This is a genomic window from Klebsiella sp. 2680 (assembly GCF_900198535.1).
In the GTDB taxonomy this organism is placed as follows: Bacteria; Pseudomonadota; Gammaproteobacteria; order Enterobacterales; family Enterobacteriaceae; genus Klebsiella; species Klebsiella indica.
Map to the genome: position 1 here is coordinate 230,687 of NZ_FZNJ01000003.1, position 115,343 is coordinate 346,029.

Here is a 115,343-nt window from a genome sequence, read left to right on the forward strand (position 1 = left end):
GACGTTCAGCTCTTTGACGATATGAATGGGTAAACGAATGGTACGGGTTTGGTTCATAATCGCCCGTTCAATCGTCTGACGAATCCACCATGTCGCATAAGTTGAAAAACGAAACCCACGTTCCGGGTCAAATTTTTCAACGGCGCGAATCAGCCCCAGATTACCTTCTTCGATCAGATCCAGCAGGGCCAGACCGCGATTACCGTAACGACGGGCTATCTTAACGACCAGACGCAAATTACTTTCAATCATCCGGCGGCGTGATGCAACATCACCACGCAGTGCTCGACGGGCAAAATAAACCTCTTCTTCAGCCGTCAACAGTGGGGAATAACCAATCTCACCCAGATAGAGCTGCGTCGCATCAAGCACCCGTTGGGTGGCCCCTTGCGCAAGAAGCTCTTCCTCGGCCAGATCGCTATCACTGGGTTCCTCTTCAACCAAGGCTTTCTCGTCAAAAACCTCGACTCCGTTCTCATCAAATTCCGCGTCTTCATTTAAATCATGAACTTTCAGCGTATTCTGACTCATAAAGATGGCTCCTACCCGTGATCCCTGAGCAAAGCACCTTCGCTAAACATCATTCAAACGACGCCCGGACGATACCCTGAAGTACCCAGGTAAAAAGGGCACTCGCGACCGCCCTGGCGCCTTTTACAGATGCTGAACGTATCCGTACTTTGCCAAATTATCGCTGCGGCAAGTACTGCAGCGGGTTGACGGATTTCCCCTTGTAACGAATTTCAAAATGTAATCTTGTTGAGCTGGTTCCGGTGCTACCCATGGTAGCGATTTTCTGCCCCGCTTTAACGTCCTGTTGTTCCCGGACCAGCATAGTATCGTTGTGAGCGTAGGCACTCAGGTAATCATCGTTGTGTTTGATGATAATAAGATTACCGTAACCGCGCAGTGCGTTACCGGCATAGACGACGCGCCCATCTGCGGTCGCGACAATAGCCTGCCCTTTACTGCCTGCAATATCGATACCTTTGTTTCCGCCTTCGGCTCCACTAAAGTTCTCGATAATCTTGCCCTCAGTCGGCCAGCGCCATGAAGAGATCGGCGAACTGGTTGACATACTGCTTGCAGTCGATTGCGTTGTACTGGCAGTCGGTGCCGTTACTGGCGCGACGGTCGTCGTCGCAGGCCGGTTATTCGGCAACATCTTATTAGCACTCTGTTCACCTGAGGATTCAGAATACGTAATAGTTGGCTGCGACGCAACCACTCCGGTGGAATTTTGTGCAGATTTTGTAGTCAGCATCCCACCGCCGCTGGCCTTCGCGCTGGCCTGGGCGACGGCGTTATCGCCGGTGATCGGCTGGCCTGAAGCATTGCCGACCTGTAGCGTCTGACCAACGCTCAAACTATACGGTGCCGGGATATTATTGCGCTGCGCCAGGTCGCGGAAATCGTTTCCGGTAACCCACGCAATATAGAACAATGTATCGCCGCGTTTAACGGTATAGGTGCTACCGCCGGTGTAGCTACCTTTCGGAATATCGCCATATTTGCGGTTGTAAACAATCCGGCCGTTCACCGTCTGCACCGGCTCCTGTGCCATCGGCTGAATCCGGGTCGACTGCGTCTGTACCGGGCGCGCCTGTGGAACAATGGCAGAACCGCTTTTTGATGGCGGGGTAATCAGCATTCCGGAATTAGTGCTGGAAGACGAAGCGCCGCCAACCGAACTAACCGGCGCAGGAGAACGATTAGCGCTGCTACAACCCGCCAGCCAGAGTGACACCAGTGATAAAGCCGCAATGCGGCTTAAGGTAAATTTTGGGCTTCCCGCGCTCATTTATCCCCCCAGGAATATGTTAACTGCCAATCTCTTACTCACCGGACTGCGCCCGGCCAGGACACGAAAAATGCGCCCACACTATGCCTAAATACGAGCAAAAAAACCTGGAATAATCCGGGTTCAGGCCAATTCCCCTTTAACGAGAGGAACAAAACGCACCGCTTCGACAGTATCAATCATAAATTCGTTGCCGCGGCGACGGACCCGCTTCAGAAACTGATGCGCTTCGCCCACCGGCAGCACCAGCACGCCGCCATCATCCAGTTGCGCCAGCAGTGCGGACGGAATTTCTGGCGGCGCAGCAGTGACGATAATCGCGTCAAACGGCGCGCGTGCCTGCCAACCCTGCCATCCATCACCGTGACGGGTTGAAACATTATGTAAATCAAGTTGTTTCAGGCGACGGCGGGCGTGCCACTGTAAACTCTTAATCCGCTCAACCGAGCAAACATGGTGCACCAGATGCGCCAGAATCGCCGTCTGATAGCCAGAACCGGTGCCAATTTCCAGCACCCGTGATTCCGGCGTCAGCGCCAGAAGCGCCGTCATTCGCGCCACCATATAGGGTTGCGAAATAGTTTGCCCCTGCCCTATTGGCAGCGCCGTGTTTTCCCACGCTTTATGTTCAAAGGCTTCATCAACGAACTTTTCGCGCGGTACTTGCGCGATAGCGTCCAGCACGCGCTCATCGGCAATGCCCTGAGCGCGAAGCTGATTGAGAAGACTTTCAACACGTTTGCTTACCATTGTGTATCAACCCCGACGCGATCCAGCCAACCGCTAACCACCTCATGCGCGCTGTGGGCCGTTAAATCAACATGCAGCGGCGTGACAGAAACATAGCCTTCATCTACTGCGGCAAAATCGGTATCCGGCCCGGCATCGTACTTTTCGCCCGGCGGGCCAATCCAGTACAACGTGTTGCCGCGCGGATCTTTTTGCGGGATCACCTGGTCGGCGGGATGACGGCTGCCGCAGCGGGTGACGCGAATACCTTTGATCTGCTCAAGGGGCAAATCCGGTACGTTGATATTAAGAATACGACCAGTACGCAGCGGCTCCCGCCTTAACGCCCGCAGAATCGAACAGGTGACCGCGGCTGCGGTGTCATAATGCTGATAGCCGTTTAGCGAAACGGCCAGCGCCGGAAAGCCGAGATGACGGCCTTCCATCGCAGCGGCCACGGTACCGGAATAGATCACATCATCACCGAGGTTAGGCCCGGCGTTGATGCCCGAGACGACAATATCCGGACGCGGCCGCATCAGAGCATTTACGCCAAGGTAAACGCAGTCCGTTGGCGTGCCCATCTGCACAGCGATATCGCCATTGTCAAAGGTAAAAGTGCGTAGCGAGGACTCCAGAGTCAGGGAATTCGACGCGCCACTGCGGTTACGATCGGGTGCAACTATCTGAACCTCAGCGAATTCCCGTAAGGCCTTTGCCAGGGCCTGAATGCCCGGCGCATGAATCCCGTCGTCGTTACTCAGCAATATTCGCATAGTCACCCGTTGTATTGATAAGCTCCCTTACCACACTGGTGGCGAAGCTGCCCGCAGGCAGCCAGAAACGCAGTTCAACGGTAACGTCATCCCACCAGTTCCAGCGCATCTGCTGCGGATAAAGCAGCATTGCCCGGCGGGCCGCCTCCACTTTTTCACGCACCAGCAGCATTTGTAATTGCGTCTCTTCGGCCACCGCCGCCCGTTCAGCGGCCAGCGCATCCCGCTGGCTCCCCCAGTCACCGCTCCCCGGAAGCGCCGCGGTAATCATCAGCTCACGGCTGTCCACGCGCGCCTGGAGTTGCGCCCGTTCTTCCGCAGTCGCGACAAACCAGCTTCCGCGCCCCGCTAATTGTAGCGCATCGCCATCAACAACCTGATTAAATTCCGGTTTTTTTAATCTAATACCAACCTGTTGATTAAACAATGCGCTGCGGGCCGCCGACAACCAAAAACTGCGTTTATTGCGATCGCGCACCGACGCGCCGCTCTCGGCCCAGCGCAGAGCCCCCAGCAGGTTACTGCCGCCGATACCAAAGCGCTGGGCGCCGAAATAGTTCGGTACGCCGCGTTCGGCAATCGCCTGTAAACGCCTTTCGACATCGTCACGCGCACTGATTTCGCGCAGCACCAGAGTGAACTGGTTGCCTTTTAGCGCCCCGAGCCGCAGTTTCCGTTTATGTCGCGCGTACTCCAGTACCTTGCAGCCTTCAAGCTGAAATTTGCTCAGATCCGGCATCGCTTTCCCCGGTACTCTGGCGCACAGCCACTGTTCAGTGACCGCATATTTGTCTTTTTGCCCGGCAAAACTCACTTCACGTGCATGAATTTTAAGAAACTTCGCCAGCGCATCAGCAACAAAACGCGTATTACACCCGTTTTTCAGAATCCTCACCAGCACATGCTCGCCTTCACCGTCAGGCGCAAAGCCGAGATCCTCAACCACGACAAAATCTTCCGGGTTCGCTTTCAACAGCCCCTGGCTAAGCGGTTTACCGTGCAGATAAGTGAGTTCGTCAAACGCTATCATTTCTCCGCCTTATGCAGCAGCGCCACCGCTTCGCAGGCGATGCCCTCGCCACGCCCGGTAAAGCCCAGCTTTTCGGTAGTCGTCGCTTTGACGTTAACATCATCCATATGGCAGCCGAGATCTTCCGCAATAAAAACGCGCATCTGCGGAATATGCGGCAACATTTTCGGCGCCTGAGCGATGATGGTGACGTCTACGTTGCCGAGGGTATAACCTTTTGCCTGAATCCGGCGCCACGCCTCGCGCAGCAGCTCACGGCTATCGGCGCCTTTAAAGGCCGGATCGGTGTCGGGGAACAGCTTACCGATGTCCCCCAGCGCCGCCGCGCCCAACAGCGCGTCGGTCAGCGCGTGTAACGCGACATCGCCATCAGAATGCGCCAGCAGCCCCTTTTCATAAGGTACACGCACGCCACCGATAATGATTGGGCCTTCACCGCCAAAAGCGTGTACGTCAAAACCGTGTCCAATTCGCATTAAGCCTTCTCCTGGTGTCGGGAACGGGTAAGGTAAAATTCAGCCAGCGCCAGGTCTTCCGGGCGCGTTACTTTAATATTATCTGCGCGCCCGGCAACCAGTTCAGGATGGAAGCCGCAGTACTCCAGCGCCGAGGCTTCATCGGTAATGATCGCCCCTTCATTAAGCGCGCGCGTCAGGCAATCGACAAGCAGTTCGCGAGGAAAAAATTGCGGCGTCAGCGCATGCCATAAATCGTTGCGTTCAACCGTGTGGGCAATAGACGACTTTCCCGGCTCCGCACGTTTCATGGTATCGCGAACCGGCGCAGCCAGAATGCCGCCCGTGCGGCTGGTTTCACAGAGTTGCAGCAGGCGGCTGAGATCGTCCTGATGCAGGCAGGGACGCGCGGCATCATGCACCAGCACCCAGTCGGCCTCGACAAGCGCCTGCAGGCCCGCGAGGACGGAATCCGCACGTTCCGTACCGCCATCAACAACGGTAATTTGTGGATGATTGGCCAACGGTAATTGGCTAAAGCGCACATCGCCAGGGCTGACGGCAATAACCACCCGCCGTATACGCGGGTTTGCCAACAGCGCAGCGACCGCGTGTTCGAGAATCGTTTTGTTACCGATTGAGAGATATTGTTTAGGGCATTCCGTTTGCATGCGGCGGCCAAAACCGGCTGCCGGCACCACGGCGCAAACGCCCGGAAAAGTGGCTGCCATGTTGTAATCCTGGGCCTGTTTATCGATTATTCTGCTGTTGCCCCGACGCCTGGTTGCGTTTTGACGCATCCGGTACCAGACGATAAAACGTTTCGCCCGGGCGGGTCATACTGAGTTCATTGCGCGCACGCTCTTCGATCGCTTCCAGACCGCCGTTGAGATCGTCAATTTCGGCGAACAACTGATCGTTGCGAGCCTTTAATTTAGCGTTAGTTGCCTGCTGCGCGGAGACATCGTCATTAACCCGGCTATAGTCATGCAGACCATTTTTGCCGAACCACAGCGAGTACTGAAGCCAGACCAGCAAAGCCAATAATAGCAGCGTTAATTTACCCATTCTGCCCCCTGAAAAACGGCATCATCATCCCATAACTCGCGCGAGTACTCTACCCGGGCGCGCGGACGACGCCGCGTAACGCGGGGACTGTACCACATTTTTACCGTTGATACCCAGGCCAGATTCATTCGAAAAATGGACTAACCCAGTAACCAGAGGAACAGCAGGCCGAACAGCAGGCCGACGGTTAACAACGTCGCACAGACGCTGTACTGAAGTTTACCGTTCAGCAGTGAATGCAGCGCGATGCCGACCACGACGGCAACCGGCATTAACGCCAGAAAGAACGGCCAGGTGTAGAGGAGAAAAAATAGCGTGTTACTGCCATAAATCAGGAAGGGAATACCCAGTGCCAGCAGCCATGAAATAAACCCCACGGCGGCCCCCGATAGAGACCAGTTGGTCTCATCGTTGACTGCCGGTGGCGGCTCGGAACGAATAATACTGATGTTCTGGGTATTGCGCATAATAAATCCTGTTGACCTGGCGACCGGCACCCATCAATGATGCCGCTGCCGTTTCAGGATCTGATAATATCGCGCTCCCGGAGCAGGTCTAATAGTTGGTGCACCAAATTTGTTACCAATTGTTGACCGTCGAGATGAACGTCTGCCTGCTCCGGAGATTCATACACTGAATCAATACCGGTAAAGTTACGCAATTGTCCGGCCCGCGCCTTCTTATACAAGCCTTTCGGGTCCCGCGCTTCGCAGATGGCCAATGGCGTGTCGACAAAAACCTCGATAAAACGCCCTTCGCCTAAGCGCTCGCGCACCATTTGCCGCTCCGCGCGATGCGGAGAAATAAATGCCGTCAGGACGACCAGGCCGGCCTCAACCATGAGCTTCGCCACTTCGCCCACGCGGCGAATATTTTCTCTGCGGTCATCATCGCTGAATCCAAGATCGCTGCACAAACCGTGGCGCACGTTGTCACCATCAAGCAACCAGGTGCTGACCCCCAGTTTATGAAGCGCCTCTTCCAGCGCGCCAGCAACCGTTGATTTTCCTGAACCGGAAAGTCCCGTAAACCAGACCACCGCCCCCTTATGCCCATGCAGCGCTTCACGATCTTCCCGCGTTATCGCATGAGCATGCCAGACGATATTTTCATCATGCCCGGCCATTACTTGCCCCCCAGCAAGTCGCGCGCATCCCAGTGCGGGAAGTGCTTGCGAATCAGTTGATTCAGTTCAAGCTCAAACGCACTGTATTGCGACGCAGCCGTCGGCGCCTGTGCATGCGTTTCACGCACCAGGCCTGCGCCCACGGTAACGTTAGAGAGACGATCAATAAAGATCAGCCCGCCGGTCACCGGATTATCCTGATATTTATCCAGCACCATTGGTTCGTCGAAGGTCAGATCCACCAGACCAATCCCGTTCAGCGGCAGCGATTCGACATCATGCTGCGTCAGGTTGTTGATGTTAACCTGATAGCGGAGCCTATCAACACGGGCGCGGGTTTTCTTACCGGCGATTTTAATGTCATAGCTCTGACCCGGAGCCAGCGCCTGTTCCGCCATCCACACCACATCAATGCTGGCGCTTTGTACCGCAGGCAGGGATACCGACGCATCCACCAGAAGATCGCCGCGGCTAATATCAATCTCATCTTCCAGCACGATAGTAATCGCTTCCCCGGCTCCGGCCTGCTCCAGGTCGCCATCAAAGGTGACAATGCGCGCGACACGAGATTCCACGCCCGATGGCAGCACCTTCAGGCGCTGTCCGACCGTCACGTTGCCGGACGCAACCGTACCGGAAAAACCGCGAAAATCGAGGTTCGGGCGGTTGACGTACTGCACCGGGAAACGGAACGGCTGACTTTCCACCACTCGCTGAATCTCGACGGTTTCCAGCACTTCCAGCAGCGTCGGACCGCTGTACCACGGCATGTTATCGCTCTGGTTGGCGACGTTGTCCCCTTCCAGCGCCGACAGCGGCACAAAACGAATATCCGGGTTGCCCGACAGTTGCTCAGCGAAGGTCAGATACTCTTCGCGGATGGTGTTAAAGATCTCTTCACTAAAATCAACAAGATCCATTTTGTTCACCGCCACCACCAGGTGCTTGATCCCCAGTAGCGTGGAGATAAAGCTGTGACGGCGGGTTTGGTCCAGCACCCCTTTCCGCGCGTCGATCAGCAGGATTGCCAGCTCGCAGGTTGACGCGCCGGTCGCCATGTTACGGGTGTACTGCTCGTGCCCGGGCGTATCGGCGATAATAAATTTACGTTTCTCGGTAGAGAAATAACGGTAAGCCACGTCGATAGTGATGCCCTGCTCACGCTCGGCCTGCAGACCGTCCACCAGCAACGCCAGATCCAGTTTTTCGCCCTGAGTACCGTGACGCTTGCTGTCATTATGCAGCGATGACAGCTGATCTTCATAAATCTGTCGGGTATCGTGCAGCAGTCGGCCAATCAGGGTGCTTTTACCATCATCAACGCTGCCGCAGGTCAGAAAACGCAGCAGGCTTTTGTGCTGCTGAGCGTGCAGATAGGCTTCTACGCCGCCTTCATCGGCAATTTGTTGTGCAATAGTGGTATTCATGGCGGCTCCTTAGAAATAACCCTGACGTTTCTTCAGCTCCATAGAGCCTGCCTGGTCGCGGTCAATCACGCGCCCCTGTCGTTCGCTGGTGGTAGAGACCAGCATCTCTTCGATGATCTCCGGCAGCGTTTGCGCATTAGACTCCACCGCGCCGGTCAGCGGCCAGCAACCGAGGGTACGGAAGCGCACCATCTGTTTTTTGATCATCTCTCCAGGCTGCAAATCAATCCGATCATCGTCGATCATCATCAGCATGCCGTCACGCTCCAGCACCGGGCGTTCTGCCGCCAGATACAGCGGAACGATTTCAATGTTTTCCAGATAGATGTACTGCCAGATATCCAGCTCGGTCCAGTTGGAGAGCGGGAAGACGCGGATGCTTTCGCCTTTGTTAATCTGGCCGTTATAGTTGTGCCACAGTTCCGGGCGCTGATTTTTCGGGTCCCAGCGGTGGAAGCGATCGCGGAAAGAGTAGATTCGTTCTTTTGCGCGGGATTTCTCTTCATCGCGGCGCGCGCCGCCGAACGCCGCGTCAAAGCCGTATTTATTCAGCGCCTGCTTGAGCCCTTCGGTTTTCATGATATCGGTATGCTTGGCGCTGCCGTGAACGAACGGGTTAATCCCCATCGCCACCCCTTCCGGGTTTTTATGTACCAGCAGCTCGCAGCCGTAGGCTTTCGCGGTACGGTCACGGAACTCGTACATTTCGCGAAATTTCCAGCCCGTATCAACATGCAGCAGCGGGAATGGCAGGGTTCCGGGATAAAACGCTTTACGCGCCAGATGCAGCATTACGCTGGAGTCTTTACCGATGGAGTACATCATCACCGGGTTAGAGAATTCGGCGGCCACCTCGCGAATGATATGGATGCTTTCCGCCTCCAGTTGCCGCAGGTGAGTGAGTCGTTTTTGGTCCATAACCGTTCCTTATAAGGCCTGGTGCAACAGGCGTTATTGTTGCAGCCAGTTTGGTTACGGACAGCGCACAGCAACCGGAGCGTACAAAAGTACGTGAGGATTACGAGCACTGCCCGGAGCCAAAATGGCAAATAAAATAGCCTGTCGCGCCGGGACTAAGCCAGATTTACCACAGAAGAGTTAAACCCTTCTGCCGTCGTTGCGTGTTGAAACCAGGCGAGCTGTTGATGTAATTGCACCACTTCGCCCACCACCAGCAGAGCGGGAATCGGAGCGTCTTCCGCCAGCTGTTCCAGTTGTTGTAATATGCCGGTCTTCGTTTGCTGATCGGCGCGAGTTCCGCGAGAGATCACCGCTACCGGGGTATTGCGATCGCGACCATGGGCGATCAGATGCGCGCTGATTTGCGCCGCTTTCAGACTGCCCATGTAAATCGCCAGGGTCTGGCCGCTTTGCGCCAGTCGTGCCCAGTCGAGTGAGGCGTTTTCCGCACTATCGTGACCGGTAATAAAAGTGGTGCTCTGGGCATAATCCCGATGAGTGAGCGGAATACCGGCATACGCCGTCGCCCCCGCCGCGGCCGTAACGCCAGGAACAACCTGAAACGGGACACCCGCAGCCGCCGCAGCCTGTAGTTCTTCACCGCCGCGACCGAAAATAAACGGGTCGCCGCCCTTCAGGCGTATTACCGTTTTGCCCTCTTTTGCCGCCGCCACCAGCATTCGGTTGATCTCCTGCTGCGGTACGGAAACACCAGACGCGCTTTTACCAACGCAGATCGTCTCGGCGTCGCGGCGTACCAGCTCACGCACCTCCGGAGTAACCAGATGGTCATAAAACACCACATCCGCCTGCTGAATAGCCTGCAGGCCGCGCAGGGTCAGCAGCCCGGCATCGCCCGGTCCTGCCCCGACAAGAATAATTTCACCGGTGCGCTTTCCCGGCTGCCTGAGTTCGTCTTCCAGCACCTTTTTCGCCTCGGCTTCGTTGCCTGCCAGCATCAGGCTGGCAAAGCGGCCGGTAAACACGCGCTCCCAAAAGCGGCGGCGTTCGGCGGTGGTTTTGAGATGGATTTTAATATGGTGGCGCCAGTTGCTCGCCGTTTCGACCAGCCGCCCCAGATTGCCCGGCAGCAACGCCTCTATTTTTTCGCGCAGAATGCGGGAAAGCACCGGCGCCTTCCCGCTGGAAGAGATAGCCACCAGCAGCGGAGAACGATCGACAATTGAAGGAAATATAAACGAGCACAGCGCCTGGTTATCAACCACGTTGACTAACCGATAGCGCGCGTTAGCCGCGGCGGCGACGCGCTGGTTCAGGTCATCATCTTCAGTCGCGGCAATCACCAGGAAAACGTCATCGAGCTGCTGCTCTTCAAATGCGCTCGCTTGCCACTGAATTTCCTGGCGCTCAACCTTCTTGGCCAGTTCCGGAATCAACGCTTCCGCAATAATCCGGACCTTCGCTTGCGCACGTAACAGAAACGTAATTTTGCGAGCGGCAACCTCGCCACCGCCGATAACCAGTACGGATCTTTCTTTCAATTCGGCGAACAAGGGCAAGTAATCCACTACACAAAAACTCTCTTACAATCACAATAGGGCGACTATAGGGTGCGGTTCAGAGCAAATGAAATGACGAAATGGAATGAGTTGTTACTCAAAGGAATAACGAGCTGGAAAAGCAAATATCAAAAAGTGCTTAACATGCGATTTTTCCGCCATTTAAGCGCAATTGAAATTGTTTAACGACGGTCACAGTTTCATACTACGCGGGAAAAATTGTTTTATGTGCTTAAGGACCGACTATGTTTTCCGCATTGTGCCATCGCCTTCTCCCTCTGGCGTTAGGCGCAGGTTTTGTCTTCTTCGCCGCCCCGGCAATGAGCGCCCTGGGTGAAACCGCCAATGCACAAGCTCGTCATATCGCCACTTTTTTCCCCGGAAGAATGACCGGCTCGCCCGCCGAGATGCTGTCAGCAGATTATTTGCGTCAGCAGTTCATGCATATGGGTTATAAGAGCGATATTCGCCGTTTTAATACCCGTTATATTTACACCGACAACGATAAACGCCAAAACTGGCAAAACGCCACCGGCAGCACGGTTATCGCCGCGCATGAGGGTAAAGATCGCCAACAGATTATCATCATGGCGCACCTTGATACCTACGCGCCGCAGAGCGATGCCGATGTCGAAAATAACCTCGGTGGCCTGACGCTGCAGGGTATCGATGATAATGCGCTGGGGATTGGCGTAATGCTGGAACTTGCCGAAAAGCTAAAAAATGTCCCTACTCGCTACGGTATTCGCTTTATCGCTACCAGCGGCGAAGAGGAAGGCCGTCTTGGCGCGCAAAACCTGCTGAAACGCATGAGCGACGCGGAGAAGAAAAACACGCTGTTGGTGATTAATCTCGATAATCTGGTGGTGGGTGATAAGCTCTACTTTAATAGTGGCCGCAACACGCCAGCTTCGGTGCGTAAGCTAACCCGCGACCGGGCGCTGGCTATCGCGCACAGTAAAGGTATTAGCGCATTCAGCAATCCCGGTTTGAATCCTGCCTACCCAAAAGGTACCAGTTGCTGTAACGATGCCAGCGTGTTTGATGAAGCGGGCATCCCGGTGCTGTCCGTGGAAGCCACTAACTGGTCGTTAGGAAGAAAAGATGGTTATCAGCAGCGCGCCAAATCCCGTTCGTTCCCGAATGGCACCAGTTGGCATAATGTGCAACTGGATAACCAGCAGCATATTGATAAAGCGCTGCCGGGCCGAATTGCGCAGCGCAGCCGCGATGTCATGAGGATTATGCTGCCGTTGGTTAAAGAACTGGCGAAAGCGGAGAAAAAAACGTCTCAAAACAGGCTATCAGCAAAGCCCGCCCGCAAAGGCGAATGATAAACCCTATCCGCGTCTCCCCCTGCTGTCTTGCGACTATAATCCCCGCTGGCGCGGGGAACACTCATCGTAGAAATCCTCCACGAACGTACAGCCCGGTTTATCCCCGCTGGCGCGGGGAACACCAATACGCGGAATATATAACCACGCTCAATATCGGTTTATCCCCGCTGGCGCGGGGAACACACCAGCTTGAGCGGCGTCAGTGCCGCCACAGGCGGTTTATCCCCGCTGGCGCGGGGAACACACGGGCCGGATGAAACAATCACCTCGAACTGCCGGTTTATCCCCGCTGGCGCGGGGAACACTGGCCGTCAGTGTGGATGATATAAAAACCTGACGGTTTATCCCCGCTGGCGCGGGGAACACAAGGCTTCACGTCCCGTTTTGACTTTTCCGTCCGGTTTATCCCCGCTGGCGCGGGGAACACGTTTTAATTGCCCGCTTCTTTTTGTCAAAGATCGGTTTATCCCCGCTGGCGCGGGGAACACGCAATTCTTTTCAGACAAAATGTTGATAACCTCGGTTTATCCCCGCTGGCGCGGGGAACACTTAGCGTTGCCCAGGCTCGAACGCCAACGCCAGCGGTTTATCCCCGCTGGCGCGGGGAACACTGCTGTACTGCCTCAACGCCAGATCAAAATCACGGTTTATCCCCGCTGGCGCGGGGAACACTTTCCCCGGCCAGATTGACGATCTCATGCTGCCGGTTTATCCCCGCTGGCGCGGGGAACACGTTGGTGCGGTGCCCGAGTTTGCGAGCTGAACCGGTTTATCCCCGCTGGCGCGGGGAACACATCAGAATGCCGTGGCAGCACCGGCCACCACGCGGTTTATCCCCGCTGGCGCGGGGAACACGGTTTGTAGCTTCATCAGAAACCATGCCGCACCGGTTTATCCCCGCTGGCGCGGGGAACACTGCGCTCAAAAACACTCGACTCCCTCGCCTGGCGGTTTATCCCCGCTGGCGCGGGGAACACGATACTGCCGAAACGCCGTTACCAGTATACTCCGGTTTATCCCCGCTGGCGCGGGGAACACGACGAAGACAGCGAACGTTTCGTCGAAAATTGCGGTTTATCCCCGCTGGCGCGGGGAACACGAATTCTGGATGACCCAGCATGAGCCAGGCCTCGGTTTATCCCCGCTGGCGCGGGGAACACGCTTACTGGCTGAACGAGATAATCCGGGTAAACGGTTTATCCCCGCTGGCGCGGGGAACACATGATCGGCGGTCGGTTCTCTGGCTCAAAATTCGGTTTATCCCCGCTGGCGCGGGGAACACGATTTTTTACACCCCAGCCGAGCTAAGAGAAGTGGTTTATCCCCGCTGGCGCGGGGAACACTACGTCACTGACGCTGATAAAACTTCCACCAGCGGTTTATCCCCGCTGGCGCGGGGAACACTGTACGTCGGCATAGTGAATGGCACCTGCCAGCGGTTTATCCCCGCTGGCGCGGGGAACACCTGAGGGCAAGACGATGGATCAACGACGATGGCGGTTTATCCCCGCTGGCGCGGGGAACACAATTGCCACCACCAGAACGACCACAGCGACCGCGGTTTATCCCCGCTGGCGCGGGGAACACTGCAGTTTTAACCCCGGCGTTACTGTCAAAGGCGGTTTATCCCCGCTGGCGCGGGGAACACGGATCAAACCCGACCGGCGAGGTCACGATCAGCGGTTTATCCCCGCTGGCGCGGGGAACACAGTATTGCCACTTTTATTAATATCTTCACCCGCGGTTTATCCCCGCTGGCGCGGGGAACACAAGGTATTTATACAGTTAAAACACTAACACAACGGTTTATCCCCGCTGGCGCGGGGAACACTTCCAAGTAAGGTAGATGGCCGCAATCCTCGCCGGTTTATCCCCGCTGGCGCGGGGAACACCTTAACTTATCGCAGCTGGAAGAAAGCCCTATCGGTTTATCCCCGCTGGCGCGGGGAACACCAAAAACTTTTGATGACTCTAAGGTTACAGCGCGGTTTATCCCCGCTGGCGCGGGGAACACAGGCGCAGCAGGCGTCCAAGAACGTTTATCCGCGGTTTATCCCCGCTGGCGCGGGGAACACACGACACGGGAAACGAACAGGGGGAATGATTGCGGTTTATCCCCGCTGGCGCGGGGAACACGATGCCTGAACCCCTGCACCATGCCGGCAAAGCGGTTTATCCCCGCTGGCGCGGGGAACACGAGGAACGTATCAAGCGCAACGATGATGGTAGCGGTTTATCCCCGCTGGCGCGGGGAACACGAAATCAACGCGCTGCGCTTTAGGCCGTTTCGCGGTTTATCCCCGCTGGCGCGGGGAACACACTAAATTTATATATCTGTTTTCTATAGGATTTTTTAGAAATAAACAATATACCAACCTATTAGTAACAACTCCACCTTATTAAAGAGCAGGTAACCTACTGATTTTCAATGGGAAGAAAAGAAACCAACCTCAAGCCATCCAAATCTACCGGAATACGACGGTTTTCCCCCCAGGTTTGAAACTCAAAACCAGACTCAGTGTTTGTTGCCCAGGCCATAACAATATTTCCAATACCTCCCAACTGGGTAACCTGTTGCCAGATCATTTCTCGCACACGTTTTGAGACATCGCCTACGTATACGCCAGCCCGGATTTCCAGGAGCCATATAGCAAGTCGTCCTCGCAAACGTGGGGGGACATTTTCCGTTACAACAACCACCATACTCATTAACCGTGCCCTCTATGCCCATTATCAGCAAGTGACTGCGGTTCAGGAATTGCGGGAGGCAGCATATCTGGCGCAGGTTTCGGTGGCTCAATCTCACCAGCAGCGAGAACCTCTTCAATCAAAGGGATAAGCTTTCCGGTGAGCCTGGTACTACGAAAAATATCACGACAGGCCAGTCTGACTTCACGATCGGGTTCGGAAGGAGCACGTGCAGCAATTTCAAATGCTTTCGGGACCACTGATTCAAATTTGATGATATCAGCGATGTCATAAACAAATGAAAGGGGCTTGCCACTATGAATGAAACCAATCGCCGGCGCATAACCCGCCGCCAATACTGCCGCTTCTGAAATCCCGTACAGGCATGAAGTTGCAGCGCTGATACATTGGTTCACCACATCTCCTTTTTCCCAGTCCTTAGGATCATAATTACGGCCATGCCACTTCACTCCGTACTGTTTAGCCAACAATGCGTAAGTCTGACGAACACGAGAACCTTCAATACCGCGCAGCTGCTCAACAGAACGACGCGCAGGCGGCGGCTCACGAAAACGGAGTTCATACATTTTACGCACGACTTTCAGACGTAAATCATCATCCAGCGCCAATTTCGCCTGATACAACAGTTTGTCTGCCCGCGCACCGCCGGGCTGCCCGGAAGAGTAAACCCGGACACCGGCCTCTCCTACCCACACCAGTAGTGTTCCTACCGTTGACGCCAGGCGCACTGCCGCATGAGAAACCCGAGTCCCCGGTTCCAGCATGATACAGGCCACAGACCCTACCGGAATATGAGTACGTATCCCCGTCTTATCGATCAACACAAATGCACCATCCAGGACATCAATCTGCCCATACTGGAGGAAAATCATTGATGTACGATCTTTCAGTGGAATGGGACTGAGCGGTACATAAGTCACCCTTTGTCTCCAGGTTTAATCAGCATTAGCCCGCAGCCAAAAGCCCGGCTTTTCCCATATCCCTGAATCAGACGCTGCAGAAATAACGCTGGGTCGTTAACCACCAGTAGGCCAGAATAGTCCACGCTGCTGAACTGGATCATCTGCCGGGACTTCGCCCGAACAATCTGCTGCTGCCGATACGCATCCACACTCACTTCACTGAGCGAAAATCCATTCTGTTTCCCTTGTTTCGCCAGCCAGTCTTGCGCCGTCTGCCGTTGATGCTGCCAGATATCCAGGTCCTCGTTCTTCCCTTTCACCTGACGTTTTGCTTCCATCAACAGATCGTGACGTTTACCTGCTTTACAAATCGTTGGATTGGCTCGCAGGCTAAAACGCAGCGTTTGACCCGGGCTTAAGGTCGCTAAGAACGAACGATATTCGATATCGAAAATATCGCTCTCAGCCGGTGGTTGTTGAGAAAGCACAAAGAAACGAAATGCTCCCTGAAGCTCCTCTCGACGATAAAGAAACTGCCGTTCGCCTCTTCCGGGAAACAGCTCCCAAAGCCACTGGTGCATCACATATTCTCCGCGATCCACTAATTTCAGCAGTTGTGATGGTAAAAGCTTACTGGTATGCAGCGTTATTTTTGCGAGATACACGGTTCCTCCTTGATGAGCAGCACGCCTTGATTAACGGTGCGTTCGCCAAACGTCCACTGCTGGCGACTCATTGGCCTGTCACGACGACGTAAGACTTTATTGGCTTCCAGACCTTCATGTTCGCCCTCCCACCAGCACTGAGGCTGTAATTCCGCTAACGGAATTTTTAGCCTGTTGAACTTCTCCCGATACTGATCATACGCATCACTCAGCACATCCGGGGCGGAACCTTCCAGCAGCAAGGGCGCAAGCGGTAATGCCAGAGGATGGCTTTTACGCCCCAGATACAGAGAGAATACCGGGTGTTGTAACGCATCTCGTAGTTGCTCCAGCGAATATGGCGCACCGGAGGTTTGCGCTATCGCCACCATCCACCAGGCGTCGGTGTAATAATCCCGACGGGAGATCAGCGCACTCAGCAGTTCAGGATCGCTTAACTCTTCACGACGACTGAAATAACGGGCTTTACGCACTTCTTTCGGCATCTGGACAGTATGGTAATCCCGCGCCCAACGAGGCTCCCTGCTGGCACATAACAAAAATGCGTAGTGCTGATTAAACTCGTTCAGACGTTTTTCTTCATCGCGACGAATCCCCAGGGCTGCCGCCAGTAGTCCCAGTAGCGCCGAACGCGTGGGTAACTCATGACTATGGCGCACCTCTCCGGGGGCATCCACGCCCCATGAAGCCATTGGCCCCTGAAGCTGAAAAATCAGATACTGGCTCATAGTAGCCCCTTACGCGCTGATAAAATCCAGCACCTCTTTGATGCTTCCCTTTCCATTCATCACATCAAAACCGACGGATTCTGTCCGTTGTTCGTAAACCGTATTTATATTCTCGCGCATTTCAGTAATGCGTTTTATCGCGGCCTCCAGCTGGTTGGTGCCGTTGATCGGGTTGTAAAACGCCGCCGCCAGTGAACGAGGTTGATCGGTTCCTTTTTCCGCCAGCATCCAGGACGCATAAGCACGACTGGCAAAGCTATTTTGTTTGCCGGTTGGCGAGACTTTCAGCACGGCCTCGGTAAAAGCGCGCAGCGTTTTATTCGCCAGCTCTTCATTGCCGTTCAGATTTTTCAGTAGCAGGTCTTTGTCGATACAAATATAAGTATAAAACAGAGCCGAGCCGAAACCGGCTTCACCAAGATGCCCCGCGCCAGCATCCTCAGAAGGTTTACGCAGATCGTCTACCGCGGTAAAAAAATCATCTTCCACGATGGTTTCACTGACGCCGAATGCATGCGCAACCTGACACGCGGCTTCCACATTGAACTCCGGTTTATTTGCCAGCATACGGCCAAACATGGCAATATCGACTGCCATGCGATCGCGACGCAGCAGCAAAAGTTCTTCTTCTTTCGGTGCTCGTTTTTCTTCAGCCAGGCGATGCGCCAGCGCCATGACCGCATCGAACTCTGCCGGACTGATATGCACCAGTTGCTCGGTTTCAGCATTGGTCAATGGTTCTTTCGGTTTCTTCTCCGTTTTAGCTTTACCTAAATAGTCCGCAATCGGTTTTACCCACTCGACGGCCTTTTTGTCATCGATGCCGTTTTCCGTCAGGATTTTCGCCACCTCACGCGCAATACGTCCGCTACGAATACCAATATTTCCGGCAAGAGCCTGTTCAAAAAGTTCGGATGTGCGCCAGGCGCGCTTCAGGCTTTGTGAAGAAACGCGAAGACGCGTCGCGCCACCGAGCACGACCGTTTTCGGCGAACCGGTGTCATCACGGTTCAGGTTGGCAGCCGGATATGCGGTCAGTAAATGCAGTTGAATAAACGTGGTCATCTGAGAGTCCCTTATTAATCGTCGTTGTTGGCATCACCGGCCTGGTAATACTCCAGCGCCCAGCGGATACGGATAAATTCAGTTGGCCGCTGGCGGCGGCGGATATGGTTAAGCAGTTCGTCGTTTTCCCGACACCAGCAAAAGATGTCATCTGCCAGTGACGGAAGATTCACCGCGCCATTAAGCAGCCGAACCGCACGCAGTAGCTGACGCAGCAATTCATCAGGCGTTTTCACCGCAGACAGCCGGGAAAAGCGCAGTTCGGACATCACCGGGTTATTGCCGGTCATCTGGCCTAACTGCGCAGCAAAATTCGGCTCTTTAACAATAGATTTAACATGTGCGGCCAGCGCCGCGGTTATCGCCAGCGCGGTAAAACGCCACTCTTGCCCTTCTATTTTCCATAACGTGTGAGTCTGCATCAGCAGGGAACGAAATCCTTCTGACAGGCAGGCTTCACTCACCGTTTTGCTGCGGCGCAGGCTGGCACGCAGACCGCGTTTTTCCTGTAACTCTTCATGCCATCGGCGCAACGTGGCCTTATGGTCGTCTTCCACAATACTCATTCAGCAGCCTCCTGCTTTTTCGCTTTGGCGGCTTTCGCGTTCAGCTTCTCCGCCGACTTGGTGAAATATTTTTTACGCGCGGTCATGATGCGTTTGAGATCGGTACCCTCATAGGGGTTGGTAAAAACGTGATCGTCAAAGTAGCGGCGGGTAAATAACCAGATATCATTTTGCCATTGGCTCAGTCTTTTTTCTGTGCTCTGGCCGCTCTCAATATCGCGAACCAGTTCCAGAAAAGAGGCCTGAGTAAGATGCCAGAAGTCGATATCAATAAAGCTGAAATCACCGCGTGCGCCTTTGGCATCAGAGAACCAGGCCTCTTTTAATGCGCTACGCAGCAGGCCGAGGTGACGCGATGCCGTTTGCGCCGCCTGCCGCAGATCGGGGATAATGTTTTCGGTTAATAACAGCGGGAAGTGATGTTCATACCAGCAGCGGGCTTTCATATTGTCAAAATCATAGCCAAAGCCCCACAATCCAATCCTGATATCCTTAAGGTTATGCGTAGCGAACGTTTTAACAACCTGAGCCGGGTATTCTCGGTTATTTTCTGATGTACCTTCCTGACTCAATCCCAGCCAGTCCCGCCAGATAAGGCCGCCCGGCTGCGGTTTGACGGAATAGCGTTCACTACCTTCTTTTAACGGCAGGCGATAAGGTGTCAGTGGGTGTACCCAACCCGCGTAATTAACGCCGTAGTTTTTTACGGTCATCGAACTCAGCAGTTCATCACTGTGAGTTTCACAGAGATCGCAAGAGCCTGAATGAGTGGATGCAAAATCAAGACGAATACGTCTTGGCATCCCCCAATAGGCCTGCAGCGGATTGACCTGTTCTGGGGTTGTGACGGCATTTGCCAGTTCACTGGTGCGGGTGGCGGCTAACCAGGGAAAGACTGATGCATCGCACTGCTCCGGCAAAGGTAATCCACCGCTATCCTGCGGCATAACATTGAGCCATAGCTTGCGCCATAGAGGCGTTTGCCGGTTACTCTGATACTCCTGCAATTCGATAAGCGTGGTCATCGGCCCGCCGCCTCGCAGCCCGGTTCGATAACCTTTACCGCCCGATGGCGCATTAAGCTGCAACGAAAATAACGCCAGCGCCGCGCAGTGCGAGCAAAAGTGCTGCGTGACGCCGCGCTTAACAAAATGGTCTTTATTAAATTTGGTGGTTTGCGCCCCAGGAATTTCCGGCAGCAATGAGGCGATTGAAACTTTCTCGCCACCTATGGGTTCAAAATCCTGCATAAAAGAGGGTGTATCGGCACCAAACTGAAAGGCAGACTCTAGCGGTTCCAGCGCCTGACGAAGTTTTTCTGCGCTCAATCCATCGTCGAACCAGATATCCTCCCAGCGAGCACTGTTTTTCGGCGCGACAGTGCATTGTAATAATCCCAGCAAGAACTGCCAGGCTGCGCCCTGCAAATCCGCTCGCGTGGCGGCGACATCTACCACGTTTTCATCTGTCAGATTGACTGGCGCCAGTTTGCCAATGGAACCGTCTTTGAAACGAACGGGAAGCCAGGGTGTTGAAATTAAATTTATCGGAAACATGCCTTTTCCTTACCTGATGCGCCAGTCCATGGCGCAAAAGTGTTCCCTTGAGTTTTAACGGACTGACAGTTGAAAACTCACTGTCAGCTTGTTGCCCAGGTGAATCATCAAACGACAGATCACGAAAGCCTGTCAGTGCAATTCTGTGTCGTTAATCTGCCTTTCCGATCAACCCTTCATGCATCGAATAACCACACGTCTCAGAATCAGATACCACAATCACCATCGCAAACTCCTGATTCTGATGCTGCTCAACGCACCACTGCCGAAACGGCTTACCGTCAAGCAACGTAAAATCTTCACGATGTTTATTCCACCATCCCTCGCGTACCCGCAGCACGCTCATTTCCCAGGCGTGCTCGCCTGACGCATAAGGCGTAACAACGCCATCGACAATTTTCGCCAGCCATAGGGTGATGGACTCTTCAGCAAGGCGCGTCGACAATTTTTCCGGTAAAAAATCGCTGCTTTCCGGGCTATATCCAGGTGCAAAGTTGATAAGGTTTTGATCGGCAAATGCCCGGTCGCAGTAATATTTTCCCTCCCGCACCTGCTCTGTCTGCACAAAACTTTCCGGCATATTGACCTCTTCGCCGTAGACCGACTCGATCAGCAATCGGGCAGACTGAGGCATGCGAATTTCCCCCTGTTCACGCAGTACACGCTGAGTGAGCCACAGGCGCCCATGATCGGGATAGACATAAGCGCTGTTACGCATGGTGCTGGAAAACCAGTCCTCGTGTGGCGAGTCATTCCATTCAGGAGCCTGAATCAGCAACTCCGGCGCATCACGTTCATCCTGTCCGGATAATTTCAATAAGCCATGACAATCCCGAATATGACGCTGTAACCGTCCCGCCCGCTGAATCAACAAGTCCACAGGCGCTAAATCAGAGATCATTTCATCAAGGTCAATATCCAGGCTCTGTTCAATAACCTGAGTGGCGATCAACACCTTTCCACTACGTTGCGTCCCGCCTTTTTTACCAAACTGAGCCAGCGCCTGATTTTCAATTCGCTGACGATCATAAAAAGCAAAGCGGCTATGGAATAACAATAGGTTTTCGGCCGGAATCCCCCCCCTGCCAAGAAGCTGGCGATAAATACGAATTGCGTCGTCAACAGAGTTGCGTATCCACGCAATACATTTCCCCTGACTTACGGTCTTCTCAATGCGTTCAATACACTCCTGTTCGCTATGTATCCAGGCCACTTTGACGCTGCGCTGAACCTCTTTACGGGTTTCCACATATTGCGAAATCACCTGCGAACCAGAGACCTGCGTTAACCAGGGATAATCACTATAACCCAGTAATGGCGCTTCAATCTGACGCTTTGTTCCTTTAGCAAAAGCGGCAACCAGCCGGTCCCGCTGCTGCTGAGATAGGGTGGCGGAAAGCAGAATAGTGGTATTGCCGTCACTGGCCTGCTTTTCAATCAATCCCTCCAGAATTCGCGACATATAAGCGTCATAGGCATGGATCTCATCGGCGACCAGAATCTTCTTGTTCAGCCCCAGCATCCGCAGGTTATTGTGCTTAAACGGCATCACCGCCATCATCGCCTGATCGAGCGTACCAACACCGACTTCGGCCAACAGCGCTTTTTTATTGCTGTCAGTAAACCAGGCCGCGCATCCCTGACTGTCAGGCTGAAGATCATCAGGTTCTTCTGAACCCGATAAATCGCCCGACCAGATTGACTGATTAAAACGCGCCATTAATCCACGTGCGCTATGCGCCAGGACCAGGCTGGGCCGTGAATGTGGTTGGTATAGCGCCAGCCAGCTCTCCGCCAGACGCTCAAACATAGCATTCGCCGTCGCCATCGTCGGCAAGCCAAAATAGAGGCCCTGCGCCCTTCCCGCGGCCATCAGGCGGTTAGCCAGAATAAGCGCGGCTTCCGTTTTCCCGGCACCGGTCGCATCTTCAAGAATGAATAATTGCGGACCTTGTTGATTAATATCCAGCTCAAGCGCTTTTTGTTGTAACGGGGTTGGATGCCGGATAAAAGGAAATAACGCATTTACACCAGAAAAAGGCGCGACTTCAGAAGAAGGCGGGAAAACAGAAATGGCTATTTTTGCTTTCACCAGCGCATGGTGCCGCCAGTATGACTCAATAGCCATCGGTTTAGCGATTCGTGGAAAATATCGGGTTGAAGAACCGACCCAATCAGCCAACACTATCGTCGCTGAAATAAACCATGACAGATGTTTAAAGAGAGCAATACTATCATCGTCATCCCAAAATTCAGGGATCTCAAACAGCGGAAATAACGATTTTATGCTGGCAAGAAAATCGCGTGCCGCCTCTTTATCCTGCTGACGAAAATTTTTCAGCTCCGCGACCAAAGCCGGTGGACGCCCATGATGCCCGGTCGTAAGCGGCATCCAAAGTGCAATGACGCGCTTCAACTTGCGGGCTGCAAGAGAAGATGTTGGGAGAAGTTCAGAATACCCGCTCAGATAATCATTCCACAGCCAATATCCCAGGGTGGCATGCGGGATGGCCTCATAATTTTTTATATTGTCATTCTGCGAGTTAAGATTGTCATGAATATAAAGCTGTTGGAAAGAATGCGCGAATTTCCCGATATCATGCCAGCATAATAACCAGGCAAAAAACTGCGCTGCCTGAGCCCTGTCATCCAGGCCCATTTTCTTAAGATAATCAGCGATATTATGGATATTATGCTGCACCATCCAGTAACCAACTGCCGCCACATCCAGAGAATGCCAGCACAGTAAGTGATAATCATCACCTCCCTCATCATCCCCTCGCCGGGCTTTCCCCCAATAATTAAACATCATCAAGATCACTCCATTAATCAGGAAGACCTTAATATACACAAAAAAATCCCGGCAGCGCCGGGACTCACATTAACCTTCGTGCAATCCGCACTCTCTTTTCAGACCAAAGAAGCGCGTCTCTTCTTCCGCCATTCCCGGCTCCCATTTGCGGGTGGTGTGAGTATCGCCCACCGACAGATAGCCCTGATCCCACAGAGGATGATATTTCAGGCCGTGCTTTTGCAGATACTGATAAACGGTGCGGTTATCCCAGTCGATGATTGGCAGCACTTTAAACACGCCACGCTGGATCGCCAGAACCGGTAAATGCGCGCGGCTGCCGGACTGCTCGCGGCGCAGGCCAGCAAACCAGGTTTGCGCCTTCAGCTCTGCAAGCGCCCGGTTCATCGGCTCAACCTTGTTGATGTCATTGTATTTCTCAATGCCCTCAACGCCCTGCTCCCATAGCTTACCATAGCGCGCTTCCTGCCAGGCCGCGCTCTCCTTCGCCCGATAGACCTTCAGATTCAGGTTGAGCTTATCCGTTAACTCGTCGATAAACTGGTAGGTTTCCGGGAACAGATAGCCGGTATCGGTCAAAATGACCGGAATACCCGGACGTACCTGATTAACCAGATGCAGGCTCACCGCCGCCTGAATACCAAAGCTTGAAGAGAGCACATATTCGCCCGGCAGATTTTCCAGCGCCCATTCGACACGCTGTTGCGCGCTCAGTTTTTCCAGTTGACTATTGGTTTCCGCCAGTTGCAAAACACGATCGACCTTCGGTAATTCGTTAAGCACGTTTAGATCGAGTACGGACATAAGTTCCTCACTGTTTGCCTTGCCTGATGGCGCTACGCTTATCCGGCCTACCGTCTACGTAGGCCGGATAAGGCATTTATGCCGCCATCCGGCGATGCACGTTATTCCCAGAAATCCCGGGCCGGGTCGAGCACCGGGCGAATAATGCCCGCACGCACCGTAAAATCGCCGAAGCCTTCACCCGCTTCGCGCTCTTTCGCCCAGCGCCCTACCAGTTCGTCAAGAGAGTCGAGGATTTCCGACTCGGTAATATTTTCCCGATACATACGCGGAATACGCGTCCCGCTGCGGTTGCCGCCAAGGTGCAGGTTATAACGCCCCGGCGCTTTCCCTACCAGACCAACCTCCGCCAGCATCGCGCGACCGCAGCCGTTCGGGCAGCCGGTGACGCGGGTAACGATATGCTCATCGCCGACCCCATGCTTGCTCATCACCGCCTCGACTTTATCAATAAATGACGGCAGGAAGCGCTCTGCCTCGGCCATTGCCAGCGGACAAGTCGGGAACGATACGCAAGCCATCGAGTTTTCACGCTGCGGAGTCACGGCGTTCATCAGGCCGTGGTCACGGGCCAGCTTTTCGATCTTCGCTTTCTGTTCTTCCGGAACGCTGGCAATGATCAAATTCTGATTCGCCGTAATGCGGAATTCCCCTTTATGGATCTTCGCAATTTTCAGCAGGCCAGTCTTCAACGGACGCCCCGGATAGTCGAGGATACGACCATTTTCAATAAACAGCGTCAGGTGCCAGTTATTGTCGATGCCTTTCACCCAGCCGATACGGTCTCCGCGACTGGTAAATTCATACGGGCGAATCGGCTCAAACTTGATGCCCGCACGGCGCTCTACTTCCGCCTTAAAAGTCTCAACGCCCACGCGTTCCAGAGTATATTTGGTTTTCGCATTTTTACGGTCGGTCCGGTTGCCCCAGTCGCGCTGGGTGGTTACCACCGCTTCCGCCACCGCCAGAGTGTGCTCCACCGGCAAATAGCCAAACTCGCTCGCCGTACGGGCATAGGTTTTCTTATTCCCGTGCTCGATAGACAGGCCGCCACCGACCAGCAGGTTAAAGCCCACCAGCTTGCCATTTTCAGCAATCGCCACGAAGTTCATGTCGTTCGCGTGCAGATCGATATCATTTTGCGGCGGGATCACCACGGTGGTTTTGAACTTACGCGGCAGATAAGTCTGACCGAGGATCGGTTCTTCGTCCGTGGTGGCGACTTTTTTCTGATCCAGCCAGATCTCTGCATAAGCGCGAGTGCGCGGCAGCAGGTGCTCGGAGATCTTCTTCGCCCATTCGTAGGCTTCCGCATGCAACTGGGACTCATACGGGTTAGAGGTACAGAGCACATTACGGTTCATATCGTTGGCGGTGGCCAGCGAGTCCAGCCCAACGGAGTGCAGCATCTGATGTACCGGCTTCACGTTCTTCTTCAGAATGCCGTGAAACTGGAAAGTCTGGCGGTTAGTCAGACGAATGCTACCGTAAATCGTATTTTCACCGGCGAATTTATCAATCGCCTGCCACTGTTTGGTGGTGATAACGCCCCCCGGCAGGCGACAGCGCAAGAGCATCGCATGACGCGGCTCCAGCTTCTGCGCCGCACGCTCGGCGCGAATATCGCGGTCATCCTGCTGATACATGCCGTGAAAACGGATCAGCAGAAAATTGTCGCCTTTAAAACCACCGGTCAGGCCGTCGTTCAAATCTTCTGCAATGGTGCCGCGCAGATAGTTGCTTTCCAGCTTCATACGCTCGGCGTCAGCCAGTTTACCTTCGACCACCAGCGGGCCTGGATGTTTTTCGCTCATTAGTAGACATCTCGCTGATAACGGCGCTCAACGCGCAGCTCACTTAAAAATTCGTCCGCCGCTTCGGCGTCCATCGCACCGTATTCGGCAATCACTTCCAGTAACGTCTGCTCAACGTCTTTTGCCATGCGATTCGCGTCGCCGCAGACATAAATATGGGCGCCATCGTTAATCCAGCGCCACAGTTCAGCCCCCTGCTCGCGCAGCTTGTCCTGAACATAGACTTTTTGTTGTTGATCGCGGGACCAGGCCAGGTCAATGCGGGTCAGTACGCCCTCTTTGACGTAGCTCTGCCACTCCACCTGATAAAGGAAATCTTCGGTAAAGTGCGGGTTGCCAAAGAACAGCCAGTTCTTGCCTTCTGCGCCTTCCGCCGCGCGCTGCTGCATAAACGCGCGGAACGGCGCGATGCCGGTGCCTGGGCCAATCATGATCACCGGCGTCTGCGGGTTGGCAGGCAGACGGAAGTTATCGTTATGTTCGATAAAGATCCGCACTTCACCATCTTCTTCAACGCGATCGGCAAGGAAACTGGAGGCGCCGCCAGCACGGGCGCGGCCTTCAATATCATACCGAACCACGCCAACGGTAATGTGTACTTCGCTTTCCACTTCCGCCTGGGATGAGGCGATAGAGTACAGCCGCGGGGTTAACGGACGCAGCAGATCGATCAGCGCCTGAGCATCCAGCTGTGCCGGAGAGAAACGGACCATGTCGACAATCGGCGTGGTCGCGGCATAATGCTGAAGCTGCGCTTTATCGCCCACCAGCGGCAGCAGAGACTCGCTGCGGGTTAAGGTGGCATAGCTCTCAACAATGTTACCGGTGTTAACCGTCAGCTCGACGTGCCACTCCAGCGCGTCGGCAAGCGGCAGGGTTTTTCCCTCTACCGTAACCGGCTCATCGCCTTTCAGCCACAGCAGTTCCACCAGCTCTTTTACCAGCGCCGGATCGTTCTGGTACCACACGCCCAGGGCATCGCCCGGCTGATAACGCAGGCCCGAGTCGCCGAGGTCGATTTCAATATGACGGACATCTTTTTCTGAATCGCGGCCGGTGATTTTTTGATTTACTGCGAGGGTCGCGGTCAGCGGCGCTTCTTTGCTGTACGGGCTGGAGTGGATCTCATTCACCGCCCCGCTGGTGGCCAGTTGGGACGGCGAAGCAGCAGGCGCGCGCGCCTTCAGCACCTCGACCACGCGGGCGCGCCATTCGGCGGCGGCAGCCTGATATTCCACATCAGCGTCAACCCGGTCAAGCAGGCGTTCGCCCCCCAGTTCGGCCAGTTTGCTATCAAAATCTTTACCGGACTGGCAGAAAAATTCATAGGAGGTATCGCCCAGGCCAAACACGGCAAATGCCGTATCGGTCAGCTTCGGCGCTTTCTTCGAGAACAGGAACTTGTGCAGCGCGACGGCTTCTTCCGGCGGCTCACCTTCGCCTTGTGTTGACGTCACTACGACCAGCAGTTTTTCGGCGGCAATGTGTTTGAATTTATAGTCGCCGGCGTTGACCAGTTTAACATTGAGCTGTGCGGCCTGCAGATCGTCACGCAGCGCTTCGGCGACGCGGCGGGCGTTACCGGTTTGCGATGCCGAAATAAGGGTGATGGATGGCACTTCTGCCGCCTGGGCTGGAGCGACAACCGCCGCGCCGGGCTGCTGGTTCAGCGCCCCCCAGAAGTAGCCAGAAACCCAGGCCAACTGGGCAGGCGTGAAGTCAGTCGTGGCCGCCTGAAGGCGAGCCATTTGCTCCGGACTCAGCGGTAGCAAATTGGAAGGTGGGGCCTGTGTCGTCATGCGTCGTTATGTTCCAGTAAGCAAAGCTGTGATTCGCGCCCTGTCAGCGCGATAAAACAGAAGAGAATATATTTACTCTAAATAATTCGGGTTGCAGGCAGCGATACTGTGGCAACGTCGTCCGGGCGAGGCCCTGAGATGGGTCGAATTATTGCCAACGCACATGCAGCTCGAAGTATGACGAGCAATAAGGTTAACGGTGCTGATAGTAACAATTAAAGAAGGGATGGAAATAACAAATAACCAAATGGACTAACCTGTTTTAGTTATAGTTATTAACAACAAAACCGATTAAATAACAACATGAAATATAAAGAGTTATTTCAATAAAACCGCGTAAACGCGATGACTTTCTGCTCAGGGACATTTTAGTTAATGATAAAAAATGTGCTTTCCGGTACCCTACGGCGGTTTTTTGCCATATTGAGAATAAAAGATGTCCACCACGCTGTTTAAAGATTTCACCTTCGAAGCCGCTCACCGTCTGCCGCATGTACCGGAAGGCCATAAGTGCGGTCGCCTGCACGGCCACTCTTTTATGGTGCGTCTGGAGATTACCGGTGAGGTCGATCCCCATACCGGGTGGATCATGGATTTCGCCGAGCTTAAAGCCGCCTTTAAGCCGACTTACGATCGTCTGGATCACTACTATCTGAATGACATTCCCGGTCTGTCCAATCCAACCAGCGAGGTGCTGGCAAAATGGATCTGGCAGCAGGTCAAACCGGTGGTTCCGCTGCTCAGCGCGGTAATGATTAAAGAAACCTGTACCGCAGGCTGCGTCTATCGCGGCGAGTGATTTTGGGTTTGCCGGATGGCGACGCGCTGCGTCTTATCCGGCCTGCACACAAATGGGAACAGTTGCAGGCCGGGAACGATTTTTTATCACGCAATATTCAGATATTTGTGCGTCTGCATTGATAAGCGCCAGTTCCGCGCGATACAGGTTTCAATACACAGGCGGGTCGCCTCTTCTTTCTGGCTGATAGGCTGCAGGGCAATGATGCGCGGCTTATCGTCGTTCAGCGTCGCCAGTAGTTCATCCAGCGCTTCAATATCACGCACGCGACCAACCGGGTGCTTGATCTCATTAGCCCGCTCCAGCGCCTGTGACAGCACATTATAGCCGCCGCGCATATTGACCTTTGGCGATACCGTCACCCAGGTATGTGGCGTACAGCGCACCTCATGGGTGCCGCTGGTTTCTATCTGGCAGCTAAAACCGTTTTGCTCCAGCAGAGAAGTTAACGGCGTTAAATCATGAATGCAGGGTTCGCCACCGGTAATCACCACATGACGTGCCGTCCAGCCCTGACGCCCAATAATCGCCAGCAGATCTTCGCCGCTTGCCGGGCCCCATTTATCGCTCTCTTTGGTCTTCGCCAGAATGCTGAACAGCGACACTTCCCGATCGGCAAGCTTATCCCAGGTATGTTTGGTATCGCACCAGGCGCAACCAACCGGGCATCCCTGTAAACGAATAAAAATGGCGGGAACGCCGGTAAAGTAACCTTCGCCTTGCAAGGTCTGGAACATCTCGTTAATCGGGTACTGCATAATCATCTCTGTCTGGGGTTATGAGCGCGCATTATCGCAGATTTACCGGCTCAGGTCTTGCCCCCGGCTGCGTTGCAGTCGGGTAAAAAATAAATAATGCCTTACCCTCACGCCGACGAGCAAACAGATCGTTATTTAATTAGCCTGATCACTCCAGCTAAAACCAGCCTCTATTCGAACGTCATTTTTGATGTAACAAAATATTTTAAGTTGTCACGATAAAAGCATAAGAAAATAGGCCAAAAGCACGACATTTCAAGAATGTACAAACTGATACATTAAATAATGAATTTCTTAATCCCGCGCAAGGTCAAATACGATCCACAGCGCCATATATATATAAATAATCTTAATAAACCGTATGTTACGGCACACTCCCATTTAATATCCGTTTAATTGTCGACGCTTAGAATCCAGTCAACCAACATAATGAGATAGCATTCATGAACACATTATTAATTACAGGTACGACCGGATTTCTGGGTGGTGCAATTTTAGAAAACGTTCTGAATCAGACCAATGAAATTAATTTGCTGCTGTTAGTTCGTGCCAATAATAATGCTGCGGCACTTCAACGGGTAAAGGAAAACCTGCGAAAATTCAATATTGCAGAAGAGAAACTGGCGGTACTCGGCGTGCAAAACATTCTGCTGGGCGATTTGGCAGCCCCGGACGTTTTTCTTGACGACCCGCGTCTGGAGCGGGTCACTCATGTTATCAATTGCGCCGCCGTTGCCTCCTTTGGCAACAACCCGTTGATCTGGAAAGTGAATGTCGAAGGAACGCTAAAATTTGCCCGAAGAATGGCCCTTGTCAGCGGCCTTCAGCGCTTTCTGCACGTGGGGACCGCAATGTCATGTTCACCAGAACCCAATTCACTGGTAGCAGAAAGCGCGGAATTTCGCGAGCACGCTGAACATCTGGTTGAGTATACGCACTCTAAATCCACGATAGAACGTCTGATGCAGCAGGAGTGCCCGACGCTACCGCTGGTTATCGCCCGTCCCTCTATTGTTGTTGGTCATACTCATCACGGCTGTCAGCCTTCCAGCAGCATCTTTTGGGTGTTCAGTATGGGTCTGATGCTGCAAAAATTTATGTGTTCTATGGAAGATCGTATTGATGTTATCCCCGTCGATTACTGCGCCGATGCGCTGCTGATGCTGCTTAATTGCCCCCTTGCCCATGGGGAGGTGGTACACATTTCGGCAGGAGAAGAAAATAGCGTGAGGTTTGCGGATATTGATAACGCCATGGCATCCGCGCTAAAACAAGCTCCGGTTGGCAACAAGTACGCTCAGGTCAGCTATGAAACGCTGGTCAACATGCGTCGTGAACTGAAGGATATCTTCGGCCCCTGCAACGAACGTCTGATGCTAAAAGCCATGCGCCTGTATGGTGCCTTCGCCACGCTCAATGTACGATTCAGCAACGACAAACTGCTCAGTATGGGGATGCCGAAACCACCACGCTTTACCGATTATATCGATCGCTGCGTGCAGACAACCCGCGGACTTTCGATTCCACAGCAAATGGCGGTGGATTTTAAGTAATCAATTTTGTCCCGACAAAAAAATGCCAGCCCGAAGGCTGGCATCAGATTGCTGACAAAGTGCGTTTTTCCGGAATTGCCCGGCGGCGCTTCGCTTGCGCGGGCCTACGAAAAACCCATAACATGATGATATTATTGGTTTTACATGCCAAGTAAGGCGATAGCCGCCACCCGGCAGAAATGCGAGCACAATATCTAAATCAGGTTTGTCATCAGCCTCATGCCAGCCCGAAGGCTGGCATTTTCATATCAGATAAAGACAGACTTATGCCTGACCTTTGATCTCTTTACGACCGTTGTACGGCGCTTTTTCACCCAACGCTTCTTCGATACGAATCAGCTGGTTGTATTTAGCAACGCGGTCAGAGCGGCTCATCGAACCGGTTTTGATCTGGCCAGCAGCAGTACCTACAGCCAGGTCAGCGATGGTCGCATCTTCAGTTTCGCCTGAACGGTGAGAGATAACGGCAGTGTAGCCCGCGTCTTTCGCCATTTTGATTGCAGCCAGCGTTTCGGTCAGCGAACCGATCTGGTTGAATTTGATCAGGATGGAGTTAACGATGCCTTTCTCGATGCCTTCTTTCAGGATCTTGGTGTTGGTTACGAACAGATCGTCGCCAACCAGCTGGATTTTGTCGCCCAGCACTTTAGTCTGGTATGCGAAACCTTCCCAGTCAGACTCGTCCAGACCGTCTTCGATAGACACGATCGGGTACTGTTTAGTCAGTTCTTCGAGGAAGTGAGTGAATTCTTCAGCGGTGAACGCTTTGTTGCCTTCACCAGCCAGAACGTATTTGCCGTCTTTGTAGAACTCAGACGCTGCGCAGTCCATCGCCAGAGTGATGTCTTTGCCCAGCTCGTAACCAGCTGCTTTAACTGCTTCAGCGATAACGGCCAGAGCTTCAGCGTTGGAGCCCAGGTTCGGCGCATAGCCGCCTTCGTCACCCACCGCGGTGTTCATGCCTTTGCCTTTCAGCACTTTTGCCAGATGATGGAAAACTTCAGAACCCATACGGATGGCTTCTTTTACCGTTTTCGCGCCAACCGGCTGAATCATAAATTCCTGGATATCAACGTTGTTGTCAGCGTGTTCGCCGCCGTTGATGATGTTCATCATCGGAACCGGCATAGAGTATTTGCCCGGAGTGCCGTTCAGCTCAGCAATGTGCTCATACAGCGGCTGGCCTTTAGACGCCGCAGCAGCTTTGGCGTTAGCCAGAGAGACCGCCAGGATTGCGTTCGCACCGAAGTTAGATTTGTTTTCAGTACCGTCCAGGTCGATCATGATTTTATCAATGCCAGCCTGATCTTTGGCGTCTTTGCCAAGGATTGCCTGCGCGATCGGGCCGTTAACCGCTGCAACAGCTTTGGTTACGCCTTTACCCAGGAAACGGGATTTGTCGCCATCGCGCAGTTCCAGCGCTTCGCGGGAACCGGTAGAAGCACCTGACGGAGCGGCTGCCATACCAACGAAACCACCTTCCAGGTGTACTTCGGCTTCAACAGTCGGGTTACCACGGGAGTCGATGATTTCACGACCGATGACTTTAACGATTTTGGACATTAGGTTTTCCTCAGTACAAGTTAAACTAAAACTCCAGACAAACAATGCACCCTGATGGGTGCATTGCCGTTCTAACTCTTTTACTTCGCCTGACGCTTCTGGTACTCGCCAGCGGCTTTCACAAAGCCAGCAAACAGCGGGTGCCCATCACGCGGCGTCGAAGTAAACTCCGGATGGAACTGACAGGCAACAAACCACGGATGGTTCGGCACCTCGATGATCTCGACCAACTGATCATCCCCGGAACGGCCCGCAATGCGCAGGCCCGCATTTTCAATCGGTTTTAACAACATATTATTGACTTCGTAGCGATGACGGTGGCGCTCGGTAATGGTTGGCTCACCGTACAACTGGCGCACCAGACTATCGTCGCTGAGCTGGCACTGCTGAGCCCCAAGGCGCATTGTGCCGCCCAAATCGCTCTTCTCAGAACGTACTTCAACATTGCCTTCTTCATCACGCCATTCGGTAATCAGCGCCACAACCGGATACTTACAGTCTGGCACAAATTCCGTGGAATTAGCGTTTTCCATTCCCGCTACGTTGCGCGCAAACTCAATCAGCGCAACCTGCATACCCAGACAAATCCCCAGGTACGGAATATTGTTTTCTCGCGCATAGCGCGCAGTGGCAATCTTACCTTCAACTCCGCGATAGCCGAAGCCGCCGGGGATCAGGATAGCGTCCAGATTCTTCAGAATTTCGACGCCGCGCGTTTCAACATCCTGCGAATCGATCAGCTTGATGTTGACGGTTACGCGGTTTTTCAGACCACCGTGTTTCAGCGCTTCAATCACCGATTTATAGGCATCCGGCAGTTCAATGTACTTGCCGACCATCCCGATGGTGACTTCACCTGCCGGATTCGCTTCTTCGTAGATAACCTGTTCCCATTCGGCCAGGTTCGCTTCCGGACAGTTTAAGCTGAATCGTTTACAAATATAATCGTCCAGCCCCTGAGATTTCAACAGGCCTGGAATTTTATAAATGGAATCGACATCTTTCATCGAAATAACCGCTTTTTCCGGCACATTGCAGAACAATGCAATTTTGGCGCGTTCGTTCGCCGGAATCGCGCGATCGGAGCGGCAGACCAGGATATCAGGCTGAATACCGATGGAGAGCAGCTCTTTAACGGAGTGCTGGGTCGGTTTGGTTTTGACTTCACCCGCAGCAGCCATGTATGGCACCAGGGTTAAATGCATAAACAGCGCGTTTTCACGACCGATATCCACCGCCAACTGCCGAATCGCTTCGAGGAACGGCAGAGACTCGATATCACCTACCGTGCCGCCAATTTCGACCAGCACCACATCATGGCCTTCGCCACCCGCGAGCACGCGCTCTTTGATGGCGTTGGTGATGTGCGGAATAACCTGTACGGTCGCGCCCAGATAATCGCCACGGCGCTCTTTACGCAGAACGTCGGAATAGATACGGCCGGTTGTGAAGTTGTTGCGGCGGCTCATCTTGGTGCGAATGAAACGCTCATAGTGGCCCAGGTCCAGATCGGTTTCAGCGCCGTCTTCAGTAACGAACACTTCCCCGTGTTGGATTGGGCTCATGGTACCTGGATCGACGTTGATGTACGGATCCAGTTTCATCATGGTCACGTTAAGCCCACGGGCTTCAAGAATGGCTGCGAGGGAAGCTGCGGCAATGCCTTTACCCAGAGAGGATACGACCCCGCCGGTCACAAAAATATAGTTCGTTGTCATGCTGAACCTGAGAAGTTAGGTTTAAAAGACGATGGAATAACCAGGACGGGAAAGCAGTATACCCGATCATGACTGACGCCACAAACTTTCATTATCCCTCCTCTTCATCCGGCTCACACAAACGCGGGGAGTGAGAAAATAGCCGCTTTTGGCGAAATGTTTTTGACGTAAATCAAGCGCTTGTTATTTAAAAAATCACACAAATCGCGCTTGATCACGAAAACTCTTTAGAGATCAGTTTCCTGGCGTTTTACTTCCTGCCACACCTGCTCCATGATATCGAGGTCGACGCCGGTCATTTCCAGACCGCGCGCGGCGATAATCCGCTCAACTTCACGGAAACGTCGCTCAAATTTGAGGTTGGCTTTTTGCAGCGCGACTTCAGCTTTTACCCCCAAATGGCGGGATAAATTCACCGTCGCAAACAGCAGATCGCCCACTTCCTCTTCCAGTTTAGCGTCATCCACCACCGCCTGCTGCGCTTCGTGCATCACTTCATCCATCTCTTCATGCACTTTGTCCAGCACCGGGCCAAGGGAAGTCCAGTCAAAACCCACCGCCGAGCAGCGTCGTTGAATCTTATGCGCGCGCATCAGCGCGGGCAGACTATGGGGAATATCATCCAGCGCGGAGTGCTGTGACTTTTCCGCACGCTCAGCGCTTTTAATCTGCTCCCAACGCGCCAGTACTTCGCTGCTGTTGCCCGCGGACGCATCACCGAAAATATGCGGGTGACGGCGCTCCAGCTTGTCGCCGATCGCCGCGCAGACGTCGTTGAAATCAAAGCGTCCCTCTTCCTGCGCCATCTGAGCATAGAATACGACCTGAAACAGCAGGTCGCCCAGTTCGCCGCGAAGATCGTCGAAATCTTCCCGGGCGATAGCGTCGAGCACTTCATAGGTTTCTTCGAGGGTATAAGGCGCGATGGTCGCAAACGTCTGCTCTTTATCCCACGGACAGCCATTTTCCGGGTCGCGCAAACGTTGCATGATGCCAAGCAGGCGATCGATTTGATTCATGTGAAAATCCTGAAATTTGTCACCAACGTAGGCCTGATAAGACACGTCAGGCCTTATCAGGTAAAAAAATGCCGGATAGCGGCTGATGCGTTATCCGGCCTGGAAAGCGATTAATTACCATGCAAGCGACGCGCGTCGATCACATCCGGCACCTGGTTGAGTTTACTGAGCACGCGACCCAGTACCTGTAGATTGTAGATTTCGATGGTCATATCAATCGTTGCCAGTTGCTGTTTGGTATCGCTGCGGCTGGCAACCCCCAGCACATTGACCTTCTCATTTGCCAGAATGGTGGTGATATCCCGCAGCAGACCGCTACGGTCGTTAGCCTGGACGCGCACAACCAACGAATACCCCGCCGAGTAGCTTTCTCCCCATACCGCGTCAACAATGCGCTCCGGCGCATGAGATTGCAGCTCCGCAAGCTGTTCGCAATCCGCCCGATGCACAGAGATTCCGCGCCCCTGGGTGATAAAGCCGACAATCTCATCCCCCGGGATCGGCTGGCAGCAGCGCGCAATGTGGTGCATCAGATTACCCACACCTTCCACCACCACGCGGCCATTATCTTTGCTGCGGTTTTGCGGAGTATAGGTCTTCTGCTGCAGTTGCTTCAGCGCCGCCGCATCCTGTTCCGCCGCACTTGGCTTATTGAACTGCGCCTGCAGGAAGTTAACCATCTGATTAAGACGAATATCACCACCGCCAATCGCCGCCAGCAGCTCATCCTGATCGTTGAAGTTATAACGCGGCAGCAGGTGTTTTTCCGCATCCTTGAGGCTAATCCCCAGATGCTCAAGCTCGTCATCAAGGATCTGCCGTCCAGCCAGAATATTTTTGTCGCGATCCTGTTTGCGGAACCAGGCATGAATTTTGGAACGCCCGCGGCTGGTCGTAACGTAGCCCAGGTTCGGGTTCAGCCAGTCACGGCTTGGGTTCGGCTGCTTCTGGGTAATGATTTCAATCTGATCCCCCATTTGCAACTGATAGGTGAACGGCACAATACGCCCGCTGATTTTTGCCCCGATGCAGCGATGGCCAACATCACTGTGAATATGGTAGGCAAAATCCAGCGGCGTTGAGCCCGCCGGCAAATCCACAACATCACCCTTCGGCGTAAAAACATACACCCGGTCGTCAAAGACCTGGCTACGAACCTCATCCAGCATTTCGCCGGAATCCGCCATCTCTTCCTGCCAGGCAATCAGTTTCCGCAGCCAGGCAATACGATCTTCGTAACCTCGTCCGCCGCTGGCGCCTGCGCTGGCTCCCTCCTTGTACTTCCAGTGGGCAGCCACCCCCAGTTCGGCATCTTCATGCATCTGGCGGGTACGAATTTGAATTTCAATGGTCTTGCCGCTCGGGCCAAGTACGACAGTATGAATCGACTGATAGCCATTCGGCTTCGGATTGGCGACATAATCATCAAACTCATCCGGCAAATGACGGTAGTGAGTGTGTACGATCCCCAACGCGGCATAGCAGTCCTGCAGGCGCTCAGCGACAATACGCACCGCGCGGACATCAAACAGTTCATCAAAGGCGAGATGTTTTTTCTGCATTTTGCGCCAGATGCTGTAAATATGCTTTGGTCGCCCATAGACCTCGGCCTTAACGCCTTCGGCTTTCATCTCCGCGCGCAGCTTACCGACGAACTCGTCAATATAGTGTTCGCGATCGATACGACGCTCATGCAGCAATTTAGCGATACGCTTGTATTCCGCCGGATGCAGATAGCGGAAGCAATAATCTTCCAGCTCCCACTTAAGCTGACCAATCCCCAGACGGTTGGCCAGCGGCGCATAGATATTGGTGCACTCTTTAGCCGCCAGCACGCGCTCATCTTCCGGGGCATCCTTCACTTCACGCAGATGCGCAATACGCTCTGCCAGCTTAATCACCACGCAGCGGAAATCATCGACCATCGCCAGCAGCATGCGGCGAATGTTATCCACCTGCTCAGAAGAAACGGAATCGGTATGGGTGGCTTTAAGCTGGCGTATCGCCGCCATATCCCGCACGCCGTGAATAAGGGAAACGACGGACTTGCCCACGCTCTCCTGGAGGATCTCCTCACTGACAACGTTACCGTCCGCCAGCGGGAAAAGCAGCGCGGCACGCAGCGTGTCGCTATCCATGCTCAGCATGGAGAGGATTTCCACCATCTCCACGCCGCGCCATAGCAACAGCTCCGCCTGCGGGTGTCCCTGCGTTTTCTCTCGACAATAATCCCAGGTTTCGGCTAAGCGTTCACACGACTGCTGGCTGGAAATCCCCAGACTCGCGATCCATTTCTTCGGGTCAAATTCACCAGCTTTATTTAAATGTGCACTTCTTACCGCAACCATTGTCCTCTCCTTAAGGGACCAGCCTGCCGAAGTCGGCAAGCTTCAACTTTTACACTTTTTTCTTCAAACCGCATCAGCCCGGGCTTCCGCCGCCCCAATGCGATCCGAATGATTTTGTGTAAGCTCGTGCTCAAACAACACCATTGATTCCAGATGGCCGGTATGTGGAAACATATCCAGCATTGCCAGGCGCTGAATTTTATATCCCGCCTGCAATAAAACGTCGCTATCGCGTGCCAGCGTCGCCGGGTTACAGGAAACATACACCACCCGACGCGGCGCTAACTTTATAATATGTAACATTACGCCCGGCGCACCGGCGCGCGCCGGGTCGAGCAACACTTTATCAAACCCATGCTTCGCCCACGCCTGGCGGGTAACATCTTCTTCCAGATTTTCATGAAAGAAAGTCACATTTCGCAATCCATTCAGCGCCGCATTCTCTCGCCCCTTCTCCACCAGTGCGGGAACGCCTTCAACGCCGACAACCTGCGCCGCCCGCTTCGCCAGCGGCAGGGTAAAGTTGCCCATTCCGCAAAACAGATCCAGCACCCGATCCTGCGGCTGAATATCAAGCCACGCCAGCGCCGTGCGCACCATCAGTTGGTTAACGCCATCGTTCACCTGGATAAAATCGCGCGGACTGAACACTAAGCGTAGACCGTCCGATGTGTACCAGGGATTCTCCCCGCGAATATGTTCCAGTATTTCGCTCTGCGGGGCGAGATACAGCGCAAGCCCGTGGGATTGCGAAAAGCGTTCCAGTTTTTCTTTATCTGTCGCCGGGAGCGAAGCGGTGTGACGCAACACCATCAACGGGCCGTTATCCGCCTGGACCAGTTCAACATGCCCGAGCAGACGACCCCCCTGTAGGCCTGACAGGCATTCACGCACCGCAGGCAGCAATGCACCAAGTTCAGGCACCAGTACAGGGCATTGCACCACATCGACAATTTCATTTGAATTAGCCTTGCGGAAGCCTACCTGTAATTGTTGGGTCCTTGACTGATAATTCAAGCTCAGACGCGCCCGCCGACGATAGCCCCACGGCGCCCCGGCGATAATCTCATCAACATCCCGCTTCATTAGTCTGGCCAGCGCAGCGCGTTTGCTCTGCTGCTGCAACGCAATGCTGGCATGCTGTTGCTGGCATCCGCCGCATACGCCAAAATGCGGGCAGCGCGGAGTCTGCCGCTGTGGACTATCGCTAAGACGGCGTTTAACCTGAGCGTGGGCATACTGTTTTTTCTCGTCGACCAGCACAACGTCGGCCTGCTCTTGCGGCAATAATCCGGGAATAAATAATGTTTTACCCTGGTGACGCGCAACACCCTGGCCAAAAGGGTCAAGGTCATTTACCGTAACAGGTATGATCTGGCGCGTCGTCACACGCCGTTTTGCAGAGTAGAATTGCGCCATCGTAGAGATATGTCTCAATTAAAGATATTGACTCAAAATATGCGTTCCTTCAGGTTGCGACACACCAGCTACACGCTCGCCGCCTGAAGAATGATATGTCTATTCTCCCATAATGGAACCGCATGACCAACTACAGCCTTCGTGCCCGCATGATGATGCTTATTCTGGCGCCGACCGTCCTGATCGGTTTGCTGCTCAGTATTTTTTTCGTCGCACACCGCTATAACGATCTACAGCGCCAGCTTGAAGATGCCGGAGCCAGTATTATCGAACCACTGGCGGTCTCCAGCGAATATGGCATGAATTTGCAAAACCGCGAGTCAATCGGGCAGTTAATCAGCGTGCTACATCGCCGCCATTCCGAAATTGTACGGGCCATTTCCATTTATGACTCGCACAACAGGCTGTTTGTCACCTCCAACTTTCAGCTCGATCCCGGTGAGCTTCAGTTGCCGGAAGGTACCCCCTTCCCCCGCCATTTAAGCGTTACTCGCCATGATGATTTGATGATTTTACGCACCCCTATTGTCTCAGAAAGCTATTCACCGGATGAATCACCGGAGAGTGACGCTAAGATGCCGGATAATATGCTGGGCTATGTGGCGCTTGAACTGGATCTTAAATCGGTACGATTACAGCAATATAAAGAGATTTTCATCTCCAGCGTGATGATGCTGTTCTGTATCGGTATCGCGCTGATCTTCGGCTGGCGGCTGATGCGTGACGTCACCGGGCCAATTCGTAATATGGTCAATACCGTTGATCGTATTCGTCGCGGGCAGCTTGATAGCCGCGTTGAAGGCTTTATGCTCGGTGAGCTGGATATGCTAAAAAACGGCATTAACTCCATGGCGATGTCGCTGGCGGCCTACCATGAGGAGATGCAGCATAACGTCGATCAGGCGACGTCCGATCTGCGTGAAACCCTTGAGCAGATGGAGATCCAGAACGTTGAGCTGGATCTGGCGAAAAAACGCGCACAGGAAGCGGCGCGGATTAAATCCGAATTCCTCGCCAATATGTCCCATGAGCTGCGTACCCCGCTTAACGGGGTTATTGGTTTTACGCGTCTGGCGCTGAAAACCGATTTAAATACCACCCAGCGCGATCATCTCACAACGATTGAGCGTTCAGCGAACAATCTGTTGGCCATCATTAACGATGTTCTGGACTTCTCTAAGCTTGAAGCCGGAAAGCTCATTCTCGAAAGTATTCCGTTCCTGCTGCGCAATTCACTGGATGAAGTGGTCACACTGTTGGCACACTCGGCGCATGATAAAGGACTGGAACTGACGCTGAGCATCAAAAATGATGTGCCGGATAATGTGATTGGCGACCCGCTGCGCCTGCAGCAAATTATTACCAACCTCATCGGTAACGCCATCAAGTTCACTGAACACGGCAATATAGACGTACGGGTAGAACAGCGCGATATCAGCAACTCAAGAGTGCAAATTGAAGTACAGATCCACGATACCGGTATCGGTATTCCTGAACGCGACCAATCGCGCCTGTTTCAGGCATTCCGCCAGGCGGACGCCAGTATTTCCCGTCGTCATGGTGGTACCGGTCTGGGGCTGGTCATCACCCAGCGCCTGGTAAGAGAGATGGGCGGAGATATCTCCTTCCATAGCCAGCCGAATCGCGGTTCAACATTCTGGTTCCATATCAGTCTCGATCTCAATCCTAACGCGGTTCCCGACAGCGTATCGACCGACTGTCTGGAGGGAAAGAAGCTAGCCTATATTGAAGCGAATACGGTAGCGGCGCAGTGTACGATGGAGCTACTGGAAACCACGCCGCTGAAGGTGGCCTACTTCCCGACCCTGGCCTCTCTACCGGATGCTCATTACGATATTCTGTTGGTCGGTATTCCGGTATCAATACGCGATCTGAATCAGCACCGCGATAAGCTGGAAAGAGCCTGTACGCTAGCCGACCATCTGCTGCTGGCGCTACCGTGCCACGCTCAGGTAAGTGCCGAAGCGCTGAAGCATAATGGCATCGCAGCGTGTTTACTCAAACCCCTGACCTCAACGCGTTTGCTTCCTGCGTTGATGGCCTCATGCCTGGCGCAATCCACAATCCTGCCAGCGCGTTCAGAGAGTAAAAAACTGCCGATGACGGTGATGGCGGTGGATGACAATCCAGCGAATCTTAAGCTTATCGGCGCACTACTGGAAGACCTGGTTCAGCACGTCATCCTGTGTGATAACGGGCAGCACGCCGTCGAACGAGCCAGGGACGCGCAGCAGGATCTGATTCTGATGGATATTCAAATGCCGGATATGGACGGTATCCGCGCCTGCGAACTGATTCACCAGATTCCTCATCAGCAACACACGCCGGTGATCGCCGTAACGGCACACGCGCTGGAAGGACAGCGGGAGAAATTACTGAGCGCGGGAATGAACGATTATCTGGCGAAGCCTATTGAGGAAGATAAACTCTACAGCCTGTTGCTTCGCTACCAGCCGGGAAAGCATACGGCGACACACACCAGCGAAATGCCCATTAATGATAATGTCACTCTTGACTGGCAACTGGCGCTGCGCCAGTCAGCGATGAAGCCGGACCTGGCGCGGGAAATGCTACAAATGCTTATCGCTTTTATGCCGGAAGTCCGTAATACGGTAGAGGAGCAACTGGTCGGTGAACATCCGGAAGGCTTGCTGGATTTGATTCATAAACTCCACGGCAGCTGTAGCTACAGCGGCGTGCCGCGGCTGAAAAAAATATGTCAGACCATCGAGAGGCAACTGCGCGCTGGCACCGCTGCCGAAGCGCTGGAACCCGAGCTTCTGGAACTGCTGGATGAGATGAATAACGTCACACGAGAAGGGTGTAAGCTGACGGGAATGTAAAACCCCGGCCAGACGTTCGGCCGGGGAAAACTTATAACATTTGCCCCATTTTCAGTACCGAGGCGACGTTTCTTGCCGTCATACGCACGTTGTCAGCCGCGTTTTCCAGCGCCTCATTAAGCGTACAAATAGCGTAAATGACGCTGAAAACAGCGTCCAGGCCATGCTGATGCACCACGCCGACATCCGCGGTCAGGCTTCCGGCAATCCCAATCACGGGGATATCATAGCGTTTTGCCACTCTCGCCACGCCAACCGGAACTTTTCCGTGAATAGTCTGGCTATCAATACGCCCTTCACCGGTAATCACCAGATCCGCATCAGCCACCACATCAACAAGATGTAAAGCGTCAGTCACAATCTCGATGCCGGGCCGCAGTTTCGCCCCGCAAAAGGCATATAATCCCGCGCCCATACCACCCGCCGCGCCGCCGCCTTCAAGATTCAACACATCAACATCTAAGTCACGATAAATAATCTCGGCAAAGTGGGCCAACCCCTTATCCAGGCTAACGATCATCTCCGCCGTTGCGCCTTTTTGCGGCCCAAATACCGCCGTCGCGCCTTGCGGCCCCGTCAGCGGGTTGGTGACATCACAGGCAACGTCAATACGACATCCGCCCAGACGTGGATCAAGCCCGCTAACATCAATGCGCGCCAGATTATCCAGTGCGCCGCCGCCAGGGGCAATTTGCTGATTGTCTTTAGTCAACAGCTTTGCGCCCAGCGCCTGCACCATTCCTGCGCCGCCGTCGTTAGTCGCACTGCCGCCGATACCGATAATGATCTGCTTAACGCCTGCGTCCAGGGCGTGACGAATAAGCTCACCGGTTCCCCACGACGTGGTTAACAGCGGATTACGTTGCGCTGCGGGTACGCTTTCCAGGCCGCTTGCTGCCGCCATTTCGATAAAAGCGCACTGCTTATCGCCCGAAAGCCCATAAAAAGCCGCCACCGGTTCACCAAGCGGCCCCGTAACGGTAACCGCAACCCGATATCCCTGCGTGGCGGCCACCATGGCTTCAACAGTCCCTTCGCCGCCATCAGCAACCGGCAGTTTGATATATTCCGCGTCGGGATAAATCTCCCGGAAACCCTGCTCTATCGCAGTTGCAACATCCAGTGCACTCAGGCTCTCCTTGTATGAATCAGGCGCGATCACGATCTTCATAAGCTGTCCTTAAAATGAGCATTTACCCCACACCGCGGAAAAAAACCGGCCCCGCAGGGACCGGCATGTCCTTAGCGCACCATGCACGGACGTTTGTTATCATACGTCCAGTTCGGGATCAGGTACTGCATCCCCATGGCATCATCGCGCGCGCCGAGACCGTGTTTCTGATACAGCTCGTGGGCTTTCATTACCTGGTCCATATCGATCTCTACGCCCAGACCGGGTTTCGCCGGAACCTGAACCATCCCGCCTTTGATTTCAAACGGTTCTTTAGTCAAACGCTGGTTGCCTTCCTGCCAGATCCAGTGAGTATCAATAGCGGTGATCTTGCCCGGTGCCGCCGCTGCCACGTGAGTAAACATTGCCAGCGAAATATCAAAGTGATTGTTAGAGTGCGAGCCCCAGGTCAGACCGAACTCATGACACATCTGCGCCACCCGGACGGAACCCTGCATAGTCCAGAAGTGCGGATCCGCCAGTGGAATATCCACGGACTGCAGCGACAACGTATGCCCCATCTGACGCCAGTCGGTGGCAATCATGTTGGTCGCCGTCGGCAGCCCGGTGGCGCGACGGAATTCAGCCATCACTTCACGCCCGGAGAAACCCTGCTCGGCGCCGCAAGGATCTTCCGCATAGGCCAGGGCGCCTTTCAGATATTTGCCGATTTTGATCGCTTCATTCAGCGACCAGGCGCCGTTTGGATCCAGCGTCACGCGCGCCTGCGGGAAGCGTTTCGCCAGCGCGACAATTGATTCCGCTTCTTCTTCCCCGGCCAGCACGCCGCCTTTCAGTTTAAAGTCATTAAAACCATACTTCTCATATGCCGCTTCCGCCAGGCGAACAACCGCATCTGGCGTCATCGCTTCCTCGTGACGCAGACGATACCAGTCGCACTTCTCATCCGGCTGACTCTGGTAGGGCAGCGGCGTCGCTTTACGATTGCCAACGAAGAACAGGTAGCCCAGCATTTCTACTTCACTACGTTGCTGACCCTCTCCTAACAGTGACGCCACGTTCACGCCCAGATGCTGCCCCAGCAGATCAAGCATTGCCGCTTCAATCCCGGTCACCACATGAATAGTGGTACGCAGATCGAAGGTCTGCAAACCGCGACCGCCCGCATCGCGATCGGCAAACGTATTGCGCACGGCGCTCAGTACGTTTTTATATTCCCCCAGCGTCTTACCTGCTACAAGCGGGATGGCATCCTCCAGAGTCTTACGGATTTTCTCGCCACCGGGAATTTCGCCAACGCCAGTATGACCAGCGTTATCTTTCATCACCACAATATTACGCGTGAAGAACGGGGCGTGCGCGCCGCTCAGGTTCATTAGCATACTGTCGTGGCCTGCAACCGGAATCACCTGCATGGAGGTCACAACCGGGGTAGTAAATTGTGTGCTCATAATTCGGTCCTTATTAAATTACACAATCAGTGACGGCCGAAAACGGGACGTTTACGGTCAAAAGTCCAGCCAGGGATCAGGTACTGCATCGGGCCTGCGTCATTGCGCGCGCCGCCGGGCAGTTTTTTATACGCTTCATGCGCTTTGTTAACCTGCTCCCAGTCGAGTTCGACGCCGAGACCTGGCGCATCCGGCACGGCAATTTTTCCGCTCTTAATTTCCAGCGGCTGCTTCGTCAGGCGGCAATCGCCCTCCTGCCAGATCCAGTGGGTGTCAATCGCCGTGGGCTTACCCGGCGCAGCCGCACCGACGTGAGTGAACATGGCCAGCGAAATATCAAAGTGGTTATTAGAGTGGCAGCCCCAGGTCAGGCCCCAGTCATCGCACAGTTGCGCCACGCGCACCGCGCCGGAGAGCGTCCAGAAGTGCGGATCGGCCAGCGGAATATCCACCGCGTTTAGCATCACCGCATGGCCCATTTCGCGCCAGTTGGTGGCAATCATGTTGGTCGCCACCGGTAACCCCGTCGCACGGCGGAACTCAGACATCACTTCGCGGCCTGAAAAACCCTGTTCGGCGCCGCACGGATCTTCAGCATACGTGAGTACATCATTCAGCCCTTTGCACAGGGAGATGGCTTCATCGAGCAACCAGGCGCCGTTAGGATCGACCGTAATACGCGCATCCGGGAAACGTTTTTTCAGCGCGCGGGCGGTTTCGATTTCCTGCTCGCCGGGAAGCACACCGCCTTTCAGTTTAAAATCTTTAAAGCCGTAGCGATCCTGTGAGGCTTCCGCCAGACGTACCACCGCGTCACTGTTCAGCGCCTCCTGATGACGCAGACGATACCACTCATGATTGCCCGGCGTGCTCTCCTGGTAGGGCAGATCGGTCTTTGTACGATCGCCCACATAGAAGAGATAGCCCAGAACGGTGACCGCATCACGTTGCTTACCCGGGCCTAACAGTTCGCAGACCGGCACGTTAAGCGCTTTGCCCAGCAAATCCAGTAGCGCGGCTTCCAGCGCCGCGACCGCATTCACCCGTAGCTCAAAGGTCCAGGCGCCTTTACCAAAGGTGTCAAAGTCAGCGGCCTGGTTGCCTTTATGCACCTGCTGAACCACTTTATTCAGGCGAGCAACTTCCTGACCTAAAACCATCGGGATCGCATCCACCAACGTCTGATATATCACCTCGCCGCCCGGCGCTTCACCAACGCCGGTATTCCCGGCGTTATCAGTAAGCACCACGATATTGCGGGTAAAATAGGCGTTATGCGCGCCGCCGATGTTAAGTAACATGCTGTCGTGCCCGGCCACCGGAATGACCTTCATATCAGTAATAACGGGACTCGATTGGGTTGTCATTATCCTTATCCTCTGACAGGTTTCAGTTCAACGCGTTTAATATCACCCACCAGCACCAGATAGCTCAGTACCGCAACCAGCGCATGAACGCCGACATAGACCAGCGCACCTTTAAACGAGCCCGTGGCGCCAACGATATAGCCAATCGCAATTGGCGTGACGATGCCGGAGATATTGCCGAACATATTAAACAGACCGCCGCTCAGGCCGCTGATCTCTTTCGGCGCAGTATCCGCCATCACCGCCCAGCCCAGCGCACCGATACCTTTACCGAAGAAGGCCAGCGCCATAAAACCGATGACCATCCACTCAGCGCTAACGTAGTTACAAAACACCATCACCATCGACAACAGCATGCCCATGACAATTGGCGTTTTACGCGCAATATTTAACGAACCTGTCCGGCGCATCAACCAGTCGGAAATGATCCCGCCAAGTACGCCGCCCGCGAAGCCACAGATGGCCGGAACCGAAGCGATAAAACCCGCTTTCAGAATCGACATGCCGCGCGCCTGCACCAGATAGACCGGGAACCAGGTAATAAAAAAGTAGGTCAGGGCGTTGATACAGTACTGGCCGATATACACGCCAATCATCATGCGTGACCCCAGTAGTTGTTTGATTTGCCCCCACTTCACACTGAACGGCACTTTCGTTTTCGCGCCGGGCTGATCCATATTGATCAGCGCGCCGCCCGCGGCGATATACTCCAGTTCCTTTTGGTTTACGCCTGGATGCTGGTTAGGTTCATGAATGACTTTCATCCAGATAAAGCTGATAATGATCCCGAGACCGCCCATAAAGAAGAACACGTGCGACCAGCCCACCGCATGGGTCAACCACCCCATGATCGGCGCGAAGATAACGGTGGCAAAGTATTGCGCGGAGTTAAAGATAGCGACCGCCGTTCCCCTCTCCTGCGCCGGGAACCATGCCGCCACGATACGGCTGTTGCCGGGGAAGGAAGGCGCCTCGGCTAACCCTACGAGGAAACGCAGGGTAAATAGCGCGACGATAATGCCGAAGCCGTTAAAGATATCAACAAAGCCCTGCAGCAAAGTGAACATGGACCAGACAAAAATGGACCAGAAGTAGACGCGTTTTGAACCAAAGCGGTCAAGTAACCAGCCGCCTGGGATCTGACCAATAACATAGGCCCATGAAAACGCAGAGAAGACGTAGCCCATACCAACCGCATCGAGGCCAATATCTTTGGCCATCTCCGAACCGGCAATGGATAACGTGGCGCGGTCACCATAGTTGAAGGATGTGACGATAAACAACATCACCACTATCCAGTAGCGAGCATTGGTGCGCTTTTCAGCGCCGCTCGCCGCTTGACTTAATGAACTCATTGTTGCACTCCTGAATCATAGCGTTAGCTACATTCATTCTGAACAGCACAACCTGTAGGGTACTCAGAATGACGTGTGGGTGTTTTTTCATAATTTTCGTTATATCTGGCACTGCATTGTCACTGGCAGGAAAAGTATAAAAAGAGGGGCGAGTTGGCTCACCGTGCAAATACACAGCTTTTGCGGCGATGATTAATCTGATTTGTGGCTTATGCCTGAGAGGATGGGGGATAGTTCACGGAAATGAAAAGCCGCGCCTGGTCAGGGGTGAAAAAAACGACGCAAACGACAGGAGTGTGAATTAACTCTCTTGACCCGGTGAAATAGCCCGGAAAAGGCCCTGCTATCGAAGCGGTTTTAAGGCAAACGCCTGAAGCTGATAGGGTGAAAAATTGTTACACTCTTTTTGACCGTTAATCCGGCTACTGGCATTGAAAATGCGTGAAAAGAGACGCCCTCTGCGTAGGGAGAGGGCGAAACTTTAATTAATCCAGCAGCGTCGCCCACTGCTCTACCCAGGGGTTCGAGACGCTTTCAGGCTCCGGGTGTTCGCTGGCGTCAATTTTTAGCATGTCGCCAACGCGCGTGCCGCCCTGCTCCTGCAATAACGCATCAAACTTCAGGCCGCCGCCGCAAAAGTTGGCGTAAGTGCTATCGCCAAGGGCGATAATGCCATAGCGCAAATGCGGCTGGTACATATCTTTGATACCTTCGTACAACGGCACAATATTATCCGGTAAATCCCCCTGCCCGGTGGTTGATGTCACGACCAGCGCATATTTCCCGGTATATGATTCCCAGTCATTGACCTCCGGATCTTCAAAGACCGTCGCCTGATGTCCCAGTCCACTCAGAACGGCCTGCGCCTCTTCGGCGACCAGCAGTGAATTTCCATACATCGTGCCGACAAAAATGCCAACTTCTGCCATGACTATCTCCCTGAATTAACCTGACTCTCTTCATCCTGACCGCAGTCGCCGACAAACTCAACCCTTTCAATTAGCGGGAGAAGGCCGCGCCAGCCAAACTGCGACAGCGCGCGCATCCAGATATCATCCAGACCGGCGCGAATCACCAGCGGCTCGCCGGTAAAGGGATGCGTTAATGAGAGCTGGCTGGCATGGAGCATCAGCCGTTCACAGCCAAAATGTTCCGCCGCGCTGCGATTCTGCCGCAGATCGCCATGCTTACTATCGCCGATAATCGGATGACGAAGATGAGCGAGATGGCGGCGTAGCTGATGTTTACGTCCGGTTTTCGGCTCCAGTTCCACCAGACTATAGCGAGTGGTGGGATAACGCCCGGTCGCGACCGGCATGTCTACCGTCGCCAGGCCGCGGTAATGGGTCACCGCTGGCTGTGGACCTTTATCTCCACGGGCGAATTTATCGGCGATTTTATCCAGCTCTTCAACCAACGGGTAATCAAGCACCGCCTCTTCGTTCAGCCAGCCGCGGACTATCGCATGATAACGTTTCTGCATTTGATGCTGTTCGAACTGCTGCGCGAGCAACCTACCCGCTTCGCTCGACAACCCCATCAACAGCACACCGGAGGTTGGACGATCGAGGCGATGAGCGGTGAACACGTGCTGGCCTATCTGATCGCGCACGGTCTGCATCACCACCACTTTTTCATCACGATCCAGCCAGCTACGATGCACCAGCCAGCCTGAAGGTTTGTTCACCGCCACCAGCCACGCGTCCTGATACAGGATCTCCAGCATCACGCTTCGCCGCCAGAAAACAGCGCATCCAGCCGTACCAGTTCAGCCAGTATCTTCTCACGCAACGGGTGAGTATTATCCAGAGCCATTTCATAATAAGGCGCGACAGCGAAGTTCTGCGGCAGCGGCTGTTCGTTTTCCAGAAGCTGGCTCATACGCGGGATTAATACCCACTGCAGCCACTCCAGTGGCGCCATGGTATCGAGACAGAACGGTTGCTCGCTGGCGAAAGCGCGGCGATCGGGCGCATTATCCTGCCAGTGTTCCGTTGCGCGCAGCAGCGCCTCAATGGCGTGCAGACGTTCGCGCACGCGATGGTGAAGAGTCATGGGAAACCTCGATGAGTGGTAAACCGGCGCAGGATAGCAAATTCAGAAGAGAAATAAAAAAAGGGAGCACTGTATCAACAGTGCTCCCGGTTCGTTTGGCAGCAATCCAGCTACATTGGTGCTCCCTGCTCGTCCTTGAAAACTTTTCCTGGGGTCTCCTGACCATGTTCATCCATAAACTTATGCGTCCTGCTTCCACACCACCCCGATGTGAAATAACTCATCCATAAGTTCGTCCTGATCGTCCTGATCCACCGAACGTCCTGAGCGGCTCTCGTTCTCCCTCCTGGAGGTGTCCCTTAACGCCATCCCGGCGGGTCCTGTAGAAGCGTCATCATCCTGATGTTCGCTTCATTTCGCGACTTCCTGTCGACGTATATAGAATCTCTGATTCCGCTTCGTCTTACAACCCTTGTTAAGACAATACCTTAAGATTTATCGCCGGTTGGGCAAATGGAAAAATAGATAACAATTTGAATAATATCAATTTTATCAAAACAACGATGCCAGAGGAGCGGTTTAAATAATGCCGATCTCTTACACATCTTGTAAGAGATCTCTCACAAAGGTTCAGGCACGGTGATTACAGAAATGGCTTAAGTTGATTAAGAAAACTCACGAGTGAAGGAGAAAGTGTTGTTCTTCTGCGGGTGCCAAGCGTCTCTTTAATCACTTCACCGCTGATATTGCACACCGAAATCACCTCCAGTTCACTCTCCAGCGTGGCGATAAACAACGTGGGTGACAGCTTCAAACGCTTTTGCACGACCAGATGACCAATGAGGTTCTCCTGCATTCGCTGAAAATCATCCGGATTCCAGCTTTGCAGCAATGTCATGGTTTCATCGGCAAAACAGGCCTGCATATCACCGGCAAACTGGGTGGTATAATAAGAATGAAGCGCTTGTTGTACCACAATCTCCAGCGCCCGTTCAACCGCGTTAATATTTTGCGCTAAAGAAAACGGTTGCGGCTGCCAGAAAACGCCGTTCCCTTCCGTGCCGCTGATGCACGGAGACGGAATGCCGTAAAGCTCTTCGCTACGCGGCAGGGTGGAGTACCGCTGCTGCCATGCTTCGCAATAACGTTGGGTAAATGCTTGTAGCGCTTCTGCGGTTTGCTGCTCCACCGGTTTCTCTCTTCATGTCAGACAGGATACACTTGGCATATAGTGTAACCGCTTTGACGATGGTGAAACATGTCTTCTTACGATAATCATCAGGCGCTGTCTGGCCTGACGCTCGGTAAATCAACCGATTACCGCGATACCTACGATGCCAGCCTGCTTCAGGGCGTACCGCGTAGCCTGAATCGCGAGCCGCTGGATCTGCACGCTGATAACCTGCCGTTTCACGGCGCCGATATCTGGACGCTATATGAACTTTCATGGCTGAATGCCAAAGGCCTGCCGCAGGTCGCCGTTGGCCATGTTGAAATAAGCGACACCAGCGTAAATCTGGTGGAGTCAAAAAGCTTCAAGCTCTATCTCAATAGTTTTAACCAGACACGCTTTGCCGACTGGCAGAACGTTCAGGAAACACTGGCGCACGATCTCAGCGCCTGTGCACAGGGCGAGGTCAAGGTGTCTCTTTATCGCCTCACTGAACTGGAAGGACAGCCAATAGCGCCCCTGCACGGTACCTGCATCGACGATCAGGACATTGAAATCGATAACTACCAGTTCAGCGCCGACTACCTGCAAGGTGCCGCTTCCGGCAAGGTGGTCGAAGAGACGCTGGTCAGCCATCTACTGAAGTCCAACTGCCTGATAACTCACCAGCCTGACTGGGGCTCAATACAAATCCAGTATCGCGGGGCGGCAATCGATCGCCAAAAGCTACTGCGCTACCTGGTGTCATTCCGTCACCACAACGAGTTTCACGAACAGTGCGTGGAACGGATTTTCAACGATATTCAGCGTTTCTGCCAGCCGGAATCCCTTTCCGTTTATGCGCGCTACACGCGACGCGGCGGCCTGGACATCAACCCGTGGCGCAGTAACACCGAATTTGCTCCGGCTATCGGTCGCCTCGCCCGTCAATAGTAAACATTCTTACAATTTGCGTGCGTTAACGCGCGCGCAAAGTTGTGAAAACGCCGTCAGCAGGGCTATTGTAATCACAGGAAGACGATAATGGTCCTGTAAGGAGTTCACTTGATTACACATGTTAGCCCGCTTGGTTCAATGGATATGCTGTCACAGCTGGAAGTGGATATGCTTAAACGCACCGCCAGCAGTGACTTGTATCAACTCTTTCGCAACTGCTCACTTGCTGTGCTCAACTCAGGGAGTCTGACCGATAACAGCAAAGAGCTTCTGTCTCGTTTTGAAAACTTCGATATTAACGTGCTGCGCCGCGAACGCGGCGTGAAGCTGGAACTGATCAACCCGCCAGAAGACGCCTTCGTTGACGGGCGAATTATCCGTTCCCTGCAGGCCAACCTGTTTGCTGTACTGCGCGATATCCTGTTCGTCTACGGTCAGATCCACAACACCGTTCGCTTCACGAATCTCGACTTAGAAAGCTCGGTTCATATCACTAACCTTGTATTTTCTATTCTGCGTAACGCCCGCGCCCTGCACGTCGGCGAAGCGCCAAATATGGTTGTCTGCTGGGGCGGCCATTCAATTAATGAAAACGAATATCTGTATGCCCGCCGGGTCGGCACACACCTGGGCCTGCGCGAACTGAATATCTGTACTGGCTGTGGGCCGGGTGCGATGGAAGCGCCAATGAAAGGCGCCGCTGTCGGCCACGCGCAGCAGCGTTACAGAGACAGCCGCTTTATCGGTATGACCGAGCCATCCATTATTGCCGCCGAGCCGCCAAATCCGCTGGTGAACGAACTGATCATCATGCCGGATATCGAAAAACGCCTTGAGGCGTTTGTGCGTATCGCCCACGGCATCATTATCTTCCCGGGAGGGGTGGGGACTGCGGAAGAACTGCTCTATCTGTTGGGCATTTTAATGCATCCGTCAAACAAGTCCCAGGTCCTGCCGCTGATCCTGACAGGGCCAAAAGAGAGCGCCGATTATTTCTGCGTGCTGGATGAGTTTATTGTGCATACCCTGGGTGAATCCGCCCGTCGTCACTATCGCATTATTATTGACGATGCCGCGGAAGTTGCGCGTCAGATGAAAAAGGCGATGCCGCTGGTGAAAGAGAACCGTCGCGAATCCGGCGACGCCTACAGCTTCAACTGGTCGATGCGTATTGCCCCTGATCTGCAAATGCCGTTCGATCCAACCCACGAAAATATGGCTAATCTCAAGCTATACCCGGATCAGCCCGCGGAAATACTGGCTGCGGATCTGCGTCGCGCTTTCTCCGGTATCGTCGCTGGTAATGTGAAAGAGGTGGGTATCCAGGCTATTGAAAAGTTCGGCCCCTACAAAATTCATGGTGACGCAGAAATGATGCGCCGCATGGATAATCTGCTACAGGGCTTTGTTGCCCAGCATCGAATGAAGTTACCAGGCGGTACCGCCTATATCCCTTGCTACGAAATCTGCTCCTGAATGCTCTTTTCTTCTTCTCCCGGGCGGCGGATAACGCCTCGCCCGGGCTCTCCATCGCCGCTTCATCTGTAGCACTTTCCACACAGAGCGCCGCCGCTTAATAGCCAATACTGAGCATCACAAAAATATCACTAGAAAAAATGTATTTAAGCGGAAAACAGCATATTTTTACGCCCGCCCCCCACTGTCACATTAGTCATTATTCCTCCATATGCTGTAAATAATCATTCTTACATCACAAATATCTCACATATAAAAATAAACAGGCTATTGAACTAAAAATAACCACATTAAAAGCGAATTATGGTATTTGAGATCGCGATCACTGTCACATTCACCATATAAATGTATCTTCCCGCCCCGATTACCACGTACAAAATATTAAAAAACAAGCAAACAAAGACATTTAATATCACTAAATAATTTTAATTCATTATATTTTATTGATTTATCCAGGAGATACAGATGGAAACCACTCAAACCAGCGCCATCGTTTCGGATGCCATCCCGACTCGTAGCGGGTGGCGTAAGACAGATACCATGTGGATGTTGGGACTGTACGGCACCGCTATCGGCGCAGGCGTACTGTTTCTGCCAATCAACGCTGGCGTGGGCGGGATGATCCCACTGATCATTATGGCGATTCTGGCCTTCCCGATGACCTTTTTCGCCCATCGTGGTATGACCCGCTTTGTGCTGTCCGGTAAAAATCCGGGAGAAGATATCACCGAAGTGGTAGAAGAGCACTTCGGGGTTGGTGCGGGCAAGCTGATTACGCTGCTCTACTTCTTCGCCATCTACCCGATTTTGCTGGTGTATAGCGTAGCGATCACTAACACCGTTGAAACCTTCATGGCTCACCAGTTGCACATGACGCCGCCGCCGCGTGCAATACTTTCCCTGATTCTGATTGTCGGCATGATGACTATCGTGCGCTTCGGCGAACAGATGATTGTTAAAGCAATGAGCGTGCTGGTGTTCCCGTTCGTTGTCGCGCTGATGATTCTGGCGCTGTATCTGATTCCGCAATGGAACGGCGCGGCGCTGGAAACGCTGTCGCTGAACAGCGCCTCCGAAACCGGTAATGGCCTCTTAATGACCCTGTGGCTGGCTATTCCTGTCATGGTGTTCTCCTTTAACCACTCGCCGATTATCTCCTCCTTCGCCGTGGCAAAGCGCGACGAGTACGGCCTGGGCGCGGAAAAGAAATGTTCCGCTATTCTCGCACGTGCGCACATCATGATGGTGCTGACCGTGATGTTCTTCGTCTTCAGTTGCGTGCTGAGCCTCTCTCCGGCAGACCTGGCGGCGGCGAAAGAACAGAACATTTCTATTCTGTCTTACCTGGCGAACCACTTTAACGCGCCGGTCATCGCCTGGATGGCACCGATCATCGCGATGATCGCCATCACCAAATCCTTCCTCGGCCACTACCTGGGCGCTCGTGAAGGTTTCAACGGAATGGTTATCAAGTCTCTGCGCGGCAAAGGCAAATCCATCGAAATCAACAAACTGAACAAAATCACTGCGCTGTTCATGCTGGTTACGACCTGGATTGTCGCCACGCTGAACCCAAGTATTCTCGGGATGATTGAAACCCTGGGCGGCCCAATCATCGCGATGATTCTGTTCCTGATGCCAATGTATGCCATCCAGAAAGTCCCGGCGATGCGCAAATACAGCGGCCACATCAGCAACGTTTTCGTGGTACTGATGGGCCTGATTGCCATCTCCGCGATTTTCTACTCTCTGTTCAACTGAGTTTTGTCGCGCCGCTTTCCTGTGGCGCGTCCTTCCTGGGATTTAAGCAATGGATGCCCTATGATTAGCGTATTCGATATTTTTAAAATCGGCATTGGCCCTTCCAGTTCTCATACCGTCGGACCAATGAAGGCGGGCAAACAATTCACGGATGATCTGATTGCCCGCAATATTCTGACCGATGTCACCCGCGTCGTGGTGGATGTCTATGGTTCACTGTCGCTGACCGGTAAAGGTCACCATACTGACATTGCCATTATTATGGGTCTGGCGGGAAATCTGCCGGATACCGTCGACATCGACGCCATTCCGTTCTTTATTCAGGACGTGAACACTCACGGCCGTTTACTGCTGGCGAAGGGTCAGCATGAAGTGGCGTTTCCGGTCGATAAGTGCATGAATTTCCATGCCGACAACCTGTCTCTGCATGAAAACGGGATGCGTATTACCGCGCTGGCAGGCAACCAGCGTCTCTACAGCCAGACTTACTACTCTATCGGTGGCGGTTTTATCGTCGATGAAGACCATTTCGGCCTGACGCGTGAAGCGCCGATCGTCGTCCCTTACCCGTACAAAAGCGCCGGCGACTTACAGCGTCATTGTCGTGAAAGCGGGCTGTCGCTTTCCGGCCTGATGATGCAGAACGAACTGGCGCTACACAGTAAAGACGCGCTGGAACAACACTTCGCCGCGGTCTGGGAAGTGATGCGCGGCGGGATTGAACGAGGTATCACCACCGAAGGCGTCCTGCCGGGCAAGCTGCGCGTACCGCGTCGCGCCGCCGCGCTGCGCCGAATGCTGGTGAGTCAGGACAATACCAATAGCGACCCAATGGCCGTGGTGGACTGGATCAATATGTTCGCCCTGGCGGTGAACGAAGAGAACGCCGCCGGTGGCCGTGTGGTAACCGCGCCAACTAATGGCGCCTGCGGTATTGTGCCGGCGGTGCTGGCCTACTACGACAAATTCATCCGCAAGGTGAATGCCAACTCGCTGGCCCGCTATATGCTGGTCGCCAGCGCCATCGGTTCGCTATATAAAATGAACGCCTCCATCTCCGGCGCCGAAGTGGGCTGCCAGGGTGAAGTGGGCGTCGCCTGCTCAATGGCGGCGGCTGGCCTGGCCGAGCTGCTGGGCGGCAGTCCAGGTCAGGTGTGCATCGCGGCGGAAATCGGCATGGAACACAACCTCGGTCTGACCTGTGATCCGGTTGCCGGTCAGGTACAGGTGCCATGTATTGAGCGTAACGCCATCGCCGCGGTCAAAGCCGTCAACGCCGCACGTATGGCTCTGCGTCGCACCAGCGAGCCACGCGTGTGCCTTGATAAAGTGATCGAAACCATGTACGAAACGGGCAAAGATATGAACGCCAAATACCGCGAAACCTCACGCGGTGGACTGGCGATGAAGATCGTCGCCTGCGATTAACTCCTACCACGTTTCAGGATCTGTAGGCCGGATAAGACGCTCGCCGCCATCCGGCATTTATTGCCTGATGGCGCTTCGCTTATCAGGCCTACGGATCGCGCTATTTCGCAACACTCGCCTCCTGTCGCCCTGGATGTTACCCTGTCCCCAAATTTGTCAGGGAGAACACCGTGGCCGTCCATCTGCTTATCGTCGATGCACTGAATTTAATTCGCCGTATTCATGCGGTTCAAGGCTCGCCCTGCGCGGAGACCTGCCAGCATGCGCTTGAGCAGTTGATTGTCCACAGTCAGCCGACACACGCCGTCGCCGTATTTGACGATGAAGCGCGCAACAGCGGCTGGCGTCATCAACGTCTCCAGGACTACAAAGCCGGTCGTCCTCCTATGCCTGACGAGTTGCACAATGAAATGCCCGCAATACGCGCCGCCTTCGAACAGCGCGGCGTGCAATGCTGGGTTTCCAGCGGCAATGAAGCGGATGATTTAGCCGCCACGCTGGCGGTCAAGGTCACACAGGCCGGGCACCAGGCCACTATCGTGTCGACAGATAAAGGCTACTGCCAGTTGCTCTCCCCGACGCTGCGTATTCGCGATTATTTCCAGAAACGCTGGCTGGATGCGCCATTCATTGAGAAAGAGTTCGGCGTCATGCCGCAACAGTTGCCGGACTACTGGGGTCTGGCGGGGATCAGCAGTTCAAAAGTCCCCGGCGTGGCGGGCATCGGCCCCAAAAGCGCGACTCAATTGTTGGTTCAGTTTCAGACGCTGGAAGGGATTTATGCGCACCTCGACGAGGTGGTGGAAAAGTGGTGCAAGAAACTTGAAGCGCATAAAGAGATGGCATTTTTGTGCCGCGATATCGCGCGCCTGCAAACGGATCTCCATATTGACGGGAACCTGCAACAGCTACGGCTGATACGGTAGTTTTATTGCCGGATGGCGCGGCGCTTATCCGGCCTGCATTTCGTGCAATCCTGTCAGCCGGATAAAACGTTCACGTCGCCGTCCGGAAAATTACCAGGCGCTATGATACAGCTCGACGATGTCAGCAATACTCGCTTCACGCGGATTACCGCCGGTACACACATCATCAAATGCGGCCTGCGCCAGCGCCGGAATATCTTCTTTACGTACACCAACATCGCGCAGATGCAAAGGAATGCCCACGTCGTGATTAAGCGCAAACACCGCGTCGACTGCGGCATTACGCGCCTCCGCCAGGCTCATAGACTCCACTTTAGCGCCCATCGCGCGGGCAATATCGCGGAACTTCTCGCCGGTATAACCTGCGTTGTAGCGCATCACATGCGGCAGCAAAATTGCGTTCGCCACGCCATGTGGCGTGTTGTAAAACGCGCCCAACGGGTGCGCCATTCCGTGCACCAGCCCCAGACCAACGTTGGAAAAGCCCATCCCGGCAACGTACTGCCCCAGCGCCATCGCTTCCCCGGCATCCCGCTCGCCCGCAACGGAACCGCGCAGCGCCCCGGCAATAATCTCAATGGCTTTAATATGCAGCGCATCCGTCAACGCCCATGCGGCGCGGGTGATATAGCCCTCTATCGCATGAGTCAGCGCATCCACGCCGGTTGCCGCTTTCAGCGCGGGCGGCATGCCGTCCATCATGTCGGCATCAATAAACGCGACCTGCGGGATATCATGCGGATCGACACACACAAATTTACGCCGCTTTTCTTCATCGGTGATCACATAGTTAATGGTCACTTCCGCCGCCGTTCCCGCGGTGGTCGGAATAGCCATCACCGGCACGCTCGGATAACGGGTCGGCGACAGCCCTTCCAGACTGCGTACGTCAGCAAACTCCGGGTTATTGCTGATAATGCCGATCGCCTTACAGGTATCCTGCGGGGAGCCGCCGCCAATGGCAATCAGGTAATCCGCCCCGCTTTGTTGAAATGCGTTCAGTCCCTCTTTCACCACGCCGATGGTTGGATTCGGGATCACGCCATCGTAGATCGCCCATGCCAGCCCTGCGGCATCCATCTTCTCCGTGACGTTTCTGACCACACCGCACTGCACCAGCGTTTTGTCACTGACAATTAGCGCCTTGCGATAGCCCCGACGTTGAACTTCATCAGTTAACGCCGCCACCGCCCCCCGGCCAAACCATGCCGTTTCGTTGAGGATCATTCTGTTCGCCATAGCCCGTCTCCTTTGCTGTGCGAAATTACTCTTCGATACGTAATCCGTAGGTTTTGAATTTTTCCAGCACAATGGCGATAGCCTCATCATCCAGTACAGGCACCGGATCGGTAATCGCCAGCGTACTGAGGTACAGCTGCGCCAGCACTTCCACTTCATGCGCCAGCCACAGCGCTTTTTCCAGATTCTCTTCACAGGCGATCAGGCCATGATGTTGCAACAGCGTCGCTTTGCGATTTTTGAGCGCCTCAGACGCATATTCGGACAGCTCGCGGGTACCAAAAGTCGCGTACGGCGCGCAGGGAATAGAATTACCGCCCGCCGCAGCAATCATATAATGAATAGCCGGAATCGGACGGTTGAGGATTGAAACCGCGGTGCAGTGAACCGCATGGTTGTGGACGACAGCATTAGCATCAGGGCGCGTCTGATAGGCCGCCATATGGAAACGCCACTCACTGGAGGGCAGTTTGCCCTGTTCATGCTGACCCTCGGCGTTAATATAGACAATGTGTGCTTCTGTTAACTTTTCATAAGGAATACCCGTTGGCGTTATCAGCATCCCGCCCTGATAACGCACGCTCACATTACCTGCTGTCCCCTGGTTCAATCCCAGTCGGGTCATTTCCAGGCAGGTATCAATAATCTGCCGGGCCAGTCTATTTCGTTCCATTCTTTACCTCTCTTTATGATGCTCAATGCGACAACAGACAACTCGCCGGATGTTTCACCGACGCTGTTGAATAACTCAAATAGTTGTTCACCATCATCGTCGCGAATAATCAGAAAGGAATTTACATAAACCTGTTCTGTGATACTCCTCACTTATTTCCGCCAAAAAAGAAAGAAGTTGTGTATTTTCTATTTTCGAAAAATGCCCGTTCTTACTAATACATAAAAAAACGGGCATTCCCGGAAAAAATGTAACAACTGACCGTTTTCCACATTATAAATTAAATCGGTCATCTCTTTTGTGGATTTTAGAATTAACTTACTCAAACGGTCATATTTTCCCGATTATTAAAGTGACAATAATCACATAAAATCACTCAATGCGTGCTAAATGTGACCGTCATCATATTAAAAGCCATTTTTTATTTGAAAATGAATTCATGAGTTCATCCCGTGACGTTTTTTTACTGTTTACCTCGTCCCGGAACTCACCTGATTTTTGCGGTTTGACGGGTATAACCGATCACTCACAAATGCTGCTGAACACGCTTCTGAACCAATGAGGATGCTATGGGAAACACAACAATACAAACGCAGAGTTTTCGTGCGGTGGAGACAGGGCAGAGCAAACGCTACATTATTCCTTTCGCCCTGCTGTGCTCGCTATTTTTTCTTTGGGCAGTAGCCAACAATCTTAACGACATTTTATTACCACAATTTCAGCAAGCCTTTACGTTAACTAATTTCCAGGCAGGTTTGATTCAGTCTGCTTTTTATTTCGGCTATTTTGTTATTCCCATCCCTGCGGGTATTCTGATGAAAAAGTTGAGTTATAAAGCGGGGATAATCACCGGACTATTTCTCTACGCTCTCGGTGCCGCATTATTCTGGCCGGCCGCAGAGATAATGAATTACACCTTATTCCTGATTGGCCTGTTTATTATTGCTGCAGGTTTAGGTTGTCTGGAAACTGCTGCCAACCCTTTTGTTACCGTATTAGGTCCAGAAAGTGGTGGGCACTTCCGTCTTAATCTGGCACAAACTTTTAACTCTTTTGGTGCCATTATTGCCGTGGTCTTTGGGCAAAGCCTTATTTTGTCTAATGTGCCACACAAATCACAGGATGTGCTCGATAAAATGACGCCGGAGCAGCTTAGCGCCTATAAACACAGTCTGGTGCTATCAGTACAAACCCCTTATATGATCATCGTCGCGATCGTCTTACTGATTGCGCTGTTGATTATGCTGACCAAATTCCCGGCGCTACAGAGTGACGATCATAGCGATGGCAACCAGAGTTCATTCATCGCTTCACTTTCCCGGCTGGTACGCATTCGCCACTGGCGCTGGGCGGTGCTGGCGCAGTTCTGCTACGTCGGCGCGCAAACCGCCTGCTGGAGCTACCTGATCCGTTACGCTATCGAAGAGATCCCCGGCATGACGCCTGGTTTCGCCGCCAACTACCTGACCGGCACGATGGTGTGCTTCTTTATCGGCCGCTTCTCCGGCACCTGGCTTATCAGCCGCTTTGCGCCGCATAAAGTGCTGGCAGCCTATGCCCTGTTCGCCATGATCCTGTGTCTGATTTCGGCGTTTTCCGGTGGTCATGTAGGTCTGCTGGCCCTGACCCTGTGTAGTGCATTTATGTCAGTTCAGTATCCCACCATTTTCTCGCTGGGTATCAAAAATCTGGGGCCGGACACCAAATACGGCTCCTCTTTCATCGTCATGACGATTATTGGCGGCGGTATCGTCACGCCGGTCATGGGTTTTGTCAGCGATGCCGCAGGCAACATCCCGACCGCTGAGCTGGTCCCGGCGCTCTGCTTTGCCGTCATCTTCATCTTTGCCCGTTTCCGTTCACAAGCGGCAACTAACTGAACATTTTTCCGAATAACGTAAGGAACCTGTAATGAAAAAAATCAGCTTACCGAAAATTGGCATTCGCCCGGTTATTGATGGACGTCGCATGGGGGTACGCGAGTCGCTGGAAGAACAAACCATGAATATGGCGAAAGCCACCGCCGCGCTGATCACAGAGAAACTGCGCCATGCCTGCGGCGCACAGATTGAGTGCGTGATTGCGGATACCTGCATTGCCGGAATGGCGGAATCTGCCGCCTGTGAAGAGAAATTCAGCAGCCAGAATGTTGGCGTCACCATTACCGTCACCCCCTGCTGGTGCTACGGCAGCGAAACCATCGATATGGACCCAATGCGCCCGAAAGCCATCTGGGGATTTAACGGCACCGAACGTCCTGGCGCGGTGTACCTTGCAGCAGCGCTGGCCGCGCACAGCCAGAAAGGCATTCCGGCATTCTCTATTTATGGCCATAACGTACAGGATGCCGACGACACCTCGATCCCTGCCGACGTTGAAGAAAAACTGTTGCGCTTTGCTCGCGCAGGTCTGGCGGTTGCCAGCATGAAAGGTAAAAGCTACCTCTCTGTGGGCGGCGTCTCAATGGGGATTGCCGGCTCCATTGTCGATCATAACTTCTTTGAGTCCTGGCTGGGGATGAAAGTGCAGGCGGTGGACATGACCGAGCTGCGCCGTCGCATCGACCAGAAAATCTATGACGAAGCCGAGTTGGAGATGGCGCTGGCGTGGGCGGATAAAAACTTCCGCTATGGCGAGGATCAGAACGCGCAGCAGTACAAACGCAATGAAGAACAGAGCCGCGCGGTGCTGAAAGAGGGCCTGCTGATGGCGATGTGCATTCGCGACATGATGCAGGGCAACAACAAGCTGGCGGAAAAAGGGCTGGTGGAAGAGTCGCTGGGATATAACGCCATTGCGGCAGGCTTCCAGGGCCAGCGCCACTGGACCGATCAATACCCGAACGGCGACACCGCCGAAGCGCTGCTGAACAGCTCCTTTGACTGGAACGGCGTGCGCGAACCGTTTGTCGTCGCGACCGAAAACGACAGCCTCAACGGCGTCGCGATGCTGCTGGGCCACCAGCTCACCGGCACCGCGCAGATCTTTGCCGACGTGCGGACCTACTGGTCGCCGGAAGCGGTAGAGCGCGTCACAGGCCAGCCGCTCACCGGCCTTGCGGAGCACGGTATCATTCACCTGATCAACTCCGGCTCTGCGGCGCTGGACGGCGCCTGCAAGCAGCGCGATAGCGAAGGCAAACCGACCATGAAGCCGCACTGGGAAATCAGCCAACAGGAAGCGGACGCCTGCCTGGCCGCTACCGAATGGTGCCCGGCGATCCACGAATACTTCCGTGGCGGCGGCTACTCCTCTCGCTTCCTGACCGAAGGCGGCGTGCCGTTCACCATGACCCGCGTGAACATCATCAAGGGTCTGGGGCCGGTACTGCAAATCGCTGAAGGCTGGAGCGTGGAGTTACCGAAGGAGATGCACGATCAGCTCGACGCCCGCACCAACTCGACCTGGCCGACCACCTGGTTTGCGCCGCGTCTTACCGGTAAAGGCCCGTTCACCGACGTCTACTCGGTGATGGCGAACTGGGGCGCGAACCACGGCGTACTGACCATCGGCCACGTCGGCGCTGACTTCATCACGCTCGCCGCCATGCTGCGTATTCCGGTCTGTATGCACAACGTGGACGAGGCGAAAATCTACCGTCCTTCCGCCTGGGCTGCGCACGGTATGGACAATGAAGGCCAGGATTATCGCGCCTGCCAGAACTACGGGCCGCTGTACAAACGTTAATGCGTCACTTCTTTGCCCGGGGGCGTAAGCTTACCGGGCCTACAATTTCGCATTTTGCAGGCCGGATCAGCGACGCGACATCCGGCAACGTTTCGGAGTTACTATGAAACAAGACGTCATTCTGGTTCTCGACTGCGGCGCCACTAACGTACGCGCGATTGCCGTTGACCGACAGGGAAACATTGTCGCCCGCGCCGCAACGGCTAATGCCAGCGATATGGCGGTAGAAAACAGTGCCTGGCATCAATGGTCTCTGGAAGCCATCCTGCAACGCTTCGCTGAGTGCTGTCAGCAGATTCGCAGAGAATTGTCATCCTGTCGGGTTCGCGGCATCACCGTGACCACCTTCGGCGTAGACGGCGCGCTGGTCGATGAACAGGGTCAGTTACTCTATCCGGTCATCAGCTGGAAATGCCCGCGTACCGCAGCAGTAATGGAGAGCATCAGCCGTTTTATGTCGCCGCAGCAGTTGCAGGCAATCTCCGGCGTCGGCGCATTTGCCTTTAATACGCTATATAAACTGGTGTGGCTAAAAGAAAACCACCCGCAGTTGCTCACACAGGCACACGCCTGGTTGTTTATTTCCTCGCTGCTCAACCACCGCTTAACCGGCGAGTTCACCACGGATATCACTATGGCGGGCACCAGCCAGATGCTGGATATCCAGCAGCGGGATTTCAGCCCGGAGATTTTACAGGCCACAGGGTTACCCCGCCGTCTGTTTCCACGGTTAGTTGAAGCGGGCGAACAGATTGGCACGCTGCAGAACAACGCTGCAAACCTGCTTGGGCTTGAGGCGGGTATTCCGGTGATCTCCGCCGGGCATGACACGCAGTTTGCCCTCTTTGGCGCCGGCGCAGAACAGGATGAACCGGTACTCTCGTCCGGTACGTGGGAAATCCTGATGGTACGCAGCGCTCAAGTGAACACGCCGCTGCTCAGCCATTATGCCGGTTCAACCTGTGAACTGGATAGCCAACCAGGGTTGTATAATCCGGGTATGCAATGGCTGGCATCCGGCGTGCTTGAATGGGTACGCAAACTGCTCTGGACGCCAGAAACGCCGTGGCAGACGCTGATAGAAGAAGCGCGCCTCATTCCCGCTGGCGCGGAAGGGGTGACGATGCACTGCGACCTGCTCGCCAGCCAAAATGCCGGCTGGCAGGGCGTAACGCTCAATACCACTCGTGGTCATTTCTATCGCGCCGCGCTGGAAGGATTAACCGAACAACTGGCGCGAAATCTGCAAACGCTACAAAAAATTGGCCACTTTAAAGCCGCAGAACTGCTGCTGGTTGGCGGCGGCAGCCGCAACGCGCTGTGGAATCAGATCAAAGCCAATATGCTTGATATTCCGGTAAAAGTACTGGATGACGCTGAAACTACCGTCGCTGGCGCCGCCATGTTCGGCTGGTATGGCATCGGTGAATTTACCAGCCCGGAACAGGCCAGAGCCCAGGTGAACTATCAATACCGCTATTTCTGGCCACAAACTGAACCCGAATTTATTGAGGGAGTGTGAGATGCTAAAGACTATTTCGCCATTAATATCCCCTGAGTTACTGAAAGTGCTGGCTGAAATGGGGCACGGGGATGAGATTATTTTTTCCGATGCCCACTTCCCGGCGCACAGCATGGGGCCGCAGGTGATTCGAGCCGATGGCCTGCTGGTCAGCGACCTGCTACAGGCAATTATTCCGCTGTTTGAGTTAGACAGCTATGCCCCACCGCTGGTGATGATGGCCCCCGTGGAAGGTGATACGCTCGACCCACAGGTCGAGCACCGTTACCGTGAAGCGCTTTCAGGCCCCGGCCCCTGTCCGGCGATCGTCCGTATTGACCGCTTTGCTTTCTACGAACGCGCGCAAAAAGCCTTTGCGATCGTTATCACAGGAGAGTGCGCGAAGTACGGAAATATTCTTTTAAAAAAAGGGGTAACGCCGTAATCTCATTCCGCAGCGCCCGTCTGATGCGGGCGCTCATCGAACACCAGGGTGAGAAAAATGAAAGCGGCACGCCAGCAAGCGATAGTAGACCTGCTCCTTAAGCATAACAGTCTGACCACCGAAGCCTTATCGCTGCAGCTTGATGTCAGCAAAGAAACCATTCGCCGTGACCTCAGCGAACTCCAGTCCCAGGGGAAAGTGCTGCGTAACCACGGGCGGGCAAAAGTGATTCACCGACAAAACCAGGACAGCGGCGACCCTTTTCACATCCGTCTAAAAAGCCACTATGCCCACAAAGCCGATATCGCTCGTGAATCCCTTGCCTGGATAGACGCCGGGATGGTGATCGCCCTTGATGCCAGTTCAACCTGCTGGTACCTGGCCCGCCAGTTGCCTGATATCGATCTGCATGTTTTTACCAACAGCCAACCGATTTGTCAGGAATTGAGCAAGCGCGAACACATTCAACTGACCTGCTCCGGCGGTACGCTACAACGTAAATATGGCTGTTACGTCAGCGCATCGCTTATCTCGCAACTCAAATCGCTGGAGATCGACCTGTTCATTTTTTCTTGCGAAGGTATCGACAGCGACGGGGCGCTATGGGACTCAAATGCGGTGAACGCCGACTTCAAATCGCTGCTGTTGAAGCGCGCTTCGCAATCATTGTTGCTGATTGATAAGAGCAAATTTAACCGTTCAGGAGAGGCGCGAATCGGACACCTCGATGACGTGACGTATATCGTTTCGGACGTATCACAGTCATAACGGCTGATGGCGACTTATTGCAGGCTGGATGCGTCGTGACGCGTTATCCAGCCTGCAATCGCCCTATCGCTCGTCGCGACGACCGCCAACAGCCGCCCACAGGCGGCGTGCGTGAACCGTCACCTCTTCACGATCGTGATACAACTGACGCGCCTGAATTTGCGCGTTGATACCGTGCTCGTCCAGCTGCTCCTGAATATAAGCCAGATTGCGCGACAACTCTTCATAACGTTTTTTCATCGGCAGCTTAAGGTTAAAGATCGTTTCACGACACCAGCCGTTCACCAGCCACTGCGCCATCAATGCCGCCACTTTCGCGGGTTTCTCCACCATATCGCAGACCATCCACGAAATGTTGTTACGATTCGGGCGATACCTGAAGCCATCTTCACGTAGCCATGTCACCTGCCCGGTATCCATCAGGCTTTGCGCCATCGGGCCGTTATCCACCGAAGAAACCCACATATTGCGTTGCACCAGTTGATAAGTCCAGCCGCCGGGGCAGGCGCCTAAATCCACGGCGTACATGCCGTTCGCCAGACGCTCATCCCACTCATCCGCCGGAATAAAAACGTGAAACGCCTCTTCCAGCTTCAGGGTTGAGCGACTTGGCGCATCGGCCGGGAACTTAAGGCGTGGAATGCCCATATAGAACGGCGAGTTGTTATGAGATAAGGAGTAACCCGCGTAGCAACAGCCGGGAGCGATAAAGAACACATGCACCACCGGGCGCTTCGGCGTTTCATAATTGGTCAGTACGCCCGCGTCGCGCAGTGCCGCACGCAACGGTACCGTAAATTTACGGCAAAACTTCATCAGTTCTTTGCTTTCGTTGGTATCGGCCACTTCAACCCGCAGCTCGCCGCCTTTTTCCACAACGCCCTGTAGCATCCCGACAATCGGCGTAATGCGATCCTCCGGCGGCAGGTCGCGCAGCAGTTCACCGGCCACAAACATCTGGCGAGCAAACACCAGCGAGCTGAACGGCAGTTCGCGCACCAGCTTTTCGCCGTCTTCCGCCTGATAACACTCAAAAATCACGTAGCCGGAGTCCTCTTTAACTCGGGCAAAACCAAAGATCTCAAGACGGGAGGCTTTATCGGTAATTTCCGCTGCGCACTCTTTCTCAAACCCAGGGCGACAATAGAGAACAACTTTATTCATGAACAACGCCCTTACGTTTCAGACGAATTGCACCAATTAACATTAATACCCAACCGGCCAGAAAGCAGACGCCGCCGACCGGCGTAACGAACGCCCACAGGCGTAAATGGGATAGCGCCAGACAATACAGACTGCCGCTAAAAAGAACGATACCGAGCGCCATAAAGACGCTGCTCCAGTAAAACCAGATGCTGATTCGACGCTGCATCGCCACCGCCAGGCCAAAAATCGCCAGCGTGTGGACGGCCTGATACTGCAGACCGGTGTGTAACCAGCCCATCTCCGCAACGCCCAACGTTTTACTTAATACATGCGCACCAAAAGCGCCCAGAGCCACAAAGATAAAACCGCTTATCGCGGTGAATATCAGCATAAAACGGCTGGTCATGTGAGTATCCTACAATGATTTATTGTTCATAACGGAAGCGAAACTTTTCTTGTTCACTCGCTGCTTTTGCCAGTATCCACTGTCGAAAGGCGGCGATTTTACCCAATTCAGCCTGACTGTCATGACAAACGAGATAAAACGCATTTTTACTGACCAGAACATCATTAAATGGGCAGACCAAACGGCCTGCCTCAATCTCGGACTGCGCCATCACGTTATTAGCCAGAGCGACCCCCTGCCCGTGGATTGCCGCCTGCAGCACCATTGCGCTGTGGCTAAAAATCGGCCCCTGCTGAACATTAATATGGTTTAGACCCAACTGACGGGTATAAGTTTGCCAGTCGCGGCGGGAGGCATCATGTAACAGCGTATGTTGCGCCAGATCGGCAGGCGTTTTCAACGCGTTATCGCCGGTAAGTAATAACGGCGAGCAGACCGGGAGCAAATATTCGGCGTACAATTTTTCCACACGCAGCCCCGGCCAGTTGCCGCGACCATAGAAGATCGCCACATCCACATCATCGGCCAGCTTCTCCTCCTGACGATCCACAGCCTGAATTCTGACGTCAATTCCCGGATAAGCTGAGTTAAAGCTGGCCAGCCTCGGCACCAGCCACTGAATGGCAAAACTGGGGAGCATACTGACGGTTAACGCCCCTTTTGCGCTTCTTGCCTGCAGCTTACGGGTCGCCTCGGTGAGCTGAGAAAAAATTTCTTTAATATCCAGAAAATAACTTTGTCCCTCTTCTGTCAAAAGCAGAGAACGGTTGCGTCGACGAAACAGCTTAAGGCCGAGAAAATCCTCAAGAGACTTGATTTGATGACTGACTGCAGCCTGGGTCACGAACAGTTCATCAGCAGCGCGAGTGAAGCTAAGATGACGTGCGGCGGCATCAAAAACACGTAATGCATTCAGTGGTGGCAAACGCTTTGACATAGTTATTCTGGCGCAGATGTTAACGTGATTTAACAAACAGGAAACAGCATTTAACCTATTAGTTTTTTTTATCTGAGCTATTATAATTTGTCCGTTGAGCTTATACCAGCAAATACCTATAGTGGCGACACTTCCTGAGCCGGAACGAAAAGCTTTTTTTGGAATGCGTGTTCCAACAAGCTTTTGGCTTACGGTTGTGATGTTGTGTTGTTGTGTTTGCAATTGGTCCTTGATTTCGGGCCATGGTAGCAAAGCTACCTTTTTCACTTCCTGTACATTTACCCTGTCTGTCCATAGTGATTTAATGTAGCACCGCAATATGCGGTGCTTTTTTTTGCCGCAAAATTATCCTCCTCACCCTGACATACCGCTAGCAGCCTTGCTCTGACAAGAAAATTGCGCGACGATCCGGCTATCGATACGAGGAATTTCATGAACGCATTCAATCCCGTCCAATTTCGCGCCCAGTTTCCGGCGCTGGCCGATGCTGGCGTCTATCTTGATAGCGCGGCGACGGCGCTCAAACCGCTGGCGGTCATTGAGGCCAGCGACCAGTTCTATCGCCTTAGCGCCGGTAACGTCCACCGCAGCCAGTTCGCCGCAGCCAGGCAACTGACTGAACGCTATGAAAACGCCCGCGAGCGTGTGGCGGCGTTGCTCAACGCCCCCTCCGGCAACGATATCGTCTGGACGCGCGGCACGACGGAAGCCATTAATATGGTGGCACAAAGCTATGTGCGCCCGCGCCTGCAACCGGGGGATGAAATTATCGTCAGTGAAGCGGAACATCACGCCAATCTGGTTCCGTGGCTGATGGTCGCGGAGCAAACCGGGGCACGGGTGGTGAAACTGCCGCTGGGGGCCAATCGTCTGCCGGATATCGCCAGTCTGGGTTCGCTTATCACCCCGCACAGCCGGGTACTGGCGATTGGTCAGATGTCCAACGTCACCGGCGGCTGCCCGGATCTGGCTCGGGCGATTCGTCTGGCTCACGATGCCGGGATGGTGGTGATGGTTGACGGCGCCCAGGGCGCGGTGCATTTTCCGGCGGACGTGCAGGCGCTGGATATCGACTTTTATGCCTTCTCCGGCCATAAACTCTATGGGCCGACCGGCATTGGCGCGCTGTATGGCAAAAGCAAACTACTGGCAAAAATGTCGCCGTGGCTCGGCGGCGGGAAAATGATTACCGAAGTCACCTTTGATGGTTTCAAAACCCAGTCTGCGCCCTGGCGCTTCGAAGCCGGAACCCCCAATATCGCCGGGGTGATTGGCCTGAGCGCGGCGCTGGAGTGGCTGGAGGAAACGGACATCGCACAAGCGGAAAACTGGAGCCGCGGGCTGGCGACGCTGGCGGAAGAGGAACTGGCGAAACGCCCGGGCTTTCGATCTTTCCGCTGCCAGGACTCAAGCCTGCTGGCGTTTGATTTCGACGACGTCCACCATAGCGATATGGTGACGCTGCTGGCGGAATCCGGCATCGCGCTACGCGCCGGACAGCACTGCGCCCAGCCGCTGCTGGCGGCGCTTGGCGTCAGCGGCACCCTGCGCGCCTCGTTCGCGCCTTATAATACGCAAGACGATGTTTATGCGCTGGTGCGCGCTGTGGACCACGCTCTGCAAATACTGGTGGATTAATGACGACTCCTCACCCTTTTGGCCGTGAAATTACCGAAGAGACTTTACGCCAGACGTTTACCCCTCTCACCCAGTGGGAAGATAAATATCGCCAGCTGATTTTATTGGGTAAGCGGCTCCCTGCTCTCCCGGCGCATCTGAAAGCGCAGGCTAAAGAGATCGCCGGTTGCGAAAACCGCGTCTGGCTGGGCTATCGCGTTGATGAAAATGGTGAACTCCATTTCTTCGGCGATAGCCAAGGCCGCATTGTGCGCGGCATGCTGGCGGTATTACTGACCGCTATCGAGGGGAAAAGCGCCGATGAACTGCTGGCGCGGGACCCGCTGGCGCTATTTGATGAGCTGGGGCTGCGCGGCCAGCTAAGCGCCTCACGCAGCCAGGGGCTGAGCGCGCTGAACGAAGCGGTGCTCGCCGCCGCCCGCGAGGTTTAATCCAGGCCCAGTCGGCGATTGCTAACAGCGCCGTCTCCGGGGACGTTACCTTGCCGAAACTGTGGCCTGACGGGCCGCTTTCGCCAGCATTTTTTTCAACGCATGGGAGACCGCGACAAACCCAAAGGTGGCGGTCACCATCGTCGCCGCGCCAAATCCAGACGCGCAATCCATCCGTTTCGGGCCTTCAGCGGTGCTTTTCATCGCACAAACGCTGCCGTCCGCCTGCGGATAAACCAGCGCTTCGGTAGAAAAGACGCAATCCACGCCGAGTTTACCTTTACTGTTCTTCACCACCCCAAACTGGCTCTTCAGCCGCTCGCGCAGCTTTGCCGCCAGCGGATCCTGAATGGTTTTCGCCAGATCCGCGACCTGAATTTGCGTCGGATCGATTTGCCCGCCCGCGCCGCCGGTCGTCACCAGCGGGACTTTATTACGACGGCACCAGGCGATTAAGGCCGCTTTCGGGCGCACGCTGTCGATGGCATCGATCACATAGCTGAAGTCGCCGCCGAGATACTCAGCGACGTTTTCCGCCGTGACAAAATCATCCACCACCGTGACCCGACACTCCGGGTTGATCAGGCGAATGCGTTCAGCCATCACCTCCGCCTTCGCCAGACCGACATTGCCACCCAGGGCGTGGATCTGGCGGTTGGTATTGGTGACGCAGACATCATCCATATCAATAAGCGTAATCGCGCCAATTCCGGTTCTCGCCAGCGCTTCCGCCGCCCAGGAACCGACGCCGCCGATCCCCACCACGCAGACATGCGCGTCGGCAAAACATTGCAGCGCCTTTTCACCGTATAAACGCGCCGTACCGCCAAAACGCTGGCGCCAGCCATCGCTGATTACAACAGACATAAAACCTCAGAATATAATGGGCCTGCCAGCGCATGCCCCGTCGTGCCTCCGCGACTGTCGGACACTCCCGGAGACGCCACGTTACGCCAGTCCGGGAGACAAACAATCAGACATCCGCGCCTTAACCGCTAAATACGTTGCCTGCGCCCGGCGCGTTTTTCAGCACCCACACGCGACCATAGTGATTATACCAACCGGCACGATGCCCTGCATCCGGGCCAATTCCCTGGTAAATATCAAAGTGCTGACCCTTAATCGCGCCACCGACATCCAGGGCAACCATTAAACGCAGTTCGTACTGCCCGTTAAACTTGCCGTTATTATCCAGCAACGGAACTTCCGCCAGCAGGGTTGTACCGGCAGGAATAATAGAGCGATCGGATGCCACCGACGCGCGACCAATCAGCGGTACCGCGCTGGCACCTTTCACCGGCGCAAAAGATTGCGGCTTAAAGAAGACGAAGGACGGGTTCTGCTCCAGCAGTTCACGAACCTCCGCCTCGCTGTGCCTTTCGCCCCATTCGCGGATCGCCTGCATCGACATATCTTCACGCTTCACTTCACCACGATCGATAAGCACTTTTCCGATGCTGTAATATGGCCAACCGTTTTTCCCGGCATAGCTAAAGAAGTTCAGCGGCGAACCATCGCCAAAATCAATATAGCCGCTACCCTGGACATCCATAATAAAGTTGTCCATCAGCGAATTACTCCAGGCGATAACATATTTGTCGCTCAGCGCACCGGCATAGATACTGGCGCGGGACGGCAGCTTACCGCGTTTAGGCGGCATACGATAAATAGGGTACCGGAACTCGCCCTGGCGCGTGTGACGCGCCTGCACCACCGGCGTGTAGTAACCGGTAAACTGGACGTTGCCGTAGTTATCCGCCCCCTGCATCTGCCAGGCGTCAATACCAAACTGGCGCAGCGTACGGGTGTCACCGCCGGAACGCAGCCACTCCTCAATCGCATGATAAACGTTGCTTTGACTGGTATACAGGCGCGGAGAAGCGCTACGAATCTGTCTCACCTGCTCGGAAAAATCGCCGGCATTAATCGGCGAACCTACCGCATCAGGTTGATTAACTAATGAAAACGGCTGGGTGAATTTACCTTCATTATACTGCTGACCGCGATCGGTCGGTTTTGAGGAACAGGCGGCAAGCATTGCCAGCATCGCGCCTGTTACTACGTATCTTGCCCAACGTCCTTTCATGGTATCTCTTCTTTATTCTACTGAGTCCGGGTGCGTGATGAAGATAACAAACCGTCAGGGCTAATGAAATGCGCTTACGCACGGCAAAGGCCGCTTTGTTCAAAAAACGGACGGGAAGTGATTCTATATGCACCATTTTTTACAAAATTGGCGATTTATATGAAAAAAGGTTGCATCAAAACGTTAGCAGAGTATAGTGCGCATCCACGGACGCGGGGTGGAGCAGCCTGGTAGCTCGTCGGGCTCATAACCCGAAGGTCGTCAGTTCAAATCTGGCCCCCGCAACCAATTAAAATGTGATGAAGTAAAAGCAGTACGGTGACGCGGGGTGGAGCAGCCTGGTAGCTCGTCGGGCTCATAACCCGAAGGTCGTCGGTTCAAATCCGGCCCCCGCAACCAATCAAAATTTGATGAAGTAAAAAGCAGTACGGTGACGCGGGGTGGAGCAGCCTGGTAGCTCGTCGGGCTCATAACCCGAAGGTCGTCGGTTCAAATCCGGCCCCCGCAACCAACATTACAAGCACCCTTAAGGGTGTTTTTTTGTTTCTGCACTGTGCAAAATCACACTATATCTCCGGGAACGGTTTCCGCCGCTCCCGCCCCTCTCAGCCCTGCGGCAATACAATATTACTCTCCGCCAGCATTCCCATCTCATGGTATATCGCACAGGCCGCCTCGACGATCGGCATCGCCAGCGCCGCGCCGCTCCCCTCGCCCAGACGCATTCCCATATTGAGATACGGTTCCAGCTCCAGGTGCATCAGCGCCGTACGCGCTCCCTTCTCCGCCGAATAGTGCGAAGGGATAAGATAGGGTTTCAGTTCCGGTGCAATTTGGCACGCCGCCAGCGCCGCCGCGTAGGACAAAAAGCCATCCAGCACTACCGGCAGCCCGCAGGAAGCCGCCCCCAGCATCACACCCGCCATCCCCAGAAGATCGAAACCGCCCACTTTCGCCAGAACGTCCAGGCCATCATGCGGATCGGGCTGATTGACAGCGATAGCCCGGCGCACCACTGCTACTTTGTTGCTCATTCTGGTCAACGGCAAATTCGCACCGATTCCCACCACCTCTTGCGCATCGCTGCCGGTCAGGACGCTGACAATTGCCGCCGCCGGAGTGGTATTCGCCATTCCCAGCTCCCCGACGCCAAACAGGGTCACGCCGTCCCGCGCCAGCTCGCGCGTATAGAGCATCGTCGCCAATAGCAGCTCTTCCGCCTGGCCGCGACGCATTGCCGGGCCAACGGCTATATTCCCGCAGCCGCGCGCTACCCGCATGTTGATAACGCCAGGGATCGGTTCAGCATCGATCCCGACATCAATCACATGTACCTTCGCCCCCGCCTGGGCGGCCAGCACGCAAACGCCGGTCTTGCCTCGCGTCATATTTGCGGCCTGAATAGCGGTTACCGCTTTTGGCGAAATCGCCACGCCTTCGTCCCAGACGCCGTGGTCAGCACACATCACCAACAGCGCCTTCTTTTTCACCTGCGGTATGCCATTAAGGCCGGGCATCCCCGCCAGCTGTACGGCGAGATCTTCAAGGCGGCCAAGGCTTCCGGGCGGTTTAAGCAGTCCATCGATATGCAGACGGGCGCTCGCCATCGCGTTTTCATCAGGCGCGGGGATCGCACCCAGTAATGCAGTTAAGCTGTGCATAGAAATTCTCGTCATGTTGGCTGGCTCAAGGCTGAACCAGCAGGAAAATAGCTTCCCGATAATAAAGAGATGCCGGAGCGGTTGATTTACTTAATTTTGACGCCGATGCCCGACACCACCAGCCAGACCTCATCCGCCGCCGCCGCGAGGCGTTGATTGACGCGCCCGGCGATATCGCGGAAATGCCGAGCCAGACGGTTTTCCGGCACGATCCCCATCCCCACTTCGTTGGTAACCAGCACCACGTGGGCCGGGCAGCGCTGACAGGCAGCAATCAGTACCGCGATTTCGCCGTCAATAGCTCGCTCCATTGCGGCGTAATCCCAGTCGTCAGGCGAATCGTCGCCGCCCAGCGCGAACAGCAGGTTGGTGACCATCGTGGTGATGCATTCCAGCAAAACAGCTTCTTCGGGATCGTTATCCGCGGTGATCAGCTCATCTAGCTGCTGCCAGCGTTCTGCCGTGCGCCAGTGCGCGGGACGACCATCGCGGTGATGCTGGATCCTCGCCGCCATTTCGTCATCAAAAATCTGCGACGTGGCGATATATAACACCTGCGGTGACTGCGCGATCAGCGCTTCGGCGTGGCGGCTTTTGCCGCTGCGCGCCCCTCCAGTGACTAAAGTCAGCATACCGGCTCCTGATGCTGGCGCATGATGGCGTAAATTTTTTCGATAGCAATATGCTTGCGCATCGCCTCGGCCAGCAGATCGAACTGCCGGGATTTGTAGTGCGCATACTCAACGTCGCTATCCAGCGCGGCCAGCCCTTTCCGCTGGCGCAGGCCGTTAACCAGCGCGCGGGTAAACCCATCGCTGTCAAACAAGCCATGCAGATAGGTGCCAAACGCCAGGCCATCGTCGCTGACCGCGCCGTCCGCCACGGTCATCCCATTCTTGTGCAGATGCACCAGCTCCCGGCTGCCGTCATGCCGCTCGGTCTCGCCCATATGGATTTCGTAACCGCTTACGGACAGACCGGCCGTTGTCGCCAGCCATTCGGGCAGTTCTGGCGCCATGGTCGCCGTTACCTGGGTAGTGGTTTTGTGGTGTGCGAAGTGGGTCACTGTATTGAGCAATCCCAGCCCAGGCTGTGTGCCAAGCCCCGATTCCACCTCATCAATTATGGTTTCGCCAAGCATCTGATAACCGCCGCAAATCCCCAGAACCGGAACTCCCTGACGCTGAACCTGCTGCACCGCATGCGCCATACCGCTTTCGCGCAGCCAGGCCAGATCGCCAAGCGTATTTTTACTGCCCGGCAGGATAACCAGATCAGCATCCGCCAGTTCCTGCGGATGACGGACATAACGCACACGTACGTCCGGTTGCGCCGCCAGCGCGTTGAAGTCGGTAAAATTGGAGATATGCGGTAGCTGGACCACGGCAATGTCAATATCACGCCTGCCGGTGCGCAGATATTTGCCTTTTTGCAGCGCCACCCCATCCTCATCTTCGAGATCGACATCCAGCCACGGCATTACGCCGAGCACCGGGACACCGGTCAGCGCTTCGATCTGCTCGATACCCGAATGAAGCAGCGCCGCGTCGCCGCGAAATTTATTAATAATCACCCCTTTGACCCGCGCACGCTCATGTTCATGCAGCAGCGCGAGAGTGCCATAAATAGCGGCGAATACGCCGCCGCGATCGATATCCGCCACAAGGATCACCGGGCACTGCGCCATTTCGGCCATCCCCATATTGACGATATCGCGATCGCGCAGATTGATCTCTGCCGGGCTACCCGCACCTTCCAGCACCAGCACATCATGCTCGGCGGCCAGGCTGTTATAAACTGAAAGGATCTGCTCGCGCAGGCGCGGCTTGTATTCGTGATAGCTCACCGCGTCCATATCGGTCGCCACCTTGCCCATGAGCACCACCTGCGCTTTACGATCGCTGGTCGGCTTCAGCAGCACCGGGTTCATACGCACATCCGGCGCGATCCCGGCAGCTTCTGCCTGAAAAATCTGCGCGCGCCCCATCTCTTTGCCATCCGGGGTGATGCCTGAATTAAGCGCCATATTCTGCGATTTAAACGGCGCAGTACGGTGCCCGTCCTGATAAAAAATACGGCACAGCCCCGCCACCAGCACGCTTTTACCCACGTCGGAAGCGGTGCCCTGTAGCATAATTGCCAGCGTCATAACGCCTCCTTGATCGGGCGGTTTCGCATCTGCTTAAAAAACTCCTCTTCGGTTTTACACAGCGGCAACCCCAGTTGCGCATGCAGCTTCACCAGCCACGGCTGGGTCAGCCCGGCCTGCGCCATCAGCTCACTGCGGGCAAATACCTCGCCGGGCTCTCCGTGCGCCAGCACTTCACCGCGACGCAAAACATACACCGTATCGCTGACCTCATAGATCAGATCGATATCGTGGCTGGAGATCACCACGTGATTACCCTGATCGACAATGCGCTTAATGATGTCGATCATCTGCGCGCGCCCCGAAGGATCGAGACCTGCCGTTGGCTCATCCAGTAGTAAATAGCGCGCCTGCAGCACCAGGGCCCCGGCTATCGCCACGCGCTTTTTCTGCCCGTGGCTCAGGCACTGAATCGGCTGATGGCGAAAGCCCTGAGCATCAACAAGAGTCAGCGCATCGTCTACCCGGCGGGCGATGTCATCCTCCGCGACGCCTAAGTTACGCAGGCTAAAGGCGATATCGCTGTCGATATCGGTATAAAAAATTTGCTGATCCGGGTCCTGGAAAACGGTGGCCACCTGCTGACGCAGCGCCAGCAGGCCGCGCTTGCTGTAATCCAGCGGCTTTCCCTGCCATAATACCGCTCCTTTTTGCGGGCGCAGCAAGCCGCTCAGGTTCATAAACAGCGTGGATTTTCCGCAGCCATTCGCCCCCACCAGCCCGGTCACCGCATGGCGGGAAAAATCCAGCGTCAGGCCCTTCAACACCGGCGCATCCTGATAGCTAAACCAGAGATCGGTCGTGGCAAGCATACTTATCCTTAGAGGTGAAAATCCCCCTGATACAGTTTGATATCCAGCGTGGTGCTCATTTGTTGGTAGCGGAACATCACCCGGGTAAACAGTAGCCCCACCAGCATCGCCAGCGAACGATAGCCTTGCGGCACGCTACGGTAGCCAAAGCGCAAAGTTTGCGCCCGGTGAATCGCCAGCGCTTCGTCTAACAAAATAAAAATAAAGCGCCAGGTCAGCAGGATCTGCTCGGTGAGCAATCGCGGTACCCGGCCGCGCTTGAGCAGCAAAATAAGCTGCGGAAACGGCAGATTCAGCACCAGCCAGAAGGTTGATGCCAGCGCCGCCAGGCTGCGCCAGAAGGTCTCATTGGCGGTGGTCAGCCCCGCCGACGTGATACCCAGCCAGTAATTTCCCAGCGGGAGGCTAAGCAATAGCGTGTGCGGATCGTGACTGAAACTAAACAGAATGGTCAACACGCCGACCAGCAAGAAACCAAACGGCAGCGCCATCCAGCGACACCAGCGCCGCGGCGAGACCCGCAGCAGCCAGCAGGTCAGCCCGGCGACCAGCGCCATCTCAATCCCCTGCCCCAGCGGGGGCAGCGTAAAGGCCAGTACCATCAGCAGCAGCCAGAACAGGAACTTGCGCTCTGGCGCCACATGAAACCAGCGACTCTGGTAGCTGAGTCGGTCAAACCCGGTCATCACGGCGTTGTCTGCCTTTGGTGTAGCCCAGAATATAGAAAATCACCGCCGCGCCCAGGGAGCCCTGTAGTGTAAACAGCAGACTTTCAATTTCCCCGCTCGCCGGTTCGTACAGCGGCTGGAACCATGGTTTATAATGTGGGGCGACAACCTGAATCTGACTTTCCGCCTCGCCGTCCGAACCGCCAAATTCACCGCCGTGATCGATAAAGAACGGCAGGATCACCAGCGCCACAACCATAGCTAACAATATCAGCATCTTTTTCATCTTAATGCCCCTGTGCGGTAATCAGACGACGTTTGGTCAACTGGTCATAAATCATCACGGTTAACAGCCCTTCAGCGATGGCGATCGGGATCTGCGTCAGACAGAAGATCCCCATAAACTTAACGATCGAGCCGATCGCCCCCGTCGACGGATCCGGGAAGGCGACGCCAAGCTGCACGGAGGTCACAAAGTAGGTCACCAGATCCGCCAGCATCGCGCAGAGAAAGACGCCGACATCGCGGCGAATTCCCGCCCGGCAGGCCATTTTCCATACCATATAGCCGACCACCGGCCCGATCACCGCCATCGACATACCGTTAGCGCCAAGCGTTGTCAGCCCGCCATGTGCCAGCAGCAGCGCCTGGAACAGCAGCACGATCGCGCCGAGGATCGCCACGACGCCAGGGCCAAAGAGGATCACCGCCAGACCGACGCCGGTCGGGTGCGAACAACTGCCGGTGACGGAAGGAATTTTCAGCGCCGAGAGAACAAAAATAAACGCCCCGCACAGCGCCAGCAGTACCTTCTGATTATTATCTTCCTGCACAATACGCCGCAGGCGCACCAGCCCGTACCACAGGCAAGGTAAAAACAGCACCCACCAGGCAAGGGCCCACATCGGCGGTAAAAATCCCTCCATAATGTGCATGGCGAAGGCTTGCTCGGGAACCACTATCAGTAATAGCGCCGCAGCTAACCCACTGAAAGACAGCTGTTTTAGCTGTTGTTCAAGTTTCATTCTGCATACTCCCATTGTTTATTGACCATAATGGTCGAGAAATAAGGCAGCGGCTGGTCGTCGCTCACCTCATCCAGATGACGCCAGCACTGCTCGCCCGGCAGCGTGGCTTCGGACATCATCAATGCCGAATCCAGCAGGCCAAGTTTTTTCAGTAGCGATTTAATGCGCGCAAAACGACCGTAGACCTTCATCAGCACCAGGCTGTCGTGCTGGCGCAGCGCCTGTTCAATTTCCGCTTCCGGCGCGGTGCAGGAGATCACCGCCAGCGACTGTTGCTCCATCGCCAGCGGCGTTTTTGCACGCGCGGCGATGGCGGCGAAAGAGGTCACACCGGGAACAATCTCCAGCCATTCCGCGCCGCCGATACGCTGGAGCAGAAACACCCAGGTGCTGAACAACATGGCATCGCCAAGCGTAATAAACCCCACCTGTTTTCCCGCTTTTACCTCCTGAACTAACGCGGCGGCCACCGCGTTCCATACGGCCTCTTTTTCCGCGCTGTCGGCACTCATCGGAAAGTGGCAGCAACGCACTTCAGTCTGCTCGCCGAGATATTCGCGCACGATGGAGAGGGCCAGGCTGTCGCCGCCTTTACGCCCGGCAGGGGCATAGAGAATATCCAGCTTGCCGAGAATCCGCGCCGCGCGGACGGTAATCAGATCGGAGGCGCCCGGCCCGGTGCTCAGGGCATACAGTTTGCCGTTCATGCCGCCTCCCCTACTGCCTGATTCAGCGCCTGCCGCAGGTGGGCGACAAACATCGCGCGCACCGCCGGGTTTTCTCCCAACCCGTTAAGCCACGGCGTCGCCGGAATACCGGCAGCGTTAAACAAGGTTTTCCAGGAATCTTCTTCATCAGAAGCCATATCATTGATGGCGTGATCGCCCGCTACCAGCATCAGCGGCATCAGGTGAACCCCGGTCACCCCCTGCTGGCGCAGGCTGTCGATAAGAATATCGACTTCGGGATAGCTCTCGACCGCGCCAACGCGCGCCGGAAAACGCCGGGACGTCATCATATGATCCAGACAGGCATAGGCGGAGAAGGCGTGATGACTGGCGCCGTGGCCCATAAACACCACTGTTTCATTGGTCGTAAGCACGGGCATCTGCTGGCGCAGCGCCTGCATCAGCTGGAGATAATCGTCGTGGCTGCTTAGCAGCGGCGCGCCCAGCGTCAGGCGGGCAAACAACGGACGCATACTCTGCGCTTCACGGACGATCTTTTCATATTCATCGCCGTTAATGATGTGTAGCGACTGAATCGCCACATCCTGGTAGCCCTGCCCGGCCAGCTTCTGCAAAGCCTGCAGCGGCGTATCGATCTCAATGCCGTCGCGCTGTTTGAGCTTGCGAATAATCATCCCGGAAGTAAAAGCGCGAAACAAATCGCGATCGGGACAGCTGGCCGCCAGTTCGCGCTCGCAGGCGACAATGTTTTTCTCACAGGTGTCGGGATAGCTGGTGCCAAAGCTGACTACCAGAAGCGCTTTTTTCATTTCTGACTCCTTAAGCCGCGGCCAGCCAGCGCGCTAAGCGCCGGGCAAAGGCTGCCTGACTTTCCAGTAACTCTTCTCCCGTCACCAGCGGTGCCGGGCGTGTAACCACGATGCAGGGAATACCGGCATCCAGACAGGGTTGTACTTTTTCCTGATAGCCGCCCTCCGCGCCGGAGGCTTTGGTGATCACCACATCAGCCCGGCACTGGCGATAAAAGGCGGCGTTAAACCCGGCGCTGAACGGCCCGCACAGCGCGAAGATCTCGTTTACGCCAAAGCCCAGCTCCGCACACTGTGCGATGGCATCAGGTACAGGCAATACGCGGGCCAGCAGCGTTTTTCCGGCTAACCCCGCGCGCCAGCGCGCCAGATCTTTACTCCCGGTGGTCAACAGCACGCGCTGGCCAAGGCCCCGCGCGACCTCGCAGGCTTCGTCAATGTTCCGTACCGTATAAAGTAGCGGGTGCGTCAGGCCGCTAAGCTGCTCAGGACGCTGATAGCGGCTCAACAGCACGCCAGCCTCTGCACAGGCGCGAATAATGTTGCGGCTCACCGCTTCAGCATAGGGATGCGAAGCGTCAATCACCCAGCGGGTACGATTAGCCTTCAGCCAGGCAACCATCTCCTGCAGATCAAGGCGCCCGCAGCGCACCTGCCCCTGAAGATCCCCCGCCAGCTGTTTCCCGGTCGCCGTCGCCACCGACAGGGTATATTTAACCCGCGCCGCGTCCAGTTGCTGGCACAGCGCCCGCGCGTCGCTGGTGCCGCCCATCACCAGCACTTCGCCGTAACTCACAGCACGTAACCTCGCGGGGTGATCATCAGGCCATCCTGCACGTAGGTGGCTTTGTTGCCGACGATCACCAGGCTGGTCATATCTACCGGCTCAAAATCCATATCACCGAGCGTGGTCAGCCATTTTTCCTGCTTTTTGCGCCCGGCCGACTTCACCACGCCCACGGGGGTCTGCACGCTTTTGCTGGCGGACAGCAGTTCAAAAGCACGGGCCAGATGCCCTTCGCGGCCTCGGCTGCGCGGATTGTAAAAACAGATAACGAAATCGGCTTCCCCGGCGGCGATAATACGTTTCTCAATCACTGGCCACGGAGTAAGCAGGTCACTAAGGCTGATATGGCAGAAATCGTGCATTAGCGGTGCGCCCAGCAGCGAGGCGGCGGCGATACTGGCGGTCATCCCCGGAATGAGCCGCACTTCAAGATCCAGCTTCTGCTTGCTGACCAGCTCCAGCACCAGCCCCGCCATGCCATAAATCCCCGCATCGCCGCTGCTGATCAGCGCCACGTTATGCCCGGCCTGCGCCAGTTCAATCGCCGCCTGGCAGCGTTCAATCTCTTTGCACATTCCGGTCTTGATCACCTGCTTGTCGCCGGTGAAGGCTTTCACCAGATGGGTATAGGTTTTATAGCCAACGACTATTTCCGCCGCCTGTAATGCCTCAATGGCCTCCATCGTCATCATTGCCTGTGCACCAGGGCCTATTCCAATTACGCTTAACATCAGTGTGAAACTCCCAAAGTAATCGTGACGCCCTGTTCGCGCAGGGTTTCCCCTAATAGTTGTCCGTGGCTGAGCAGCCAGGCCGCCGGACCAGATACGCTCCCCACGCCGACGGTTTTTCTGACGAACGATGACGCGGGAAAATGATGCTCGTACTCACGCAGAGCATCAGCAGTAAAGGTTTCAAACGGCACGCGGCAGCAGGAGGCAAGTTGAATCAGCCCCTGTTCATGTTTCTTCTGCGTGACGCTGCCAATCGCTTTCAGGGCCAGTGGATCGAGCCGCTGCGCCTCAAGCTGGCGCGCCAGCAGCGCCGCCAGCAGCGGGAACGGCGTGTCGCGACGACAGCCAATCCCGGCGACGACCCGCTGCGGCACCAGTTTCCAGTGCGGTACGGCAATATCCGGCAGTTCGTTACGCAACGTGATGCAGATCAGCGCATCCAGTTCCGGAAGCTGATGCAGGTCCGAGACAGTGATAAACCCGCGCCGATCGCAATGACGGACATCTTCATCAAGCTCCTCATCCCACCACAGCCCGACGCGCTGATGGCTGACCAGCATCTGGTTGACGATTTTCACCGCCGCGCGGAAGTCGGTCATCCGCGCATTAAGCTGAAATGCCAGCGTATCCAGAGCCGCCATATTATTGATATCGGTCGCGGTGGTGATCACCGGATCGGCGCCCAGCATGCCTGCCAGATAACAGCTCAACGCATTAGCGCCGCCCGCATGGCCGGAAAGCAGGCTGATAACATGCTGACCGCGTTCATCAATCACTACCACCGCCGGGTCGCTGAACTTGTCGTTAACCAGCGGGGCCAGCACGCGTACCGCGATACCGGTCGCACCGATAAAAATCAGCGCCGAATAGCTGCTGAAAGCCTCGCGCGCGGCGTTGGCGAAACCATTTTCAAAGGGGGAAAACCCCTCTTCCAGCAGCTTCTCACTGGTAAAGCAGGTTAGCGGCAACATCGCCGCCAGCCGTTTCGCCAGGGTCACGCCACCGGGCGTCAGGCAGAAGAGAGCGATAGATTCAGGCTTTACGGTATTCATGGCTAAAGTCCGCTGCATAGAGTTTTGAGTAGTGATACTCCGCGCCCAGGAAATTCCCGACCAGAATGAGCGCCGTTTTACGGATACCCGCATCGCGCACTTTGTCGCTGATATCGGTCAATGTACCGCGCACGGTCTGGCTTTCCGGCCAGGTCGCTTTATAGATAACGGCAACTGGCGTAGTCGCCGGATAGCCGCCTTCAATCAGGCGCTCCGCCACCCGGTGAATGCGCTGCACGGAGAGATAAATGGCCATTGAGGTCCGGTGGCTGGCGAACGCTTCAAGCTGTTCTCGTTCCGGCACCGGCGTGCGCCCTTCAAGACGCGTAATGATCAGGCTCTGGGAGACCTCCGGAACCGTGTACTCGACCCCCAGTTCAGCCGCCGCGCCTAAAAAGGCGCTCACCCCCGGTACCACCTGCCAGTCGATACCGCGTTTGGTCAGCTCTTCGCCCTGTTCTCGTACCGAGCCGTACAGCGACACATCCCCGGTTTGTAAACGCACCACCGTTTTCCCGGCTTTTACGCCCGCTTCCATCAGGTCGACAATCTGTTGCAGATGCAGTTCGGCGCTGTCGTGACACTCAGCGCTTTCAGGGCAATACTCCAGCAGTTCGGTATTAATCAGTGACCCGGCATAAATCACTACCCGGGCCTGCTGCAACAATCGATAGCCCTTAAGCGTAATCAGCTCACGGTCGCCAGGCCCCGCGCCAACGAACCACACGCAACGCGGATCAAATGTCTCAGCCATGGTTTTCTTCCTTCTGACAGGCAATCACAAAAACAGGATTATTGGGTTTGAAGTAGTGTCCGCTGCCAAGTGCGGTCAGCGATGAGACGTTTAGCTGCAGGCAATCAACCCGTTTGATACCCCTCTGTTTCAGATAGTCGAGGGCTGCGTTCAGGTTTTCCTGCAAAATAAAGGTCATTACCAGACGGCCTCCGGGGTAGAGCTGCTGCCAGGACCAGTCAATCAGTTCCTCAAGCTGGCCGCCGCTGCCGCCCATAAAAATGGCGTCCGCCCGTTCAGTCATCACCATCGGTGCGTCTCCAGGCAGGATCTCAATGTTGCCGCAGGCGAAATGCTGACGGTTTTCGTCGAGCAGTTGCAAAGCTGCAGGGTTGCGTTCGATTGCCGTCACCTGTAGCGAGGGGAACTGTAGCGCCGCCTCAATCGATACGCTGCCGGTACCGGCGCCAATATCAATCAGGTGGCTTGCCCGGTGCAGATCAAGTCTGGCCAGCGCCAGCGCGCGAATGGCCTCTTTGGTCATCGGCACATTTTCGCCGCGCAGAAAAAGCTCATCTTTCATCGAGGATCACCACTGCGTTCATTTCATATTCGCCATCGACCTCACTGACCGGCAGCCAGTGGATCCGCTCGTTATTCATTGCCAGATTTTCGCCAATTACCATCCAGCGATACCCTTTGCCCCGCGCCATCAGTTGCGCAGCGATTTCGCGCGGTCCGCAGCGCCCGTCGGTCACCATCGCAACCTTGCGGTGGCGCGCCAGCTCATCAAAACAGACCTCTCGCCCGTGGCTGCTGGTCAGCCAGATATCATTCATATCGATTCCGGCGCGCGCGCACAGATATTGCACCGCGCTGATACCGGGAATAATGCGCACACGTTCGATGCCAAAATGGGCAATCAGCCGCGTGCCGATGCCGTAAAACAGCGGATCGCCGGAGGCCAGCACCACCACCTGCCGCTCTTCACGCTCGCCAAGCCACGCCAGCAATTCCGCGATATTGGCGCCCAACGCGAACTGCTCCCCATGAAACGCCGGGAACTGCTGCAAATGCCGCTTGCCGCCCACCAGCGCGTCCGCCGCGGCGACCGCTTCCTGCGCCGCAGGCGTCATCAGATGCAGGCCTGACGGGCCCATGCCGACGACCGTTAACATGAGAGCTCCCGCGCAATCTCAGCGACCGGGCGATTGCTGCCGAGCACGTTGTTATCAAAAGAGAACATGATGGCGTCGCAGGTGGGCGGCGTTCTGGTAAAACGCAGCATCTGCGTCACTCGCTGGCAAATGCGCTCCGCAAGATGGTTATAGATATGATGGAAACCGTATGCGTCGATATGCTCCATCGCCGCTTCGGTGGTATCGCATTCGCTCACCTGCCGCAGAAGTTCCAACGGCGCGCCCAGCAGCGCCAGGTGTGCGACTAACGTTTCCATCCGCGCATCGGCAATATGGCTGTGAGTATGAAAAATCCCGGCGGCAATTTTAATCAGCTTACCTGGGTGGCCGATCAGCACAATCTGGCGGAATCCCAGGCGTACCGCCTCTTCGATCATGTAGCCGACGAAGTTGCTCATGGTGACGACCACCTGAGCATCAATACCCATCTGCTCACGAACGAAACGCTCGCCGTGGTTGCCTGGCACCAGCACCACGCGATCCAGGCCCGCCGCACGCTTGATCTCCAGTTCCAGAGAAAGCGAACGCTTCCAGCTCTCCTCTGACATCGGCGTCACAATACCGGTGGTGCCGATAATTGATATGCCGCCTAAAATACCGAGCCGAGAGTTATAGGTTTTCTGCGCCCTTGCCTCGCCTTCCGGCGCGAATATTTCCACTTCTGCCCCGCGCGACGGGCCAATCGCTTCACGTACCGCCGACTCGATAGTATGGCGCGGGGTACGGTTAATCGCCGGGCTGCCGACAGGCAGACCAATCCCCTTGCGGGTTACGGTACCGACGCCCTCACCGCCGCGCAGCGTTATCTCTCCGGAATCATTGAGCGTCACGCGGGCGAAAATCAGCATCCCGTGAGTGGCGTCAACATCGTCGCCGCCGTCTTTGCGGATCGCGGCAATCGCCTGCTGCCCTTCGACGTGCGGCGACTCAACGTTAAGACACAGCGTCACGCCGGAGGGGGTAATGATCGAGACCTGGTGGATCAGGTGCTGGCGCATCACCATCAGCGCCGCGACCTTTGCCGCCGCCGTCGCGCAGGAGCCGGTGGTATAGCCTTTACGTAATGCCTTCCCGTTATGCCACACCGGGGAGTCAAAGGATTGTTCGCTCATCGCGCCCCCTGCTGGTGATATAGAATCGCGTTGACGATAGCGGCGGCGACGTTGCTGCCGCCTTTACGCCCCAGCGCGGCGATACCGGGCAAACCGCTCTGCGTAAGAGCCGCTTTCGACTCCGCCGCGCCGACAAAACCAACCGGCACGCCGATGACACCGTTGACCGCGACATCATGCTCAAGCAGGCGAAACAGCGCGGTGGGCGCATTGCCGAAAACAAAAACTTTCTCCCCTTCTTCGGCAACCGCGATATCCACCGCCGCCATCGAGCGGGTCATCCCCTGCGCTTTTGCCGCGGCCACCACACGCGGATCGCTGATATAGCAGCGGCACTCGCCGCCGGATTGAGCCAGCAGGGTTTTATTAATTCCCGACAGCGCCATGGTGGTGTCGGTATACAGAACGCAAGGCCGACTTAGCGCAGCGCTAAGGCGCTCAAGCACGTCAGGCGAAAACCACAGAATATCCAGCCAGTCAAAGTCGGCGGTGGTGTGAATTACCCGCTTGATAATGGCTTCATGCAATGGGCTGGCGAAGCGGTAGTCTGGCCGCGTTTCGGCAATAATCTCGCCAATAATGTCGAAGCTTTTCGCCTCAATCGCCTGCGGTTGCTGGATATAGTGCATTTATTTGTCCTCAGGCTACGCCGACCAGCCAGTATCGCACCGCCATAAACAATGCCAGCGCCAGGGTCGAAGCCACCCACATCAATCGAATCGTTCGGGAAATGTCATCTACGGAAATATCGCGCGTCGCGTCGCCGATCCACGGCTTCTCCACACGCTGACCAAAGTAATTGTTAGGGCCGCCCAGCCGGATACCGAGCGCCCCGGCGACAGAGGCTTCCGACCAGCCGCAGTTCGGGCTGCTATGGTTATAGCGGTCGCGCCAGCCAATCTGGAGTGCGCGGCCACCTGCTTCGCGGCAGAGGAAAGCGGCGATGCCGATCAGCAGCCAGCTCAGTCGGGCGGGGATAAAATTTGCGACATCATCGAGGCGGGCGCTGACCATGCCGATGGCGCGGTATTTTTCATGCTTATAACCAACCATTGAGTCAAGGGTATTGATCGCTTTATAGGCCATCGCCAGCGGCGCGCCGCCCAGCAGCAGGAAGAAAAGCGGCGCGATAATACCGTCGACGGTATTTTCCGCCACCGTCTCCACCACCGCGCGATTAATTTGCGGCGGCTGGAGCTGCGAGGTGTCGCGCCCGACAATCCATGAAAGCTTGATACGGCTTGCGGCCAAATCGCCCGCGCGCAACGGGCGCTCGACCTCCCTCGCCGACTGCGCCAGGCAGCGTCCGGCCAGCACGGTAAAAATCATCCACACCTCAACCGCCCAGCCAAACCACGGATGGATCATCTGCGCCAGCGTCAATACCCCCCAGGAAACACCCCATGTCAGCCCGACCACCACCAGACACATCACTCCGCCGCCAATACGTAAGGCAAAATCGCTACGGCAGCAACGGCGCACGGCGCGCTGAACGATGGCGATAAGGTTGCCCGTCCAGCGCACCGGATGCGGCCAGCTCTGCGGATCGCCGATAATAAAATCGAGGATCCAGGCAACGCACCAGGCCAGCAACGTCATAGAACGCTCCTTGCGGTAGCCAGCCAGTGGTTGAGCATGGTGGGACGCTGGGCAAAATGCAGGTGCAAATAGCTGGCGAACGTGTTTCCAACCTGCCAGCCGCCTGTCCACTGCCGGAGCGTCATGCCATCGCGAACCTTGCGGCAGGCCAGCGCCGCCGGCGTTTCCGGGATAAAATCCGAATAGTGGAACTCATGCCCGCGCAGGATTTCGCCGGGTGCCGCCAGCAGCGTTTGCCACATTGCCCGGGCCTCGCAGTAGCCAAAGCGGGTAAGCCGCTTGCCCATCTTGCTATGGCCGGGAATGAGATTAACCATTGAATACATTTCCCCGCTGGCGTCTTCAAGGGTGCTGCCGAGATACATCAGACCGCCGCATTCAGCATAGATAGCGACGCCGCGCCGATGCGCCGCCCGCAGTTGCTCCAGCATTGGTCTATTCGCCGCCAGCGCGGCGGCATGAATTTCAGGGTATCCACCGCCGAGCCAAATCATCTGGCACGACGGAAGCTGGCTATCGTGCAGCGGACTAAAGCGCACAATATTGACGCCACAGCGTTCAAGCAGCGTGAGGTTATCCGGGTAATAAAAGTTGAAGGCTTCATCCTCAGCCAGCGCCAGAGTCAAGCCCGTTCCGGCTTCAGGCGACGGCAGTTCCGGCCACTCGCCGGTGGGTAGAGCGGAGAGCTGGCTGAGATCGAGAAGCCGTTCAATGTCCAGGGTTCGCCCCAGCGTCCAGGCAAAATCGCGCCACGCCTGCTGATTAATCAGAGATTCGCGGGCAGTGACCAGCCCCAGATGCCGTTCGGGCAGTTCGACGCCCTCCACCCGCGGCACATAGCCGAGAACGGGCAGCGCGCAATAGCGCTCGATGGCGCTTTTCAGCAATTGATAATGGGTTTCGCTATTGACGCGATTGACAATAACGCCAGCAATATTAAGAGTGGGATCAAAATGCTGAAACCCCATCACCGTGGCAGCGATGGAGGTGGAAACCGCTTTGCCATCGACCAGTAAAATCACCGGGCATCCAAGCTGCTTAGCCATCGCAGCGCTACTGCAGTCGTTCGGGTCGCTGCCGAAGCCGTCATAAAGCCCCATCACGCCTTCGATTACCGCAATATCCGCCTGCCGCATCTGTTCACAAAACAGCGCGTTGAGAACCGGTTCCGGGAGCATAAAGCTGTCGAGATTGCGGGAAGGGATACCGCTGACGGCGGTATGCCAGCCGGTATCAAGATAATCCGGGCCGACTTTACAGGGCAGAACCCGCATTCCACGCTGCTTTAACAGGCTGAGCAAACCGAGCGTGATCGTAGTTTTCCCACATCCGCTGCTGGTTCCTGCGAGAATAAATGCGTGTTGCCTGGCCGCCATACCCCGATCCTGTACAAAGTGGTAGGGCTGCGTGCATCCCCGGTCTTTCGACCGTACGCATCTGAGCAACCCACTTCCCACCGAAGTTGTTGGTTATCACCGACAGGCAGGTCTTCTGGCTTAGCGTCGTCCTCTCCCATCCTTCCCAATCTCGCGATCAGTGGTTTATACCTGCCACACTTCACGTTGTATGCGCTTTGGCTTCTGCATGGCAGGCCTCATTGATGAGGCACGCCGTTATGAAACCGGGCAAACACTGTGCAAAACGGTTAACCGTTTTCCCTACAACGAGAGCGAATCAGCGTATATATGGGTTCGTCAGCATCACAGCAGCGGGGGCTGCGGGGGATTTCCACCCCCTTCCCTGGCGCCTGTCAGTTTAATCCGTCATGATTCGAGGCGGATTGAACATCGCGCGAATCATTGCCGGAACATCTTGCGGAAGCAGAATGGCTCCCGCCGCGTTTAATTGCATCGGCAGTTTGATTGCTCTACCGATGGTGCGAAAAAAAATTCCTCTGACAACACTCTATCTGATCAAATAAATAAAAACTGGTGCAGCTTATCGCGCGCTCATTATTATTTTGTTGCGCTATGACAATTTATTGCTCTGAATGAGATTTTTTCATTTTATAATGAGCCAGATACAGAGAGATAGCAAAAATCGGCAATAACAAAATATTGCCATTTAAAATGGCTCAGTTTGTGATCTGGCATTAATTTGCTGGCGATAAGCCTGCGGGGTCACCTGATAGGCCTGACGAAAAACTTTGCAAAAATAGCTGGTTTGCGAAAAACCTAAATTCCGCGCAATGCTGGCGATACTCCAGTCGCTGTGACACAGCAGCTCTTTGGCGCTCACCATCCGCTGATGGTTAACCCAGGCATTAAAGCCAATCCCCTGATATTTTTTGAACAGCTTACTGAAGTAGTAGGGGCTGAGATACACGTGAGCGGCCACGTCCTCAAGACGCAGCTCATCTGAAAGATGAGCATCAATATAGCGCAGCGCCTTCTTCATTTTACTGTCGTGAGGGCTGGCGACCCGGCCGGCGCGCGCGGGTTCAGGCTGCTGCGGATTATCTTTAATCACCACGAAATTAAGTTGTTTTTTAAGGCAGTTTTCTACAATCAGCTTCAGTAAATCAGCGGAAGCAATCACCCTTGAGTAGTCCATCTCCGGTACGTCGCGGAATGCTTTAACCAGTTCCGGCTCGGCCTTCCAGCGGTTGTCCACGTTCAGAATATCGACCAGTTCAACATCGTTACTTAAACGAACCTGCCCGCACAGAACAAACCCCACAAGATGCCCGGCGATCACCAGAGGGATGGAAAAATCCGTTAGCCCGGCGTGACAACGGTAGATACAGAGCTGATCGGTTTTTGAGGCCTCAAGGCCGCCGCAACGGTCGCTCATCCGACAGCGAGCGCTGAGCTGAGGGTGCTGACGCATGAGCTGGCAGAAAGGAGTAAAATTAAATAATTCAGAGATTTCATCACCGTGAATATTGACCACCACAACCGCCAGACTCGTGGCCTGGGCAAAATCCTGTGCGATTTTATTAATGAGTTCTGAGTTCAATGTACTCGCAGAAATCATGATAAAACCTCTCAGTTAATTTTTTGTTATAAACAAAACATTTCTTTAATATTTTTTCCCTTTCATCATCATTTACCGGCAACGATAAAAGAATAATACGATAGCAAAAGTCCCCCATCCGTGGGAGACGTTTTTGGCCAGTTCGTGATACCGGTTCATGAAAATTTTCGGCTATTTCAACGGATACATTACTCCTCTAATTTGCAGGTATTACACGGTAAATTATTGCCAATCAGATAACGATAGATAGCCGCGCCCAGACAGGCGCCGATTAATGGCGCAATAATCGGCACAATAAAGTAGGGAATATCCCTTCCACCGGTCATCGCGATATCACCCCAACCAGCCATCCATGTAAACAGTTTCGGTCCAAAATCGCGCGCAGGATTCATTGCAAATCCCGTCAGCGGCCCGGTGGCAGCACCAATAACCGCCACCAGAATGCCGATCAGCAAGGGGGCCAGAGGCCCTTTCGGCACGCCGTTACCGTCGTCGGTCAGCGCCATTATCATCCCCATCAACATAGAAGTGATCACCACTTCAACCAGCGCGGCATGCCAGACGCTCAGCGACGCCGCAGGGTACGTGCTGAAAATGCTCGCCAGTTGTAGACTTTCTACGCTACCGCGTACAATATGGTGCGTCGCTTCAAACTCAGTAAACACCGTGCTGTAAAGCATATAGGCCAGCACCGCGCCGCCAAAGGCGCCCGCGACCTGTGAAACAATATAGGGGAACACTTTGCGTCCCGGAAAACAGGCAAATAACCATAACGCGACGGTCACAGCCGGGTTGAGATGCGCGCCCGATATCCCCGAAGTCAGATACACGGCAAGCGAGATCCCCAGCCCCCAAATAATGCAAATCTCCCACAGTCCGAGGCTTGCTCCCGCCACCTTCAACGCGCACAGGCAGCCGATACCGAAAAACAAAAACAGCCCGGTGCCCAGAAACTCGGCGGTACATTGCGCTTTTAATGAATCGTTCATTGTGACACCTTCTTAGCAGGGTTCGTGTCCTGACCAGCCAACATCCTGCTGGCAGTAGAGTACAACCATCATCACTATATGAACTCCCTTCAGCAAATTATTGGCAACCTGCTGGAAGGGCCTCCGGAAAATTCAGGCAGCAATAACAAATTATTGCTATTAAATAAGCGTGGACCGCATGATTCACTCATGTTTTTTGCCATAACGCCGCTTACATTGGCATGTAAAAATATTGCTGCAATCAACTCACCATTTTCCAATCAGCATCACAAATCAACTTTCTCGCATAGCAGACAAAATTAAAATCGTCATGAACAAATTTGTAAATATGGAATATGAAAAACGAAATATTCATATTTAAATAAATAAAAAATATACTAAATATCAACTTGATATAATTCAATGCAGCAATTTTATACTATTAAAAAACCACTATTTTTTCGCCATCAAATTCAACTCAGCCATTCTTTTTCTTCACATCTTCTTATAGTTCCAACTATCGGAACACTCCATGCGAGGTCTTTATGCAACAAGAAGCATTAGGAATGGTAGAAACCAAGGGCTTAACCGCAGCCATAGAGGCCGCAGACGCAATGGTGAAGTCAGCCAATGTGATGTTAGTCGGCTACGAAAAAATTGGCTCCGGTCTGGTGACGGTAATTGTTCGCGGGGACGTTGGCGCAGTAAAAGCGGCAACCGACTCAGGCGCCGCCGCCGCGCGCAACGTGGGTGAAGTGAAAGCCGTACACGTCATCCCACGCCCTCATACCGACGTAGAAAAAATCTTACCGAAGGGAATTAGCCAATGAGCAGCAATGAACTGGTGGAACAGATCATGGCGCAGGTAATTGCCCGTGTGGCAACACCGGAACAAACGGCCATTCCTGAAGAAACCCACCCAACACGAGAGACGGCTATGGCAGAAAAAAGCTGCAGTTTAACGGAATTTGTCGGCACCGCCATTGGCGACACCGTCGGTCTGGTGATCGCTAATGTGGACAGCGCCTTACTGGAAGCGATGAAGCTGGAAAAACGCTACCGCTCCATCGGCATTCTCGGCGCGCGCACTGGCGCAGGCCCGCACATTATGGCTGCCGATGAGGCGGTAAAAGCCACCAACACCGAAGTGGTCAGCATTGAACTTCCCCGCGATACCAAAGGCGGCGCAGGCCACGGCTCGCTGATTATTTTAGGCGGCAATGATGTTTCGGACGTGAAGCGCGGTATCGAAGTCGCGCTGAAAGAACTCGACCGCACTTTTGGCGATGTATACGCCAATGAAGCCGGACATATCGAGCTGCAATACACCGCCCGCGCCAGCTACGCGCTGGAAAAGGCCTTTGGCGCGCCGATTGGCCGTGCCTGCGGTGTGATTGTCGGCGCGCCCGCTTCCATTGGCGTGTTGATGGCGGATACCGCCCTGAAATCCGCCAATGTTGAAGTGGTCGCTTACAGCTCACCGGCGCACGGCACGAGCTTCAGCAACGAAGCCATTCTGGTGATTTCCGGCGACTCCGGCGCGGTGCGTCAGGCGGTTAGCTCCGCCCGCGAAATCGGCAAAACTGTCCTTGCGACCCTTGGTGATGAACCGAAAAACGATCGCCCGTCCTATATCTGATACTTACGAGGCTGATTCATGAGATCGAAAAGATTTGAAGCACTGGCGAAACGCCCTGTGAATCAGGACGGCTTTGTTAAGGAGTGGATCGAGGAAGGCTTTATTGCAATGGAAAGCCCGAACGACCCAAAACCGTCGATTAAAATCGTTAACGGCGCGGTCACTGAGCTGGATGGAAAACCCGTTAGCAAATTTGACCTGATTGACCACTTTATCGCCCGCTACGGCATCAACCTGAAGCGCGCCGAAGAAGTGATGGCGATGGATTCGGTCAAACTGGCGAATATGCTGTGTGACCCCAACATACAGCGTAGCGAAATCGTACCGCTGACTACCGCGATGACGCCGGCGAAAATTGTTGAAGTCGTGTCGCATATGAACGTTGTTGAGATGATGATGGCGATGCAGAAAATGCGCGCACGCCGCACGCCGTCTCAGCAGGCGCACGTCACCAACGTGAAAGACAACCCGGTTCAGATTGCCGCCGATGCCGCCGAAGGCGCGTGGCGGGGGTTTGATGAGCAAGAGACAACGGTTGCGGTCGCGCGCTACGCCCCGTTCAATGCTATCGCGCTGCTGGTGGGCTCCCAGGTCGGTCGTCCAGGTGTATTAACGCAGTGTTCACTGGAGGAAGCCACCGAACTGAAGCTCGGTATGCTGGGTCACACCTGTTACGCCGAAACCATTTCCGTCTATGGTACTGAACCGGTCTTTACCGATGGCGACGATACGCCCTGGTCAAAAGGTTTCCTCGCCTCTTCTTATGCCTCCCGCGGCCTGAAAATGCGCTTCACTTCCGGCTCCGGTTCCGAAGTGCAGATGGGCTATGCCGAAGGCAAATCCATGCTCTATCTGGAAGCCCGCTGTATCTACATCACCAAAGCCGCAGGCGTTCAGGGCCTACAGAACGGTTCTGTCAGCTGCATCGGCGTTCCTTCTGCCGTGCCGTCAGGCATTCGCGCCGTACTGGCGGAAAACCTGATCTGCTCCGCGCTGGATCTGGAATGCGCCTCCAGTAACGACCAGACCTTCACCCACTCCGATATGCGCCGTACCGCACGCCTGCTGATGCAGTTCCTGCCGGGCACCGACTTTATCTCCTCCGGTTACTCCGCCGTACCGAACTACGACAACATGTTCGCCGGTTCTAACGAAGATGCCGAAGACTTTGACGACTACAACGTAATCCAGCGTGACCTGAAAGTGGACGGCGGTCTGCGTCCAGTCCGCGAAGAAGATGTTATCGCCATCCGTAATAAAGCCGCTCGCGCCCTGCAGGCCGTGTTTGCCGGAATGGGGCTGCCGCCGATTACCGATGAAGAAGTTGAAGCCGCAACCTACGCCCACGGTTCGAAGGATATGCCAGAACGCAACATCGTCGAAGACATCAAGTTCGCCCAGGAAATTATCAATAAAAACCGTAACGGTCTGGAAGTGGTGAAAGCGCTGGCGCAGGGCGGATTCCCTGACGTTGCCCAGGACATGCTCAATATCCAGAAAGCCAAGCTGACCGGCGACTATCTGCACACCTCCGCCATTATCGTCGGCGACGGACAAGTGCTCTCTGCGGTTAACGACGTCAACGACTACGCCGGTCCGGCAACGGGTTATCGCCTGCAGGGCGAACGCTGGGAAGAGATTAAAAACATCCCTGGCGCGCTTGATCCCAACGAGATTGATTAAGGGGTGAGAAATGGAAATTAATGAAAAATTGCTGCGCCAGATAATTGAAGACGTGCTCAGCGAGATGAAGGGCAGCGATAAACCCGTCTCGTTTAATGCGCCAGCGGCAGCAAACTCACCGCAAGGTGACAGTTTTCTGACGGAAATTGGCGAGGCCAAACAGGGGACACAACAAGATGAAGTGATTATTGCCGTCGGCCCGGCGTTCGGCCTGTCGCAAACCGTGAACATCGTTGGCCTGCCGCATAAAAGCATTTTGCGCGAATTGATTGCCGGTATCGAAGAAGAAGGCATTAAGGCGCGCGTCATTCGCTGTTTTAAATCTTCTGACGTGGCGTTTGTCGCCGTTGAGGGCAATCGCCTGAGCGGTTCAGGCATCTCCATCGGCATCCAGTCGAAAGGCACCACGGTAATCCATCAACAGGGGCTACCGCCGCTCTCTAATCTGGAGTTATTCCCCCAGGCGCCGCTGCTGACGCTGGAAACCTACCGTCAGATTGGTAAAAACGCCGCTCGCTATGCGAAACGTGAATCACCGCAGCCGGTCCCAACGCTGAATGACCAGATGGCGCGCCCGAAGTACCAGGCGAAATCCGCCATTCTGCACATTAAAGAGACGAAGTATGTCGTGACAGGCAAAAACCCGCAGGAACTGCGCGTGGCGCTTTGATAAAGGATAACCCCATGAATACCGACGCAATTGAATCAATGGTTCGCGACGTCTTGAGCCGTATGAACAGCCTGCAGGGGGAAACATCAGCGTCAACCCTGCCCCCGACAGAAAGCGGCACGGTCCGTAACGCTAAGGTCAGCGACTATCCGCTGGCCAATAAGCATCCGGAATGGGTGAAAACCGCCACCAATAAAACGCTGGACGACTTCACGCTGGAAAACGTGCTGAGCAATAAAGTCACCGCGCAGGATATGCGTATTACTCCGGAAACCCTGCGTTTACAGGCGTCTATCGCCAAAGATGCAGGCCGCGACCGGCTGGCAATGAACTTTGAGCGTGCCGCCGAACTGACCGCCGTACCGGATGATCGCATTCTTGAAATCTATAACGCTCTGCGTCCGTACCGTTCCACGAAAGAAGAGCTTCTCGCCATCGCCGACGATCTCGAAAACCGTTATCAGGCAAAGATTTGCGCAGCTTTCGTGCGTGAAGCGGCGGTGCTGTACGTCGAGCGTAAAAAACTTAAAGGCGACGATTAACATCAGGGATATACGATGCGATATATAGCTGGCATTGATATAGGTAACTCATCAACAGAAGTCGCGCTGGCGACTCAGGATGAGGCTGGCGTACTGACGATAACGCACAGTGCGCTGGCGGAAACCACCGGCATCAAAGGCACGTTGCGTAACGTGTTCGGCATTAAGGAAGCGCTCTCTCTCGTCACGCAGCGCGCCGGGATCAATGTCAGCGATATTTCACTCATTCGCATTAATGAAGCCACGCCGGTGATTGGCGATGTGGCGATGGAAACCATTACCGAAACCATCATCACCGAATCGACAATGATTGGCCATAACCCGAAAACGCCAGGCGGCGCGGGGCTTGGCGTAGGTATCACCATTACACCAGAGGAGCTGTTAACGCGCGCGGCGGATACGCCCTATATCCTCGTGGTGTCATCGACGTTCGATTTCGCCGATGTCGCCAATATGATTAACGCCTCCGCGCGCGCTGGATATCAAATCACCGGCGTCATTTTGCAGCGTGACGACGGCGTGCTGGTCAGCAACCGGCTGGAAAAACCGCTGCCCATTGTCGATGAAGTGCTCTACATCGACCGAATTCCACTGGGTATGCTGGCAGCGATTGAAGTCGCCGTTCCGGGGAAAATTATCGAAACCCTCTCCAATCCTTACGGTATCGCTACCGTATTTAACCTCAACGCCGATGAGACCAAAAACATCGTACCGATGGCGCGCGCCCTGATCGGCAACCGTTCCGCCGTAGTGGTCAAAACCCCCTCCGGCGACGTCAAAGCGCGGGCGATACCGGCTGGTAATCTGGAACTGTTGTCGCAAGGCAGAACCGTGCGTGTGGATGTTGCCGCCGGTGCCGACGCCATCATGAGAGCGGTTGAAGGTTGCAGTAAGCTGGATAACGTCACTGGTGAAGCGGGGACCAATATCGGCGGCATGCTGGAGCATGTGCGCCAGACCATGGCTGAACTGACGAATAAACCCAGCAGCGAAATTTTCATTCAGGATCTGCTGGCTGTCGATACGTCGGTACCGGTCAGCGTCACCGGCGGCCTTGCCGGGGAGTTCTCGCTGGAACAGGCCGTCGGCATCGCCTCAATGGTGAAATCAGATCGTCTGCAGATGGCGCTGATTGCCCGCGAAATTGAGCAAAAACTCAATATTGATGTGCAGATCGGCGGCGCAGAGGCTGAGGCCGCCATTCTGGGCGCGCTGACGACGCCGGGCACAACCCGACCACTGGCGATTCTTGATCTCGGCGCAGGCTCCACCGATGCCTCAATTATTACCCCAAAAGGCGACATCACCGCCACTCATCTCGCCGGGGCTGGCGACATGGTCACCATGATCATTGCCCGTGAACTGGGTCTGGAAGATCGCTATCTGGCGGAAGAGATTAAGAAATACCCGCTGGCCAAAGTGGAAAGCCTGTTCCATTTACGTCACGAGGACGGCAGCGTGCAGTTCTTCCCGACGCCGCTGGCTCCCGCCGTATTCGCTCGCGTCTGCGTGGTGAAACCGGACGAACTGGTTCCATTACCCGGCGATTTAGCGCTGGAAAAAGTGCGCGCCATTCGCCGTAGCGCCAAAGAACGCGTCTTTGTCACTAACGCGCTGCGCGCCCTGCGTCAGGTCAGCCCGACCGGCAACATCCGCGATATTCCTTTCGTGGTGCTGGTTGGCGGCTCGTCGCTGGATTTTGAAATCCCGCAACTGGTCACCGATGCGCTGGCGCACTACCGGCTGGTGGCCGGGCGGGGAAATATTCGCGGCACAGAAGGCCCGAGAAATGCGGTCGCCACCGGGCTGATTCTCTCCTGGCATAAGGAGTTTGCTCATGGACAGTAATCCCGGCGTTCCGGCAATCGTCATTATCGCCATCGGCGACTGTATCAACCTCTGGAACGAAGTGCTGCTGGGCATTGAAGAGGAAGGTATTCCTTTCCGGATCCAGCGCGCCGTTGCCGGAGAGGTGGTTGATAACGCCTGGCAGGCGGCACGTTGCTCCCCGCTGCTGGTGGGCATTGCCTGCGATCGGCACTCGCTGGCCGTGCACTACAAGAATTTACCCGCATCCGCGCCGCTTTTTACGCTGATGCTTAATCAGGACAGTCAGGCCCAACGCAATACCGGTAATAACGCGGCACGGCTGGTCAAAGGGATCCCTTTTCGGGATCTCCATGCTTAAACACAGGAGAACAGCAGAATGAACAACGCACTGGGACTGGTTGAAACAAAAGGCCTGGTTGGCGCGATTGAAGCCGCCGATGCGATGGTGAAATCCGCCAACGTGCAACTGGTGGGTTACGAAAAAATTGGCTCTGGCCTGGTTACCGTGATGGTTCGCGGCGATGTCGGCGCGGTAAAAGCAGCGGTGGATGCAGGCAGCGCGGCGGCAAGCGTGGTTGGCGAGGTGAAATCCTGCCACGTTATTCCGCGTCCACACAGCGATGTTGAGGCCATTTTACCGAAATCCGCCTGATCGATGGCGAATAAGGAGCACTGCGTGAAGCAATCACTGGGATTACTTGAAGTTTGTGGTCTGGCACTGGCTATCAGCTGCGCCGATATCATGGCGAAATCCGCTTCTATCACGCTGCTCGCCCTCGAAAAGACCAATGGCTCAGGCTGGATGGTGATTAAAATTACCGGTGATGTCGCCTCCGTGCAGGCGGCCATCACCACCGGAGTGCATTTTGCCGAACGGCAAAATGGCCTGGTGGCCCACAACGTTATCGCCAGGCCCGGAGAAGGGATCCTGCCCGCAGCCCCGCCTCCTCCGCCCGCTATGGAGCCTGAAGCAACGGCGTCAGAGACGGTTGATGTCGTTTCTGAAACGCCAGTAGACACGTTTGTAGAAGCACCAGTAGAAGAGGCGCCACAGAAATCATCGCTGGTCAGTTGCAACCTGTGTCTGGACCCAAAATGTCCGCGCCAGAAGGGCGAGTCTCGTTCGCTTTGCATTCACTCAGGTAAGCGAGGTGAAGCGTAATGGATAAAGAACTTCTGCTATCAACGGTCAGTAAAGTCCTCGATGAGATGCGTCAGCGGCCTATTCCGCTGGGCGTATCCAATCGCCATATTCACCTGTCGGAGCAGGATTACCAACGGTTGTTTCCCGGTCACCCTATCAGCGAGAAAAAAGCGCTGTTGCAGCCGGGGCAATATGCCGCGGAACAAACCGTCACCCTGGTAGGGCCGAAGGGGCAGATTAAGAATGTCCGCCTGCTCGGCCCGCTACGTTCGGTAAGCCAGGTGGAAATATCGCGTACCGACGCCAGAACGCTGGGGATTGCGGCGCCGCTGCGAATGTCCGGCAACCTGAAGGGAACGCCGGGCATTCGTCTGGTCAGCCCTTATGCCGAACTGGAATTATCCTCTGGAGTCATCGTCGCCCAACGACATATTCATATGTCGCCGCTCGATGCCCTGATCCTGCGAGTTTCTCACGGCGATAAGGTTTCTGTGGCTATAGAAGGCGACGAGCGCGGGCTTGTTTTCAACAACGTGGTGATTCGTGTTTCACCGAATATGCGGCTTGAAATGCACATTGATACCGATGAAGCCAACGCCGCAGGTGCCGATAACCCGCAGGCCTTTGTCAGGCTGGCAGACCCGCGATGAACGGCGAAATTCTGCAGCGCGTTATTGAGGAGATCGTCTCCCGGCTGCAGCGCCGCGCCCGGAGCACGGCGACGCTCAGCGTCGCGCAGCTTCGTGATGCCGACTGCCGAAGCCTGTTCTGTCAGCATGCGTCGTTGCGCATCCTGCTCGTTGACCTGCCGCTTCTGGGCCAGCTTGCGGATGATGAAACCGATGACCCCGTCGCGCGGAAAATTCACGACGCGATGGCTTTCGGCATTCGCGTGCAGATTACTCTGCACAGCCAGCTGTTACAGGCTATCCCGGTAAAAAAACTGGCTCGCCTGCCGGTTCAGTTCAGCGATGAACGCGGTCTACCGTTAATTCTGCATGCCGGTTCGCTACTGAGCTATCGCGACGTCGCGCGACTGGACAAAGGACGTCTGCTGCTCCGACGCCAGTGCATAGTGACCGCTCTGGCGCGTGAAACGGCAAACGCGCGGAATATTCAATTAATAAAGCAGGAGTAAATCATGCATCTGGCACGAGTCACAGGCGCGGTTGTCTCCACGCAAAAATCCGCTTCCCTGATCGGGAAAAAACTGCTGCTGGTGCGTCGGGTTAGCGCCGACGGAGAACTCCCTGCCTCGCCTGCGTCCGGCGATGAAGTCGCCGTTGACTCGGTGGGCGCGGGGATTGGCGAACTGGTGCTGCTCAGCAGCGGCTCCAGCGCCAGACATGTTTTTCCTGGACCAAATCAGGCTATCGACCTCGCCGTTGTAGGCATTGTCGATACGCTTTCGCGTTAAGGGGCGATTATGGCGATTTATACCCGTACAGGTGACGCAGGCACCACATCACTCTTTACCGGCCAACGGGTGAGCAAAACGCACCCGCGAGTTGAAGCCTACGGCACGCTGGATGAGCTGAACGCCGCGCTGAGCCTGTGCGTCTGCTCCGTCGCGGATGCAAACCACCGCGCCCTACTTGAAGCCATCCAGCAGCAAATTTTTTGGTTTAGCGCAGAGCTGGCCAGTGACAGCGAGCAGCCGTCGCCGAAACAGCGTTATATCAGTAGCGAAGAGATCGCCGCTCTGGAAGCCGCCATCGATCGGGCAATGGCCCGCGTCGACCCCCTGCACAGCTTTATTTTACCCGGCCGCTGCGAAGCCGCCAGCCGCCTGCATTTCGCCCGCACACTGGCCCGCCGGGCCGAACGTCGGCTGGTTGAGCTGGCGGCCGAAGTCAATGTGCGCCAGGTGCTGATGGGCTATATCAACCGCTTATCCGACTGTCTGTACGCTCTGGCCCGCGCCGAAGATAGCGATGCTCACCAGAACGACATCATCCGTGAAGTCAGCAAGCGTTATCTGGCCGCCAGCCAGCCAGCCCCCTGCCAGGAGACGACACCTGTGTGCCTATCATTCCATGATTTGCACCAGCTTATCCGCGCAGCCGTTGAACGCGCGCAGCTGCTGCAGATTCCAGTAGTTATCAGCATCGTTGACGCGCACGGTACGGAAACCGTGACCTGGAGAATGCCGGATGCCCTGCTGGCCAGCAGCGAACTGGCGCCGAAAAAGGCCTGGACTGCAGTCGCAATGAAAAAGGCGACCCATGAACTGAGCGACGTCGTACAGCCCGGCGCCGCGCTTTATGGTCTGGAAAGCCATTTACAAGGGAAAGTGGTCACCTTTGGCGGCGGTTACGCCCTCTGGCGCAACGGCCAGTTGATTGGGGGTCTTGGTATCAGCGGCGGCAGCGTTGAGCAAGACATGGATATAGCACAGAGCGCCATCGCGGCCATTAACGTGGGAACTCATCAATGAATACTTCCGAACTCGAAACCCTTATTCGCACGATTATCAGCGAACAATTAACGCCAGCGCACACGCCGGGCCAGATTCAGGGCAAAGGAATTTTCCCGTCCGTCGACGAGGCTATCGACGCCGCGCACCAGGCATTCCTGCGTTATCAGCAGTGCCCGCTGAAAACCCGCAGTGCCATCATCAGCGCCATCCGTCAGGAGCTGACGCCGCATCTGACCGCGCTGGCGGAAGAGAGCGCCAGTGAAACCGGGATGGGCAACAAAGAAGATAAATTCCTCAAAAATAAGGCCGCGCTGGACAACACGCCAGGCGTAGAAGATCTCACCACCACCGCGCTGACCGGCGATGGCGGCATGGTGCTATTTGAGTACTCGCCGTTTGGCGTCATCGGGTCGGTCGCGCCGAGCACCAACCCGACAGAAACCATCATTAATAACAGTATCAGCATGCTGGCGGCAGGCAACAGCGTCTACTTTAGCCCGCATCCGGGGGCAAAAAAGGTCTCCCTCAAGCTGATTAGTATGATTGAAGAGATTGCCTTCCGCTGCTGCGGCATCCGCAATCTGCTGGTCACCGTGGCGGAACCGACTTTCGAAGCCACCCAGCAGATGATGGCCCATCCACGGATCGCCGTTCTGGCTATTACCGGCGGCCCCGGTATTGTGGCAATGGGCATGAAGAGCGGGAAGAAAGTGATTGGCGCAGGTGCAGGCAACCCGCCCTGTATTGTGGATGAAACCGCCGACCTGGTGAAAGCGGCGGAAGATATCATTAACGGCGCCTCATTTGATTACAACCTGCCCTGCATTGCCGAAAAAAGCCTGATTGTGGTGGAGAGCATCGCCGAACGTCTGGTACAGCAAATGCAAACTTTCGGCGCGCTGCTGTTGAGCCCTGCGGATACCGACAAACTCCGCGCCGCCTGCCTGCCAGAGGGCCAGGCCAATAAAAAGCTGGTCGGGAAGAGCCCTTCAGCGATGCTGGAAGCTGCCGGGCTCGCCGTCCCGGCTAAAGCGCCGCGTCTGCTGATTGCGCTGGTGAACGCCGACGATCCGTGGGTTACCAGCGAACAACTGATGCCAATGCTGCCGATAGTGAAAGTCAGCGACTTCGATAGCGCGCTGGCGCTGGCGCTGAAGGTCGAAGAGGGCCTGCATCATACCGCGATCATGCACTCGCAGAACGTGTCGCGCCTGAACCTCGCGGCCCGCACGTTGCAAACCTCGATATTCGTCAAAAACGGCCCCTCTTATGCCGGGATCGGCGTCGGCGGCGAAGGCTTTACGACCTTCACAATCGCCACGCCAACCGGCGAAGGAACAACATCGGCGCGCACCTTTGCCCGCTCCCGGCGCTGCGTGTTGACCAACGGTTTTTCTATCCGCTAATTGAGGCTGTAATGAATACTTTCGCACTACAAACGCGGTTGTACAGCGGTCAGGGAAGTCTGGCGGTACTCAAGCGCTTTACCAACAAACATATCTGGATAATCTGCGATGGATTTCTTGCCCGTTCGCCGCTACTGGAAACCCTGCGCGACGCGCTACCCGCAGATAACCGCATCAGCGTTTTTAGCGAAATAACGCCTGACCCCACTATCCATACCGTAGTGCAGGGCATTGCGCAGATGCAGGCCCTGCATCCGCAGGTGGTGATTGGTTTCGGCGGCGGTTCGGCAATGGATGCGGCGAAAGCGATCGTCTGGTTCAGCAAGCGGTCCGGCATTGACATCGAAACCTGCGTGGCGATACCCACCACCAGCGGTACCGGCTCGGAAGTGACCAGCGCTTGCGTGATTAGCGACCCGGATAAAGGTATCAAGTACCCGCTATTCCACAATGCGCTGTACCCGGATATGGCGATCCTCGACCCGGAACTGGTAGTCAGCGTGCCGCCGCAAATTACGGCGAATACCGGAATGGATGTCCTGACCCACGCCCTGGAAGCCTGTGTCTCGCCGCAGGCCAGCGATTTTACCGATGCGCTGGCGGAAAAAGCCGCCAGGCTGGTGTTCCAGTATCTGCCCACCGCAGTGGAAAAAGGCGACTGCGTAGCGACGCGGGGAAAAATGCACAACGCCTCAACCCTCGCAGGAATGGCGTTCAGTCAGGCGGGACTGGGGCTTAATCACGCTCTGGCCCACCAGCTCGGCGGGCAGTTTCATCTGCCGCACGGGCTGGCTAACGCGCTGCTGTTAACCACGGTTATCCGCTTTAACGCCGGCGATCCTCGCGCCGCCAAACGCTACGTGCGGCTGGCTAAAGCCTGTGGTTTTTGCCCGGCCGAAACCAATGACATCGCGGCGATAAACGCCCTGATTAAGCAAATCGAACAACTCAAACAGCGCTGCGCGATCCCCTCACTGGCCGTCGCGCTCAAACAAGGGCGATCACAATTTTCCGCGCACATTCCGGCAATGGTACAGGCTGCGCTGGCTGACGTCACATTACGCACTAACCCGCGTCCGGCCAGCGCCGGGGAAATCCAGGAACTGCTGGAGGAACTGCTATGAGTACCGCTGCCAATGTCGTCGAAACGCCGGTAGCCCAGTCCCATAGCGCCGATGAAATTCGCCAGCGTGTTCGCGTGGCGGGCGTAGTCGGCGCAGGGGGCGCGGGTTTTCCCGCTCACGTTAAACTGCAGGCGGAGGTGGAGATCTTTCTGGTTAACGCCGCTGAGTGCGAACCGATGCTCAAGGTGGACCAGCAACTGATGTGGCAGCAGGCTTCACGCCTTGTGCGCGGCGTGCAATATGCAATGACGGCGACCGGCGCGCGTGAAGGCGTGATCGCTCTGAAAGCCAAATATCAGCGAGCCATTGACGCGCTCACCCCGCTGCTGCCCGCCGGTATCCGTCTGCATATCCTGCCGGATGTTTATCCGGCGGGGGATGAGGTGCTGACCATCTGGCTGGCCACCGGCCGCCGGGTCGCGCCTGCCGCGCTACCGGCCAGCGTCGGAGTGGTCGTCAATAACGTGCAAACCGTGCTGAATATTGCCCGGGCTGTCGAGCAACAGTTTCCGGTCACCCGCCGCACGCTGACGGTTAACGGCGCGGTCGCAAGAGCGCTGACCGTCACCGTCCCCATCGGCATGTCGCTGCGTGAAGTGCTGGCGCTGGCGGGCGGCGCGACGGTCGCCAATCCTGGTTTTATTAACGGCGGTCCAATGATGGGCAGCCTGCTCACGTCTCTGGACTCGCCGGTGACGAAAACCACCGGCGGTCTGCTGGTGCTGCCTGACAGCCATCCCCTTATCCAGCGAAGGATGCAGGACGAACGCACGGTGCTTTCCGTCGCGCGCACCGTCTGCGAACAGTGCCGCCTGTGCACCGATCTCTGCCCGAGGCACCTGATTGGTCACGAGCTCTCTCCGCATCTGCTGGTGCGAGCGGTGAACTTTCAGCAGGCCGCCACGCCGCAGCTACTGCTTAGCGCCCTCACCTGTTCAGAATGCAACGTTTGCGAAAGCGTAGCCTGTCCGGTGGGGATCTCGCCAATGCGCATCAACCGCATGCTGAAACAGCAGTTGCGGGCGCAAAACCAGCGTTATCAGGGGCCGCTCTATCCGGCCGATGAGATGGCGAAATATCGTCTGGTGCCGGTGAAACGGCTGATTGCCAAACTGGGGTTAAGTCCCTGGTATCAGGAAGCCCCACTGCGCGAAGCGCAGCCGACGGTAGAAAAAGTCACTCTGCTGCTACGTCAGCATATTGGCGCCAGCGCGGTGCCGAAGGTCACGCCGGGAGAGCGCGTCACGCGCGGGCAATGCGTTGCCGATATCCCGGCGGACGCATTAGGCGCCCCGATTCACGCCAGTATTGACGGCATTGTTTCGGCGATCAGCGAACAGGCCATCACGGTTGTAAGAGGTTAACCATGTCCCAGGCTATCGGAATTTTAGAACTCACCAGTATCGCGAAAGGAATGGAGCTCGGCGATACGATGCTGAAAAGCGCCAACGTCAATCTGCTGGTCAGCAAAACCATCTGCCCGGGTAAGTTTTTACTTATGCTCGGCGGCGATATCGGTGCGATCCAGCAGGCCATTGAAACCGGCGCCTCCCAGGCCGGCGAGATGCTCGTCGACAGCCTGGTGCTGGCGAATATTCATCCCAGCGTGCTTCCGGCCATTAGCGGCCTGAACAGCGTCGACCAGCGCCAGGCCGTAGGTATCGTCGAAACCTGGAGCGTTGCGGCCTGCATCAGCGCCGCAGACCGGGCGGTAAAAGCCTCAAACGTTATCCTCGTGCGGGTGCATATGGCGTTCGGTATCGGCGGTAAATGCTACATGGTCGTGGCGGGCGATATTTCCGACGTTAACAACGCCGTGACGGTTGCCAGCGAAAGCGCCGGCGAAAAAGGATTGCTGGTTTACCGTTCGGTGATCCCGCGTCCCCATGAAGCCATGTGGCGACAGATGGTGGAGGGGTAATGGAAAAACAGCCAACAACGGAGCGGATGATCCAGGAATACGTTCCCGGGAAGCAGGTTACCCTCGCGCACCTGATTGCCAACCCCGGAAAGGATCTGTTTAAGAAGCTGGGCCTGCCGGATGCGGTCTCGGCTATTGGCATCCTCACCATTACGCCCAGCGAGGCCTCCATTATCGCCTGCGATATCGCCACTAAATCCGGCGCGGTGGAGATTGGTTTTCTTGACCGCTTTACCGGCGCCGTGGTGCTGACCGGCGATGTTTCCGCCGTCGAATATGCCCTCAAGCAGGTAACGCGCACGCTGGGCGAAATGATGCAATTCACTACCTGCGCGATAACCAGGACATAACATGATGAAACGCCTGATGTTTATCGGTCCCAGCCAGTGCGGGAAAACGTCGCTGACTCAAAGCCTGCGCGGTGACGCGCTCCATTATAAGAAAACTCAGGCCATTGAATGGTCGCCGATGGCAATCGATACACCGGGTGAATATCTGGAGAACCGCTGCCTTTATAGCGCCCTGCTGACCAGCGCCTGCGAGGCCGACGTTATCGCCCTGGTACTCAATGCCGACGCTCAGTGGTCGCCATTTTCTCCGGGGTTTACCGGGCCAATGAACCGCCCGGTTATTGGCCTGGTCACCAAAGCTGACCTGGCCGACCCGCAGCGTATTTCGCAAGTTGGAGAGTGGCTTAAACAGGCGGGCGCGCAGCAGGTTTTTATTACCAGCGCGCTCAATCACTCAGGACTTGAAGCCGTACTGGCCTTTCTGCATTCGAAGGAACCTTTATGTCTTACAAAATAATGGCCATTAACGCCGGTAGCTCATCACTGAAATTTCAACTGCTGGCGATGCCGCAGGGCGATACCCTTTGTCAGGGGCTGATTGAACGTATCGGTATGGCAAACGCCGAGGTGACGATCAAAACGTCCGCGCAGAAATGGCAGGAATCGGCGCCGGTCGCCGATCATCGCGAAGCCGTCACATTGCTGCTGGAAAAGCTTCTCGATTACCGCATTATTCAGAGCCTGCAGGATATTGACGGCGTTGGTCACCGCGTGGCGCATGGCGGGGAACGTTTTAAAGATTCAACGCGGGTCACCGATGAAACCTTGAGTGAAATTGAGCGTCTGGCGGAGCTGGCGCCGCTACATAACCCGGTTAACGCGCTGGGAATTAAGGTCTTTCGCCAGTTGTTACCCACTACGCCGTCGGTCGCTGTGTTTGATACCGCTTTTCACCAGACCCTGGACGAGCGCGCCTTTATCTATCCACTTCCCTGGCGCTACTACAGCGAACTGGGTATTCGCCGCTATGGCTTCCACGGCACCAGCCATAAGTATGTGAGCGCGACGCTGGCGGAAAAGCTGGGCGTGCCGCTGAGCGCCCTGCGCGTGGTGTGCTGTCATCTGGGCAACGGTAGCAGCGTTTGCGCCATCAAAAGCGGACGCTCGGTAAATACGTCGATGGGCTTCACGCCGCAGTCCGGCGTGATGATGGGTACCCGCAGCGGCGATATTGACCCGTCAATTTTACCGTGGCTGGCGCTTCACGAAGGTAAAACGCCAGAACAACTCAATCATCTCCTGAATAACGAATCCGGTCTGCTTGGGGTTTCCGGCGTCTCGCACGACTATCGCGACGTCGAACAGGCGGCGGATAGCGGAAATGCCAGAGCAAAGCTGGCGCTCACTCTGTTTGCCGAGCGCATCCGTGCCACCATTGGCAGCTACATCATGCAGATGGGAGGGCTTGATGCGTTGATCTTTACCGGTGGCATCGGCGAAAACTCAGCCCGCGCCAGGAGCGCCATCTGCCACAATCTGAACTTCCTCGGGCTGTCGATTGATGAAGAGAAAAACCAGCGCAACGCCACCTTTATCCAGGCAGACAATGCGCTGGTCAACGTGGCGGTCATTAATACCAATGAAGAGCTGATGATTGCCCGCGATGTGATGCGTATAGCGCTACCTGAAATATCGCCATTGACCGCTTCAGCCTGAGTTCGCCATCCGTCAAATTGCGGTGAATCATGGTAATAGCGGGATCGGCATGACACTATGCGTTTTAAATTCTGATGCTTTACCCTAAATAATCCAGGTTACAGGACATTGGGACGCGTTTGCGCGGGCCTCTATGGGCGAAGCTTATGGATGAGATGAGTCACTCTGAAGCCAATGCATATGTAGCGTGAAGTATGACGGGTAAAAAGGTGAAAACGTGGCTGTAGCGCAATGTCCCGCCTCCTGCGGCGAACTCATTCAGGGCTGGATCCTCGGCAGCGAGAAGCTGGTCTCCTGTCCCGTTGACTGGTACAGCACCGTCGAAGTGGATTATGGTGCGCCGCGCGCCGATGAACGCCCGCTTTCGCGGGCGATGGTCGAGCGGCTGTTAAGCTACTGGCACTATCCTGCTGAACTGAGCAACGAAATTCGCATCGAAATTTGTTCCACAATCCCTGTCGCTAAAGGCATGGCCAGCAGCACCGCGGATATCGCCGCGACGGCGGTGGCCACCGCGCACCATCTCGGCCACGCGCTGGATGAAACAACACTGGCCCGGCTTTGCGTATCGCTGGAACCCACCGACAGCACCCTGTTTCGCCATCTCACCCTGTTCGATCACAACACTGCGGCAACGCAAATTGCCTGCCACTCCCAGCCGCAGCTCGATCTGCTGGTGCTGGAAAGCCCGCGGACGATACTGACCACGGATTATCATCGCCTGCCCCGGCTTGAAAAACTGCGCGCCCATTCCGCCGCCCTGCAACAGGCCTGGGAGAAAGTCCAGCAGGCCTGCCGGACGGATAACCCGCGACGTATGGGAGAAGCGGCGACGCTCAGCGCCATCGCCAGCCAGCATCTGCTGCCAAAACCGGGGTTTAATGCGCTGCTTGCGCTGGTAGAAGAGTGTGATTTATACGGCCTAAACGTGGCCCACAGCGGCAGCGTTGTCGGCCTGATGCTCGACCGCCGACGCCACGATATCGACTCACTCCAGCGGCGTCTGGATGGGAAGCCGTTCAGTAAACACTGGCCGGTACGGCACCTGCTGCGCATGGTACAGGGCGGTGTCGAACTACGGTAACGCCGCCAGCGAATTTATCCGGGAAAGACCAGTCTGAGTGCCGCCAGCAGTTGCCCGTTTTCCCGCTCGCCACGGATCGCAACGCGGAAGTAGCGCCCGTCCAGCCCTGGATAGTTGGCGCAACTGCGGATCAGAATATGCTGTTGCAGCATGGCGTATTGCAGATCAAGATCAGGTACATCGCAGCGCAGAAACAGATAGTTAGCCCGGCCTGGGTAGACTGTCAGACCGGGAATGCCGCGCAACTGATGGTAAAAGTTCGTTCCCTCTTCAGCCAGCCACCGCCAGGTTTGCTGCTGATAGGCGCTGTCCTGCAGAATAATTTCCCCCGCCAGCGCGGCAAAGGCGTTTATCGACCACGGCATCTGACGCTCACGCATTCGCGCCACCGCCCGTTCATCGCTATTGACCAGGTATCCCAGACGCAGACCGGGAATAGCATAAAATTTGGTCAGCGAACGCAGAACCCATACGTGCGGATTCTGGCTAAGGTGCGGAATAAACCCTGGCTCATCGGGAATAAAGTCGATAAACGCTTCATCAAGAATCAGCACGATTCCCAGCGATTGACAGCGCTCGGCAATGAATTCAAGCAAACGGCGCTCGGGGAGTAATCCGGTAGGATTGTTCGGCGTACAGAGAAACAGGCAGTCCAGATCCGGCGTCAAAGCGTCAAGAATAGCCTCGGTTAGCTGCCAGCCATCCTCTTCACGCAGCAAAAACTCCCGCACTGCGCAGTCGATCGATTGCAGCGCCCGGCGATACTCGGCAAAGCCGGGGGTAATGATCATCGCCTGACGCGGCTTCAGCCCCTGAACGAGGGTGAAAATAGCTTCGGTTTCCCCATTTCCGGCGAGGATCCATGACGCGGATATCCGGTGATGTTCCGCCAGCGCGAGGTGCAACTGCTGATACTCAACGTCGGGATAACGTTCGGCGCAATCCATATTGTCGATGATGGCGCGCTTTAAACGTTCCGGCATCCCCAGCGGATTAATATTGGCGCTAAAATCCAATAACTGTTGCGCAGAGATCCCCAATAGCGCGGCGGCCTCGCGAATATTGCCGCCATGCGCGCTCTTCAGTAGAGCCATATCCCCTTCCTGTCGTATTACCCTCGCCGTGCCAGCGTGGCGCCGTCGGCGAAGTAGGCTTTAATCCCTGCCAGAATCGACTCGGCAACTTGCTGCTGGAATTTCGCCGTTTTCAATTTACGCTCTTCTTCGACGTTGCTGATAAACGCGGTTTCCACCAGAATTGAGGGAATATCCGGCGCTTTCAGCACCGCGAAGCCCGCCTGCTCAACCCGGTTCTTATGCAGATTATTAATATGGCCCATCTTTTCCAGCACTGCCTTACCAAACTTCAGGCTGTCGGCAATGGTCAGCGACTGCACCATATCAAACATGGTGTGATCGACGTAACGATCGCCGCTTTTACTTACGCCGCCAATCAGGTCCGAGGCGTTCTGAGTTTGCGCCAGATATTTGGCTGCGGCACTGGTGGCGCCTTTCGTCGACAGGGCAAAGACCGAAGATCCGCTGGGCTGACGACTGGTAAACGCATCGGCGTGAATAGAGACGAACAGGTCAGCGCGCTGCTTCTGCGCCTTAGCGACGCGAACCTTCAGCGGAATGAAGACATCCTCATTGCGGGTCATATAGACCTTCATATTGCCCTCTTTCTCGATCAGCGCGCGCAGCCGTCGGGCAATCTTTAGCACCACGTCTTTCTCGCGAGTACGATATTTCCCTATTGCGCCAGGATCTTCGCCGCCATGACCGGGGTCGAGCATGATAACAATTGGCCGATCGCGCCCGGCTTTACCCGGTTTCGGGCCGCTTTCCGCTGGTGGGATCTGACGTTGAAGATCGCCATTGTTGTAATCTTCAAGCAGCGCCAGCAGCGGATCCTGCACATTGGTGGCATTGGCGGGGTAGAGATCCATCACCAGACGCTCTTTAAACCCGGCAACCGGCGCAAGGGCGAACAGCTGTGGTTTCACATCCTGTTTTAGCTCGAATACCATGCGTACGGTTTGCGGATCGAACTGCCCGACGCGGGCGGACTGAATATAAGGATCGTCGCGGCGAATCTGCCCTCCCATGTCTTTGAGCACTGAATTGAGATGAACCCCTTCCAGATCCACAACCAGACGATCGGGATTACTGAGCGTAAACTGCCGATATTTCAGGATATGGCTGGACTCTACCGTGATGCGCGTGTAGGTCGATGATGGCCAGACGCGCACAGCCACCACCCGCGCTGTCGCAGCCAAACCAACCGGACTCACACTCATCAACCACATGGCGCCTGCCCCTTGTAAAAAACGGCGGCGGCTTAATCCTGACTTGTATCCCGACATGCCACTCCCAAGCAACAAAAACAAACAGATTGACCGGAAACTTTAACCAAAGGCGTATAACCTGTCATCTATAAAAGGGTAAACAATCTTTGACAACCGGGTTCCGTTTTCTCCGATTCAGCAATAAATTGGGGCTTGCGTTTGCCAATAAAACGGAATAAAAATACAGTAATTACGAATAATCATGCATTGAGGTTGTGTAATGGTGAAGGAACGTCGCACCGAACTGGTAGAGGGATTCCGCCATTCTGTTCCCTATATTAATGCCCATCGGGGTAAAACGTTTGTCATCATGCTGGGCGGAGAAGCCATTGAGCATGACAATTTCTCCAGTATAGTCAATGACATTGGCCTGCTTCACAGTCTGGGAATTCGCCTGGTGGTGGTGTATGGCGCACGCCCGCAAATTGATGCCAACCTGGCGGAGCATCACCACGAGCCGGTTTACCACAAACAAACCCGAGTGACTGATACCAAAACTCTCGAACTGGTTAAGCAGGCCGCAGGTATGCTGCAACTGGAAATTACCGCCCGCCTGTCAATGAGCCTCAACAACACGCCGTTGCAGGGGGCCCACATCAACGTGGTCAGCGGCAACTTCCTGATCGCGCAACCGTTAGGCGTCGATGACGGCGTGGATTACTGCCACAGCGGGCGCATTCGGCGTATTGATGAAGAAGCCATTCACCGCCAGCTTGATAACGGCGCGATTGTCCTGATGGGCCCGGTTGCGGTTTCTGTTACCGGCGAAAGTTTTAACCTGACCTCTGAAGAGATTGCCACCCAACTGGCGATTAAGCTGAAAGCCGAAAAAATGATCGGTTTTTGTTCTTCTCAGGGGGTCTACGACCAGAATGGCGATATCGTCTCCGAACTGTTCCCCAACGAAGCTCAGGCGCGAGTGGAGGAAATGGAAGCAAACGCAGACTATAGCTCCGGTACGGTTCGTTTCCTGCGCGGTGCGGTGAAAGCCTGCCGCAGCGGCGTACGTCGTTGCCATCTGATTAGCTACCAGGAAAACGGCTCGCTGTTGCAGGAGCTGTTCTCTCGTGACGGTATCGGCACCCAGATAGTGATGGAGAGCGCCGAGCAGATCCGCCGCGCGACGATTAACGATATCGGCGGGATCCTTGAGTTGATTAGCCCGCTTGAACAGCAGGGTATCCTGGTGCGTCGCTCGCGCGAACAGCTGGAGATGGAAATCGACAAATTCACCATTATTCAGCGCGATAACACCACCATCGCCTGCGCTGCGCTGTACCCGTTCCCGGAAGAGAAGATTGGCGAGATGGCCTGTGTGGCTGTGCATCCGGATTATCGTAGTTCATCGCGCGGTGAAGTGTTGCTTGAGCGTATTGCCGCCCAGGCGAAACAAATGGGCCTGAGCAAGCTGTTTGTGCTAACGACCCGCAGCATCCACTGGTTCCAGGAGCGTGGCTTTACCCCGGTGGACGTCGAGTTGCTGCCGGAGAGCAAAAAAAAGATGTACAACTACCAACGCCGTTCTAAAGTGCTGATGGCTGATCTGACCTGATTCTCCTCCTGCGTCCCGTCATAACGGCGTATGCACGGTAAACGCCGCTCCCCGGAAACGCCTGTGTGACCGGGGATAATTGCGGTAATTTTTTATCATCTGAAAATGATGGTGACACTGATTTTGCCCTGCCGATGGTCTCGTGTGCCATGCCCTGAAAGACATACAACGGATCCGCCAGCGTGTATACATTTACTTCCCGGCGAAAATATCCGCCAGACCGCTGCGCCGTTCAGTACGCGCGACGATTGCCTGGGTAAGCACCTGCTCATCGGCATATATCGACAACCGCTGTTTCGCGCGGGTAATGGCGGTATAAACCAGTTCACGGGTCACCAGCGGCACGCTACGGGAAGGTAGAATCAGCGCCGCATGATCGAACTCTGACCCTTGCGATTTATGCACCGTCATCGCCCAGGCGGTATCGTGTTCCGGCAGGCGGCCAGGATGGACCGACTTAATGCGGCCATCAGGCATCGGGAACCAGACTCGCAGACCATCGCCTCTTTCCAGGGCGATACCGATATCCCCGTTAAACAGCCCCAGCGCGCTGTCGTTACGGGAGATCATCACCGGACGTCCTTCATACCAGCGGGAATATCGTGGCAGAGCGATGGCCCGCTGACGGTTGAGCATCTGCTCCAGCTGTTCATTCACCCCGCTAACGCCATAGGGGCCATCGCGCAGAGCGCACAGCAACTGGAATTCAGTAAATGCGGCAATCACCTCTTCTGGCCCGGCCCGCTCGCGTAGCCGTTGCAGGAAGCGACTATAGCCCGCCTGCGCCTGAATAAGCATGGATTCATACTCTTCCGTGGTGCTAAGTGGGTACAAAGCAATATCATCAAATGGCTGGCGCAGGATTGCTCTGACTGCGCCCCGCTCGCCGCGGTTAACCGCGTAAGCCAGTTGCCCGATGCCGGAATGACGACCAAAACGGTAGCTTTTTTGCAGCAGACACAGGCTGTCGCGCAACGCTCCAGCCACCTCGCCTTCGCCCGCAGGGACCGGCTGACCGGTTAAGCGGGCAAGCTGCGCCGCCCGCTCCGGTGTATATCCCACATTGACCCACGCGCAAATATCACCCAGTACCGCCCCGGCCTCTACCGAAGCCAGCTGATCGCGGTCGCCGAGAAAAATAACCCGGCCGTGTTCAGGCAGCGCATCGATCAGACGCGACATCATCGGCAGGTCAATCATTGAGGCTTCATCCACCACCAGTACATCGAGATGCAGTGGATTTCCGGCGTGATAGCGCAGCCGCTGGCTCCCCGGCTGAGCGCCCAGTAAACGATGCAAGGTACTGGCTTCGGTTGGCACCAGCGCCTTTTGTTCTTCCGTTAACGGAAGACGGCGTAGCGCCGCGCCCAGGGATTCGGTCAGGCGCGCGGCGGCTTTACCGGTTGGCGCCGCCAGACAGATACGGCAACGCGGACGCGTGTTCGTCTGAATCAGCGCCGCCAGTAGTCTGGCGACAGTAGTCGTTTTACCGGTGCCCGGGCCGCCGGAAATCACCGAAATGCGTCGGGTCAGAGCAACCGCCGCAGCCACTTTTTGCCAGTCAACATCATCAGACGGGGGAAACAGCGCATTGAGCGTTGAAGCCAGCAGGCTTTCATCTATATCCAGCACCTGATTAGTCTGGTTAAAAAAGTGTGCAACGGTTAATTCATTACGCCACATCCGGTTGAGGTAGAGCCGCTCCCCGCAGAGGATCATCGGCGTCGCGCGCTCGCCACGGCTGATAGCCGAAGAATCAAGCAGTTGTGCTGACCAGTCGTCTGGATCGCCCGTCAGCTCGCGGATTTTCTCGCCCAGGTTCACCGTTTTCGCATGCAGCAGCTCATCGTCTTTGAGACACGAAACAGGCAGGCAGACGTGCCCTTCTCCGGCGTCGCGGCTCAGAATCGCGGCCGCCAGTTTCACCGTCGGATGCGCATCTTGCGCCACCATCAACGCAAACTGGACATCCAGCGGGCGCAGCAGGCGCTGCTCAACCGCTTCCAGCAATAGTTCATCCATGGTCATAACGCGACCTCCTGCATTTCCCCGGCAAACAGCGCATCAAGGCCAGCAATTAGCGGTAGCGCCGGACGAGTGGTAAAAATCCCCTGCCCGTCATCCTGCCCGTCCATGCCGCGTAAAAAGAGATAAATCACACCGCCGAAATGGCGTTCATAGTCGTAATTCGCGACCCGGTGACGCAAATAGCGGTGCAGCGCCAGGCTGTAAAGCTGATACTGCAAGTCGTAACGATGCGAACGCATTGCCTGCATCATCGCTTGCCGGGTATAAGCCTCGCGATCCTCTCCCAGCCAGTTGGATTTGTAATCCAGCAGGTAATAACGGCCGTTATGGCGGAACACCAGGTCGATAAAGCCTTTCAGCATGCCGCGCACCTGGCGGAAATCAAGAATCGGCGTATCGACGGAGAGCGGATCGTACTGACGAATCAGCGCATCCAGACGCAGCGGATCGAGCGGCTGTTCAATCGGCAGATAAAATGCCATCTCCACCTGTCTATCTCCTGCGCTAAGCTGGTTCAGGGCGATCTCCGCGCCCGGTAAACGGGTACGCAGCACGCCATCCAGCCACGTAGTCAGCACCGGCGTCCACTTTTCATCGAACCCGCTAAGCTGCAGTTTTTCCGCCACCCAGTCGGCAGGTATCGGCCGGGTAAAATCGAGATCTTCGAACAGACCGTGCAAAAAGGTCCCCGGCGACGCGCCGCGCGGGAACTGGTGTGGCGTGAGCTGCGAATCTTCCCCCACTTCGCCGATGCCCGCGGCGTCGACATCAAGCCGCGGCAGAAGGTCCAGCGCCGCGCTGTGCCCGTTCTGCTGCAAACCAGAGTAGCTGGTAACTCGCCAGTCGTCAGCTATCGTACGCGCAAGCCTACGCGCAGAGAGCGGCGGCAATGGCGTCTGCGGAGCCTGCCAGGGCGTTTGCGCCGCCAGCGTGGGGATCTGCAGGGCGATATCTTCGCAACAAAATGCCTGCAAACGCGCCATCAGCCCTGCGGCATCCAGTGCTTCCCCCCTCTGTATCAGGCGACCGAGCGCGCTGTGGTGAAAGTCACTGACGCCGGGTTTGTCGCTACGCCGGGTGCTCAGCGGCGCGACGCCAAGGCTGCAGTGCCAGACTGAGCGGGTGAGCGCCACATACAGCAGGCGCAAATCTTCGGCCAGACGCTCGGCTTCCGCCAGCGCCATGCTGCCGTCATCCTCTCCCAGATCAAGAACGGCGGCAAAGGAATCTCTGTCATGATAAAAGGCCTGATCCTGTTTGCGAAAACGCGCAATAAACGGCAACCAGACCAGCGGATATTCCAGCCCTTTCGATTTATGAATGGTGA

At 55.2% G+C, this 115,343-nt stretch carries 109 protein-coding genes, 3 tRNA genes and 1 riboswitch (2 of these 113 running past the window's edge); of the genes, 41 read left to right on the top strand and 71 right to left on the bottom strand.

From position 1 onward, the window contains the following. The 13 genes from rpoS to cysG all read right to left on the bottom strand — a co-directional run. On the bottom strand, positions 1–531 hold the 5' portion of the coding sequence (rpoS, locus tag FN037_RS14330) for an RNA polymerase sigma factor RpoS (RefSeq protein ID WP_138359853.1). The gene continues 462 nt to the left of window position 1, outside the view; the window shows 531 of its 993 coding nt (coding positions 1–531); it begins with the start codon at positions 529–531; the stop codon falls past the left edge of the window. A 157-nt stretch (positions 532–688) separates the two neighbouring features. Next, entirely contained in the window at positions 689–1,801 is a 1,113-nt protein-coding gene (gene nlpD, locus FN037_RS14335) for a murein hydrolase activator NlpD (protein WP_138359854.1), read from the bottom strand. Between the two features lie 123 nt (positions 1,802–1,924). Beyond that, positions 1,925–2,551, bottom strand: coding sequence for a protein-L-isoaspartate(D-aspartate) O-methyltransferase (locus tag FN037_RS14340; RefSeq protein ID WP_138359855.1), 627 nt, complete (start codon positions 2,549–2,551; stop codon positions 1,925–1,927). Further along, on the bottom strand, positions 2,545–3,306 hold the full coding sequence (gene surE, locus FN037_RS14345) for a 5'/3'-nucleotidase SurE (protein ID WP_138359856.1): 762 nt from the start codon (positions 3,304–3,306) through the stop codon (positions 2,545–2,547). The genes FN037_RS14340 and surE overlap by 7 nt, the downstream gene beginning before the upstream one ends. Further along, the gene (gene truD, locus FN037_RS14350; RefSeq protein ID WP_142502528.1) at positions 3,287–4,336 is read right to left on the bottom strand and encodes a tRNA pseudouridine(13) synthase TruD; all 1,050 of its coding nucleotides are present in this window, start codon (positions 4,334–4,336) and stop codon (positions 3,287–3,289) included. Before truD ends, surE begins: the two co-directional genes overlap by 20 nt. Then, the gene (gene ispF, locus FN037_RS14355) at positions 4,333–4,812 is read right to left on the bottom strand and encodes a 2-C-methyl-D-erythritol 2,4-cyclodiphosphate synthase (RefSeq protein WP_138359858.1); all 480 of its coding nucleotides are present in this window, start codon (positions 4,810–4,812) and stop codon (positions 4,333–4,335) included. The genes truD and ispF overlap by 4 nt, the downstream gene beginning before the upstream one ends. After that, positions 4,812–5,522, bottom strand: coding sequence for a 2-C-methyl-D-erythritol 4-phosphate cytidylyltransferase (gene ispD / locus FN037_RS14360; protein WP_138359859.1), 711 nt, complete (start codon positions 5,520–5,522; stop codon positions 4,812–4,814). The genes ispF and ispD overlap by 1 nt, the downstream gene beginning before the upstream one ends. Before the next feature lie 19 nt (positions 5,523–5,541). After that, positions 5,542–5,859, bottom strand: coding sequence for a cell division protein FtsB (gene ftsB / locus FN037_RS14365; protein WP_138359860.1), 318 nt, complete (start codon positions 5,857–5,859; stop codon positions 5,542–5,544). Positions 5,860–5,999: 140 nt separating this feature from the next. Next, positions 6,000–6,326: a DUF3561 family protein gene (locus tag FN037_RS14370; protein WP_138359861.1), complete on the bottom strand. Its 327-nt coding sequence runs from the start codon at positions 6,324–6,326 to the stop codon at positions 6,000–6,002. 53 nt (positions 6,327–6,379) lie between these two features. Beyond that, on the bottom strand, positions 6,380–6,985 hold the full coding sequence (cysC, locus tag FN037_RS14375; protein WP_142502529.1) for an adenylyl-sulfate kinase: 606 nt from the start codon (positions 6,983–6,985) through the stop codon (positions 6,380–6,382). Further along, positions 6,985–8,412 carry a sulfate adenylyltransferase subunit CysN gene (cysN, locus tag FN037_RS14380; RefSeq protein WP_142502530.1) on the bottom strand — a complete coding sequence of 476 codons (1,428 nt, stop codon included), beginning with the start codon at positions 8,410–8,412 and terminating at the stop codon, positions 6,985–6,987. Before cysN ends, cysC begins: the two co-directional genes overlap by 1 nt. 9 nt (positions 8,413–8,421) lie before the next feature. Beyond that, positions 8,422–9,330 (bottom strand): sulfate adenylyltransferase subunit CysD, encoded by a 909-nt coding sequence (cysD, locus tag FN037_RS14385; RefSeq protein WP_015369979.1) that lies wholly within the window; start codon positions 9,328–9,330, stop codon positions 8,422–8,424. Between the two features lie 155 nt (positions 9,331–9,485). Then, complete coding sequence (cysG, locus tag FN037_RS14390; protein WP_185929278.1) at positions 9,486–10,892, bottom strand: siroheme synthase CysG; 1,407 nt, start codon at positions 10,890–10,892, stop codon at positions 9,486–9,488. 245 nt (positions 10,893–11,137) lie between these two features. Here cysG and FN037_RS14395 point away from each other — a divergent pair, with 245 nt between their 5' ends. After that, entirely contained in the window at positions 11,138–12,226 is a 1,089-nt protein-coding gene (locus FN037_RS14395; protein ID WP_138359865.1) for an aminopeptidase, read from the top strand. Between the two features lie 552 nt (positions 12,227–12,778). On the opposite strand, the gene FN037_RS24785 is transcribed toward FN037_RS14395, so the two are convergent. The 12 genes from FN037_RS24785 to cysJ form a co-directional block, all read right to left on the bottom strand. Further along, positions 12,779–12,928, bottom strand: a complete 150-nt coding sequence (locus FN037_RS24785) for a hypothetical protein (RefSeq protein WP_409513736.1) — start codon at positions 12,926–12,928, stop codon at positions 12,779–12,781. 1,716 nt (positions 12,929–14,644) lie between these two features. Beyond that, the gene (cas2e, locus tag FN037_RS14400; protein WP_138360052.1) at positions 14,645–14,938 is read right to left on the bottom strand and encodes a type I-E CRISPR-associated endoribonuclease Cas2e; all 294 of its coding nucleotides are present in this window, start codon (positions 14,936–14,938) and stop codon (positions 14,645–14,647) included. Beyond that, on the bottom strand, positions 14,938–15,858 hold the full coding sequence (gene cas1e / locus FN037_RS14405; protein WP_138360053.1) for a type I-E CRISPR-associated endonuclease Cas1e: 921 nt from the start codon (positions 15,856–15,858) through the stop codon (positions 14,938–14,940). The genes cas2e and cas1e overlap by 1 nt, the downstream gene beginning before the upstream one ends. After that, complete coding sequence (gene cas6e / locus FN037_RS14410; protein WP_138360054.1) at positions 15,855–16,505, bottom strand: type I-E CRISPR-associated protein Cas6/Cse3/CasE; 651 nt, start codon at positions 16,503–16,505, stop codon at positions 15,855–15,857. Before cas6e ends, cas1e begins: the two co-directional genes overlap by 4 nt. Further along, positions 16,487–17,233, bottom strand: a complete 747-nt coding sequence (gene cas5e / locus FN037_RS14415) for a type I-E CRISPR-associated protein Cas5/CasD (RefSeq protein WP_138360055.1) — start codon at positions 17,231–17,233, stop codon at positions 16,487–16,489. The genes cas6e and cas5e overlap by 19 nt, the downstream gene beginning before the upstream one ends. Positions 17,234–17,242: 9 nt before the next feature. Beyond that, complete coding sequence (gene cas7e / locus FN037_RS14420) at positions 17,243–18,298, bottom strand: type I-E CRISPR-associated protein Cas7/Cse4/CasC (RefSeq protein WP_138360056.1); 1,056 nt, start codon at positions 18,296–18,298, stop codon at positions 17,243–17,245. 14 nt (positions 18,299–18,312) lie between these two features. Further along, positions 18,313–18,864, bottom strand: a complete 552-nt coding sequence (casB, locus tag FN037_RS14425) for a type I-E CRISPR-associated protein Cse2/CasB (RefSeq protein WP_142502532.1) — start codon at positions 18,862–18,864, stop codon at positions 18,313–18,315. Further along, the gene (casA, locus tag FN037_RS14430; RefSeq protein WP_142502533.1) at positions 18,861–20,420 is read right to left on the bottom strand and encodes a type I-E CRISPR-associated protein Cse1/CasA; all 1,560 of its coding nucleotides are present in this window, start codon (positions 20,418–20,420) and stop codon (positions 18,861–18,863) included. Before casA ends, casB begins: the two co-directional genes overlap by 4 nt. Before the next feature lie 151 nt (positions 20,421–20,571). After that, positions 20,572–23,229, bottom strand: coding sequence for a CRISPR-associated helicase Cas3' (gene cas3 / locus FN037_RS14435; protein WP_142502772.1), 2,658 nt, complete (start codon positions 23,227–23,229; stop codon positions 20,572–20,574). A 72-nt stretch (positions 23,230–23,301) separates the two neighbouring features. Further along, positions 23,302–24,036, bottom strand: a complete 735-nt coding sequence (gene cysH, locus FN037_RS14440; RefSeq protein ID WP_138360059.1) for a phosphoadenosine phosphosulfate reductase — start codon at positions 24,034–24,036, stop codon at positions 23,302–23,304. Positions 24,037–24,137: 101 nt separating this feature from the next. Next, the gene (gene cysI / locus FN037_RS14450; RefSeq protein WP_138360061.1) at positions 24,138–25,850 is read right to left on the bottom strand and encodes an assimilatory sulfite reductase (NADPH) hemoprotein subunit; all 1,713 of its coding nucleotides are present in this window, start codon (positions 25,848–25,850) and stop codon (positions 24,138–24,140) included. After that, entirely contained in the window at positions 25,850–27,649 is a 1,800-nt protein-coding gene (cysJ, locus tag FN037_RS14455) for an NADPH-dependent assimilatory sulfite reductase flavoprotein subunit (RefSeq protein ID WP_138360062.1), read from the bottom strand. The genes cysI and cysJ overlap by 1 nt, the downstream gene beginning before the upstream one ends. Positions 27,650–28,085: 436 nt before the next feature. Between cysJ and queD the strand changes: the two genes are divergently transcribed. Further along, entirely contained in the window at positions 28,086–28,448 is a 363-nt protein-coding gene (queD, locus tag FN037_RS14460; protein ID WP_138360063.1) for a 6-carboxytetrahydropterin synthase QueD, read from the top strand. An 86-nt stretch (positions 28,449–28,534) separates the two neighbouring features. On the opposite strand, the gene queE is transcribed toward queD, so the two are convergent. Further along, complete coding sequence (gene queE, locus FN037_RS14465; protein WP_138360064.1) at positions 28,535–29,206, bottom strand: 7-carboxy-7-deazaguanine synthase QueE; 672 nt, start codon at positions 29,204–29,206, stop codon at positions 28,535–28,537. Positions 29,207–29,649: 443 nt separating this feature from the next. Here queE and FN037_RS14470 point away from each other — a divergent pair, with 443 nt between their 5' ends. After that, a complete protein-coding gene (locus FN037_RS14470) occupies positions 29,650–30,759 on the top strand; it encodes an SDR family oxidoreductase (RefSeq protein ID WP_138360065.1) in 1,110 nt (369 codons plus the stop codon). A 264-nt stretch (positions 30,760–31,023) separates the two neighbouring features. On the opposite strand, the gene eno is transcribed toward FN037_RS14470, so the two are convergent. From eno to rlmD, 5 genes are all read right to left on the bottom strand, one after another. Further along, entirely contained in the window at positions 31,024–32,322 is a 1,299-nt protein-coding gene (eno, locus tag FN037_RS14475) for a phosphopyruvate hydratase (RefSeq protein ID WP_138360066.1), read from the bottom strand. An 80-nt stretch (positions 32,323–32,402) separates the two neighbouring features. Continuing rightward, positions 32,403–34,040 (bottom strand): glutamine hydrolyzing CTP synthase, encoded by a 1,638-nt coding sequence (gene pyrG, locus FN037_RS14480; RefSeq protein ID WP_138360067.1) that lies wholly within the window; start codon positions 34,038–34,040, stop codon positions 32,403–32,405. A 227-nt stretch (positions 34,041–34,267) separates the two neighbouring features. Further along, the gene (gene mazG, locus FN037_RS14485) at positions 34,268–35,059 is read right to left on the bottom strand and encodes a nucleoside triphosphate pyrophosphohydrolase (protein WP_138360068.1); all 792 of its coding nucleotides are present in this window, start codon (positions 35,057–35,059) and stop codon (positions 34,268–34,270) included. Positions 35,060–35,169: 110 nt separating this feature from the next. After that, positions 35,170–37,407, bottom strand: coding sequence for a GTP diphosphokinase (gene relA / locus FN037_RS14490; RefSeq protein WP_138360069.1), 2,238 nt, complete (start codon positions 37,405–37,407; stop codon positions 35,170–35,172). A gap of 63 nt (positions 37,408–37,470) precedes the next feature. Next, complete coding sequence (rlmD, locus tag FN037_RS14495) at positions 37,471–38,826, bottom strand: 23S rRNA (uracil(1939)-C(5))-methyltransferase RlmD (RefSeq protein ID WP_142502535.1); 1,356 nt, start codon at positions 38,824–38,826, stop codon at positions 37,471–37,473. Between the two features lie 122 nt (positions 38,827–38,948). Between rlmD and barA the strand changes: the two genes are divergently transcribed. Further along, entirely contained in the window at positions 38,949–41,690 is a 2,742-nt protein-coding gene (gene barA / locus FN037_RS14500) for a two-component sensor histidine kinase BarA (RefSeq protein WP_138360071.1), read from the top strand. Between the two features lie 31 nt (positions 41,691–41,721). On the opposite strand, the gene FN037_RS14505 is transcribed toward barA, so the two are convergent. The 8 genes from FN037_RS14505 to syd form a co-directional block, all read right to left on the bottom strand. Further along, positions 41,722–42,861 carry a glycerate kinase gene (locus FN037_RS14505; RefSeq protein WP_142502536.1) on the bottom strand — a complete coding sequence of 380 codons (1,140 nt, stop codon included), beginning with the start codon at positions 42,859–42,861 and terminating at the stop codon, positions 41,722–41,724. A gap of 71 nt (positions 42,862–42,932) precedes the next feature. After that, positions 42,933–44,273, bottom strand: coding sequence for a glucarate dehydratase (gene gudD / locus FN037_RS14510; RefSeq protein WP_138360073.1), 1,341 nt, complete (start codon positions 44,271–44,273; stop codon positions 42,933–42,935). Between the two features lie 26 nt (positions 44,274–44,299). After that, positions 44,300–45,640: an enolase C-terminal domain-like protein gene (locus FN037_RS14515; RefSeq protein ID WP_142502537.1), complete on the bottom strand. Its 1,341-nt coding sequence runs from the start codon at positions 45,638–45,640 to the stop codon at positions 44,300–44,302. A 5-nt stretch (positions 45,641–45,645) separates the two neighbouring features. After that, on the bottom strand, positions 45,646–46,995 hold the full coding sequence (gene gudP / locus FN037_RS14520; protein ID WP_138360075.1) for a galactarate/glucarate/glycerate transporter GudP: 1,350 nt from the start codon (positions 46,993–46,995) through the stop codon (positions 45,646–45,648). Between the two features lie 485 nt (positions 46,996–47,480). Continuing rightward, entirely contained in the window at positions 47,481–47,924 is a 444-nt protein-coding gene (locus tag FN037_RS14530) for a flavodoxin (protein WP_138360076.1), read from the bottom strand. Between the two features lie 2 nt (positions 47,925–47,926). Further along, positions 47,927–48,721, bottom strand: a complete 795-nt coding sequence (truC, locus tag FN037_RS14535) for a tRNA pseudouridine(65) synthase TruC (RefSeq protein WP_138360209.1) — start codon at positions 48,719–48,721, stop codon at positions 47,927–47,929. Then, on the bottom strand, positions 48,721–49,050 hold the full coding sequence (locus FN037_RS14540) for a YqcC family protein (RefSeq protein WP_138360077.1): 330 nt from the start codon (positions 49,048–49,050) through the stop codon (positions 48,721–48,723). The genes truC and FN037_RS14540 overlap by 1 nt, the downstream gene beginning before the upstream one ends. A 583-nt stretch (positions 49,051–49,633) precedes the next feature. Continuing rightward, a complete protein-coding gene (gene syd, locus FN037_RS14545; RefSeq protein ID WP_142502538.1) occupies positions 49,634–50,179 on the bottom strand; it encodes a SecY-interacting protein in 546 nt (181 codons plus the stop codon). A 69-nt stretch (positions 50,180–50,248) separates the two neighbouring features. Here syd and queF point away from each other — a divergent pair, with 69 nt between their 5' ends. The 5 genes from queF (at position 50,249) to xni (ending at position 56,688) form a co-directional block, all read left to right on the top strand. Next, on the top strand, positions 50,249–51,094 hold the full coding sequence (queF, locus tag FN037_RS14550) for an NADPH-dependent 7-cyano-7-deazaguanine reductase QueF (protein ID WP_142502539.1): 846 nt from the start codon (positions 50,249–50,251) through the stop codon (positions 51,092–51,094). A gap of 111 nt (positions 51,095–51,205) precedes the next feature. Further along, a complete protein-coding gene (gene ppnN / locus FN037_RS14555; RefSeq protein ID WP_138360080.1) occupies positions 51,206–52,573 on the top strand; it encodes a nucleotide 5'-monophosphate nucleosidase PpnN in 1,368 nt (455 codons plus the stop codon). 465 nt (positions 52,574–53,038) lie between these two features. Further along, positions 53,039–54,334, top strand: a complete 1,296-nt coding sequence (locus tag FN037_RS14560) for an HAAAP family serine/threonine permease (RefSeq protein ID WP_142502540.1) — start codon at positions 53,039–53,041, stop codon at positions 54,332–54,334. Between the two features lie 60 nt (positions 54,335–54,394). Continuing rightward, the gene (locus FN037_RS14565; protein ID WP_138360082.1) at positions 54,395–55,762 is read left to right on the top strand and encodes an L-serine ammonia-lyase; all 1,368 of its coding nucleotides are present in this window, start codon (positions 54,395–54,397) and stop codon (positions 55,760–55,762) included. Between the two features lie 170 nt (positions 55,763–55,932). Beyond that, positions 55,933–56,688, top strand: a complete 756-nt coding sequence (gene xni, locus FN037_RS14570) for a flap endonuclease Xni (protein WP_142502541.1) — start codon at positions 55,933–55,935, stop codon at positions 56,686–56,688. A gap of 90 nt (positions 56,689–56,778) precedes the next feature. On the opposite strand, the gene fucO is transcribed toward xni, so the two are convergent. Both fucO and fucA read right to left on the bottom strand, forming a co-directional pair. Beyond that, positions 56,779–57,927, bottom strand: a complete 1,149-nt coding sequence (gene fucO, locus FN037_RS14575; protein ID WP_142502542.1) for a lactaldehyde reductase — start codon at positions 57,925–57,927, stop codon at positions 56,779–56,781. Positions 57,928–57,952: 25 nt separating this feature from the next. Beyond that, positions 57,953–58,600, bottom strand: coding sequence for an L-fuculose-phosphate aldolase (gene fucA / locus FN037_RS14580; protein ID WP_142502543.1), 648 nt, complete (start codon positions 58,598–58,600; stop codon positions 57,953–57,955). Between the two features lie 569 nt (positions 58,601–59,169). On the opposite strand from fucA, the gene fucP reads away from it, so the two are divergent. From fucP to fucR, 5 genes are all read left to right on the top strand, one after another. After that, positions 59,170–60,480: an L-fucose:H+ symporter permease gene (gene fucP / locus FN037_RS14585; protein WP_138360086.1), complete on the top strand. Its 1,311-nt coding sequence runs from the start codon at positions 59,170–59,172 to the stop codon at positions 60,478–60,480. A gap of 31 nt (positions 60,481–60,511) precedes the next feature. Further along, positions 60,512–62,287, top strand: coding sequence for an L-fucose isomerase (fucI, locus tag FN037_RS14590; protein WP_138360087.1), 1,776 nt, complete (start codon positions 60,512–60,514; stop codon positions 62,285–62,287). A 103-nt stretch (positions 62,288–62,390) separates the two neighbouring features. Next, a complete protein-coding gene (gene fucK / locus FN037_RS14595; protein ID WP_142502544.1) occupies positions 62,391–63,809 on the top strand; it encodes an L-fuculokinase in 1,419 nt (472 codons plus the stop codon). Position 63,810: 1 nt separating this feature from the next. After that, positions 63,811–64,233: an L-fucose mutarotase gene (gene fucU, locus FN037_RS14600; protein WP_142502545.1), complete on the top strand. Its 423-nt coding sequence runs from the start codon at positions 63,811–63,813 to the stop codon at positions 64,231–64,233. 57 nt (positions 64,234–64,290) lie between these two features. Further along, entirely contained in the window at positions 64,291–65,001 is a 711-nt protein-coding gene (gene fucR / locus FN037_RS14605) for an L-fucose operon activator (RefSeq protein ID WP_138360090.1), read from the top strand. 63 nt (positions 65,002–65,064) lie between these two features. Here fucR and rlmM read toward each other — a convergent pair whose 3' ends face one another. The 3 genes from rlmM to gcvA are packed head-to-tail and all read right to left on the bottom strand — an operon-like array spanning position 65,065 to position 67,490. Continuing rightward, entirely contained in the window at positions 65,065–66,165 is a 1,101-nt protein-coding gene (gene rlmM, locus FN037_RS14610) for a 23S rRNA (cytidine(2498)-2'-O)-methyltransferase RlmM (RefSeq protein WP_142502546.1), read from the bottom strand. Then, positions 66,158–66,553, bottom strand: a complete 396-nt coding sequence (locus tag FN037_RS14615) for a DUF423 domain-containing protein (protein WP_138360092.1) — start codon at positions 66,551–66,553, stop codon at positions 66,158–66,160. The genes rlmM and FN037_RS14615 overlap by 8 nt, the downstream gene beginning before the upstream one ends. Before the next feature lie 19 nt (positions 66,554–66,572). Beyond that, positions 66,573–67,490, bottom strand: coding sequence for a glycine cleavage system transcriptional regulator GcvA (gene gcvA, locus FN037_RS14620; protein WP_138360210.1), 918 nt, complete (start codon positions 67,488–67,490; stop codon positions 66,573–66,575). 432 nt (positions 67,491–67,922) lie between these two features. On the opposite strand from gcvA, the gene csdA reads away from it, so the two are divergent. Continuing rightward, the gene (gene csdA, locus FN037_RS14625; protein WP_138360093.1) at positions 67,923–69,128 is read left to right on the top strand and encodes a cysteine desulfurase CsdA; all 1,206 of its coding nucleotides are present in this window, start codon (positions 67,923–67,925) and stop codon (positions 69,126–69,128) included. Beyond that, positions 69,128–69,559 carry a cysteine desulfurase sulfur acceptor subunit CsdE gene (gene csdE, locus FN037_RS14630; RefSeq protein ID WP_142502547.1) on the top strand — a complete coding sequence of 144 codons (432 nt, stop codon included), beginning with the start codon at positions 69,128–69,130 and terminating at the stop codon, positions 69,557–69,559. Before csdA ends, csdE begins: the two co-directional genes overlap by 1 nt. Before the next feature lie 45 nt (positions 69,560–69,604). Here the strand turns inward: csdE and tcdA are convergent, their stop codons facing one another. Further along, positions 69,605–70,426, bottom strand: coding sequence for a tRNA cyclic N6-threonylcarbamoyladenosine(37) synthase TcdA (gene tcdA / locus FN037_RS14635; protein WP_138360095.1), 822 nt, complete (start codon positions 70,424–70,426; stop codon positions 69,605–69,607). Between the two features lie 121 nt (positions 70,427–70,547). Beyond that, a complete protein-coding gene (mltA, locus tag FN037_RS14640; protein ID WP_142502548.1) occupies positions 70,548–71,645 on the bottom strand; it encodes a murein transglycosylase A in 1,098 nt (365 codons plus the stop codon). 211 nt (positions 71,646–71,856) lie between these two features. Between mltA and FN037_RS14645 the strand changes: the two genes are divergently transcribed. The 3 genes from FN037_RS14645 to FN037_RS14655 all read left to right on the top strand — a co-directional run bounded on the left by FN037_RS14645 (position 71,857) and on the right by FN037_RS14655 (position 72,156). Beyond that, a tRNA-Met gene (locus FN037_RS14645) sits at positions 71,857–71,933 on the top strand. A 34-nt stretch (positions 71,934–71,967) separates the two neighbouring features. After that, positions 71,968–72,044, top strand: a tRNA-Met gene (locus FN037_RS14650). Between the two features lie 35 nt (positions 72,045–72,079). Continuing rightward, positions 72,080–72,156: transfer RNA gene (locus FN037_RS14655), tRNA-Met, on the top strand. Between the two features lie 94 nt (positions 72,157–72,250). Here the strand turns inward: FN037_RS14655 and cobT are convergent. The 21 genes from cobT to pduF form a co-directional block, all read right to left on the bottom strand. After that, on the bottom strand, positions 72,251–73,306 hold the full coding sequence (gene cobT, locus FN037_RS14660; RefSeq protein ID WP_142502549.1) for a nicotinate-nucleotide--dimethylbenzimidazole phosphoribosyltransferase: 1,056 nt from the start codon (positions 73,304–73,306) through the stop codon (positions 72,251–72,253). 86 nt (positions 73,307–73,392) lie between these two features. Continuing rightward, positions 73,393–73,938: a bifunctional adenosylcobinamide kinase/adenosylcobinamide-phosphate guanylyltransferase gene (cobU, locus tag FN037_RS14665; RefSeq protein ID WP_138360098.1), complete on the bottom strand. Its 546-nt coding sequence runs from the start codon at positions 73,936–73,938 to the stop codon at positions 73,393–73,395. Then, positions 73,932–75,455 carry a cobyric acid synthase gene (locus FN037_RS14670; protein ID WP_142502550.1) on the bottom strand — a complete coding sequence of 508 codons (1,524 nt, stop codon included), beginning with the start codon at positions 75,453–75,455 and terminating at the stop codon, positions 73,932–73,934. The genes cobU and FN037_RS14670 overlap by 7 nt, the downstream gene beginning before the upstream one ends. Further along, positions 75,452–76,267 carry an energy-coupling factor ABC transporter ATP-binding protein gene (locus FN037_RS14675; RefSeq protein WP_142502551.1) on the bottom strand — a complete coding sequence of 272 codons (816 nt, stop codon included), beginning with the start codon at positions 76,265–76,267 and terminating at the stop codon, positions 75,452–75,454. The genes FN037_RS14670 and FN037_RS14675 overlap by 4 nt, the downstream gene beginning before the upstream one ends. 8 nt (positions 76,268–76,275) lie before the next feature. Continuing rightward, complete coding sequence (locus FN037_RS14680; RefSeq protein ID WP_138360101.1) at positions 76,276–76,953, bottom strand: energy-coupling factor ABC transporter transmembrane protein; 678 nt, start codon at positions 76,951–76,953, stop codon at positions 76,276–76,278. Next, positions 76,940–77,221 (bottom strand): energy-coupling factor ABC transporter substrate-binding protein, encoded by a 282-nt coding sequence (locus FN037_RS14685; protein ID WP_138360102.1) that lies wholly within the window; start codon positions 77,219–77,221, stop codon positions 76,940–76,942. The genes FN037_RS14680 and FN037_RS14685 overlap by 14 nt, the downstream gene beginning before the upstream one ends. Position 77,222: 1 nt before the next feature. Next, on the bottom strand, positions 77,223–77,960 hold the full coding sequence (gene cbiM, locus FN037_RS14690; protein ID WP_138360103.1) for a cobalt ECF transporter S component CbiM: 738 nt from the start codon (positions 77,958–77,960) through the stop codon (positions 77,223–77,225). Continuing rightward, entirely contained in the window at positions 77,957–78,670 is a 714-nt protein-coding gene (locus tag FN037_RS14695) for a cobalt-factor II C(20)-methyltransferase (RefSeq protein ID WP_138360104.1), read from the bottom strand. Before FN037_RS14695 ends, cbiM begins: the two co-directional genes overlap by 4 nt. Continuing rightward, complete coding sequence (gene cbiK, locus FN037_RS14700; RefSeq protein WP_138360105.1) at positions 78,667–79,461, bottom strand: sirohydrochlorin cobaltochelatase; 795 nt, start codon at positions 79,459–79,461, stop codon at positions 78,667–78,669. The genes FN037_RS14695 and cbiK overlap by 4 nt, the downstream gene beginning before the upstream one ends. Positions 79,462–79,471: 10 nt before the next feature. Further along, the gene (locus FN037_RS14705; RefSeq protein ID WP_138360106.1) at positions 79,472–80,257 is read right to left on the bottom strand and encodes a cobalt-precorrin-6A reductase; all 786 of its coding nucleotides are present in this window, start codon (positions 80,255–80,257) and stop codon (positions 79,472–79,474) included. Next, entirely contained in the window at positions 80,254–80,979 is a 726-nt protein-coding gene (locus FN037_RS14710) for a precorrin-3B C(17)-methyltransferase (RefSeq protein ID WP_138360107.1), read from the bottom strand. The genes FN037_RS14705 and FN037_RS14710 overlap by 4 nt, the downstream gene beginning before the upstream one ends. After that, complete coding sequence (cbiG, locus tag FN037_RS14715; protein ID WP_138360108.1) at positions 80,979–82,034, bottom strand: cobalt-precorrin 5A hydrolase; 1,056 nt, start codon at positions 82,032–82,034, stop codon at positions 80,979–80,981. The genes FN037_RS14710 and cbiG overlap by 1 nt, the downstream gene beginning before the upstream one ends. Beyond that, entirely contained in the window at positions 82,015–82,788 is a 774-nt protein-coding gene (locus FN037_RS14720; protein ID WP_142502552.1) for a cobalt-precorrin-4 methyltransferase, read from the bottom strand. The genes cbiG and FN037_RS14720 overlap by 20 nt, the downstream gene beginning before the upstream one ends. Beyond that, positions 82,781–83,350, bottom strand: coding sequence for a decarboxylating cobalt-precorrin-6B (C(15))-methyltransferase (locus FN037_RS14725; RefSeq protein ID WP_142502553.1), 570 nt, complete (start codon positions 83,348–83,350; stop codon positions 82,781–82,783). The genes FN037_RS14720 and FN037_RS14725 overlap by 8 nt, the downstream gene beginning before the upstream one ends. Continuing rightward, positions 83,340–83,945 (bottom strand): cobalt-precorrin-7 (C(5))-methyltransferase, encoded by a 606-nt coding sequence (locus tag FN037_RS14730; RefSeq protein ID WP_138360111.1) that lies wholly within the window; start codon positions 83,943–83,945, stop codon positions 83,340–83,342. Before FN037_RS14730 ends, FN037_RS14725 begins: the two co-directional genes overlap by 11 nt. Next, positions 83,939–85,078 carry a cobalt-precorrin-5B (C(1))-methyltransferase CbiD gene (gene cbiD / locus FN037_RS14735; RefSeq protein WP_138360112.1) on the bottom strand — a complete coding sequence of 380 codons (1,140 nt, stop codon included), beginning with the start codon at positions 85,076–85,078 and terminating at the stop codon, positions 83,939–83,941. Before cbiD ends, FN037_RS14730 begins: the two co-directional genes overlap by 7 nt. Beyond that, the gene (locus FN037_RS14740) at positions 85,075–85,707 is read right to left on the bottom strand and encodes a cobalt-precorrin-8 methylmutase (protein WP_138360113.1); all 633 of its coding nucleotides are present in this window, start codon (positions 85,705–85,707) and stop codon (positions 85,075–85,077) included. Before FN037_RS14740 ends, cbiD begins: the two co-directional genes overlap by 4 nt. Positions 85,708–85,717: 10 nt before the next feature. Then, on the bottom strand, positions 85,718–86,677 hold the full coding sequence (gene cbiB / locus FN037_RS14745; protein ID WP_142502554.1) for an adenosylcobinamide-phosphate synthase CbiB: 960 nt from the start codon (positions 86,675–86,677) through the stop codon (positions 85,718–85,720). Next, the gene (locus FN037_RS14750; RefSeq protein WP_142502555.1) at positions 86,674–88,053 is read right to left on the bottom strand and encodes a cobyrinate a,c-diamide synthase; all 1,380 of its coding nucleotides are present in this window, start codon (positions 88,051–88,053) and stop codon (positions 86,674–86,676) included. The genes cbiB and FN037_RS14750 overlap by 4 nt, the downstream gene beginning before the upstream one ends. An 87-nt stretch (positions 88,054–88,140) precedes the next feature. Further along, positions 88,141–88,443: riboswitch (cobalamin riboswitch) on the bottom strand. 298 nt (positions 88,444–88,741) lie between these two features. After that, positions 88,742–89,653, bottom strand: a complete 912-nt coding sequence (pocR, locus tag FN037_RS14755) for a transcriptional regulator PocR (protein WP_138360116.1) — start codon at positions 89,651–89,653, stop codon at positions 88,742–88,744. Positions 89,654–89,841: 188 nt separating this feature from the next. Beyond that, positions 89,842–90,642, bottom strand: a complete 801-nt coding sequence (pduF, locus tag FN037_RS14760) for a propanediol diffusion facilitator PduF (RefSeq protein WP_138360117.1) — start codon at positions 90,640–90,642, stop codon at positions 89,842–89,844. Between the two features lie 524 nt (positions 90,643–91,166). Between pduF and pduA the strand changes: the two genes are divergently transcribed. The 21 genes from pduA (at position 91,167) to FN037_RS14865 (ending at position 108,089) form a co-directional block, all read left to right on the top strand. Beyond that, positions 91,167–91,451 (top strand): propanediol utilization microcompartment protein PduA, encoded by a 285-nt coding sequence (pduA, locus tag FN037_RS14765; protein ID WP_138360118.1) that lies wholly within the window; start codon positions 91,167–91,169, stop codon positions 91,449–91,451. Next, positions 91,448–92,260, top strand: a complete 813-nt coding sequence (gene pduB, locus FN037_RS14770) for a propanediol utilization microcompartment protein PduB (protein WP_138360119.1) — start codon at positions 91,448–91,450, stop codon at positions 92,258–92,260. The genes pduA and pduB overlap by 4 nt, the downstream gene beginning before the upstream one ends. Positions 92,261–92,278: 18 nt before the next feature. Further along, positions 92,279–93,943 carry a propanediol dehydratase large subunit PduC gene (gene pduC / locus FN037_RS14775; RefSeq protein WP_138360120.1) on the top strand — a complete coding sequence of 555 codons (1,665 nt, stop codon included), beginning with the start codon at positions 92,279–92,281 and terminating at the stop codon, positions 93,941–93,943. A gap of 10 nt (positions 93,944–93,953) precedes the next feature. Further along, complete coding sequence (gene pduD / locus FN037_RS14780) at positions 93,954–94,613, top strand: propanediol dehydratase medium subunit PduD (RefSeq protein ID WP_138360121.1); 660 nt, start codon at positions 93,954–93,956, stop codon at positions 94,611–94,613. A gap of 14 nt (positions 94,614–94,627) precedes the next feature. Then, positions 94,628–95,155 (top strand): propanediol dehydratase small subunit PduE, encoded by a 528-nt coding sequence (gene pduE / locus FN037_RS14785; protein ID WP_138360122.1) that lies wholly within the window; start codon positions 94,628–94,630, stop codon positions 95,153–95,155. Positions 95,156–95,170: 15 nt separating this feature from the next. After that, entirely contained in the window at positions 95,171–97,003 is a 1,833-nt protein-coding gene (locus FN037_RS14790) for a diol dehydratase reactivase subunit alpha (protein WP_142502556.1), read from the top strand. After that, complete coding sequence (locus FN037_RS14795) at positions 96,993–97,343, top strand: glycerol dehydratase reactivase beta/small subunit family protein (RefSeq protein ID WP_138360124.1); 351 nt, start codon at positions 96,993–96,995, stop codon at positions 97,341–97,343. The genes FN037_RS14790 and FN037_RS14795 overlap by 11 nt, the downstream gene beginning before the upstream one ends. Positions 97,344–97,361: 18 nt before the next feature. Beyond that, positions 97,362–97,637: a propanediol utilization microcompartment protein PduJ gene (gene pduJ / locus FN037_RS14800; RefSeq protein ID WP_001057755.1), complete on the top strand. Its 276-nt coding sequence runs from the start codon at positions 97,362–97,364 to the stop codon at positions 97,635–97,637. 3 nt (positions 97,638–97,640) lie between these two features. Next, positions 97,641–98,147, top strand: a complete 507-nt coding sequence (locus FN037_RS14805) for a BMC domain-containing protein (RefSeq protein ID WP_142502557.1) — start codon at positions 97,641–97,643, stop codon at positions 98,145–98,147. After that, the gene (locus FN037_RS14810) at positions 98,147–98,779 is read left to right on the top strand and encodes a phosphate propanoyltransferase (RefSeq protein WP_138360126.1); all 633 of its coding nucleotides are present in this window, start codon (positions 98,147–98,149) and stop codon (positions 98,777–98,779) included. The genes FN037_RS14805 and FN037_RS14810 overlap by 1 nt, the downstream gene beginning before the upstream one ends. Further along, a complete protein-coding gene (gene pduM, locus FN037_RS14815) occupies positions 98,776–99,267 on the top strand; it encodes a microcompartment protein PduM (protein WP_142502558.1) in 492 nt (163 codons plus the stop codon). The genes FN037_RS14810 and pduM overlap by 4 nt, the downstream gene beginning before the upstream one ends. Before the next feature lie 3 nt (positions 99,268–99,270). After that, positions 99,271–99,546, top strand: a complete 276-nt coding sequence (locus tag FN037_RS14820) for a EutN/CcmL family microcompartment protein (RefSeq protein ID WP_138360128.1) — start codon at positions 99,271–99,273, stop codon at positions 99,544–99,546. A gap of 9 nt (positions 99,547–99,555) precedes the next feature. Next, positions 99,556–100,566 (top strand): two-domain cob(I)yrinic acid a,c-diamide adenosyltransferase PduO, encoded by a 1,011-nt coding sequence (pduO, locus tag FN037_RS14825; protein ID WP_142502559.1) that lies wholly within the window; start codon positions 99,556–99,558, stop codon positions 100,564–100,566. Then, positions 100,563–101,954 (top strand): CoA-acylating propionaldehyde dehydrogenase PduP, encoded by a 1,392-nt coding sequence (gene pduP, locus FN037_RS14830; RefSeq protein ID WP_142502560.1) that lies wholly within the window; start codon positions 100,563–100,565, stop codon positions 101,952–101,954. Before pduO ends, pduP begins: the two co-directional genes overlap by 4 nt. Positions 101,955–101,965: 11 nt before the next feature. Next, entirely contained in the window at positions 101,966–103,078 is a 1,113-nt protein-coding gene (gene pduQ / locus FN037_RS14835) for a 1-propanol dehydrogenase PduQ (protein ID WP_142502561.1), read from the top strand. Next, the gene (locus tag FN037_RS14840) at positions 103,075–104,442 is read left to right on the top strand and encodes a 4Fe-4S dicluster domain-containing protein (protein ID WP_142502562.1); all 1,368 of its coding nucleotides are present in this window, start codon (positions 103,075–103,077) and stop codon (positions 104,440–104,442) included. Before pduQ ends, FN037_RS14840 begins: the two co-directional genes overlap by 4 nt. Before the next feature lie 2 nt (positions 104,443–104,444). Continuing rightward, entirely contained in the window at positions 104,445–104,999 is a 555-nt protein-coding gene (pduT, locus tag FN037_RS14845; RefSeq protein ID WP_138360133.1) for a propanediol utilization microcompartment protein PduT, read from the top strand. Further along, a complete protein-coding gene (pduU, locus tag FN037_RS14850; RefSeq protein WP_138360134.1) occupies positions 104,999–105,349 on the top strand; it encodes a propanediol utilization microcompartment protein PduU in 351 nt (116 codons plus the stop codon). The genes pduT and pduU overlap by 1 nt, the downstream gene beginning before the upstream one ends. A 4-nt stretch (positions 105,350–105,353) precedes the next feature. Then, positions 105,354–105,806: a propanediol utilization protein PduV gene (gene pduV, locus FN037_RS14855; protein ID WP_142502773.1), complete on the top strand. Its 453-nt coding sequence runs from the start codon at positions 105,354–105,356 to the stop codon at positions 105,804–105,806. After that, positions 105,791–107,005 carry an acetate/propionate family kinase gene (locus FN037_RS14860; RefSeq protein ID WP_142502563.1) on the top strand — a complete coding sequence of 405 codons (1,215 nt, stop codon included), beginning with the start codon at positions 105,791–105,793 and terminating at the stop codon, positions 107,003–107,005. Before pduV ends, FN037_RS14860 begins: the two co-directional genes overlap by 16 nt. 217 nt (positions 107,006–107,222) lie before the next feature. Then, complete coding sequence (locus tag FN037_RS14865; RefSeq protein ID WP_142502564.1) at positions 107,223–108,089, top strand: L-threonine kinase; 867 nt, start codon at positions 107,223–107,225, stop codon at positions 108,087–108,089. 14 nt (positions 108,090–108,103) lie between these two features. Here the strand turns inward: FN037_RS14865 and cobD are convergent, their stop codons facing one another. Together cobD and amiC are read right to left on the bottom strand one after the other, a co-directional pair. After that, on the bottom strand, positions 108,104–109,183 hold the full coding sequence (gene cobD, locus FN037_RS14870) for a threonine-phosphate decarboxylase CobD (RefSeq protein WP_142502565.1): 1,080 nt from the start codon (positions 109,181–109,183) through the stop codon (positions 108,104–108,106). 17 nt (positions 109,184–109,200) lie between these two features. Then, complete coding sequence (gene amiC / locus FN037_RS14875) at positions 109,201–110,454, bottom strand: N-acetylmuramoyl-L-alanine amidase AmiC (protein ID WP_142502566.1); 1,254 nt, start codon at positions 110,452–110,454, stop codon at positions 109,201–109,203. 202 nt (positions 110,455–110,656) lie between these two features. Here amiC and argA point away from each other — a divergent pair, with 202 nt between their 5' ends. Beyond that, positions 110,657–111,988, top strand: coding sequence for an amino-acid N-acetyltransferase (gene argA, locus FN037_RS14880; RefSeq protein WP_138360144.1), 1,332 nt, complete (start codon positions 110,657–110,659; stop codon positions 111,986–111,988). Between the two features lie 192 nt (positions 111,989–112,180). Here argA and recD read toward each other — a convergent pair whose 3' ends face one another. Together recD and recB are read right to left on the bottom strand one after the other, a co-directional pair. After that, positions 112,181–114,016, bottom strand: a complete 1,836-nt coding sequence (gene recD, locus FN037_RS14885) for an exodeoxyribonuclease V subunit alpha (RefSeq protein WP_142502567.1) — start codon at positions 114,014–114,016, stop codon at positions 112,181–112,183. Next, positions 114,013–115,343: the final stretch of an exodeoxyribonuclease V subunit beta gene (recB, locus tag FN037_RS14890; protein WP_138360146.1), read on the bottom strand. It continues 2,215 nt past the right edge of the window; 1,331 of the gene's 3,546 nt are visible here — the last part of the coding sequence; its start codon lies beyond the right edge, outside the window; the stop codon is at positions 114,013–114,015. Before recB ends, recD begins: the two co-directional genes overlap by 4 nt.

Coding starts and splice junctions, on each gene's coding strand:
- FN037_RS14565 (WP_138360082.1), top strand. CDS start 54,395: ATGATTAGCGTATTCGATATTTTTAAAATCGGCATTGGCCCTTCCAGT.
- FN037_RS14740 (WP_138360113.1), bottom strand. CDS start 85,707: ATGCACTATATCCAGCAACCGCAGGCGATTGAGGCGAAAAGCTTCGAC.
- cysH (WP_138360059.1), bottom strand. CDS start 24,036: ATGTCCGTACTCGATCTAAACGTGCTTAACGAATTACCGAAGGTCGAT.
- FN037_RS14540 (WP_138360077.1), bottom strand. CDS start 49,050: ATGACTCTTCACCATCGCGTGCGCGAACGTCTGCACGCCATTGAGGCG.
- FN037_RS14615 (WP_138360092.1), bottom strand. CDS start 66,553: ATGACCAGCCGTTTTATGCTGATATTCACCGCGATAAGCGGTTTTATC.
- FN037_RS14720 (WP_142502552.1), bottom strand. CDS start 82,788: ATGGCTGAGACATTTGATCCGCGTTGCGTGTGGTTCGTTGGCGCGGGG.
- tcdA (WP_138360095.1), bottom strand. CDS start 70,426: ATGTCTGTTGTAATCAGCGATGGCTGGCGCCAGCGTTTTGGCGGTACG.
- FN037_RS14670 (WP_142502550.1), bottom strand. CDS start 75,455: ATGACGCTGGCAATTATGCTACAGGGCACCGCTTCCGACGTGGGTAAA.
- fucU (WP_142502545.1), top strand. CDS start 63,811: ATGCTAAAGACTATTTCGCCATTAATATCCCCTGAGTTACTGAAAGTG.
- casB (WP_142502532.1), bottom strand. CDS start 18,864: ATGAGTATTGTGGAAGACGACCATAAGGCCACGTTGCGCCGATGGCAT.
- FN037_RS14805 (WP_142502557.1), top strand. CDS start 97,641: ATGGCGAATAAGGAGCACTGCGTGAAGCAATCACTGGGATTACTTGAA.
- FN037_RS14395 (WP_138359865.1), top strand. CDS start 11,138: ATGTTTTCCGCATTGTGCCATCGCCTTCTCCCTCTGGCGTTAGGCGCA.
- mltA (WP_142502548.1), bottom strand. CDS start 71,645: ATGAAAGGACGTTGGGCAAGATACGTAGTAACAGGCGCGATGCTGGCA.
- pduD (WP_138360121.1), top strand. CDS start 93,954: ATGGAAATTAATGAAAAATTGCTGCGCCAGATAATTGAAGACGTGCTC.
- FN037_RS14790 (WP_142502556.1), top strand. CDS start 95,171: ATGCGATATATAGCTGGCATTGATATAGGTAACTCATCAACAGAAGTC.
- pduB (WP_138360119.1), top strand. CDS start 91,448: ATGAGCAGCAATGAACTGGTGGAACAGATCATGGCGCAGGTAATTGCC.
- pduQ (WP_142502561.1), top strand. CDS start 101,966: ATGAATACTTTCGCACTACAAACGCGGTTGTACAGCGGTCAGGGAAGT.
- pduT (WP_138360133.1), top strand. CDS start 104,445: ATGTCCCAGGCTATCGGAATTTTAGAACTCACCAGTATCGCGAAAGGA.
- argA (WP_138360144.1), top strand. CDS start 110,657: ATGGTGAAGGAACGTCGCACCGAACTGGTAGAGGGATTCCGCCATTCT.
- cas7e (WP_138360056.1), bottom strand. CDS start 18,298: ATGACCACGTTTATTCAACTGCATTTACTGACCGCATATCCGGCTGCC.
- cysD (WP_015369979.1), bottom strand. CDS start 9,330: ATGGACCAAAAACGACTCACTCACCTGCGGCAACTGGAGGCGGAAAGC.
- cas5e (WP_138360055.1), bottom strand. CDS start 17,233: ATGAGCCAGTATCTGATTTTTCAGCTTCAGGGGCCAATGGCTTCATGG.
- recD (WP_142502567.1), bottom strand. CDS start 114,016: ATGACCATGGATGAACTATTGCTGGAAGCGGTTGAGCAGCGCCTGCTG.
- queD (WP_138360063.1), top strand. CDS start 28,086: ATGTCCACCACGCTGTTTAAAGATTTCACCTTCGAAGCCGCTCACCGT.
- mazG (WP_138360068.1), bottom strand. CDS start 35,059: ATGAATCAAATCGATCGCCTGCTTGGCATCATGCAACGTTTGCGCGAC.
- ispF (WP_138359858.1), bottom strand. CDS start 4,812: ATGCGAATTGGACACGGTTTTGACGTACACGCTTTTGGCGGTGAAGGC.
- relA (WP_138360069.1), bottom strand. CDS start 37,407: ATGGTTGCGGTAAGAAGTGCACATTTAAATAAAGCTGGTGAATTTGAC.
- cbiD (WP_138360112.1), bottom strand. CDS start 85,078: ATGAGCGAACAATCCTTTGACTCCCCGGTGTGGCATAACGGGAAGGCA.
- cbiK (WP_138360105.1), bottom strand. CDS start 79,461: ATGAAAAAAGCGCTTCTGGTAGTCAGCTTTGGCACCAGCTATCCCGAC.
- pocR (WP_138360116.1), bottom strand. CDS start 89,653: ATGATTTCTGCGAGTACATTGAACTCAGAACTCATTAATAAAATCGCA.
- FN037_RS14680 (WP_138360101.1), bottom strand. CDS start 76,953: ATGACCGGGTTTGACCGACTCAGCTACCAGAGTCGCTGGTTTCATGTG.
- pduO (WP_142502559.1), top strand. CDS start 99,556: ATGGCGATTTATACCCGTACAGGTGACGCAGGCACCACATCACTCTTT.
- cas3 (WP_142502772.1), bottom strand. CDS start 23,229: ATGTTTAATTATTGGGGGAAAGCCCGGCGAGGGGATGATGAGGGAGGT.
- cbiG (WP_138360108.1), bottom strand. CDS start 82,034: ATGAATACCGTAAAGCCTGAATCTATCGCTCTCTTCTGCCTGACGCCC.
- FN037_RS14860 (WP_142502563.1), top strand. CDS start 105,791: ATGTCTTACAAAATAATGGCCATTAACGCCGGTAGCTCATCACTGAAA.
- cbiM (WP_138360103.1), bottom strand. CDS start 77,960: ATGAAACTTGAACAACAGCTAAAACAGCTGTCTTTCAGTGGGTTAGCT.
- cysI (WP_138360061.1), bottom strand. CDS start 25,850: ATGAGCGAAAAACATCCAGGCCCGCTGGTGGTCGAAGGTAAACTGGCT.
- FN037_RS14340 (WP_138359855.1), bottom strand. CDS start 2,551: ATGGTAAGCAAACGTGTTGAAAGTCTTCTCAATCAGCTTCGCGCTCAG.
- FN037_RS14710 (WP_138360107.1), bottom strand. CDS start 80,979: ATGTTAAGCGTAATTGGAATAGGCCCTGGTGCACAGGCAATGATGACG.
- queE (WP_138360064.1), bottom strand. CDS start 29,206: ATGCAGTACCCGATTAACGAGATGTTCCAGACCTTGCAAGGCGAAGGT.
- cbiB (WP_142502554.1), bottom strand. CDS start 86,677: ATGACGTTGCTGGCCTGGTGCGTTGCCTGGATCCTCGATTTTATTATC.
- rlmM (WP_142502546.1), bottom strand. CDS start 66,165: ATGAATAAAGTTGTTCTCTATTGTCGCCCTGGGTTTGAGAAAGAGTGC.
- pduA (WP_138360118.1), top strand. CDS start 91,167: ATGCAACAAGAAGCATTAGGAATGGTAGAAACCAAGGGCTTAACCGCA.
- amiC (WP_142502566.1), bottom strand. CDS start 110,454: ATGTCGGGATACAAGTCAGGATTAAGCCGCCGCCGTTTTTTACAAGGG.
- pduU (WP_138360134.1), top strand. CDS start 104,999: ATGGAAAAACAGCCAACAACGGAGCGGATGATCCAGGAATACGTTCCC.
- FN037_RS14370 (WP_138359861.1), bottom strand. CDS start 6,326: ATGCGCAATACCCAGAACATCAGTATTATTCGTTCCGAGCCGCCACCG.
- FN037_RS14750 (WP_142502555.1), bottom strand. CDS start 88,053: ATGGCGGCCAGGCAACACGCATTTATTCTCGCAGGAACCAGCAGCGGA.
- cas2e (WP_138360052.1), bottom strand. CDS start 14,938: ATGAGTATGGTGGTTGTTGTAACGGAAAATGTCCCCCCACGTTTGCGA.
- cysN (WP_142502530.1), bottom strand. CDS start 8,412: ATGAATACCACTATTGCACAACAAATTGCCGATGAAGGCGGCGTAGAA.
- FN037_RS14840 (WP_142502562.1), top strand. CDS start 103,075: ATGAGTACCGCTGCCAATGTCGTCGAAACGCCGGTAGCCCAGTCCCAT.
- ftsB (WP_138359860.1), bottom strand. CDS start 5,859: ATGGGTAAATTAACGCTGCTATTATTGGCTTTGCTGGTCTGGCTTCAG.
- FN037_RS14795 (WP_138360124.1), top strand. CDS start 96,993: ATGGACAGTAATCCCGGCGTTCCGGCAATCGTCATTATCGCCATCGGC.
- truD (WP_142502528.1), bottom strand. CDS start 4,336: ATGATAGCGTTTGACGAACTCACTTATCTGCACGGTAAACCGCTTAGC.
- truC (WP_138360209.1), bottom strand. CDS start 48,721: ATGCTGGAGATCCTGTATCAGGACGCGTGGCTGGTGGCGGTGAACAAA.
- surE (WP_138359856.1), bottom strand. CDS start 3,306: ATGCGAATATTGCTGAGTAACGACGACGGGATTCATGCGCCGGGCATT.
- pduC (WP_138360120.1), top strand. CDS start 92,279: ATGAGATCGAAAAGATTTGAAGCACTGGCGAAACGCCCTGTGAATCAG.
- FN037_RS24785 (WP_409513736.1), bottom strand. CDS start 12,928: ATGAGATCGTCAATCTGGCCGGGGAAAGTGTTCCCCGCGCCAGCGGGG.
- cysJ (WP_138360062.1), bottom strand. CDS start 27,649: ATGACGACACAGGCCCCACCTTCCAATTTGCTACCGCTGAGTCCGGAG.
- pduE (WP_138360122.1), top strand. CDS start 94,628: ATGAATACCGACGCAATTGAATCAATGGTTCGCGACGTCTTGAGCCGT.
- fucI (WP_138360087.1), top strand. CDS start 60,512: ATGAAAAAAATCAGCTTACCGAAAATTGGCATTCGCCCGGTTATTGAT.
- FN037_RS14725 (WP_142502553.1), bottom strand. CDS start 83,350: ATGAAAGATGAGCTTTTTCTGCGCGGCGAAAATGTGCCGATGACCAAA.
- pduF (WP_138360117.1), bottom strand. CDS start 90,642: ATGAACGATTCATTAAAAGCGCAATGTACCGCCGAGTTTCTGGGCACC.
- pduP (WP_142502560.1), top strand. CDS start 100,563: ATGAATACTTCCGAACTCGAAACCCTTATTCGCACGATTATCAGCGAA.
- barA (WP_138360071.1), top strand. CDS start 38,949: ATGACCAACTACAGCCTTCGTGCCCGCATGATGATGCTTATTCTGGCG.
- fucP (WP_138360086.1), top strand. CDS start 59,170: ATGGGAAACACAACAATACAAACGCAGAGTTTTCGTGCGGTGGAGACA.
- cobD (WP_142502565.1), bottom strand. CDS start 109,183: ATGGCTCTACTGAAGAGCGCGCATGGCGGCAATATTCGCGAGGCCGCC.
- cobU (WP_138360098.1), bottom strand. CDS start 73,938: ATGCTGACTTTAGTCACTGGAGGGGCGCGCAGCGGCAAAAGCCGCCAC.
- cobT (WP_142502549.1), bottom strand. CDS start 73,306: ATGCACAGCTTAACTGCATTACTGGGTGCGATCCCCGCGCCTGATGAA.
- gudD (WP_138360073.1), bottom strand. CDS start 44,273: ATGAGCACACAATTTACTACCCCGGTTGTGACCTCCATGCAGGTGATT.
- csdA (WP_138360093.1), top strand. CDS start 67,923: ATGAACGCATTCAATCCCGTCCAATTTCGCGCCCAGTTTCCGGCGCTG.
- eno (WP_138360066.1), bottom strand. CDS start 32,322: ATGTCCAAAATCGTTAAAGTCATCGGTCGTGAAATCATCGACTCCCGT.
- FN037_RS14695 (WP_138360104.1), bottom strand. CDS start 78,670: ATGAACGGCAAACTGTATGCCCTGAGCACCGGGCCGGGCGCCTCCGAT.
- cysC (WP_142502529.1), bottom strand. CDS start 6,985: ATGGCCGGGCATGATGAAAATATCGTCTGGCATGCTCATGCGATAACG.
- FN037_RS14470 (WP_138360065.1), top strand. CDS start 29,650: ATGAACACATTATTAATTACAGGTACGACCGGATTTCTGGGTGGTGCA.
- fucA (WP_142502543.1), bottom strand. CDS start 58,600: ATGGAACGAAATAGACTGGCCCGGCAGATTATTGATACCTGCCTGGAA.
- FN037_RS14820 (WP_138360128.1), top strand. CDS start 99,271: ATGCATCTGGCACGAGTCACAGGCGCGGTTGTCTCCACGCAAAAATCC.
- FN037_RS14505 (WP_142502536.1), bottom strand. CDS start 42,861: ATGAAGATCGTGATCGCGCCTGATTCATACAAGGAGAGCCTGAGTGCA.
- pyrG (WP_138360067.1), bottom strand. CDS start 34,040: ATGACAACGAACTATATTTTTGTGACCGGCGGGGTCGTATCCTCTCTG.
- FN037_RS14530 (WP_138360076.1), bottom strand. CDS start 47,924: ATGGCAGAAGTTGGCATTTTTGTCGGCACGATGTATGGAAATTCACTG.
- ispD (WP_138359859.1), bottom strand. CDS start 5,522: ATGGCAGCCACTTTTCCGGGCGTTTGCGCCGTGGTGCCGGCAGCCGGT.
- pduJ (WP_001057755.1), top strand. CDS start 97,362: ATGAACAACGCACTGGGACTGGTTGAAACAAAAGGCCTGGTTGGCGCG.
- rlmD (WP_142502535.1), bottom strand. CDS start 38,826: ATGGCGCAATTCTACTCTGCAAAACGGCGTGTGACGACGCGCCAGATC.
- pduV (WP_142502773.1), top strand. CDS start 105,354: ATGAAACGCCTGATGTTTATCGGTCCCAGCCAGTGCGGGAAAACGTCG.
- FN037_RS14810 (WP_138360126.1), top strand. CDS start 98,147: ATGGATAAAGAACTTCTGCTATCAACGGTCAGTAAAGTCCTCGATGAG.
- fucK (WP_142502544.1), top strand. CDS start 62,391: ATGAAACAAGACGTCATTCTGGTTCTCGACTGCGGCGCCACTAACGTA.
- gcvA (WP_138360210.1), bottom strand. CDS start 67,490: ATGTCAAAGCGTTTGCCACCACTGAATGCATTACGTGTTTTTGATGCC.
- queF (WP_142502539.1), top strand. CDS start 50,249: ATGTCTTCTTACGATAATCATCAGGCGCTGTCTGGCCTGACGCTCGGT.
- FN037_RS14675 (WP_142502551.1), bottom strand. CDS start 76,267: ATGCTTGCCACGACCGATCTCTGGTTTAGCTATCAGGATGCGCCGGTG.
- fucR (WP_138360090.1), top strand. CDS start 64,291: ATGAAAGCGGCACGCCAGCAAGCGATAGTAGACCTGCTCCTTAAGCAT.
- gudP (WP_138360075.1), bottom strand. CDS start 46,995: ATGAGTTCATTAAGTCAAGCGGCGAGCGGCGCTGAAAAGCGCACCAAT.
- FN037_RS14685 (WP_138360102.1), bottom strand. CDS start 77,221: ATGAAAAAGATGCTGATATTGTTAGCTATGGTTGTGGCGCTGGTGATC.
- casA (WP_142502533.1), bottom strand. CDS start 20,420: ATGTTTCCGATAAATTTAATTTCAACACCCTGGCTTCCCGTTCGTTTC.
- FN037_RS14515 (WP_142502537.1), bottom strand. CDS start 45,640: ATGACAACCCAATCGAGTCCCGTTATTACTGATATGAAGGTCATTCCG.
- nlpD (WP_138359854.1), bottom strand. CDS start 1,801: ATGAGCGCGGGAAGCCCAAAATTTACCTTAAGCCGCATTGCGGCTTTA.
- pduM (WP_142502558.1), top strand. CDS start 98,776: ATGAACGGCGAAATTCTGCAGCGCGTTATTGAGGAGATCGTCTCCCGG.
- FN037_RS14560 (WP_142502540.1), top strand. CDS start 53,039: ATGGAAACCACTCAAACCAGCGCCATCGTTTCGGATGCCATCCCGACT.
- fucO (WP_142502542.1), bottom strand. CDS start 57,927: ATGGCGAACAGAATGATCCTCAACGAAACGGCATGGTTTGGCCGGGGG.
- csdE (WP_142502547.1), top strand. CDS start 69,128: ATGACGACTCCTCACCCTTTTGGCCGTGAAATTACCGAAGAGACTTTA.
- FN037_RS14730 (WP_138360111.1), bottom strand. CDS start 83,945: ATGTTAACGGTCGTCGGCATGGGCCCGTCAGGCCTGCATCTGATGACG.